This is a genomic window from Streptomyces sp. NPDC030814 (assembly GCF_055572155.1).
The window spans coordinates 57,672-173,014 of sequence record NZ_JBVIDX010000001.1; the positions used below are offsets into that span (position 1 = coordinate 57,672).

Below are 115,343 nucleotides of genomic sequence, written 5' to 3' on the forward strand. Positions count from 1 at the left end.
CCGGGCAGGCCCGGACGTTGTCGCCCATGACGGATCGAGATCCGTCACCCCTTCGGTATCCCCATCGACGTAAGGATCCAATGACCTCCTCTTCATCCCCTTCCCAGGCCGCACAGCGCGCCTTCGCGCAGAACAACCCCGAAGGTCTTCGGGCCGATGCCCTGATGGAAGAGGACGTCGCCTGGAGCTTCGAGATCGACGGCGAGCGGGACGGCGACCAGTTCGACCGCTCCGAGCGCGCGGCCCTGCGCCGCGTCGCGGGCCTCTCCACCGAACTCGAGGACGTCACCGAGGTCGAGTACCGCCAGCTCCGCCTGGAGCGCGTCGTACTCGTCGGTGTCTGGACCACGGGAACCGCGCAGGACGCGGAGAACTCGCTGGCCGAGCTGGCCGCCCTCGCCGAGACCGCGGGCGCGCTCGTGCTCGACGGCGTGATCCAGCGCCGCGACAAGCCGGACGCGGCCACCTACATCGGTTCCGGCAAGGCCGACGAGCTGCGGGACATCGTCCTCGAATCGGGCGCCGACACCGTCATCTGCGATGGTGAGCTCAGCCCCGGTCAGCTCATCCACCTCGAAGACGTCGTCAAGGTCAAGGTCATCGACCGTACGGCCCTGATCCTCGACATCTTCGCCCAGCACGCCAAGTCCCGAGAGGGCAAGGCGCAGGTCGCGCTCGCACAGATGCAGTACATGCTGCCGCGACTGCGCGGCTGGGGTCAGTCGCTGTCCCGCCAGATGGGCGGCGGCAAGGGCGGCGGCCTCGCCACCCGTGGTCCCGGTGAGACCAAGATCGAGACGGACCGGCGACGGATCCGCGAGAAGATGGCGAAGATGCGCCGGGAGATCGCGGAGATGAAGACCGGCCGCGAGATCAAGCGGCAGGAGCGCCGGCGCAACAAAGTGCCCTCGGTCGCCATCGCCGGCTACACCAACGCGGGCAAGTCCTCGCTGCTCAACCGTCTCACCGGCGCGGGCGTCCTGGTCGAGAACGCCCTGTTCGCCACCCTCGACCCGACCGTGCGCCGGGCCGAGACCCCGAGCGGGCGGCTGTACACGCTGGCGGACACCGTCGGCTTCGTACGGCACCTGCCACACCACCTCGTCGAGGCGTTCCGCTCCACGATGGAGGAGGTCGGCGACTCCGACCTGATCCTCCACGTGGTCGACGGAGCGCACCCGGCACCGGAGGAGCAGCTGGCCGCCGTGCGCGAGGTCATCCGTGACGTGGGCGCGACGAACGTGCCCGAGATCGTGGTGATCAACAAGGCGGACGCGGCCGACCCGCTGACCCTTCAGCGGCTGTTGCGGATCGAGAAGCGCTCCATCGCGGTCTCGGCCCGCACCGGCGAGGGCATCGCGGAACTGCTCGCGCTCATCGACAGCGAACTGCCGCGCCCGTCGGTCGAGGTCGAGGCGCTCGTGCCGTACACCCACGGCAAGCTCGTCGCCCGCGCCCACACCGAGGGCGAGGTGATCTCCGAGGAGCACACTCCGGAGGGCACCCTGCTCAAGGCCCGGGTACACGAAGAGCTGGCGGCGGACCTGGCACCGTACGTACCGGCGCCGACCGTCTGACCCCGTCGCACCGCAAGGCCCGCTTCTCGCCCGAGCAGCGGGCCTTGCGGCTGTGCGGGGACGCCGGGGGCCCGTTCGGCGCGCAGCCGTTGCAGACCGCCGACGAGGGCGTTCAGATCGAGCGCGCCACCGCCGTGATGCCGGTGGCGCACAGGCACGCATCACCGGCCCCCGAGGACCCGGGCGGGCGGTCGACCCGGGTCTGCGCGCGACCGCTCACCGGCCGCCGTACGACACACTCAGCTCGTCGTACAGCGCCTTGGCGCCTTTGCCCAGCCGGGGTCCGGCGAGCCAGGTGTTGTCGGCCGGACCGATCGACGTGTTCGAGACGAGCCGGGGCGCGCCGTCGGCCATCCGGAACCAGCCGCCGCCCGACGAACCGCCCGTCATCGTGCAGCCGATGCGGTACATCGTCGGCAGCGACGGGTCCAGGGAGAGCCGCCCTGGCTTGTCGACGCAACGGAACATCGTCAGACCGTTGTACGGCGGTGCCGCCGGGTAGCCCCAAGCGCCGAGCGAGTCGATCCGGGACGCGGAGGGCGCGGAGAAGTCCACGTCCAGGGCCGCGCCGACGGTCTCCTCCAGCGACTTGGTGCCCGACTCCGGCTCCACGTGCAGCACCGCGTAGTCGTACGCCGCTCCGGCGCCGCCCTCCTGAGCGCCGCCCGCGATCCACTCGTCCGAGGTCGCGGCCCAGTCCGCCCACCACTGGCCGAACGGCGCGACCTCCTCGGGAGCGCCCGCGCCCAGTTCCTCCGCCGACCTGCCGAAGTCGTTGTAGGCCGGGACGAAGACGATGTTGCGGTACCAGCCGCCGCCGCTGCCCGCGTGCACACAGTGGCCGGCCGTCCACACCAGGTTGGACCTCCCCGGACGGTTCTCGTCCGAGACGACCGTGCCGGAACAGACCATCGCGCCGTCGGGCGAGTCGAAGAAGATCTTGCCGACGGGGCCGGCGTTCACGTGGTACGGCGTCTTCTCGGCCGTGGCCTCGACCGGTGCCGGTGGCGGGTCACTGATGCCCTGGTCGGCGGACGTGTCCTGCGGAGAGACCGTCTTCGCCGGGTCGTCGGCCTCACGCATCCGCTCCGTGTCCCACAGGTTCTCGATCACCGGGTTGAAGAAGTCCTCGGCCGCACCGAGCCACTGCCCTTCGTCCCAGTCCTTCCAGCCGCCGTCCTCCCAGTGGTCGACGTCGACGCCGTGCTCTTCGAGCCTGTCGGCGATGACATCGGGGATGCCGTCACCGTCTCTGTCGGCGGCGCGGGACGCGGCCGTGTCGGGTTTGTCGCTCGTACCGTCGGCCGAGCCGCAGGCGGTCGCCGCCAGCGCGAGAGCCGCGACCAGTCCGGTGGCGGCCAGGATGGGGTGCCGCCGATATGAGAAGCGCATGGTTCTCGACCCCCGTCGGAACTGCTCCCTGTGTCACGCCCACTATGCGGGGGCGCCGGGGGACTCACGCAGGGCGCGCGGCCGACATTTCCGCGCGCCGCCTCTCCGCCAACACGTCGGCGGCTGCCTTCCGACAGCCGCCGAACCGTCGTCGCACGCGGTCGTCACCGCGTGCCCGACCTCACTGCTGGGCGAACTTCTCGCTCACCGCCTCGTACACACCCTGGGCCTCCTTGCCCAGCCGCGGCCCGGCCAGCCAGCCCGCGCTCACCGGGCCGATGGAGGTGTTGGACACCAGCGCCGGCTTGCCGTCCGAACCGGTCGCCACCCAGCCGCCGCCCGAGGAGCCGCCGGTCATGGTGCAGCCGATGCGGTACATCGTCGGGTCGGACTCCACGAGCGAGAGCCGCCCCGGCTTGTCCGTGCACTGGTACATCGTCTCGCCGTCGTACGGAGCCCCGGCCGGGTATCCGGTGGCGGTGATGCTGTCCACCTGCGGCACGGCGGGCGCGTTGAAGTCCACCGGCAGCGCCGAACCGACCGTCTCCTCGAGGGACTTGCCGCCGTTGCCCTCCTCCGGCGTCACATGGATGACCGCGAAGTCGTACGGTGCCCCGTCGCCGCCCTTCTGACCGCCCTGCTCGATCCACTGGTCCGAGGTCTGGGCCCAGTCACCCCACCACATGCCGTACGGGGCGACCTGCTCCTGGGTGGCCGTCGGCAGCTCCGCCGCCGACAGACCGCTGTCGTTGTACGAGGGGACGAAGGCGATGTTGCGGTACCAGCCGCCCGACTTGCCGGCGTGCACACAGTGCCCGGCGGTCCACACGAGGTTGGACTTGCCCGGATTGGCCGGGTCCTGAACCACGGTCGCCGAGCACACCATCGTGCCCTCGGGCGCGTCGAAGAAGACCTTGCCCGCCTCCGGCACGTTCGCGTGGTACTCCGCCGACACTGCCTCCGCCTGGACGGCCTGCGGGGTCGGGTCGGTCACGCCCTGGTCGCCGGTGAGGTCGTTCTCGTCGACCTCCTTCTCCGGCTCCTCGGCGTCCCGCATCCGGTCCGGGTTCCACAGGTCCTTGATGATCGGGTTGACGTAGTCCTCGGCCTCACGCAGCCAGTCGTCCTTGTCCCAGTTCTTCCAGGCCCCGCCCCGCCACTTGTCGAGGTCGATCCCGTGTTCCTTGAGCTTTTCCTTGATGTCGTCCGGGATCCGGATCTTGCCGTCGCCACCGCTGCCGCTGTCCTGGGCGGACGACGACGCCTCCGCGTTCGCCGTGGTGTCTCCCGAACCGCAGGCGGTGGAGGTCAACGACAGGGCCGTGGCGAGACCGACCGCTGCCAGGACGGGGGAGGTTCTGCGGCGCGCGCTCCTTCCACGACGAGCGGCGAAGAGCGGGCGTATGAGTCGCATGGTCTGAACTCCCCTGGGGCGTTAGAGAACTCTGTGCTGCCGAAGCGGTTCACGTACGGCCTCTCCGCACGCCCGCCGCCTCTTCTCGTACGGCTCCGGCGCGACTGGCGCCCGGTTCCGTACGTCTGCTTCTTCGTACGTAGTCGCCGTACGCGCGGCTCGGTCCGGATCCGTCGAGCCGGGCGGTCCTCCGGAGCGGCACCACACACTATGCGGCCCCTGTAGGGGACATCTGAGGGAACGGCAACGGTTCCGTCACGGCAAGGATCTTCGCCTCACCCGCTTCCGAGTGCGTGCCGCGTCGTTGGTACGGGCGGGGACCCGCCGGTGCTCGGTGACCCCTGCCAACTCGCCTCTGAGCAGCGGGAGGAAGTGTAGTCGTGGCGGTGACCGAGTCTGCGGTGGCACCTGTGGAGAGCGAACCCGAGCGGGCGCGTGCGGCACACGGGGACGAACGGGCGCCTGCCCGGCGGGAGTACGAGGGCGCGCGCTCGGCGCATGAGGGGATCCTGCGGCGGCAGGCGGCGCGGGAGTCGGCGGCGCGCACCTACGCGCGTGCTCTGCCCATCGTGCCGGTGAGGGCACGAGGACTGACCATCGAGGGCGCGGACGGCCGCCGTTATCTCGACTGCCTGTCCGGCGCCGGCACCCTCGCCCTCGGGCACAACCACCCGGTCGTCCTCGAGGCGATCCGCAGGGTGCTCGACTCGGGCGCCCCGCTGCACGTCCTCGATCTGGCCACCCCCGTCAAGGACGCCTTCACCACCGAACTGTTCCGCACTCTCCCGGCCGGCTTCGCGGAGCGTGCCCGGGTGCAGTTCTGCGGGCCCGCCGGCACGGATGCGGTGGAAGCCGCCTTCAAGCTGGTGCGGGCGGCGACCGGCCGCACCGGGATGCTCGCCTTCACCGGCGCCTACCACGGCATGACCGCCGGGGCGCTCGAGGCGTCCGGGGGCGCAGGCGACGTACGGGTCGCGCGCCTGCCGTATCCCCAGGACTACCGCTGCCCGTTCGGTGTCGGCGGTGAACGCGGTGCCGAACTCGCCGCCCGCTGGACCGAGTCCGTCCTCGACGACACGAAGTCCGGTGTCCCGCTGCCCGCCGGGATGATCCTCGAACCCGTCCAGGGCGAGGGCGGCGTCATCCCCGCCCCGGACGGCTGGCTCCGCCGGATGCGCGAGATCACCGCAGCGCGTTCCATCCCGCTGATCGCCGACGAGGTCCAGACGGGCGTGGGGCGCACGGGCCGTTTCTGGGCGGTCGAACACAGCGGCGTCGTCCCCGATGTCATGGTCCTCTCCAAGGCCATCGGCGGCAGCCTTCCCCTGGCCGTCGTGGTCTACCGGGACGACCTCGACGTGTGGCAGCCCGGTGCCCACGCGGGCACCTTCCGCGGCAACCAGCTCGCCATGGCCGCCGGGACCGCCACCCTCGCCTACGTCCGTGAGAACGGCCTCGCCGAGCGCGCCGGGACCCTGGGCGCCCGAATGCTCACCCAGCTCCGCCGCCTGACCGAGGAGTTCGCCTGCGTCGGCGACGTACGGGGGCGGGGACTGATGATCGGCATCGAGCTGGTCAGCCCCGACACGGCATCGCCCTCCGGTGCCACCGGCCCGCGTCCTGCCGCACCGGCGCTCGCCACCGCCGTCCAGCGTGAGTGCCTCCGCCGCGGTCTGATCGTCGAACTGGGCGGTCGCCACGCGGGTGTCGTCCGCCTCCTACCTCCTCTGACGATCACCGACGAACAGACCGGCGCCGTACTCGACCGCCTCACGGACGCGATCGCCTCCGTGTCCGCCGCCGCAGCGCGGGGACCGGGAGCCGAAGGGGGCCCGAAGCGGTCGTGAGCCCGGGGCACACACACCGGGCCGCCGAGTGCCCGGACGGCCCCGGGAATCCGGCGTGCGCGTCATCCCCACGCCGTCGCGGCAGCCGCTCAGCAGCCGCCCCCAGACGCCGACGATGTCCCGCACCAGCCTCTGCCTTGCGCCGCGCTCACTCCGTATCAGCCCACACCTCTCCCCCCACCACCGCACGACCACCCCGCCCGGACGACCATTTCCAGGAATCTTCTTGACCGCGACCCCTGCCTCCGAAGGCCGTACCGACGCGCCCGAGGACGACGCCCATTCCCCGCGGGCGCCCTTCGCACCAGCCGTGCCTGATGCCCTGCCAGAAGAACCGCACTTGCGACACCCGAGCACCGGGCACCTGTCGCTCACCACCGATCCGCTGGACCATCCCGACCCGCGCCTCGCGGCCGAGGCCGCGGCCGTGGAGAACCTGCTGCGTTGCTGGGTACGCGAGCACGCCCTTACCCGCCCCCACGAACGCACCCTCCGCATCCCCCTCCCCGCCACCGGTACGACCCTCCTCGTTCCGATCCGCTACTGGTCCCCGACCGGCTGGCACCGCTTCGGCCTCCCCCGCCTCGCCGCCGCCCCCGAGTCGGCGCCGCCCGTTGACGCGGTGACGGTGGCGGCCCTGCTGTCCAGAGAGGCGGCTGCGGGCGTAGGGACGGCCGCAGGAGCAGGAGCAGGGGCGGCGGCAGGAGCACGGGTGGCCCTGCGGGGAGCGCATGACTCGGTCACCGACGAATGGCCCGCCCCGCTGCCACCCGCTGCCGCCCAACCGGCCCAGTTCAGCCCACTCGCCCCCAGCGACCAAGCCGCCTCACACCAATCCCTCGACCCGCTCGACCTCGTCGGCAGGGTCGCCGACTCCGCCCGACGTGTAGCCGGGTTCATCGCCGAACGCCGGGCCCGGCCGGACGACGCCCCCGATGCGTTCCTTGCCGGCGAGCAGGCCCTCGTCCTCGGTCATCCCCTGCATCCCACCCCGAAGAGCCGGGAAGGACTGTCCGTGGGGGAAGCGCCGCTCTACTCACCCGAGTCGCGTGGCTCCTTCCGCCTGCACTGGATGGCCGTGGCACAGTCCGTTCTGTCGACGGACTCGGCGTGGACGGAGCGCGGCCGAGTCGTCCCGGCCGAGCACCTGACCACACGGCTGGCCGGCGCCCCTCTGCCGCTGCCCGACGGCTACGCCGCCCTGCCCGTCCACCCCTGGCAACTGCGCGAGGTCCGGCACCGCCCGACCGTCGCCGCCCTGCTGGACGCCGGGCTGCTGCTCGACCTCGGCCCCCACGGCTACCCGTGGCACCCCACCTCCTCCGTCCGTACCGTGCACCGCACCGCTGCCCCCGCGATGCTGAAGCTGTCGCTGGGGCTGCGGATCACCAACTCCTGTCGTGAGAACCTCCGCAAGGAGCTCCACCGAGGCGTCGAGGTCCACCGCCTGCTGCGCACCGGTCTCGCCGAGCAGTGGCGGGCGGCCCACCCGGGCTTCGACATCGTCCGCGACCCGGCCTGGCTGGCGGTCACCGCGCCGGACGGCGACCCCGTGCCCGGCCTGGACGTGGTGATCCGGCACAACCCGTTCGGCCCGGCGGACGACGCGTGCTGTGTGGCGGGGCTCGTATCACTGAGGCCGGTTGCGGACGGCGGGTGTGCGGATGGCCCGTATGCCGATGACGAGCGCCGGGCAAGCCGGTTCCCCGGGCAGCGGGCGCCCCTGCACGGCCGAGTGCCGCACCACCTCCCCGACCAGCAGCTCCCCGGCCACGCCGACCGTCTGCCGGAGCGCCCCACGATGCGGTCCCGGCTCGCCGAGATCGTCACCGGGCTCGCCGGGCGGACCGGTCGCCCCCGAGGCGCCGTCGCCGCCGAGTGGTTCCTGCGCTACCTGGAGCAGGTCGTGCGGCCCGTCCTGTGGCTGGACGGCGAGGCCGGGATCGCCCTCGAAGCCCACCAGCAGAACACCGTCCTCCTGCTCGACCCCCACGGCTGGCCCATGGGCGGCCGGTACCGCGACAACCAGGGCTACTACTTCCGCGAGTCCCGGCGCGCGGACCTCGACGCCCGGCTGCCCGCCATCGGCGAACACAGCGACACGTTCGTCCCCGACGAGGTCGCCGACGAACGGTTCGCCTACTACCTCGGCATCAACAACGTGCTCGGCCTCATCGGCGCGTTCGGCTCGCAGGGCCTCGCCGACGAACGCCTGCTGCTCGCCGCCTTCCGCCGCTTCCTCACCGACGTCGCCACCGGCCCCGCCCGGCTCGACACCACTTTGCCGGCCCTGCTGCTCGACTCACCGGTCCTGCGCTGCAAGGCAAACCTCCTGACCCGGCTGCACGGCCTCGACGAACTCGTCGGCCCGGTCGACACCCAGTCCGTCTACGTCACCGTCGCCAATCCACTCCACAGCTGACCCGATCACTGACGACCCCCTTCACGCCCCGAGGAACATGCCCCACCCCATCCCCTGAGAGGAGCGTCGCGTGCCTCCCACCGATGCCAGCACCACGTCCGGCACCGACTCGGGCACCGCCCAGGTCCCCGGCAACGAGGACACGGTCGAACTACGCCTGCCCGACGATCTGGCCGCGTTCCTCGGGGAGGACGCCGACCCGGGCGGCCCGGGCGCCGAGGCGGGGCCGGAGGCGCTCCCGGGCAAAGGGGAACTGCTGGATCACCTCGCCGACTGGGGACCCGTGGTAACCCCGGCCGGTACGCTGCGTCTCCTTCCCGCTCTCGTCGAACGGGACCTTCCGCTGATCTCCCGCTGGATGAACGACTCCGCCGTGGCCTCTTCCTGGAAGCTCGCCGGACCCGAGAAGGTGACCGCCCACCACCTCCGGGACCAGCTCGACGGTGACGGCCGCAGCGTGCCCTGCCTCGGTCTGCTGGACGGCACCCCGATGAGCTACTGGGAGATCTACCGGGCGGACCTCGACCCCATCGCCCGCCACTACCCCGCCCGCCCCCATGACACCGGAATCCACCTCCTCATCGGTCCGGTGGCCGACCGGGGAAGGGGGCTCGGCTCAGCCCTGCTCCGCGCCGTCGCCGATCTCGTCCTGGACAGACGTCCTGCCTGCGCCCGCGTCATCGCGGAACCCGACCTTCGCAACTTCCCCTCGGTCTCCGCTTTCCTCAGCGCCGGGTTCAGGTTCTCCGCGGAGGTCGACCTGCCCGACAAGCGGGCCGCCCTCATGATCCGGGACCGCCTGCTGCGCGATCTGATGTAGAGCCGATGTGCACCCGCCGTGACGCCGTCATTCCTGTCACACCGCTAGGCCGCTCCGGTTCCCGACCGGCGCCGGACGACATTCCGGGCGCGCCGAGCAGAGCCCCGCTGCCCCCTCCCGCCGAAGAGAACCGTCGTGATCCCGCTCACCACCCCCCGTCCCACACCCGCCCCTTCCGCCGTGATCACCCGTTTGTCAGTGCCGCCCCGTAGGGTGGTCGCGCTATGACGAAGCCCTCACTCCACGAACTCCTGCACGCCGCCGTCACCGCTGTCGGCGGCATGGAGCGCCCCGGCCAGGTGACCATGGCCGAAGCCGTCGCGGAGGCGATCCACGACGGCTCTCATCTGCTGGTCCAGGCGGGCACCGGCACCGGCAAGTCCCTGGGATACCTGGTGCCGGCCCTCGCGCAGGGAGAGCGCGTCGTCGTGGCCACGGCGACCCTGGCGCTGCAGCGGCAGCTCGTGGAGCGGGACCTGCCGAGAACGGTCGACGCACTGCACCCGCTGCTGCGCCGCCGCCCCGAGTTCGCGATGCTCAAGGGCCGGTCGAACTACCTGTGTATGCACCGCCTCAACGAGGGGGTGCCGCAGGACGAGGAGGACGGCCTCTTCGACCAGTTCGAGGCGGCCGCCCCGTCCAGCAAACTGGGCCAGGACCTGCTGCGGCTGCGGGACTGGTCGCAGGAGACCGAGACGGGCGACCGGGACGACCTCACCCCCGGTGTGTCCGATCGCGCCTGGTCCCAGGTCTCCGTGTCGTCGCGGGAGTGCCTGGGCGCCTCGAAGTGCGCCTACGGCGCCGAGTGCTTCGCCGAGATGGCCCGGGAGCGGGCCAAGCTCGCCGAGGTCGTCGTCACCAACCACGCCCTGCTCGCGATCGACGCCATCGAGGGCGCCCCGGTGCTCCCGCCGCACGAGGTGCTGATCGTCGACGAGGCCCACGAACTGGTCTCGCGGGTGACCGGTGTGGCGACCGGCGAGCTCACCCCGGGCCAGGTCAACCGCGCGGTGAAGCGAGCGGCGAAACTCGTCAACGAGAAGGCCGCCGACCAGCTCCAGACCGCAGCCGAGGGCTTCGAGCGGCTCATGGAGCTGGCCCTGCCCGGACGTCTGGAGGAGATCCCGGAGGACCTGGCCTATTCCCTCATGGCGCTGCGCGACGCCGCCCGCACGGTGATCACCGCGCTCGGCAACACCCGCGACAAGTCCGTCCAGGACGAGGACGCCGTCCGCAAGCAGGCCCTGGCCGCCGTGGAGAACGTGCACGACGTGGCGGAGCGGATCAGCAACGGCTCCGAGTGGGACGTCGTCTGGTACGAGCGGCACGACCGCTTCGGCGCCGCCCTGCGCGTGGCGCCCATGTCCGTCTCCGGCCTCCTCAGGGAGAAGCTCTTCGCGGACCGTTCCGTCACCCTGACCTCGGCCACGCTGAAGCTGGGCGGCGACTTCAACGGCGTGGGGGCGTCCCTCGGACTGGCTCCGGAGGGCACCGAGGGGGACGACTTCCCGCAGTGGAAGGGAGTCGACGTCGGCTCGCCGTTCGACTACCCGAAGCAGGGCATCCTCTACGTGGCCAAGCATCTGGCGCGTCCCGCGCGGGACGGCGACCGGGCGGACATGCTGGACGAGCTCACGGAGCTGATCCAGGCGGCCGGCGGCCGGACACTCGGCCTGTTCTCCTCGATGCGGGCGGCCCAACTGGCGGCGGAGGAGCTGCGCGTCCGCATCCCAGAGTTCCCGATCCTCCTCCAGGGCGAGGAGACGCTGGGCGAACTGATCAAGGCCTTCGCGGCCGATCCGAAGACCTGCCTGTTCGGCACGCTCTCGCTCTGGCAGGGCGTCGACGTGCCCGGTCCCAGCTGCCAGCTGGTCGTCATGGACAAGATCCCGTTCCCGCGCCCCGACGACCCGCTGATGAGCGCCCGCCAGAAGGCCGTCGAGGAGGCGGGCGGCAACGGCTTCATGGCCGTGGCGGCCACGCACGCGGCCCTGCTGATGGCCCAGGGCGCAGGCCGCCTCGTACGGGCGCAGGGCGACCGTGGCGTGGTCGCCGTGCTGGACCAGAGGCTGGCGACAGCGCGGTACGGCAGCTATCTGAAGGCGTCACTGCCCGACTTCTGGTACACGACGGACCGTAACCAGGTGCGGAAGTCGCTCGCCGCGATCGACCAGGCGGCGAAGGCCCTCGAAGAGGCGTAGACATGCCTGTGGCCCGCCCCGAGCAGGGACGGGCCACCAGACACGGAAAGCCCAGGGCCCCGGAACCGGCGCAGTGGATTCCGGGGCCCGGATCAGGGGCGCGGACGGGCACGGGCGCCGTCCGCCACGGGGATGTCAGACGCGGCGCAGAACCGCCACCACCTTGCCGAGAATGGTCGCGTCGTCACCCGGGATGGGCTCGTAGGCGGCGTTGTGCGGAAGCAGCCACACATGGCCGTCCTCGCGCTTGAAACGCTTGACCGTGGCCTCGCCGTCCAGCATGGCGGCCACGATGTCGCCGTTCTCGGCGACCGGCTGCCGGCGGACCGTCACCCAGTCGCCGTCGCAGATCGCGGCCTCGATCATCGAGTCACCCACGACCTTGAGGACGAACAGCTCACCGTCACCGACGAGCTGCCGCGGGAGCGGGAACACGTCCTCGACCGATTCCTCGGCCAGGATCGGGCCACCGGCCGCGATACGGCCGACGAGCGGCACGTACGACGCGGCGGGCTTGCCCGCGGTGTCGGTCGGCTGCGCCGCGGCCTGGTCCGAGCCGCGGACCTCGTAGGCGCGCGGGCGGTGCGGGTCACGGCGCAGGAAGCCCTTGCGCTCCAGGGCCATCAGCTGGTGCGCCACGGACGACGTGCTCGACAGGCCGACCGCCTGACCGATCTCCCGCATCGACGGCGGGTATCCGCGCCTCTGCACGGAGTCCCTGATCACCTCGATCACCCGGCGCTGCCGGTCGGTCAGTCCGGAGCTGTCCGCCCTGATGCCTGGAGGTCGGCCGGGCAGGGCCCGCTTGGGCCCCTCATGGTTCGGAACTTCGTTCATAGCGTGCACCGGCTCGAGTCGGCCCTGGGAGCGGTCCTGGGCAGTGATGGTGGCGCTGTCTGCGGTCGTGGTCACGTCGGCCCCTCTCGATGGTCTCCCGTGCAGCACAACGGTAGTTGCTTTCGAAAGGTTGCGCCAAACACACGTTCGAGTGAAAAACCGCGGATTACCTGACGTGACCAAGTGTCCAGGTGTATGGCCCGACTGCTCCTGGCGGACAGAACCGCTTATTGCGGTACTCTTCCCCGCCGGGGCGAAGGCTTCGTGGGCCGCTGTCGCCGCGCGGCACAGTCTGCCACTCCCCGCCTCTCCCGCCGCGTACCGGTACCCGGTTTTCTTCGGCGCCCACCGTGTTCCGGTCCGTTCCGCGACGGCGCGGATGCGCTCAGCGACGGCCCCTCCGTCTGGCAATTGCCCATACCTGTGCGACACGCGCGTCGTGGGTGGATTTACGTGCCCGGCCCTACATCTAGTGCTTGGATTGCAACAACAGCCCAGAAGTTGTGGTCCCCCCGGTCCGAGGGCTCATGGTCATCCCCTATGCTTGGGGCTGCTTCCGCGGGGTCCAGGAGACTCGTGGGGCTATTGAGTCGTGCTGTGAGGAGGGTTGGAGTTATGCACTGTCCCTTCTGCAGGCACCCCGACAGCCGTGTCGTCGACAGTCGTACGACGGACGACGGCACGTCGATCCGCAGGCGCCGCCAGTGTCCGGACTGCTCCCGTCGTTTCACGACGGTGGAGACGTGCTCGCTGATGGTGGTCAAGAGGTCCGGTGTGACCGAACCCTTCAGTCGTACCAAGGTCATCAACGGCGTTCGCAAGGCATGCCAGGGGCGGCCTGTCACCGAGGACGCGCTCGCCCAGCTCGGCCAGCGGGTCGAGGAGGCGGTGCGTGCCACCGGGAGCGCCGAGCTGACCACCCATGACGTGGGTCTGGCCATACTCGGCCCGCTGCAGGAACTCGACCTCGTCGCCTACTTGCGCTTCGCCTCGGTGTACCGGGCGTTCGATTCGCTGGAGGACTTCGAGGCCGCCATCGCGGAACTCAGGGAAGAGCAAGGGAAGCGCCCCGGCGTGGACGCCGACGTCGACAGCGCGGTCGAGGGGTGCCGGGAGAACGACCGCGGGTCCGGAGGGACTGTCGAAGTCCCCGTGCCCGCCAACGCCGCCGACTGAGGGCGGGCCGCACCACCGGACCATGTGGACCGGGTGACCGGCGGCGATCCAGACCTGTCGTGAACGGCCGTTGAGCCGGATCGCGACACAAGACAGAACACCGTGTCACGGGAACAAAGTGGCACTTCAGGGCGTTTTGGCCCGATACAGGGAGGCGGCATGACAGAGACGGCGAGCGGTCCGGCACGGAGTTCCCGCGCCAAGGGCACCAAGGCGAGCAAGGGCCTGCGTATCGAGCGCATCCACACCACCCCCGGCGTGCACCCGTACGACGAGGTGGCCTGGGAGCGCCGTGACGTCGTCATGACCAACTGGCGCGACGGCTCGGTCAACTTCGAGCAGCGTGGCGTCGAGTTCCCCGAGTTCTGGTCGGTGAACGCGGTCAACATCGTCACCAGCAAGTACTTCCGGGGCGCCGTCGGCACCCCGCAGCGCGAGGTGAGCCTGAAGCAGCTCATCGACCGCATCGTGAAGACGTACCGGAAGGCCGGTGAGGACTACAAGTACTTCGCCTCGCCCGCCGACGCCGAGATCTTCGAGCACGAACTGGCGTACGCCCTCCTGCACCAGATCTTCAGCTTCAACAGCCCCGTCTGGTTCAACGTGGGCACCCCGCAGCCCCAGCAGGTCTCCGCCTGCTTCATCCTGGCCGTCGACGACTCCATGGAGTCGATCCTCGACTGGTACAAGGAAGAGGGCATGATCTTCAAGGGCGGCTCCGGTGCCGGCCTGAACCTGTCCCGTATCCGTTCCTCCAAGGAACTGCTCTCCTCCGGCGGCAACGCCTCCGGTCCCGTCTCCTTCATGCGTGGCGCCGACGCGTCCGCCGGCACGATCAAGTCGGGCGGTGCCACCCGCCGCGCCGCCAAGATGGTCGTCCTGGACGTGGACCACCCGGACATCGAGGACTTCATCGAGACCAAGGTGAAGGAGGAGGAGAAGATCCGCGTCCTGCGCGACGCGGGCTTCGACATGGACCTCGGTGGCGACGACATCACCTCCGTCCAGTACCAGAACGCCAACAACTCGGTCCGCGTGAACGACGAGTTCATGAAGGCGGTCGAGGCGGGCGGCGACTTCGGCCTGCGCGCCCGGATGACCGGCGAGGTGATCGAGGAGGTCGACGCCAAGAAGCTCTTCCGCAAGATCGCCGAGGCCGCCTGGGCCTGCGCCGACCCCGGCATCCAGTACGACGACACCATCAACAACTGGCACACCTGCCCCGAGTCCGGCCGGATCACCGCGTCGAACCCGTGCAGCGAGTACATGCACCTGGACAACACGTCCTGCAACCTGGCCTCGCTGAACCTGATGAAGTTCCTGAACGACGACGGCAAGGGCAGCCAGTCCTTCGACGTCGAGCGTTTCCAGAAGGTCGTCGAGCTGGTCATCACCGCGATGGACATCTCGATCTGCTTCGCGGACTTCCCGACCCAGAAGATCGGCGAGAACACCCGCGCCTTCCGCCAGCTCGGCATCGGCTACGCCAACCTCGGCGCCCTGCTCATGGCGACCGGCCACGCGTACGACTCCGACGGCGGTCGCGCCCTCGCCGGCGCCATCACCTCCCTGATGACGGGCACGGCCTACCGCCGCTCCGCCGAACTGGCCGCGGTGGTCGGCCCGTACGACGGCTACGCCCGCAACGCCGACGCCCACAACCGCGTCATGAAGCAGCACTCCGACGCCAACGGCACCGCCGTGCGCATGGACGACCTGGACACCCCGGTGTGGGCCGCGGCCACGGAGGCCTGGCAGGACGTGCTCCGCCTCGGCGAGAAGAACGGCTTCCGCAACTCGCAGGCCTCGGTGCTCGCCCCCACCGGCACCATCGGCCTCGCGATGTCCTGCGACACCACCGGTGTCGAGCCGGACCTGGCGCTGGTCAAGTTCAAGAAGCTGGTCGGCGGCGGCTCGATGCAGATCGTCAACGGCACGGTCCCGCAGGCCCTGCGCCGCCTGGGCTACCAGGAGGAGCAGATCGAGGCGATCGTCGCCCACATCGCCGAGCACGGCAATGTGATCGACGCTCCCGGCCTCAAGCAGGAGCACTACGAGGTCTTCGACTGCGCCATGGGCGAGCGGGCCATCTCTCCGATGGGCCACGTCCGGATGATGGCCGCGATCCAGCCGTGGATCTCCGGCGCCATCTCCAAGACGGTCAACATGCCGGAGACGGCGACCGTCGAGGAGGTCGAGGAGATCTACTTCGAGGCCTGGAAGCTCGGCGTCAAGGCGCTGGCGATCTACCGCGACAACTGCAAGGTCGGCCAGCCGCTCTCCGCCAAGACCAAGGAGTCGGAGAAGGCGGAGATCACCGAGAAGGCCGAGGAGACCATCCGGACCGCGGTCGAGAAGGTCGTCGAGTACCGCCCGGTCCGCAAGCGCCTCCCGAAGGGACGTCCCGGCATCACCACGTCCTTCACCGTCGGCGGCGCCGAGGGCTACATGACCGCCAACTCCTACCCGGACGACGGTCTCGGCGAGGTCTTCCTGAAGATGTCCAAGCAGGGCTCCACCCTCGCGGGCATGATGGATGCCTTCTCCATCGCGGTCTCCGTCGGCCTCCAGTACGGCGTGCCGCTGGAGACGTACGTCTCGAAGTTCACCAACATGCGCTTCGAGCCGGCCGGTATGACGGACGACCCGGACGTGCGGATGGCCCAGTCGATCGTCGACTACATCTTCCGCCGCCTGGCGCTGGACTTCCTGCCCTTCGAGACGCGTTCCGCGCTCGGCATCCACTCCGCCGAGGAGCGTCAGCGCCACCTGGAGACGGGTTCGTACGAGCCCGCCGAGGAGGACGTGGACGTCGAGGGCCTGGCCCAGTCGGCCCCGCGCCAGACGGACCTGAAGGCCGTGGCCACGCCGAAGGCCGAGGTCGAGGCGGCCAAGCCCGCCCCGAAGCAGGCCCACACCAGCGCCGAGCTGGTGGAGATGCAGCTGGGCATCCACGCCGACGCCCCGCTCTGCTTCTCCTGCGGCACGAAGATGCAGCGGGCCGGCTCGTGCTACATCTGCGAGGGCTGCGGCTCGACCAGCGGGTGCAGCTGACACCTTGAGACGCTGAAGGGCGGCACGGCCGGTGGCCGTGCCGCCCTTCGGCGTCCGTGGCGCGGCGCGTCAGGACTCGCGCGGGGCGCCCATGACGCGGGCGAAGCCGGCCGGGTTCTCGTCGTAGCCGTGGAGGCCGGGCAGGAAGCTCCAGGTGCCGGACCCGTCCCGTACGAACTCGGCGATGACCGCCGCCGTGGAGCCGAGGACCCCGGCGAAGTCGTCCTCCGCCAGGACGGTGTAGTCCTCGCGGAGGCGCAGGGCCGGCTTGCTGACGTCACCGAAGGTCTTGGGACTCGCCCCTTGCTGTATGGCGACGCCGATCACCACGCGCCCGTACCGGCTGTCGAGGCGGTTCAGCTCCACCGTCATGACCTCGTCCCAGCCGAATCCCTGGCCGGTCCTGCTGTCGCGGTTGAGGGTGATGGTGCCGTCGGGCGAACGGCTGTCGAAGTGCACGACGTAGGCGGGATCGCCGCTGGGGTCCGCCGCCGGGTAGGTCGCCGCGACGATGTCGAGGTCCGTGGGCGGCTGTCCGGCGGGGCTCGGATCCCACTTCAGCGACACCTCGACCTTGCGGATGCCCTTGTTGAGGCCGTTCAACAGAACTCTCCTCCCCGTTCTCCGATACGTGGGGGCCGAACTGCCTCCCAGTCCAGGCCAGTTGCCCATCCTCGCATGCGCACGTCGGCGCTCGCCGGACCACAACCCGTCGGAGAGTGACCGGCGCCACGCTCCGTGGCCTTACCATGGCGCGGTGCTGGTCAAGTGGATTCGCTGCACCGTGGTCGACCGCCGCGGTTTCGAGCGGGGGCAGCGAAAGTGGGCGGGGCTTCTGGGGGAGCCGGGATTCCGTGGACAGGGCGGGGGCTGGAGCCGGGCACGGAGCGGGGTCGCGCACGTCTTCTCGTTCTGGGAGAGCCGTGCCTTCTACGACTCCTTCATGGCCCGCTCCCACGACCGCCTCGCCGCCTCGCAGTCCGGTACCTACAAAGACCCGCAGGTCAAGCTCTTCGACCATCGGTTCGACGTGAAGACCGGCTTCGAGCCGCGCTTCGCGGACGCCGACCTGCTACGGGTGGCGCACTGTCGTGTCCATGAGGAGCGGGCCGAGCACTTCGCGCTGATGCAGGAGAAGGTCTGGAATCCGGCGATGGCAGGTTCCCCGGGGATGCTGCGAGGTCTGTTCGGCGAGGCGCCGGGCCATGAGTTCTTGATCCTCTCCATGTGGCAGTCGGCCGCCGAGCACGGCAAATACCGCGTCGAACGCATCGAGCGCCTCGCCCTGCGGGCCCAGATCGAAGCGGATGTCGCCGCACTCGCGGGCGACATCGTGGAACTGGAACCGAGCTGGACGGTCTGATGCCGACCGGCCCGGCCCGGGAGGTTGGAATTCCGAACCGCGGCGGGTCCGGAACCGGACCGGCGGGATCCGTGTGATCTACGCCGTATGGGACCGGGACGGGTGCTCGATCATGCCTCGTCCCCTTTAGGGTTTTGGCATGGCACGACCACGGCGCATCGTCCTTGTCCGGCACGGCGAGTCAACGGGCAATGTTGATGACACCGTGTACGAGCGTGAGCCCGACCATGCTCTGGCGCTCACCGAGCTGGGCTGGCAGCAGGCCGAGGAGACCGGCAAACGGCTCCGGGAGCTGTTCGGCCGGGAGCGGGTCAGCGTCTACGTCTCCCCGTACCGCCGGACGCACGAGACCTTCCAGGCCTTCCACCTGGACCCCGAACAGGTGCGGGTACGCGAGGAACCCCGACTGCGGGAGCAGGACTGGGGCAACTGGCAGGACCCGGCGGACGTACGGCTCCAGAAGGCCTACCGGGACGCGTACGGCCACTTCTTCTACCGCTTCGCGCAGGGGGAGTCCGGGGCCGACGTGTACGACCGGGTCGGCAACTTCCTGGAGAGCCTGTTCCGCAGCTTCGAGGACCCCAACCACCCGCCGAACGTCCTGATAGTGACCCATGGGCTCGCCATGCGGCTGTTCTGCATGCGCTGGTTCCACTGGACGGTCGCCGAGTTCGAGTCCCTGTCGAACCCGGGGAACGCGGAGATGCGGATGCTCGTGCTCGGTGAGAACGGCAAGTACACCCTCGACCGGCCGTTCGACCGCTGGCGTGACCCGGAATCGTACGGACCCACCAGTTAGAGTGGCAGGGCGATGACCGCTGACTCCTCTCCCGAAGGCCGCCTGGAGCGTGCCCTGGCCAGCTTGCGTGGACTCGCGGTGGGGGACGCGCTGGGCTCGCAGTACTTCGTGCCGGTGAACTATCCGCTGCTCAAGCGCCGCGAGACCCCGCCCGGACCCTGGCAGTGGACGGACGACACCGAGATGGCCTGCTCCGTCGTGGCCGTTCTCGCCGTACACCACCGGATCGACCAGGACGAGCTCGCCCGCTCCTTCGCCGTCCACCACGACTTCGACCGTGGCTACGGGCCCGCGGTCAACCGCCTGCTGCGGCTGGTTCGCGAGGGCGGCGACTGGCGTGAACTGGCCTCCGCGCTCTTCAACGGCCAGGGGTCATGGGGCAACGGCGCGGCCATGCGGATCGCCCCGCTGGGCGCCTGGTACGCCGACGACCCCGAGCAGGCGACGCATCAGGCGGAGATCTCCGCCTACCCCACGCACCAGCACCGCGAGGCCGTCGTCGGGGCCATGGCCGTCGCCGCGGCCGCCGCCCTGGCGGCCGACCCGGCGGGGGCGCCGACCCCCGAGGCGCTGCTCGACGGTGTCGTCGCGCTCGTCCCGAAGAGCGCCGTCGGCGCGGGGCTGCGGCGTGCGCGGGACATGCTCGACTACGGCGACGCCGACACCGTCGCGGCCGTACTGGGATGCGGTCGGCGTACGACGGCGCACGACACCGTGCCGTTCGCGCTCTGGTCGGCCGCACGCGCCCTCGGTGACTATGAAACGGCCTTCTGGACCACAGCCCAGGCGGGCGGTGATGTCGACACGACCTGCGCAATCGTCGGGGGAGTGGTCGCCTCCGGCGGCAAGGGCGGCGCGCCTCCCGCTGCCTGGGTGGACCAGACGGAGGACCTGCCGGCCTGGGCACCCGTCCACTAGAGACGCCGGAGGCCTGCCGGGCGCTTCGGCCTTTCGGTGATTTCCGTCTTCCCGGTGTTCGCGGGGGAGAAGGCGGCTTTCGGCGGAGCCAGGCGGCGGCAGAGCGCGCTTCCCTCGTCTCCGTGGTCACAACCGCCGCAAGTGTCACAGGCGTGCCACAGAGTGCTTCTCGGCCTCTGTCACCGCTTGTCGTGCCGCATAGCCTGTCCGGCACGCCGCTGTTGATCTTGGCCAGGCGCGGCGCCGAGACACCGGCCACGAGCCCACCACCGCAGCGAGACGCTGCGCCCGGGGGCGATGAGAGCCGGTCGGGGGAGGGGGTCCCATGTCCGAACCACCGTCCACGCCAGCCGCGTCCGGATCCGACGGACGAACGCCCGGGGTGCGAGCCTCGGGTGATGAAGGCGGCTCGGAGGCGCAAGCGCCCCCGGACGCCGCGGCGGAGCGCCGCCCTGCCGGGTCGTCGCCCACGAGCAAGGCTGCTGGGACAGAGTCGAACGGGGCGGCTGAGTCCGAATCGCCGGGCCGGGTGGGCAGGGCCGAGTCGATACGGCCCTCCGCCGGGTCCGGGCCGACGGACCGCCGTGCCGGGCGCGGTCCGACTGGCGGCGGCGCCGGGCCCGGTTCCATGCGGTCGGTCGCCAGGGCGGAGCCGTCCTCCCACGAGGCGCCGCCCACGCCGCTGCGGCCGGCCGGACCGGGGGGCGAGGAGCCCGCGCCGATCCGTACCGCGACGCTCTGGGCCGCGCTGGCCACCGGTCTGCTCAGCATGCTGCTGCTCGGGGACGGGATGGCGGTCAACCTGCTGGTCGTCGCCGTGCCCGCCACGCTGGCCGTGTACTTCGCCGGGCGACGGGCCGGTCGGCGGCCACGCGCATGGTCGCTCGTGTGGGGTGCGGGAGGGCTCGCCCTGCTGGTGGTGCCCGCCGTGCGGGCTGCCGAGTGGCCTTCGATCCTCGCGGTCGTCACCGCGCTCGCGGCGGGGTCGCTCGCCCTGCACGGCGGCCGCACCTGGCCGGCCGTCCTGCTCGGCCCCGTCGGTGTGTTCACGGCCGTGGTCACCGGCCCCGCCTGGGCGTGGCAGGGGCTGCGGGACCGTGCGGGCGGCGACCGGAGCAAGGTGGGACCCGTGCTGCGGGCGCTGGCCGTGGCCGCGGGTCTGCTACTGGTCTTCGGGGTGCTGTTCGCCCAGGCGGACGCAGCCTTCGCCGACCTCCTCGGCGCCCTGGTGCCCGACGTCTCCACGGAGGACGGACCCTGGCGGGTCCTGCTGCTCATGCTGGGCCTCTTCGGGACGCTCGCCGCAGCCCGCACGGCCGCGGCGCCGACCCGCTGGGACGAGGTCCAGGTGCCTGCCGGACGAGCCCGTGGCCGCGTCGAGTGGGCGCTCCCGCTGGTCGGACTCATCGCCCTCTTCGCCGTCTTCAACGCCGTTCAGCTCGCCGTGCTCTTCGGGGGCTATGACGCCGTGCTGGCGGAAACCGGGCTGACCTACGCCCAGTACGCGCGTCAGGGATTCTGGCAACTGCTCATCGCCACCCTGCTCACCCTGCAGGTCATCGCCGTGGCCCTGCACTGGGCGCCGCGCACCCGATCGAGTGACCGCACGCTTGTCCGGGCGGTGCTGGGAACCCTGTGCGCGCTGGCGCTCGTCGTCGTGGCATCCGCGGTGCGCCGTATGGACATGTATGTGGAGGCCTATGGGCTGACGCGACTGAGGATCTCGGTGGTGGCCGTGGAGCTGTGGCTCGGCCTGGTCATCGCGCTCATCATGGCGGCCGGGGTGTGGGGTGCCCGGTGGCTGCCGCGTGCCGTGGCGGCCGGCGCCGTCGCCGGGGTGCTCGCGTTCGGGTTCGGGTCGCCGGACGAGCTGATCGCCGAGCGCAACGTCGAGCGGTACGAGACCACGGGCCGCTTCGACCTCGAGTACGCGAGGGGACTGTCCGCCGACGCCGTACCCGTCCTGGACCGGCTGGAGGAGCCCATGCGTTCGTGCGCTCTGTGGGACATCGACGCCGAGCTGAAGGAGGAGCGGGACACCCCCTGGTACGCCACGAGCTGGGGAGAGGCCAAGGCCCGGCGCATCCTGGAGGAGCGGCCGGTGTCGCCGGGGGCGAGCGGGCCTGCGTGCGGAGGCCTGGAGACGGAGACGCTGTACCGCTGAGCTGTGTCCGCTCAGCCCTGTACCGCTGAGCCCTGTCTCTGAGGGCCGGCGACGAGACGTGGCCCGCACGCCGGACACACCCCTCGGCCTCGGCCTCCGGGTGTGTCCGGCGTCCGCAGGCGGCGGTCAGCCTCCGGCGGGGCCCGCCGTTCCCGCGAGGGCGTCCAGGTCGCTCTTGCGGACCCTGATGACGACCGCGGCGGTGACCAGGGCGAGGACGGCCATCGCGATGGCGGGGATGAACGCCGTCGCGATGCCATGGGCGAGCACCTCATGGCTCCAGGGGGCCGGAAGCTGCTGCGTCCTGGCGAACTCGGCCTTCTGCTCGGCCGACGCCTCCGCGAGGAACAGCTGCGCCTGTTTCTCCCCCTCTTCACGGCTGGCCGTACCGAAGACCGTGGTGAGGATGGACAGACCCAGCGATCCGCCCACCTGCTGCGTGGCGTTGAGCAGACCGGACGCCGCGCCCGCCTCGTGCGGGGCGACCCCGGAGACGGCGGTGAGGGTGAGCGTCACGAAGTTCAGCCCCATGCCGAAGCCGAACAGCAGCATCGGGCCGAGTACGCCGCTGACGTAGGAGCTGTCGGGGCTGATGAGGGTCTGCCAGGCCAGCCCCAGCGCGACCAGCGTCGAGCCGCCCAGCATGAACGGCTTCGGACCCAGCACCGGCAGGAACCGCTGCGACAGACCGGCGCCGGTGACGATCGCGACGGTCACCGGCAGGAAGGCCAGACCGGCCTCGATCGGTGTGTACCGCAGTACGTTCTGCACGAACAGCACGATGAAGAAGAACATGCCGAACATCGCCGCAGCCAGGCTCAGCATGATCACATACGTGCCCGAGCGGTTGCGGTCGGCGAACATCCGCAGCGGGGTGATCGGCTCCTTGGCCCGGCTCTCGATATAGCCGAACGCGAGCAGCAGGACCACCGCCGCCGCGAAGGAACCGATGGTCAGACCGTCCCGCCAGCCCTCCTCGGCCGCCCGGATGAAGCCGTACACCAGGGAGGCCATCCCGGCCGTCGACGTGAGTGCGCCCGCGATGTCGAACCGTCCGGGGTGCCGCTCCGACTCACTGATGTACATCGGCGTGAGCACGGCGATCAGCACACCGATGGGCACATTGACGAAGAGCACCCAGCGCCAGTCGAGCCATTCGGTGAGCATGCCGCCCGCCAGCAGACCGATGGCCCCGCCGCCCGCCGAGACGGCGGCGAAGACCCCGAACGCCCGGTTCCGCTCGGGCCCTTCCGGGAACGTCGTCGTGATCAGCGCCAGGGAGGTCGGCGACGCGATCGCGCCACCGACGCCCTGGAGGGCGCGTGCGGCCAGCAACTGCCAGGGTTCCTGGGCCAGACCGCCGAGGAGCGAGGCGAGGGTGAAGACGAGAATGCCGGTCATGAAGACACGGCGGCGGCCGAGGATGTCCCCGGCCCGGCCCCCCAGGAGCAGCAGACCGCCGAAGGTCAGCGTGTACGCGCTGACCACCCATGTCAGGTCGGTGGTGCTGAACTTGAGCGAGTCTTGAATGTGCGGGAGCGCGATGTTCACAATCGTCGCGTCCAGTACCACCATGAGTTGGCAGGCCGCGATGACCGTGAGCGCGATGCCGGGACGCCCCTCCCGGCGGGCTGCTCCCGGCTTCTGATGCTGAATCAACGGAGAGGTCGTCACTATGGGTCCCCCACAAGTGCCTTAGTGAACGCTCGCGTTCACTGTCGCGTCCACGGTAGTGAGTCCCCCTTAGTGAACGCAAGCGTTCACCGAAGTCGCCGCCGTGGCATGCCTCGACAGTCCGCTCGCACCGCCGAGATCCCCACCCCAGGCTCAACGGAGAAACACAGATGGTCACTTCGCGCTGGACGGCCGCTCCCGCACAGACGGCCTCCCCGCGCCGGCGCGGCGCCGTACTCGAACGCGCGATCCTCGACGCCGCGCTGGAACAGCTGAGCACGGTCGGCTGGAGCGGCCTCACCATGGAGGGCGTCGCCGCGGGCGCCCAGACGGGCAAGGCCGCGGTCTACCGGCGCTGGCCGTCCAAGGAGGACCTCGTCGCGGACGCGCTCCAGGCCGGGCTGCCGCGCTTCGACGAGGCGCCCGACCGGGGAAATGTGCGCGACGACCTCCTGGACCTGTGCCGGCAGGCCCGCGAGGCGATGTTCTCGCGCCCCGGGTTCGCCCTGCGCTCGGTGATTCACGAATGCGACACCCTTCAGGCGGAGCGCTTCCACGCCGTGATCGTCGAGGGTGTCATCGAGCCCACGGTAAAGCTGCTGCGGGAGGTCCTGGAGCGCGGAATCCGGCGTGGCGAGGTGCGTCCCGACGCGGCCAACGGGTATGTCTTCGACGCGATTCCCGCCATGATGATGTACCGCTCGAAGCTGTGCGGCAGCGAATGGAGTGAGCGGGAGATCGCGGAGATGGTCGACCAGCTCATGGTGCCGCTGCTGCGCTCGCCGGGCACCTGACCCGGCCCGGCCGCGGGGTCGCGGCCGCCCCGGGAACCTGGGTGTCGCACGGCCTTACGGGCGGCGTAGGCTAAGGGCGCCATGCCGTACGAACCACCTACTCACACCGTCGAGCGCTCCCTGCGCGCCACGACCGGAGCGAAGGTCATTGCCGGTGTCGACGAGGTGGGGCGAGGTGCGTGGGCCGGACCCGTCACCGTCTGCGCGGCGGTCACCGGACTGCGCCGACCGCCCGAGGGCCTCACCGACTCCAAGCTCCTGACGATCAAGCGCCGCGAGGCGCTCGCCGAGGAGTTGCTGAAGTGGGTGACGTCGTACGCCCTCGGTCACGCCTCCCCGGAGGAGATCGACGATCTGGGGATGACCGCTGCGCTGCGGCTCGCCGCCGTACGGGCCCTGGACGCGCTTCCGGTGCGTCCGGACGCGGTCATCCTCGATGGCAAGCACGACTACCTCGGTTCGCCCTGGCAGGTCCGTACGGTGATCAAGGGCGACCAGTCCTGCGTCGCCGTCGCCGCGGCCTCGGTGATCGCCAAGGTTCGGCGCGACAAAATGATGGCCGAACTGGGTGTCGAGCATGCAGACTTCGGTTTCGCGGCCAACGCCGGTTATCCGTCGCCCGTGCACAAGGCCGCTCTGGCGGAGCGGGGACCCACCCCGCACCACCGGTTGTCGTGGGCGTATCTTGATGCGCTGCCCCAGTGGCGGCACCTCAAGAAGGTCCGCAACTGGGCGGACGGAAGCGTTCCGGAGATCGAGGGGCAGCTCGGCTTCGATTTCTGACGGATTTCGTTCGCACTCATGTGCCACCCGCCGACGCGAGTCGCAGCGGCGTTTGATAAACATCAGCTCATGCCTCTCATTCCCGAGGAGCCTCAGATTCACGAGAGTGCCCAGGGTCCGCGTGCCACTCCGGCCAGCGGCCGCGTCGCGCCGACCCCCCGTCCCGTACCCGGACCCCGTCCCGCGGCTCCGCCGCGTCCCGGCCGCCCGGGTCCCGCCCGGCCGGTGCCGGCCCAGCGCGCGTCGCACACCGCGGCCAAGCCCGGGCCGTCCGCTCCGGCCGCCACTCCGCAGATCCAGCTGATCCCGGCCTCGGCCGAGGGTGCGCTGGACGCCGCGGAGGAAGCCGTCGACCTGCTGCTGGATTCGGGGCGCGCCCCCGGTGACGTGCTGGTGATCACCACCGGTGAGCAGCATCCGTGGGCCGCCCACGAACTGTCCTTCGGCGAGAGCGCGTACTGGGCCCAGCACGACGCGGGCGACGACGTCTTCTACGCCGACGCCTCCGCCGTCGGGAGGGCCGCGCCGCGTCCCGTGGTCGTGGTCGCCGTCAACGGCGGCGCCGACTCCATCACCGCGCAGACACTGCCGCAGGCTCTCGGCCGGGCTCGTGCGCTGCTGATCGTCTGTGGCGACCCGCAGAAGATCAACGCGGTACTGGGCGCCGGCGTCTGACCGACCGCGGCTCCACCCGGTATGCCCGCCAGGGCCGGCCGGGGAGGGGCGCGCGCCCGGCGCGGCCCCAGGGCGCCACGACGGCCACACCCCGCAACGGGGCGCTTCGGCGCGCCGGCGGGGTGTTTCGCGTGCCTCCGCAGGCCGGGCCGCGGGGTGCCACCTGTGCCTCTGCGCTGCGGTGGGCAAGGCTCGGCGGGTGCGGGTGCGGGTGCGGGTGCGGGTGCGGGTGCGGGTGCGGGGCGCGCGCCTGTGGCCGTACGCATGCCTGCGGCTGTGTGCACGGGGTGCGCGCGGGGAACGCCGGCCTCCCGTGGGGGGAGTGCACGTGGTGGCCTGAACTGGGGACGGGCAGGTCGTCGGTTCCGTCGTCCCGTCGTGAACGGAGGGCCCGAAGGCCCTCGGGTCAGCGTGCCGCCGCTCGGCGGAGCACCTCGGAGGCCACCCCGCCGGTGCGCGGGATCGGCGGCGGTGCCACGGCCGTGGCGAACGGCTCGGCCGGAGAGTCCGCGTGGGGGCGGCGGCCGCCACGGCCCTCGCCGAGAACCTGCCAGCCGTCACGTGTCAGCGTGATGTACGCCCCGCAGCGCAGCCCGTGCAGAGTGCAGGCGTCCCGCAGTCCCCACATCCACGCCCCGTCCTCCTCCGTCCAACGCGCGTCCCCGTCGCGGCAGTACAGCAGTACGGCCGTCCGTACCGGCGTGCGCCGGCGCAGGTCGTGCGGGATGACCCGGCGCAACTGCGCGAGCAGGGCGTTACGGAACATCCAGCCGTCCGCCGGGGCCGGCCGCCGGATGAACGAGGCACTCGCCCGCAGCCGTTCGTCCGGGTCCAGCACGGCGATGACCGCCGTCGCGGGCCGGGGCTGATGGCGCGCGTGCAGTCCGCTGACGACCTCCCGGGGATTTCGCAGCAGCGGAATCCCGGCGGCGGCCCATTCCGCGGGCTCGAGCAACCGGTTGGCGGAAGCGGCGGGCAGGTCGGCAGACGTCGACATGGAGGCCGCCGAGGACGGAGCGAATCCGAAGGTCACGATCCTCCCTTCGGCTACGCGCCCGCACTGCGGGCGGGGTCGGACTGGGGGAGCGCACGCCGCAGCAGAAGCCCTACCGATTCACCGGTGGGCCGTGCGGGGAGCGGACCTCAATTCTTCCTGCCGAACTTGGTTGCGGCAACGAGCAATTGGGGCCACTGGCGGTTTTGTGGTGATCCACCGTTTATATCCCCGCCCCGTGGGAGTCGTCGGCAACGCCCTCGGTGACGGGGCTCCACGCGCTGTTGACACCTCGATCCCCGGCGTGGAGCCGACGGTGGCTGCTTGTGAGGGAAGGGTCGCGGGGGGTGAGGTGGCTGAGTGTCCGAGGTATCGGGTTGCATGGGGGCATGGACACCGAGAAGCTCCGCGCCGAAGCCGACGCCATCCTCGCCGAGCTCGTCGGCGACCCCACGGGGTCGGCGAGGCTCCGGGAGGACCAGTGGCAGGCGGTGGCGGCCCTCGTGGAGGAGCGCCGTCGTGCCCTGGTGGTGCAGCGCACCGGCTGGGGCAAGTCGGCGGTGTACTTCGTCGCCACCGCTCTGCTGCGCCGCCGCGGGTCCGGCCCGACGGTGATCGTCTCGCCGCTGCTGGCGCTGATGCGCAACCAGGTCGAGTCGGCGGCACGTGCGGGCATCCAGGCGCGCACCATCAACTCGGCCAACCCGGAGGAGTGGGAGTCCGTCTACGGAGAGGTCGAGCGCGGTGAGGCCGATGTCCTCCTCGTCAGCCCGGAGCGCCTCAACTCCGTTGACTTCCGCGAGCATGTGCTGCCCGGGCTCGCCGCCACCACTGGTCTGCTGGTGGTGGACGAGGCGCACTGCATCTCCGACTGGGGGCATGACTTCCGCCCCGACTACCGCCGGTTGAGGGCGATGCTGGCCGAACTCCGCCCCGGGGTGCCGGTGCTCGCCACCACGGCCACCGCCAATGCGCGAGTGACGGCCGATGTGGCCGAGCAGTTGGGCACCGGTGGCGGGGAGGCCCTGGTGCTGCGCGGCCCGCTGGAACGGGAGAGCCTCCGCCTCGGGGTCGTCCGCCTGCCCGACGCGGCCCACCGGCTGGCCTGGCTGGCGGAGCACCTGGAGGAGCTGCCCGGTTCCGGGATCATCTACGCCCTCACGGTGGCCGCCGCCGAGGAGGCCACCGCCTTCCTGCGGCAGCGGGGCTTCGAGGTGGCGTCCTACACCGGGCGCACGGAGAACGCCGACCGGCTCCAGGCTGAGGCCGACCTCCAGGAGAACCGGGTGAAGGCGCTGGTCGCGACCTCGGCCCTGGGCATGGGTTTCGACAAGCCGGATCTGGGTTTCGTGGTCCATCTCGGTTCGCCGTCCTCGCCGATCGCCTACTACCAGCAGGTGGGGCGTGCGGGGCGCGGTGTGGCCCACGCCGATGTGCTGCTGCTGCCGGGCAAGGAGGACGAGGCCATCTGGCGGTACTTCGCCGACACCGCCTTCCCGCCCGAGGCGCAGGTCCGGCAGACCCTCACGGCCCTCGCCGAGGCGGGACGGCCACTGTCGGTGCCGGCCCTGGAGACGTCCGTGGACCTTCGGCGTACCCGCCTGGAGACCATGCTCAAGGTGCTCGACGTGGACGGGGCGGTCAAGCGGGTCAAGGGCGGGTGGATCTCCACCGGCGAGCCCTGGTTCTACGACTCCGAGCGGTACGCGTGGGTCGCCAAACAGCGGGCGGCCGAGCAGCAGGCCATGCGCGACTACGTGAGCACATCCCGGTGCCGGATGGAATTCCTGCGCCGGCAGCTCGACGACGAGGGGGCCGCCCCGTGCGGCCGGTGCGACAACTGCGCAGGAGCCTGGGCCGATTCCTCCGTCACGGCCGAAACGCTGACCAGCGCGACCCAGGAACTGGCCCGCCCGGGGGTCGAGGTCGAGCCGCGCAAGATGTGGCCGACAGGGATGCCCGCACTGGGCGTCGACCTCAAGGGCCGTATCCCTGTCACCGAACAGTGCTCCACCGGGCGCGCCCTGGGGCGGCTCTCGGACATCGGGTGGGGCAACCGGCTGCGTCCGCTGCTCGCCGAGAACGCGCCCGACGGACCCGTCCCCGACGATGTCCTCAAGGCCGTGGTGACGGTCCTCGCCGACTGGGCGCGGTCCCCGGAAGGCTGGGCGTCCGACGGTCCCGGCGCGTCCGCCCGGCCGGTGGGGGTCGTCGCCATGCCCTCCGTGCGTCGCCCTCGGCTCGTCGCCTCGCTTGCCGAACGCGTCGCCGCCATCGGCCACCTGCCCTTCCTCGGCAGCCTCGGGTACACCGCGCAGGGCGGCGAGCGATCGGCACGCCGCAGCAATTCCGCCCGACACCTCCAGGCCCTCTCCGCCGCCCTCACCGTTCCGGAGGAGCTGGCCGGATCCCTCGCACGGGCCTCGGGACCCGTGCTGCTCGTGGACGACTACGTCGACTCCGGCTGGACCCTCGCGGTCTCCGCCCGGCTGCTGCGCCGAGCGGGCGCCGGTCAGGTCCTGCCCCTGGTTCTCGCCACGGCGGGCTGATCCGGTCGCCCGCGCAGACGGGCGGACGTGCTGACGGCTGACCCGCAACTCTTTCGCGTCGCTCATGGCCTCATGCAATCCGATGCCTCGGACATGGCGCGGACGAGCAGACCAGGTCTGTGGACAACCTCTGACGTGGCCATGGTCGGACTTATCCACAGGGCGCAGCGGAATTTCGAGATCCGCGAGATGGTCGCCGCATGACGAATCACAGCGAAGCGGCAGGGACTCCCGGCAACGGTGACATCAGCGGGCAGAACGGATGGAGCGGGCGCCGGGAGACCGCCGCGTACGACGACCGGGAGTCGCGGCCTCACCCGGGGCACGACGAGCCCCTGGAACACGCCTCGGTACCTGACGGGACGGCCCCGCTCATGGGTCACGCTTCAGCACCCGACGGGTCCACCCCGCTCGTCGGGCATGATGAATCCAGGACATATGCGGGGCACGGTGCGGCCGCCGGCCCCTGCGACGAGCAGCAGGTCACGTTGCGAACCCCGGCCGAGCTCGCCGACGCCCTGCCGTACCTGCTCGGCTATCGCCCCGAGGACAGCATCGTCCTCGTCGCGCTGCACGACTGCGACGCGAAGGGGCGGTTCGGTGGGCGGGCCCGGCTCGGCATCCCGCCCCAGACGGACGACTGGCCGTCGGTGGCGCAACAGCTGGCCCGTGGACTGGTGACCGGCAGCGAGCGCCGAGGCGCCAAACCGGAGAGCATGGTCGCCTTCCTGTGCCAGGACCCGGCGAACGGCGAGTCGGCGCGCGACGTCATGGAGCGCCTGCGGCCGCTGGCCCAGCTCCTGCGCAGGGCCAGCGGCGCCCTCGACGTCCCGGTGGTCGAGGCACTGTGCATCTCCGGCGGCCGCTTCTGGTCGTACTGCTGCCCGGGCAACGGATGCTGTTCGCCGGAAGGCCAGACGATGGGGTTGCCGGGCACCTCGGTACTGGCCGCCGCCGCCACCTACGCGGGTCTTCAGGTGCGCGGTTCCCTTCGGGAACTGCGGGCGAGGCTCCTGCCGTGGGAGACCGCGGCCGCGCTGCAGCAGGAGGCCGCGCTCGACGCCGCCCAGGCCTCCCTCGTCCCGCGCATCCTCGACGCGGAAAGCCGTGTGGACGTGGCCGAGGAGACGCTCGCGGTGGCCCAGCGCGCCATGGAACGTCTCGCGGCCGCCCCGACCGTGTCCGGCACCCTCGACGCGGACCTGCGCGACGACGAACTGATCGGTCATGACGACGCCGCGACCATGATTCTCGGTCTCCAGGACAGGGCGACCCGGGATCGGGCCGCCGAGTGGATGGAGGGCGACGAGGCGGGCCCCGCTCTGCGACTCTGGCGCGCGCTCGCCCGCCGTTGTGTAGGCCCCTACGGAGAGCACGCCGCCGCCGCTCTCACGCTGGTCGGCTGGGTGGCCTGGTCAACCGGCGACGAACTGGAGGCCCGTGAAGCCCTCGCCATGGCCCTCGCTGCCGACCGCGACTACCTCTTCGCCCGCCTCCTCCACCAGGCCTGCAACGAGGGCCTGGACCCCGAGTCGATCCGCCGCTGCCTCCGCGCGGAACGCAGGGGACGCGACCTGCCGACGGCCACGGCGGGGGTGGGCGCCGACGGCGGACCGGGCGTGGTGGGACAGCCGAAGGAGGTGGCATCCGCGGACAAGCCGTGCGGCACCGGCGCACGGCGCCGACGTCGGCCGCGACCGGAGCGGAGCTCCGGCGACCGCGCCGCCCGGCGATCCCCGGGCACGGCCCAGGCACGTCGTCCGCGTTCCACCGATGGCACCTCTTCTCCGGGCGGTCGACGCCCAGGGCGTGCCGCCGACGGTCCCAGCGGCCGGGCCCGGGCCCGCCACCGTGCCGACGGCCGACGCACGCAGCCGGAAGGGGAGGCATGAGGACTCCGTCCAGGCCAGGGGTTCACCTCAGCACGTCGCCACCGTCCGCATTCCGCCCGAGCACATCAGCACCAGCCGGGTCCCACCCGGCGCCCTCCATCAGCTCGGCGGTCCAGCCCGGCGGACCCATCTCCGTCGCCACGCCTCCCAACCGGTGCGAGCGCGTGTCCCTTCCCCAGGGTGCCCCCCGATCGCCGTTCCCTGCGCTTCCCGGGCGGGGGGCCGTGACCCCGAGTGGAGCCGCTCCGTTCACCTGAGTGGCGGTATCCATGGCCGGCCCTTGCCGCCGCATCGTCCCGACCCACCGCCGTTCTCCACCCGGTGCCGAGCGCACCCCACGCGCGCCGAACGCGGAAGAAGCCCCTTCATGTCACTGCCTTCCTTGCCCGATGCCTACGGCGACCCCCCGTCGTTCCGCCGGCTCAGTCAGCCGACTCCCCGCACTCGTGGTGGAGGAGGCGTCACGAAACAGCGCCCGGAGACGTGGAGCCCGTCGCCTCCTGCCACCGGCGTGCGCCCGAGGAGGCCGAGCGGAGCGGGGTTCCCGGCGGCCGGCCCCGGCGCCCCCACTCCACCGGCCTTCGTCCCCCCGGGAGGTTCGGCCACCCCCCAACCGTCGCTTCCCGCCCCCCGACGCCCCACGGAGCTGCCCCCTGCCCACACCACGTTGATCTGCGTCGCTCTGCCCGGCCTCGCGATCTCCGGTGAACACGGTCAGCTGACCGGAGAAGGGCTTGAGGGCTTCTACCGCGGGGGTCGGCGCATGCTTTCCCGCTGCCGGATCCGGGTGGCCGGCCGGGAGCCCGTCCCCGTGCAGGCACGGATGGTCACGGCCGATCGAGCCCGCTTCGTGGGAACACTGCGCGTCTCCGCCGACGCCGGTCCCGATCCCGACGTCATGGTCGAGCGCATGCGCCACGCGGACGGCACCGAGCGGATCACCCTGCACAGTACGACCCGCCGCCCCATGCGTCTGCCCGTCGAGGTGTCCCTCGGCACGGACCTCGCCGAACTGGGCGCCGTCGCCTCCGGCAGCGCCGGGCCGGAGCTGCCCGCCGGCGTGCGTGACTCAGGCCTGCGCTGGTCCTGTGCCACCGGCCACTCGACCGTCACCGCCACCCCGCCGCCCACCGACGCACTCGCCTCCGCCGGACTGCTGCGCTGGGAGTTGGAGCTACCCCCCGGAGGCTCGCGCAGCGTGGAGCTACGAGTACGGCCGGACGGGGCTGGCCCCGTCAGACCGGTGGGACGCGGCGCCACGAGTCCCCTCGCCCAGGCGGAGGCCGCGGGTGACGACCCCCGGGTGGGGGTACTGCTGCACACCTGCCTGGAGGATCTGCAGGCTCTGCTGCTGCGCGACCCCGCGAACCCGTCCGACACCCACCTCGCGGCGGGCGCGCCCTGGCGGTGCGGCATGGCCCCGGCCGACGCCTTGATCGCGGCCCGGATGACCCTGCCCCTCGGCACGCGTCTGGCGGCGGGCACACTGCGTACCCTGGCCCGCATCCAACTCTCCGGCCCGGCCGCGCAGTCGGGCATGATTCCCGGCCCGCGGAGGGACGCCGGCCCTCATCTGCCGCCGGGCTGCACCGGAACCGAAGCCACCCTTCTCTTTCCTGTGCTCCTGGCCGAGGCCCGACGCTGGGGGCTTCCCGACCAGGAGGCCGAGGAACTGCTGCCGGCCGCCGAGCGCTGCCTGCGGTGGTTGCGGACCACCGTCGCAGGCGGAACCTATCTGGCCGACCCACGTCCCGGCGGGCCTCTGCGCTGCGAGACCCAGGCGCACGCCCATCGTGCCGCGCTGCTGGGCGCCGACCTGCTCGACGCGTACCGCCGACCCGGCGGGGACGAGCTGAGGGAATGGGCGATACGGCTGCGCACCCGATTCCGGGCGGACTTCTGGGTCGAGGACCGCAGCGGCGGCCGCCCCGCCGCTGCCCGCACCCCGGCCGGGCGCCTCGTGTCGCATCTGGGCGCGGCCGCCGCCCACCTCCTCGACACGGGGCTGCTCAGCGAGGGCCGTCAGGCTCCGGGCCTGCTCGACACGGTGCAGACCGAACAGCTCGCACGGCTGCTCGGAGGGCCTGCCATGGACTCCGGGTGGGGGCTGCGGAGCCTCGGCGCGAAGGAGTCGGCGTACAACCCGTTCGGGCATCGCAGCGGCGCCGTGCGCGTGCAGGAGACGGCGATCGCGGTCGCCGGGCTCGCGGCGGCGGGCTATGAGAAGGAGGCGAGTTCGCTGGTGCGGGGAGTGCTGGCGGCGGCCGAGAGATTCGGCCACCGGCTGCCGGAGATGTACGCGGGGGAGCAGCGCACGGCGGGTGGCGCGCCCCTGCCGCATCCGGCGGCCTGCCGACCGGCCGCGACGGCGGCAGCCTCGGGTGTGCTGCTGCTCGCCACCCTCGTCGGCATCCGCCCGGACGCCCCGGCCGGCACGGTGACGTTGCGTCCGGTGAGCAGTGCTCCGCTGGGCGAGATCGGCCTGACGGGCCTGCGCGTGGCCGGAGCCCGCTTCGCCGTGCGCGTCAGCAGACTGGGGCTCGCCATGGTCGAGGAAGCGGCCCGCGGTCTGCAGTTGGGAGTGTGACCTGGTAGGACGCTTGACCGGACCACGCCTGTGCGGATGTCGCGAAGGCGAGTGGTGGATCATGAGTCGGACGTCGGACAGAAGCGGATCAAGATGGGAAGCGACCCCTGAAGGGAGTGTTTATCGTCAGGAAGACGACTATGATCGCGGCATGCCCTACGACCCGTCGGACTACCCGCCCTTCGCCGTCACCGTCGACCTGGTCGTGCTGACCGTCCGCCGCCACGCGCTGTGCGCGCTGACTGTGCGGCGGGGCGAACAGCCTTTCCAGGGGCGGTGGGCGCTGCCCGGCGGCTTCGTACGGCCCGACGAGGATCTGTCACAGGCCGCCGCACGGGAGCTGTCCGAGGAGACCGGGCTGACCGCCCACGACCCGTCCGCCCCCGCGCAGGACAACGGCGCGCACCTGGAGCAGTTGGCGACCTACGGCGATCCGAAGCGTGACCCTCGGATGAGGGTCGTCAGCGTCGCCCACCTCGCACTCGCCCCCGACCTGCCCGCACCCCGGCCGGGTGGCGACGCCAACAGCGCTCGCTGGGCGCCCGTCGAGGAGTTGCTGGCGCAGGGTGGCTATGGGCGCGACGGAGAGCCGGTGGCGCCGCTGGCCTTCGACCACGCGCAGATCCTCGCGGACGGTGTGGAGCGCGCCCGTTCGAAGATCGAGTACTCCTCGCTGGCGACCGCCTTCTGCCCGCCGGAGTTCACCGTCGGTGAGCTGCGCCGTGTCTACGAGGCGGTGTGGGCCGTGGCGCTCGACCCGCGCAACTTCCACCGCAAGGTGACGGGCACGCCCGGCTTCCTGGTGCCGACCGGTGGCACGACAACCCGGCAGGGCGGCCGTCCCGCCCAGCTCTTCCGTGCCGGTGGCGCCACCCTCCTCAACCCGCCGATGCTCCGCCCCGAGGTCTGACGCGGCGGAGCAGGAAGAGCCGAGGCCTGTCCGGCGGCTTCGCACGCTGCCTCGAAGTGGGCCGCGAGGTGCCTCGAAAACCGGACATACCGCGCTATCTTGCTTCGGGTGATCCAGGCCATCGGATTGACCAGCACCCCCAGCAAGGAGCTTCCGCCCGCCGTCGACGACGTGTCGTTCGAAGCGCACTCCGGCCGCGTCACCGCACTCCTCGGAACGCCCGGTGCGGGTAGGACGACCGTGCTGAAGCTGATGCTCGAACTTCAAAAGGGTCGCGGAATCACCTACTTCAGAGGCCGCCCCCTGCACCGCATCGCACACCCCAACCGCGAGGTGGGTGTGCTGCTCGGCGAGGTGCCGGGGCATCCGGCCCGCACGGTCCGCGGTCATCTGGGGATGCTGTGCGCGGCCGCGGGCCTGCCCGTGCGGCGGGCCGACGAAGTCCTGGAGGTGGTGGGCCTGGTCAGTCTGCGCGAGGCCCGGCTGGGCACCCTCTCGCGAGGCATGGACCGCCGGCTCGGACTGGCCTGTGCGCTGCTGTCCGACCCGCACACCCTCGTCCTCGACGAGCCCGCCCACGGGCTGTCCGTCCGCGAAGGCCGTTGGCTGCACGGGATCATGCGTGCGCACGCCACCCAGGGCGGCACCGTCCTGTTCGCCACAGGCGACCCCAAGGAGGCCGCACGGATCGCCGACCGGGTCCTCACTCTCGAACGGGGCCGCCTCGTCGCCGACCAGGACGTCTCCGACTTCTCCCGTACCCGCCTCCGCCCCCGAGTCGCCGTCCGCACCCCGCACGCCGCCCGCCTCGGCGCTCTGCTGAGCAAGGAGGCCCGGATCGCACGACGTTCCGTGGAGATCGTCCGGGAGGGCGGCAACCGGCTCTCGGTGTACGGCAGTACGTGCGCCGAGGTCGGCGAGGCCGCCTACCGGCACGGCATTCTGGTACACCAACTCGCCGACGAGATCGGCGACATGGGACCGACACCCGTACCGTTGCCGTCCGGCGGGGAGGAGCGGAGGGCGCCCGGCGCGGACTCCGTCGAAGAGCCGCAACCGGTTGGCGGGGACGACCTGACGGCTTCGGAGAAGCCTCGGCCGTCCGAAGTCGAACCCTCGGCCCACTCCGGTCCGAACAGTGACACCAGTCCCAAGGATCACATCAACCACATCGATCACCCGGACCCCATTGAGTCCATTGATCACACCGGTCCCGCTGACCACAGCAACACCACCACGGCCCCTCTTCACCGCATTCCTGGCCCGTCCCGCTCGGCGGAGGCCGGCGCCCTGCCTCCGCTCCCGCCCCCCATCACCGTCCGCCCGGCGCCGAACCCCCTGCGTCCGCTGAGATACGAGCTGCGCCGCGCCACCGGGGTCGCGACCGTCTACGTGACGGCCGCCGTCGTGCTCGTCGTCTCCGCGCTCATGTCGGTGGTGCTGGCCAGGATCGGGCACACCCCTCAGCCCCGGCTGCTGGCCGCGTGGCCGAGGGAGCTTCCGCTGCCGCCCGCCGCCATCGGCGCGGGGCTGCTCGGCGCGATCGCCTTCGGCGACGAGTTCCGGTACCCCGCGCTGGCCGCGGACCGCGGCACCGTACCCCGTCGTCTGGGGCTGCTCGTCGCGAAACTCCTCGTCTCGGCCGTCACCGGGCTGCTGCTGGCCCTGCTCACCGTGGGCTGCGACCTGGAAGTGCTCTACCTCGTCCACGGGCCGGAACTCACCTCGGTTCCTGGCGACTGGCTGCCGCTCGGTGCGAGTTGGCTGGGCTTTGTCGTGGGATGCGCCTGGGCGGGGGTGCTCGCGGCAGGAGTCTTCCGTTCCACGAGCGCGGGGCTCGCGGCCGTCGTGGCCGTGCCCCTCCTCGTCGTCCCCCTGATGCAGAAGGCGCTGGAGGGGCCTGCTGTGCGACATGCGGTCGGTTTTCCGACGCGGTTGCGGGAGCTCGTGCTGATGCAGTGGCCGTTCGGAGGGGAGCGCCATGTCGAAGCGGTGACGCGGATGCTCGTCCAACCCGAAGGAGGCGCGCTGCTGTTGTCGCTGACCGCTCTGCTGGGGGCCTACCTCCTCACGACCGTGCGCAGCCGGGTCCGCTGATGATCATCCTCACCCCCTCGTGCTCACCCTCCGTGCTCGCCCGTCGTCGCAATGTGCACAACTCCTCGTAGAACGCCCATTTCTTTCCGATAAGGCGTCAATTGCGACGGGGGGAGCGATCACCCTTTCGTGTGCTTTTCACCAAAGACCTCAAGGGAGTTGAGAACGCAGCCGACAAAGGATGCGTGAGTACCCTTGCGCACACCATGATGACCGCCGCCCGCTCCGCCGATTCCGGCCTCGCTGGACCGGGCGAACTCGACCGCTACCCCTACGCCGAGCATCCCGGCGTCGACCGTGTCGGCATCCCCTCCTGGGACGGCGCGGACCCCGAGCTCGGGCGCATGAGCCGTCGCGCCGCCGGAAGCCGCGGACGAGGGCTGCACGGTCAACTCGTCCAGCAGCTCGGCCAGATGATCGTTTCCGGGGACCTGGGGGCCGACCGTCCGCTCGTTCCGGAGGAGATCGGCCAGCGATTCGAGGTCTCCCGCACCGTCGTCCGTGAATCCCTCCGTGTGCTGGAGGCGAAGGGGCTGGTCAGCGCCCGCCCGAACGTCGGCACACGCGTCCGCCCGGTCAGCGACTGGAACCTGCTCGACCCGGACATCATCGAGTGGCGGGCGTTCGGCCCCCAGCGGGACAACCAGCGGCGCGAGCTCAGCGAACTGCGCTGGACGATCGAGCCCCTCGCCGCACGCCTCGCCGCCGGGCACGGACGCGACGACGTCCAGCAGCGGCTCGGCGACATGGTCGAGCTCATGGGTCACGCCATGGCGCAGGGCGACGCGCTGACCTTCTCCCGCGCCGACGCCGAGTTCCACTCGCTGCTCATCCAGGTCGCGGGCAACCGCATGCTGGAGCACCTCTCCGGCATCGTCTCGGCGGCGCTTCAGGTCTCCGGCGGTCCCGCCACCGGCTGTGACCGGCCGGGCGAGTCGACTCTCGCGCACCACGCCCGGATCGTCGACGCCCTCGCCACCGGCGACGGAGGTGCGGCCGAGGCGGCCATGCGGCAACTGCTCACGGTCCACCCCGAGGTCGAACGTGTGGTGCCCGCGCCCCGCGAGCACTGAGGGCACCCGCAGCGAGACAAGGGCGGATCGGTCGCGATGCGACTCCCTCGGCGCCCCTGGTCGACCGGCGAGCCGTGTGCCGCCGGACCCCATCGGATCCTTCCGGGATTCGGCGGGGCCCGGCGGCGCGCGGGCCGACGGCTCGGCGGCGGAGCCTCCCGGGGCCGTTGGGGCGGGTGGTCTCGACGGGGGCGAAATCCGCCGGGGAGCCGGAATCCGGCGGGAGCACCGCACGTCCGCCGAGGACGGCGACCCGCGCCGGCGGTCCCCGCCGACGGAAAGCGACCCCACACGGTCACGGTGGGAAACGACCTCGGTGGGAAGCGTCCACCCGGCGATGAGCATCCCAGTAGCGGGCAACGCAACCCGCGGCAGTGATCAGCCCTACCCGCAGAGCAGCCGCACCCCAGGGCAGCCCCGCCCGGGGGTAGCGCCCTCAGGCCGCCCGGACAAGCGACCCTCAATTCGGCGGGATCGCTACCCGCCGGCCCGTCGGCTCCCGCCGAGCCAGACCCGACGCCCGCCAGTCCCCCGGGACAGGCCCGTCGACCCCGCCAAGACAGAACGCTCCTCCTCCAGAGCAGAGACTCCCGGTGGGGGAGTTCGTTCGGGAATGGTGCGGGTACTCAAGGTATGAGCACCGGTTGTGGCCTTGCTCGAATACCTCTGGCTGTGTCTGACCGCTTTTGAGTGCTTACGGGGTGTGACTCGGGCCACGCAGATTGGGCGTAACGCTCGCGGGAACAACGCGATGACCTAAGAGGTGACAGCCGCGGAGGGAATACGGACGCCGTTCACGGCGCTGTGCAACTTCCCGGCCCCCGCCCGCACCGTCGGCCCATCCCCAAGCCGGTGGTCGGCTCCTGTCCGCAGTGGACGGGGCCGGAAGCCGTTTTCCAACGTTCCGAGAGGTTGTTCGTGTCGGCCAGCACATCCCGTACGCTCCCGCCGGAGATCGCCGAGTCCGTCTCTGTCATGGCGCTCATTGAGCGGGGAAAGGCTGAGGGGCAGATCGCCGGCGACGATGTGCGTCGGGCCTTCGAAGCTGACCAGATTCCGGCCACTCAGTGGAAAAACGTACTGCGCAGCCTCAACCAGATCCTCGAGGAAGAGGGTGTGACGCTGATGGTCAGTGCCGCGGAGCCCAAGCGCACCCGAAAGAGCGTCGCAGCGAAGAGTCCGGCCAAGCGCACCGCCACCAAGACGGTCGCGGCGAAGACGGTGACCACCAAGAAGGCCACCGCCGCCACCGCGCCGGCGGCGCCCGCAGCCGAAGCCTCCGCCGAGGACGCCGCACCCGCCAAGAAGGCCGCTGCCAAGAAGGCGACTGCCAAGAAGGCGGCCCCCGCCAAGAAGACCGTCGCCGCCAAGAAGACGACGGCGAAGAAGACCACTGCCAAGAAGGACGACGTCGAGCTGCTCGACGAGGAGGTCCTGGAGGAGACCCCCGGCGGCAAGCCCGGTGACGAGCCCGAGGGCACCGAGAGCGCCGGTTTCGTGCTCTCCGACGAGGACGAGGACGACGCGCCCGCCCAGCAGGTCGCCGCCGCCGGTGCCACCGCCGACCCCGTCAAGGACTACCTCAAGCAGATCGGCAAGGTCCCCCTGCTCAACGCCGAGCAGGAGGTCGAGCTCGCCAAGCGCATCGAGGCCGGTCTGTTCGCCGAGGACAAGCTGTCCAACGCCGACAAGCTGGCGCCGAAGCTCAAGCGCGAGCTGGAGATCATCGCCGAGGACGGCCGCCGCGCCAAGAACCACCTCCTGGAGGCCAACCTCCGTCTGGTGGTCTCCCTCGCCAAGCGCTACACCGGCCGCGGCATGCTCTTCCTGGACCTCATCCAGGAGGGCAACCTCGGTCTGATCCGCGCGGTCGAGAAGTTCGACTACACCAAGGGCTACAAGTTCTCCACGTACGCCACCTGGTGGATCCGTCAGGCGATCACCCGAGCGATGGCCGACCAGGCCCGTACCATCCGTATCCCGGTGCACATGGTCGAGGTCATCAACAAGCTCGCGCGTGTGCAGCGCCAGATGCTCCAGGACCTGGGCCGCGAGCCCACCCCGGAGGAGCTGGCGAAGGAGCTCGACATGACCCCGGAGAAGGTCATCGAGGTCCAGAAGTACGGCCGCGAGCCGATCTCCCTGCACACCCCGCTGGGCGAGGACGGCGACAGCGAGTTCGGTGACCTCATCGAGGACTCCGAGGCCGTCGTCCCGGCCGACGCGGTCAGCTTCACACTCCTCCAGGAGCAGTTGCACTCCGTCCTCGACACGCTCTCCGAGCGCGAGGCGGGCGTCGTCTCCATGCGCTTCGGTCTCACCGACGGTCAGCCGAAGACCCTCGACGAGATCGGCAAGGTGTACGGCGTCACGCGTGAGCGGATCCGCCAGATCGAGTCGAAGACGATGTCGAAGCTGCGCCACCCGTCCCGCTCGCAGGTCCTGCGCGACTACCTCGACTGAGTCCGTCGCGGCGCTGCCCGCGCGACAGCCGTCGAAGGCCCGGTTCCCTCGAAGGAGCCGGGCCTTCGGCGTGGCTGCGGCGTGCGGGCGCCCGCCTCGTGAATGACTCTGGGTGTGCTATCCATCTCACAGAGTCAGGAGCGCGCATGCGTCGAACCATCGCACGACTGCTGGCCCTCGCGGCCACCACTGCCGTCATACCGCTGGCCGCGCCACCCCCGACGGCGACCGCCGATGTCGTCATCGGCGGTCATCCCGTCGAGATCTCCCAGGCGCCCTGGACGGTGGCACTGTCCAGCCGTGACCGGTTCGGGGGTACGAGGGCCGGACAGTTCTGCGGCGGCGTCGTGGTGGGTCCCTCCACCGTGCTGACGGCCGCCCACTGCGTCAGCGAGGACGTGCTGGGGGCGCCACCCGAGCTCATCCCCGACCTGAAGGTCATCACGGGCCGTGCCGATCTGCAGTCGAACCAGGGCAAGGAGATCCCGGTGAGCGGCACCTGGGTCAATCCGGAGTACGACCCCTCCACGAGCGCCGGGGACTTCGCCGTGCTCACGCTGGCGACGCCGGTCCCCAGGAGTTCCGTCCTGCCGTTGGCTGGAGCCGGCGATCCGGCGTACACGCCGGGCACGGCCGCCTCGGTCTACGGCTGGGGCGACACCACGGGCGCCGGGGACTACGCACTGGGCCTACGGGCCGCACCGGTGCGGGTACTGGCCGACTCCGTGTGCCAGAGGGCCTACCCGGGCAACGCGGAGGGCTGGTACCAGGCCGACACGATGATCTGCGCGGGGGAGCCGAACGGCGGCCGGGACGCCTGCCAGGGGGACAGCGGAGGGCCGCTCGTCGCCCGGGGAAAGCTGATCGGGCTCGTCTCGTGGGGCAGCGGCTGTGGGCTGGCCGGTCGCCCGGGGGTGTACACCCGGGGCTCCTACGTGGCGCAGGTGCTGGCGGAGAGCCGCTGAGGGGTGGTTGAACGCCGTACCCTCACGCCGCCCCACCACGGTGCCGTGCCGGGCTGCGGAACGAGAGCGGGCGGCCACCCCGTGTGTGCGGGAGTGGCCGCCCGGTCACCGGCCTCGAGCCGGTGTTGGCTCGTCGTTGGTGCGAAGCGTCAGCGTTCGTCGGTTTCCGCGGTGGCGGGAACGGACGTCAGCCGCTCCGTCTCGTCCTGTATCTCCGCGGCGATCTTCTTGAGCTCAGGCTCGAACTTACGCCCGTGGTGGGCGCAGAACAGCAGCTCTCCACCGCTCAGCAGGACGACGCGCAGATAGGCCTGGGCGCCGCAGCGGTCGCATCGGTCAGCGGCCGTCAGCGGGGTCGCGGGGGTCAGAACAGTAGTCACGTCGCCTCTTCTCTAGCTCGACGAGCTGTCGTACCAGGGTCAACATCCAACCAGGCCGAAAACGTTCCCGCTCGCGGCTTTTCCTCGAAAAAATCTTTCCAGGCCGGCTGTCTGTTGCCGGTTGGCGGCGAATGAGCCGTAGTGCGTGTCTTCGTGTCGTACGGGTTCGCGCTGTCTGTCGGTGGTTCTGGTGGTTGCTCTTTCGGTTGTACCGTCCTCCCGGCTGGGTTGCCGGTTGTTCATGAGGACGTGCCCGGAGCCTAAATGGTTCATGCCTCGAAGGGAACGTGATATGTACTTCACCCCATCGAGGTATCGAACACGCATGCGAGCCTGGACTACCCTGAGTTTCCAGCGAGGGTGGCGTTACAACGGCTCTACCAGGGCTCGGTACCCTCGGACCGGCAACAGAGCCGGGCCCCTTACCCAAAAGGGCCTCACCTGAAATTCAGCGAGGAGCGAACCGCGTGACCGCCGAGACGTCCGTGCCGTCCACAGCGCTGCTGACCGGAGCAGACCGGGACGGTTCCAACTACACCGCGCGGCACCTGCTCGTCCTCGAGGGGCTCGAGGCCGTGCGGAAGCGCCCCGGAATGTACATCGGCTCGACCGACAGTCGAGGTCTGATGCACTGCCTCTGGGAGATCATCGACAACTCCGTGGACGAGGCCCTCGGGGGCTACTGCGACCACATCGAGGTGATCCTCCACGACGACGCCTCCGTGGAGGTCCGGGACAACGGCCGCGGCATCCCCGTCGACGTGGAGCCCAAGACCGGCCTGTCCGGCGTCGAGGTCGTCATGACCAAGCTGCACGCCGGCGGCAAGTTCGGCGGTGGCTCCTACGCGGCCTCCGGCGGTCTGCACGGTGTGGGCGCCTCCGTGGTGAACGCCCTCTCCGCCCGCCTGGACGTCGAGGTGGACCGCAACGGTCACACACACGCCATCAGCTTCCGGCGCGGTGTGCCCGGCGCCTTCGTGGGCAACGGTCCGGACGCGAAGTTCGAGGCCACGAGCGGTCTGCGCAAGGCCAGGAAGATCCCCAAGACCCGCACCGGCACACGCGTGCGCTACTGGGCCGACCGCCAGATCTTCCTCAAGGACGCCAAGCTCTCGCTGGAGAACCTCCACCAGCGCGCCCGCCAGACCGCCTTCCTGGTGCCCGGCCTGACGATCGTGGTCCGTGACGAGTTCGGGCTCGGCGAGGGCGGAAGCAAGGGCGAGGAGTCCTTCCGCTTCGATGGAGGCATCAGCGAGTTCTGCGAGTACCTGGCCACCGACAAGGCCGTCTGCGACATCCTCCGCTTCACCGGTGAGGGCACCTTCAGGGAGACGGTTCCCGTCCTCGACGAGCATGGTCAGATGACCCCCACCCAGGTGACCCGGGAACTCGGCGTCGACGTGGCACTGCGCTGGGGCACCGGCTACGACACGACTCTCAAGTCGTTCGTGAACATCATCGCCACGCCCAAGGGCGGCACCCATGTCGCCGGCTTCGAGCAGGCCGTGGCGAGCACGATGAACGAGGTGCTGCGCGCCAAGAAGATGCTCCGCGTCGCCGAGGACGACGTCGTCAAGGACGACGCGCTGGAGGGGCTGACCGCCGTCGTCACCGTGCGTCTGGCCGAGCCGCAGTTCGAGGGCCAGACCAAGGAGGTTCTCGGTACGTCCGCGGCCCGCCGTATCGTCGCGCAGGTGATCTCCAAGGAGCTCAAGGCGTTCCTGACCTCCACCAAGCGGGACGCGGCCGCACAGGCGCGGGTGGTCATGGAGAAGGTCGTCGCGGCCGCGCGTACGCGTATCGCCGCACGTCAGCACAAGGACGCGCAGCGGCGGAAGACCGCGCTGGAGTCCTCGTCGCTGCCCGCCAAGCTCGCCGACTGCCGCAGCGACGACGTCGACCGCAGTGAGCTGTTCATCGTCGAGGGCGACTCGGCGCTCGGTACGGCGAAGCTCGCCCGGAACTCCGAGTTCCAGGCGCTGCTGCCGATCCGCGGCAAGATCCTCAACGTCCAGAAGTCGTCCGTGACGGACATGCTCAAGAACGCCGAGTGTGGCGCGATCATCCAGGTCATAGGGGCCGGCTCCGGCCGTACGTTCGACATCGACGCGGCCCGGTACGGCAAGATCATCATGATGACCGACGCCGACGTGGACGGCTCCCACATCCGGTGCCTGTTGCTGACGCTGTTCCAGCGGTACATGCGGCCGATGGTGGAGGCGGGACGGGTCTTCGCCGCGGTGCCGCCGCTGCACCGGATCGAGCTGGTCCAGCCGAAGAGGGGCCAGGACAAGTACGTGTACACGTACTCCGACCGGGAGCTGCGCGACAAGCTGCTGGAGTTCCAGAGCAAGGGCGTCCGCTACAAGGACTCCATCCAGCGGTACAAGGGTCTCGGCGAGATGGACGCGGACCAGCTGGCGGAGACGACCATGGACCCGCGGCACCGGACGCTGCGGCGGATCAACCTGTCGGACCTGGAGGCGGCCGAGCAGGTGTTCGACCTGCTGATGGGGAACGATGTGGCGCCGCGCAAGGAGTTCATCTCGAGCTCGGCGGCCACGTTGGATCGGTCCCGTATCGACGCGTGAGCGCTGCGCTCGCCCGGCGGGTGCATGCCCGGCACGGCTCGGGGGTGCGCCGGGGTTCTCCCCGGCGCACCCCCTTCCGTACGTGCGCGGCTCTCCCGCCGTACGCGCGCCGCCCGCTGCCGCTCCGGGCGCTCTTCACCTGATGGGGTGAAGAATCGTGGGGGAATCGGCGGGGATACTCGTGGTCTGTCCATGCTTGGGCATGCAGTCAAGTACCAGCCGGTCCCGCCGACGCGCGGGCGGTTCCGAGAGTGCGGTCGAGGGGCCGCTGGCGACCCCGACGGACGTGCGGTTCGATGATCCCTGGTATGACGCGTTGGCCTCCGGGTGGGGAGAGGTGGACGGCACGGGCGGGGTGGCGTCCGTCGGGCCGGCTGCTCGGGAGGAGGGGCGCGGAGCGGGCGATGTGTATGTGGAGGTGCAGCGCAGTGCCGCCTTCCGGGAAGTGCGTCGCCGGTACCGGAGATTCGTGATCCCCGGGGTCGCGGTCTTCTTCAGTTGGTACGTGGGGTACGTCGTCACGGCGACCACCGCGCCGGGGCTGATGGCGCGTCCCGTGGCGGGCGCGGTCAACGTGGCGATGCTCGCGGGGCTCGGTCAGTTCCTCACCACGTTCCTGTTCACCTGGGCCTACGCGCGACACGCGCGGCTGCGGCGGGACCGGGCGGCCCTCGATCTGCGCTGGGACACCCAGGAGTTGACGCGCGGGGTCAGAGGGGGCGAGCGGTGACCGGGAACCATCAGACCCTGGCCCTGCTGCTGTTCAGCGTGTTCGTCGCGGTCACCCTGGGGATCACGACCTGGGTCAGTCGCCACCGCCATGGTTCGGCGGAGGAGTTCTACGCCGGAGGCCGACTGTTCTCGCCGATGGAGAATGGTTTTGCCATCGCGGGTGACTACATGTCCGCTGCGTCCTTCCTGGGTATTTCCGGGCTGATCGCGCTTTTCGGGTACGACGGACTGCTGTACTCGGTGGGCTTCCTGGTGGCCTGGCTCGTGGTGTTGTTCCTGGTGGCCGAACTGGTGCGCAACTGCGGGCGGTTCACGCTCGCCGACGTGGTCGCGGCGCGGATGAGCGAGCGGCCGGTCAGGATCGCGGCGGGAACCTCGTCGGTCACCGTGTCCGTTCTGTATCTGGTGGCGCAGATGGTGGGGGCGGGCACCCTCGTCGCACTGCTGCTGGGCGGCGAGGGCGAGGCGGTGCAGTCCTGGACGGTCATCGGCGTCGGCGCGCTCATGGTCGTCTATGTGTCGCTGGGCGGGATGCGGGCCACCACCTGGATTCAGATCGTGAAGGCGGTCCTGCTGATGGGCGGGGCGATCGCGTTGACCGTGCTCGTCCTGCTGCGATTCCACGGAGACTTCGACCACCTGCTGCGGACGGCCGCCGAGCGCAGTGGGCACGGGGCGGCCTTCCTCGCGCCGGGGCTGAAGTACGGCGGGGACTGGACCGCCCGCCTCGACTTCATCAGCCTCGGGCTCGCCCTGGTGCTGGGCACGGCCGGGTTGCCGCACATCCTGTCGCGCTTCTACACGGTGCCGACCGCACGGGCCGCGCGCCGCTCGGTCGTGTGGTCGATCGGGCTCATCGGCGGCTTCTACCTGATGACGATCGTGCTGGGCTTCGGCGCGGCCGCGATCGTCGGCCCGGCGACCGTTCGCGCCTCGAACGCGGCAGGCAACACCGCGGTTCCGCTGCTCGCGCTCGACCTGGGCGGCGGAGCGGGCTCCGCCGGCGGCACCGTTCTGTTCGCGATCGTCGCCGCCGTCGCCTTCGCGACGATCCTCGCGGTCGTCGCCGGCATCACCCTCGCCTCCTCCGCCTCGGTCGCCCACGACCTGTACGCGTCACTGCGGCGCCGACGCTCGAAGCCTTACAGCGAGGTGGCCGTGGCGCGTACGGCCGCCGTCGGGATCGGGGCCGTCGCCATCGCGCTCGGGCTGCTCGCCCACGACCTCAATGTGGCCTTCCTCGTCGGGCTGGCCTTCGCCGTCGCCGCCTCGGCCAATCTGCCCGTCCTGCTGTACTCGCTGTTCTGGCGCGGTTTCACGACCCGCGGTGCCGTGTGGTCCGTGTACGGCGGACTCGTCCCGTCGGTGGTGCTGGTGCTGCTGTCGCCGGTGGTGTCCGGCAGCCCCGAATCACTGTTCCCCGGCGTCGACTTCCAGTACTTCCCGCTGCAGAACCCGGGTCTCGTATCGATCCCCCTGGGCTTCCTCGCGGGGTGGCTGGGCACGGTCACCTCCGCCGAACCGCCGGACGAGGCGAGGCACGCGGAAACCGAGGTGCGGTCGCTGACGGGCGCCGGGGCCGTGTGACGGCCTCACGGGGGATTCACGGGGTCGGCGTTCAGCCGGGGCGTTCAGCGGGGTGTACGGGCGCGTGAGCCGTCGTGCGGAGCAGGCAGCCACGCCGGCACGCGCCGCCGTAGGACGGCATGCGCCCCGCGCAAAGCGTGTCCCGGGGTGCCGTTGCCGGCACCTCAGGGGCGGGTCGCCCACTCGTAGCGGTGTTCCGGACGCCCCGCGTCGCCGTACTTGAGGGTCAGGCGGGCGCGCCCCGTGCGTTCCAGGAGTTTCAGATAACGCTGGGCGGTCTGGCGGCTCAGACCGGTGCGATCGGCGATCTCCTGGGCGGACAGCGGGCCTTCCGCGCTCATCAGGGCCCGGCGTACGACCTCGGTGGTGGTGGCGGAGTGCCCCTTGGGCAGGTCCGGTTCGCCGCCCGCCGACAGCGCGCCGAAGATCCGGTCGACCTCCGCCTGCTCGGCCTCGCCGCCGCCGTCCAGGGTGCGGCGCAGCTCCGCGTACGCCTCCAGCTTGGCCCGCAACCCCGCGAACGCGAACGGCTTGACCAGGTATTGCAGGGCACCGTGCCGCATCGCCGCCTGGACCGTCGAGACGTCGCGGGCCGCCGTTACCATGATCACATCGGTCTGGTGGCCGCGCCGGCGCATCTCCTGGACGACCATGAGGCCCGTCTCGTCCGGGAGGTAGTGGTCCAGGAGGACCAGGTCCACATGGGGCAGCCTCGCCAACTGCTCCAGCGCGTCGGCCGCGTTGTGCGCAAGGCCCGCGACCCGGAATCCGGTGACCTTCTCCACATAGGCGGCGTTCACCCGGGCGACCCTGAGGTCGTCGTCCACGACCAGGACCTCGATCATCGCGACTCCTTCTCGGGGGCTGGGACGGCGGCTTCCGGCTCGTGCGCGGTGCCCGGTCGCGTGTCACGGCCCGGCTCGTCGTGCGGGCCGGCTCCTTCGGCGGGTGCCGGAGACGTGAGCGTCGGCGCGGGCGATTGCGTCACCAGCACCGGCTCGGCCAGCGCCTCCGGCAGGACGACCGTGAACTCCGCACCGCCGCCCTCCGCCTCGGTGACCCGGGCGCTGCCTCCCTGCCGCTCGGCGAGTCGGCGCACCAGGGAGAGCCCGATGCCTCGCTCGCGGTGGGCCGGGGGCGTCTTGGTGGACCAGCCCTCCGTGAAGATCAACTCGCGTTTTTCGGGCGGGACTCCGGGACCGGTGTCGCGGACCCGGAGGATCGCCGTACGTCCCTCGGCCCGCAGTTCGACCTCCACGCGCGCGTGGGGTGTGCCCGCGACGGCGTCGAGGGCGTTGTCGACGAGGTTGCCGACGATCGTGACCAGTCCACGTGGATCGATCAACCTGTCCGGCAGCGGGGTCCCGCCGGTGACCGTCAGCGCCACCCCGCGCTCGGCGGCGACGGTCGCCTTGCCGACCAGGACCGCGGCGAGCAGTGGATCGTGGATCTTCTCGGTGACCTGCTCGGCGGTCGCCCGGTGATCGCCGACCACCTCACCGACGAAGTCCACGGCCTCGTCGTACATCTCCAGTTCGAGCAGGCCGAGGAGGGTGTGCATCCGGTTGGCGTGCTCGTGGTCCTGGGCGCGCAGGGCGTCGATCAACCCGCGCGTGGAGTCGAGCTCGCGTCCCAGCTGCTCCAGCTCCGTGCGGTCGCGCAGGGTGGCCACGGCGCCGCCGTCGTCGGTGGGCATGCGGTTGGCGATCAGAACGCGTCGGCCGCGGACGGTGAGCAGGTCGGTGCCGGTGACCCGGCCGGCCAGCACATCGGTGGTACGGCCGGGGCCGAGCGCGTCGTCGAGCGACCGGCCGACCACCTCGTCGCCGATGCCCAGGAGGCGCTGCGCCTCGTCGTTGAGCAGGCGCACGCGGCCCGCGCGGTCCAGGGCGACCACGCCCTCCCGGATGCCGTGCAGCATCGCCTCGCGCTCCGCGAGCAGCCCCGCGATATCGGAGAACGCCAGGTCACGGGTCTGCCGGTGGACCCGCCGGGAGATCAGATACGCCGCCAGCGCGCCGACGGCCATCGCACCGCCCGCGTACGCGAGGAGCCCGGGGATCGCGTGGATCAGCCGTGCGCGCACATTGTCGTACTCGATACCCACCGAGACGGCGCCGACGATCTTCCCGGCGGCGTCGCGCAGCGGCACCTTGCCCCGGGCGGAACGCCCCAGGGTGCCCGAGTCGATCTCCATGACCTCGTGCCCCGCGAGGGCACGGCGCGGGTCGGTCGACACGATCCCGCCGATCTCGGTGGTGTCCGGGTGGGACCAGCGCACCCCGCGGACGTCCATCACCACGACGTACTCGGCCCCGCTGGCCTTGCGGATCCGTTCGGCCTCGACCTGCACCGGCCCGTTCACGGACGGCCTTGTCGTGACCAGGTCCTCGGCGATCTGCGGCTGGGCCGCCGTGGTCTGCGCGATCGCCAGGGCACGGCGCATCGCCTGGTCGTCCAGCTGGTCGCTGAGCGGTGCGAGGAACAGCCCGGTCGCGAGGACGGCGACACCTGCGGCGATCGCCACCTGCATCAGCAGGACCTGCGAGAACACTCGACGCGGCATACCGAGACGCAGGCGGCGTGCGGGGGGAGTGGGGCTCATACCCCTGACGGTACGTGGACGGCGTGCGCCGGACGTAGAGGGGTGTGGTGGGGATCTCAGGGAGCGCCGGCGCTTGGAGGGGGCGCGAACGGCGGACCTGGCGAGGAGTCGCGAACGGCGGACCTGGCGAGGGGTCGGGCTCTAACCCGCCAGCGCCGCCGGCACCAGTTCCCGTACGGCTGTCACGTCCATCCGGGCCGGAGAGCCGAGGGGAGAGCCGCAGCTTTCCGGGCGCGGCGGCTGGGCGGCGCCCTGGGAGACGGTGACGTTCCAGCGGCGGCCGTCGACGTGGGCGACGGTGACCTCCCAGCGCGGGGCGGCGCCGTCCGTGCGCAGGACGGTGAGGGCCTCTGCCGCGCCCTCGCCCGTCGCGGTGCGCACCGCCAGCTCCGCCGCCTGCCCGGGGCGCTCCCAGGCGGAGTTCCCTCGGCAGCCCTCGGTGACGATCCGCCCCTCCCGTACGCCGTGGAGGACCTCCTTGACGTGGTGGGCCTCGGCGCGCCCGTACACATACCCGGAGGGGAGGACGAGGAGGGTGGGCGAGAAGCGGTGACCGCCCAGATGGGTGACCTCCCAGGTGCCCTCGACGCCGGAGGCCGCCAGCTCGGCGGCGAGCGGTCGGCCGAGCAGGGCGCAGCAGCGGTCGCGTTTGCCGTTGGTGCACACGAGCGCGAGGGGGTGGCCGGTGTGGAGCCGACTCCCGAGGACCGACTCGCAGGGGCGAGGTTCGCCGTTGCCCAGCGAGGCGAAGTCGAGGTCGAGCAGGCGTTCCGGGGCGGTCGTCGTGGCGCTGTGCAGCCAGACGTTCCCGGGGACCGTGTGCGCCACGTACACCTGGCGCTCATGAACCTCGCGGCAGTCGGCGTGGCGGCCCGGCCGCCGGATGAGCGCGACGCGCACGCCGGTGCCCTCGGTGGCGGCTTCGAGGGCGCGGCCGAGCGCGGGGTCCAGGTGGCTCGACGTGAGCGCCTGAGCGCCCCAGGGGCCCGGCTGTTCCAGCAGCAGCCATGTCCTCGCCGTGGCGGCGGTCCCCGCGAGAGGCTCGTCGAGGTGTCGGGACGCGGATGTGCACGTACTCACAGAGGTGAGCCTAACCTGACTTCCGCGTGGGCGACTTTCGGGGCGGGCCGAACGGGTGTGAACCAGGTCGGCACGGGGTGCGTTCGGGGCGCGGCTCGTAGGTGTTCCGTCATGCCCTCGCCCGCGCCCTCTCACGGCTTCGCCCAACTGCGCTCATTCCGGTAGCGGCTGCGGCGGACGCACCCCCACGTACTGGCCGCTCGGACGCATCCGCAGGGGGCGCTCGCCGTACTCCTCCAGCGCGTGGGCGATCCAGCCCGCCGTGCGGGCGATCGCGAAGATCGTCTCGCCGGCGGTGGCGGGCATGCCGGAGGAGGCCGTGAAGACCGCCAGGGCGAGGTCGACATTGGCGTGCAGGGTGGTGTGTCCGGCGGCGGTCGACACGATGTCGCGGGCGGCCGCCAGCGCGGGCTGCGCCTGCGGCATGTCGGCAAGGAGCGCGAACAGGGCGCGCGCGCGTGGGTCCTCGCCGGCGTAGAGGCGGTGGCCGAGTCCCGGAATGCCGCGGCCGGAGCGCAGTTCCTCCGCGATCACCGGGGCGGCGCTGCCATGGTCCAGCACATCGGTGAGCAGCCGGTGGGCGAGGGCGCTGGCCGAACCGTGCAGCGGGCCTTCCAGCGCGCCGAGACCCGCGGAGACGGCCGCGTACGCGTGGGCACGGGCGGACGCGGCGACGCGGACCGCCAGGGTGGAGGCGGCGAGGTCGTGGTCGGCCAGCAGTCCGAGCGCCGTGTCCAGGACCCTCAGGGCGGCTTCGTCAGGCGCGCGCCCGCTGAGTCTCGCCCAGAGGCGGTGGGCGAGCGGCCCCGTGTCGCGATGGCCGCGCGAGGACAGGGGGAGGGCGGCGACGAGGGTGGGGATGAGGGTGCGTGCGGTGCCGAGCACCGCCTTCTCGGAGAGGTCGAAGCGCAGGGGGTCGGCGGCCGCCGCCGCGACCGCCGCGACACGCAGGCGGTCGACGGAGCCGCTGTGCTCGGGCAGCGCGTCGACCGCGCGGCGGGCGGCGGTCAGGGACGCCTTCGGCGCGGTGAAGGAGGCGCCGGGGCGCAGCTCACCCGTCCACAGCCACTCGGCGACCTCTTCGTAGGAGTGGCGCGCGGCGAGCGCCGTCGCGTCGACGCCACGGAAGTAGTAGTGGTCGTGCTCGATGAGGGTCAGCCGGGTGCGGACGGACAGCTCGCCCCCGCCTGCCGAGGTCGCGCCGCCCTCCCGCCGGTTGCGGCGCGCGAGTGCCGCGACCTCCTCGGAGTCGAAGGTGCTGCCGCGGCCCGCCGCGTCCCGGCGGCTGCTGAGCTGGCCGCGGCTCACGTATGCGTACACGGTCTCCGGCTTCACACCGAGCAGTTCGGCGGTCTCCTTCGTGCTGAGCCGCCGCCCCGGGCCGGCGGAGGCGGTCACCGGGTCGGTCGACGCGTGCGTGCCTTGCTCCTTCATGGGCGTCACCGTATCCATAGCTGGGATATTGATTCAATCAATATTGACAGAGATTGAGTCAAGCATGGACAGTCGAATCAAGTTCAAGGAGGAGACATGCCGATCAGCAGGGCCGCGACCGCCTCCGTCGACGTACCGCGAGGACTCGCGGGCGTCGTCGTCACCGACACCTCATTGGGTGACGTCAGAGGACAGGAGGGCTTCTACCACTACCGCCAGTACTCGGCCGTCGAGCTCGCGCAAACCCGTGACTTCGAGGACGTCTGGCACCTGATGATCCATGGCGAGCTGCCGGACGCCGCGCAGCGGGCCGCGTTCGCCGCGGAGGTCCGTCCCCTGCGCCGGCTGCCCGACGACGTACGGGTCGCGCTGCCCGCGATCGCGTCTGCGAGCACGCGGTCGGGGCCGCTCTCCGGCCTGCGCACCGCCCTGTCGCTGCTCGGTGCCTCGAAGGGCTTCCGGCCGGTGTACGACCTCGACGACGACCGGCGACGCGCTGACGCCCTCGCGGCCTCGGCGGCCGTACCGACGCTGCTGACCGCCCTGTACCGGCTGGGCCGGGGGCTCGACCCGGTCGAGCCCCGCGACGATCTGCCGTACGCCGCGAACTGCCTGTACATGTTGACGGGCACGGAGCCAGAGCCCCCGCACGCCCGGGCGATCGAGCAATACTTGATCTCAACCATTGACCATGGATTCAATGCATCAACGTTCACGGCGCGCGTGATCACGTCCACAGGTGCCGATGTCGCGGCCTGTCTGGTGGGCGCGGTGGGCGCGCTCTCCGGGCCCCTCCATGGCGGTGCCCCCAGCCGTGCCCTGGACACCCTCGACGCGATCGGCACTCCGGACCGCATCGACGCGTGGATCCGCGCACGCGTCCTCGCCGGCGAACGCATCATGGGTTTCGGCCACCCCGTCTACCGCACCGAGGACCCCCGCTCCCGCATGCTGCGTGGCATCGCGGAGCGGTTCGGCGGCCCGCGCGTCGCCTTCGCGGTGGAGGTCGAACGACAGGTGGAGGCCATCCTCGCCGAGCTGAAGCCGGGCCGTGAGCTGCACACCAATGTCGAGTTCTATGCCGGCGTCGTCATGGAACTGTGCGGGCTGCCCCGTGAGATGTTCACCCCGACCTTCGCCGCCGCCCGCGTCGTCGGCTGGAGCGCCAACATCCTCGAACAGGCCCGGGACTCGAAGATCATCCGCCCGGCGGCACGCTACGTGGGACCGGTGCCCCCGGTGGCCGTGCCGCTGGTGGCCTGACGGACGAAGCCCGGCACCACGGGGGAGGTGCCGGGCTCGTGTCACGCGCTCCGTCAGGTGAGCGCGGCCGTCTCACGTATCGGGGATGTCGGCTTTGGCACGGACCAGGGTCTCGCGTGTGATGACCACGATGCGTTCGTAGGGAGCACGCGCCGCGTCGGGCGGCAGCTCGCCGTCGAGGGCGGCGGTGGCTTCGGTGCCGATGACAGCGAAGTTGCCGTCACTGAGTTCGAAGATGTCGGGGCAGGTCTGACCCGTGGAGCTGCCGCGCTCCCGGGGCGGAACGCCAACTCGACGCACGATCTTCAAGTCCGGTCCTAGAGGCAATCGAGCGAGGTGGGCCCCACCCGGGGCGCCGCGCGAGTTGATGACCCATGGTGCGTCCGGTCGATTCATGAGCGGGCCCACGGACACTCATGAACAGGCTGCTGCCTCGGGCGGGGATCTGCAGCCCTACACCGCACATGCAAGGACCTGAGCAGGAGGTTCTTCCCGAGCAGGATGCGGAGAGATTACCGGCCTCGATGTCTCAACGTCTCGCTGCTTCCCGAGACTTGAGGGTGAATCACTCGTCCGGCGGTTGCCCGATGACCCACCATTCCTCTCCGTCGTCCCGGTCCTCGACCAGATGGTTCATCTCCTCGACGAGGCCATTCATCATGTCGCCCAGCGCGGCTTCCTCCGACGCGTCGGGCAGACTGTCCCGATGGTGACGCGTGGCCGCCCAGTACTCCCGGAAGATCGTGTTCCGTGCCATCACCCGCAGGTGCCCGTACAGCTCGCCCAGGCTGAGCGCACCGATGCGGTGGTAGTACAGCGCGTTGACGTACAGAGCGTTCGCGAAGAGGTATTGGCGCTGCCGCTCCGGAGGGACATCGGTCTCGTAGGTGTCGAGAACGGCCGCCAGCGCGGGGTCCTCCATGGCCTTGCACAGCAGATCGAAGTGGAGCCGGTGTTGTTCGGCGAGCGCGGCGTGCCTGCGCTGTCGGGAGCCTCTCTCCGCCAGGCCCTGTGCGGCCGAGACGAGCCGGTCGCGGACGGCGGAGCCCAGCCTCCGAATCCCAAAGTTCTGTGTGGTCATGTCAACCCCCGGTTCGGGCGTCCATCCGCGGTCGTCGGGTAGGGGCGACAGGATGGGGACCGGCGAGCGGTGAGCGGCGCGCTTGCCGTCTCCCAGTGTCGCCGAGCGGCACGGGTCGGCTGGGAGGCGGAGAAGAGGCGCACGGAAGGATGTGTGGGTGTCAGAAACCGGCGCCGTGCCCATCGTGAGCCCCACGGGCGCCGCTGACAACCGTTCCCTTCATAGGGGCGCTGGGCCCACTCGTATCCTGGGGCGGCAGGACAAGGCCGTACGAGAGCTGCGGCGCTCCGGCTGGCGCCGGCCCCCTGAGCCGTCCCGGTACGGCGGGCCGACCGCGAGCCGGCGCACGCAACGGTGTGAGAGAGGGCGCGCGTTGAGCCAGTCGTCGAGTCCGGGTCCCCACGACCCACAGCAGATCCCGGTCGTGGTCCTCGCCGGATTCCTGGGCTCCGGCAAGACGACCCTCCTCAACCACCTTCTCCACCGCAGCGGTGGCACCCGGATCGGTGTCGTCGTCAATGACTTCGGGGCGATCGAGATCGACGCGATGGCCGTGGCCGGAGCGCTCGGCGACTCCACCGTGTCGCTGGGCAACGGTTGTCTGTGCTGTGCCGTCGATGCCAGTGAGCTCGACGTGTATCTGGAGCGGCTCGCCCACCCCGCCACCGGGATCGATGTCATCGTGATCGAGGCCAGCGGGCTCGCCGAGCCGCAGGAACTCGTACGGATGGTGCTCGCCGGCGAGAATCCGCGGGTCGTGTACGGCGGGCTGGTCGAGGTCGTCGACGCAGCCGAGTTCCTCGACACCAGGCAGCGGCACCCCGAGATCGACCGGCACCTCGCCATCGCCGACCTCGTCGTCGTCAACAAGGTGGACCGGGCCGAGCACGGCGAGCGCGTCCTCGGACTCGTCCGGTCGCTCAGCGAGGGCGCCGCCGTCGTGGCCGCGACCTACGGGCGCATCGATCCCGCGTTCCTCTTCGACTGCCGCCCGAGCGAGGAACGCATCGGACAGCTCTCCTTCGACGACCTCCACCGGCACGACGAGGACGCCGACCCGGACGACGGGGACGGCGCCACCCACGGCGAGGGCGGTGACGCCCACGGGCATCACCTCGGGCATCTGCACACCGCGTACGACAGCGTCGCCTTCTTCTCCGACCTGCCGATGAACCCCCGGCGGCTGCTGGACTTCCTCGACGGCAGGTCGGACGGGCTCTACCGCATCAAGGGATACGTCGACTTCGGGCCCCACGACACCCGCAACCGCTACGCCGTGCACGCCGTCGGACGCTTCCTGCGGTTCTACCCCGAGCCGTGGACGCCCGGCGACGAGCCACGGCTCACCCAGCTCGTCCTCATCGGCACCGGCATGGACGCCGCCGCGCTGACAAAGGAGCTGGAGGCGTGCAAGGACGACGCCCCACACGCCGACGAGCACAGCATGTGGGGCGTCCTCCGCTACGTACCGCAGAAGGAGCAGGAGGCCGGCGAACCGGAGACCTCCTACGACAGCCTCTGAGGCCTCCGGCTCACCGTGACAACCCTCGTCACACCGGGCCCGCCACCGATGCCACCGGCTTGCCCAGGGAGACACCCGAGCCGTCCCGGCGGGGGTCCATCTCCGGCAGGTCGGCCGGAGTGCCGTTCTTCTGGGCGGCTCGGGCGGGAGCCGGGCCCGCCCAGGCGAAGGACAGGCAGTCCTCGCCCTTCAGATACCGCTGGCAGCGGACACCGCCCGTGGCGCGGCCCTTGCGCGGGTACTGGTCGAAGGGGGTGAGCTTCGCCGTGGTCTGCACGGAGTCGTCCAGCGTGCCGCGCGAGCCCGCCACCGTGAAGACCACCGCGTCCGCGGCCGGGTCGACCGCCGTGAAGGAGATGACCTTCGCGCCCTCGGTGAGCTTGATGCCCGCCATACCGCCGGCCGGGCGGCCCTGCGGCCGGACCTGCGACGCCTGGTAGCGCAGCAGCTGGGCGTCGTCGGTGATGAAGACCAGGTCCTCCTCGCCGGTGTGCAGCTCGACCGCGCCCACGATCCGGTCGCCCTCCTTGAGGGTGATGACCTCCAACTCCTCCTTGTTGGACGGATAGTCGGGCACCACACGCTTGACGACACCCTGTTCGGTGCCGATGGCGAGCCCGGGCGACGACTCGTCGAGCGTCATCAGACAGACCACCGTCTCGTCGTCCTGGAGGGAGAGGAACTCCGCGAGCGGGGCGCCGCCCGCGAGGTTCGGGGCCGCCGCCGTGTCGGGCAGCTGGGGCAGGTCGATCACGTTCAGCCGCAGCAGACGGCCCGTGGACGTCACCGCGCCGATCTCGCCCCGGGCCGTCGCCGGGACCACCGACACGATCACGTCGTGCTTGGTGCGCTTGGCGCCCGCATCTGCCGCGAAGGGCTCCGCGTCGGCCGTACGGGCGAGCAGACCCGTCGAGGACAGCAGCACCCGGCACGGGTCGTCCGCGACCTGGAGCGGAACCGCGGCCACGGGTGCGCCCGAGGACTCCAGCAGCACCGTACGGCGCTCGGTGCCGAACTTCTTCGCCACCGCGGCCAGTTCCCCGGAGACCAGCTTGCGCAGCTCCGCGTCCGACTCCAGGATGCGCGTCAGCTCCGCGATCTCCGTGTTGAGGCGGTCCTTCTCCGTCTCCAGCTCGATGCGGTCGTACTTGGTCAGACGGCGCAGCGGAGTGTCGAGGATGTACTGCGTCTGCACGTCCGACAGGGAGAAGTGCCCCATCAGGCGCTCCTTGGCCTGCGCGGAGTTCTCGCTGGAACGGATCAGCCGGATGACCTCGTCGATGTCCAGCAGCGCCGTGAGCAGACCCTCGACCAGGTGCAGCCGGTCGCGCTTCTTGCCGCGGCGGAACTCCGAGCGGCGACGCACCACGTCGAAGCGGTGGTCGAGGTAGACCTCCAGGAGCTCCTTGAGGCCCAGGGTGAGGGGCTGGCCGTCGACCAGCGCCACGTTGTTGATGCCGAAGGACTCCTCCATCGGCGTCAGCTTGTAGAGCTGCTCCAGGACCGCCTCCGGCACGAAGCCGTTCTTGATCTCGATCACGAGACGCAGGCCGTGCTGGCGGTCGGTGAGGTCCTTGACGTCGGCGATGCCCTGGAGCTTCTTCGAGCCGACCAGGTCCTTGATCTTGGCGATGACCTTCTCGGGGCCGACGGTGAACGGCAGCTCCGTGACGACGAGGCCCTTGCGGCGCGCCGTCACGTTGTCCACGGTCACCGTGGCGCGGATCTTGAAGGTACCGCGGCCGGTCTCGTACGCGTCCCTGATCCCGGAGAGACCGACGATCCGCCCGCCCGTGGGCAGGTCGGGGCCCGGGACGTGCTTCATCAGCGCGTCCAGGTCCGCGTTCGGATATCTGATCAGGTGGCGGGCGGCGGCGATGACCTCGCCCAGGTTGTGCGGCGGCATGTTGGTGGCCATACCGACGGCGATGCCCGACGCGCCGTTGACCAGGAGGTTCGGGAAGGCGGCGGGCAGCGCGACCGGCTCCTGCTCCTGGCCGTCGTAGTTCGGGGCGAAATCGACCGTGTTCTCCTCGATCGACTCCGTCATCAGGCTCGTCGCGGCGGCCTGGCGGCACTCCGTGTACCGCATGGCGGCGGGCGGGTCGTCGTTGCCGAGGGAACCGAAGTTGCCGTGGCCGTCGACCAGGGGGACGCGCATCGAGAAGGGCTGGGCCATGCGCACCAGGGCGTCGTAGATCGACGAGTCGCCGTGCGGGTGCAGCTTGCCCATGACCTCGCCGACGACGCGGGCGCACTTCACGTAGCCGCGGTCGGGGCGCAGGCCCATCTCGTTCATCTGGTAGACGATGCGGCGGTGCACCGGCTTCAGACCGTCACGGGCGTCGGGCAGGGCTCGGGAGTAGATGACCGAGTACGCGTACTCCAGGAAGGAGCCCTGCATCTCGTCGACGACGTCGATGTCGAGGATCTTCTCCTCGTACGCGTCGTCGGGCGGCGGGGTCTTCGTGCTGCGGCGGGCCATCGCTGCCGGCTCCTTGCTGCAAGTGAACGGACTCTGACGCGGACCATTGTGGACTGCCGCACTGACAACCCGGACACGACCCGGCATTCACCCGCCGGGCGGGCGTCCGCGTCGCCGCGTCAACCGCGTGCGCCGACCTTGACCACCGGCCGCCGACGGCCACCGGCGGTCCCGCTCCGGGCACAGGGCGTTCTCGCTGCCGGCGTACGGCCTCCGGGAACTTCGCCGGGCGTCCGCACGCTTGCATACAGTGGCAGGACCGGCAGGACAACCGCGGTTCCACCGACCGCGCTCGCCATCGAAGGGACGTACATGCCCATGGGTCACACGGCCACAGCCGAGGCAGGCTCCGAAGGCCTGACAGTGAAGGAGCACCGCCTGGACAACGGCCTGCGCGTGGTGCTCTCCGAGGACCACCTGACCCCGGTCGCCGCGGTGTGCCTCTGGTACGACGTAGGCTCCCGCCATGAGGTCGAGGGCCGCACCGGCCTCGCCCACCTCTTCGAGCACCTGATGTTCCAGGGCTCCAAGCAGGTCTCGGGCAACGGCCACTTCGAGCTGGTCCAGGGCGCCGGCGGCTCGCTCAACGGCACCACCAGCTGGGAGCGCACCAACTACTTCGAGACGATGCCCGCCCACCAGCTGGAGCTCGCGCTGTGGCTGGAGGCCGACCGCATGGGCAGCCTGCTGTTCGCGCTCGACCAGAAGAACCTGGACAACCAGCGGGACGTCGTCAAGAACGAGCGCCGGCAGCGCTACGACAACGTGCCGTACGGCACCGCCTTCGAGCGGATCTTCCAGCTGGCCTACCCGGAGGGCCACCCCTACCGGCACACCCCGATCGGTTCCATGGAGGACCTGGAGGCGGCCAGCCTGGAGGACGCCCGCCAGTTCTTCCGGACGTACTACGCGCCCAACAACGCCGTCCTCTCGGTCGTCGGCGACATCGACCCGGAGCAGACCCTCGCCTGGATCGAGAAGTACTTCGGTTCCATCCCGTCCTACGACGGCAAGCCGGAGCCGCGTGACGGCGGTCTGCCCGACGTCATCGGTGAGCAGCGGCGCGAGATCATCGAGGAGAAGGTGCCCGCGCGCGCGTTGATGGCCGCCTACCGCCTGCCGGAGGACGGCACGCGCGCGTGCGACGCGGCCGACCTGGCCCTCGCCATCCTCGGCGGCGGGGAGTCCTCCCGCCTCTACAACCGGCTCGTACGCCGAGACCGCACGGCGGTGACGGCCGGCTTCGGCCTGCTGCGTCTGGTCGGCTCCCCCTCCCTGGCGTGGATGGACGTGAAGACCTCCGGCGACGTCGAGGTGCCCGTCATCGAGGCCGCCGTCGACGAGGAGCTCGCCCGATTCGCCGCGGAGGGCCCCACGGCCGAGGAGATGGAGCGCGCCCAGGCCCAGTTGGAGCGCGAATGGCTGGACCGGCTCGGCACGGTCGCGGGCCGCGCCGACGAACTGTGCCGCTACGCGGTCCTGTTCGGCGACCCCAAGCTGGCCCTGACCGCCGTCGACCGTGTGCTCGACGTGACCGCCGAGGAGGTCCGGGAGGTCGCCCAGGCGCGCCTGCGGCCCGACAACCGCGTGGTGCTCGTCTACGAGCCCGTCGCCGGCGACGAAGCCGACGAGGAGGCCGCCGAGGCCGAGACCCCGGCGACGGACGCCGACGCAACCACCGACGAGACCGAGGAGTCGGCGAAGTGACCGAGCTCGCGACCATGGACTTCCACCCGCAGCCCCAGGCCGGCGAGGCCAGGCCCTGGGCATTCCCCGCGCCCGAGCGCGCCACCCTGGACAACGGCCTGACGGTGCTCCGCTGCCACCGTCCCGGCCAGCAGGTCGTCGCCGTCGAGGTGCTCCTCGACGCCCCCCTGGACGCCGAGCCCGCCGGCCTCGACGGCGTCGCCACCATCATGACGAGGGCCTTCTCCGAGGGCACCGACAAGCACTCCGCCGAGGAGTTCGCGGCCGAGCTGGAGCGGTGCGGCGCCACCCTCGACTCGCACGCCGACCACCCCGGCGTACGCCTCTCCCTCGAAGTCCCCGTGTCGCGGCTGGGGAAGGCGCTCGGCCTGCTCGCCGACGCACTGCGGGCCCCGGCGTTCGCGGACAGCGAGATCGAGCGGCTCGTGGCCAACCGGCTCGACGAGATCCCCCACGAGACCGCCAACCCGGGCCGCCGGGCCGCCAAGGAGCTCTACAAGCGGTTGTTCCCCGCGGGCTCCCGCATGTCGCGCCCGCGTCAGGGCACCGAGGAGACCGTCGCGCGCATCGACTCCGCGGCCGTACGCGCCTTCTACGAGCGGCATGTCCGCCCGGCGACGGCCACCGCCGTGGTCGTCGGCGACCTCACCGGAGTCGACCTCGACGCGCTGCTCGGCGACACCCTGGGCGCCTGGACGGGCTCTCCGGCCAAGCCCCGCCCCGTGCCGCCGGTGAGCGCCGACGACACCGGGCGCGTCATCATCGTGGACCGCCCCGGCGCCGTCCAGACGCAGCTGCTCATCGGCCGTGTGGGCGTCGACCGGCACGACCGGGTGTGGCCGGCCCAGGTGCTCGGCACCTACTGCCTCGGCGGCACCCTCACCTCCCGTCTGGACCGCGTCCTGCGCGAGGAGAAGGGCTACACCTACGGCGTGCGCGCGTTCGGCCAGGTGCTGCGCTCGGCACCCGACGGCTCCGGTGTCTCGATGCTCGCCATCAGCGGTTCCGTCGACACACCGAACACCGGTCCGGCGCTCGACGACCTGTGGACGGTGCTGCGCACGCTCGCCGCGGAGGGGCTGACGGACGCCGAGCGGGACGTCGCCGTGCAGAACCTCGTCGGGGTCGCCCCCCTCAAGTTCGAGACGGCGGCGGCCGTGGCGAGCACACTGGCCGACCAGGTCGAGCAGCACCTGCCGGACGACTACCAGTCGACGCTGTACCGACAGCTCGCCGCCACCGGCACCGTGGAGGCCACCGCGGCCGTCGTGAGCGCCTTCCCGGTGGACCGTCTGGTGACCGTCCTCGTCGGTGACGCCGCGCAGATCGAGGAGCCGGTCAGGGCCCTCGGCATCGGTGAAGTCACCGTCGTACCCGCCGAGTAGAGACCGGCGCGCAGACGGGAGACCGAGGGCCCCGGTGACGGAAGAGTCGCCGGGGCCCTGTTTGTCCCTATTCATGGGGGAGGTTGCACGTCTGCCCTGTGGCGTACGCTACAAAACCCGTGATGCGTTTGTTATTTCGGAGGCGACCCGCTTAGCGTCGGTCCGGCTGTTCGCCAGCAGTTCGCCGCATCCGCGGCACCGGACAGTCATCGCCGAGTCCCCCGTACGGCGCGAGCCAGGGGAGCCGGGGACCCAACCGCAGTCCCTGGGGTGAATCGGGTGCCCTTCGCGAGCTTCGCGAAACGAGGGGTGTCCGTAGGAGACCTTCCTGCTCCGAACCCGTCAGCTAACCCGGTAGGCGAGAGGGAAGGAAAGGATCAGCCACTCCATGGGGTTCACCCGCGCTCCCGGGAAACACCGCCGTCCCGGCCGAGTGAAGCGCACGACCACGAGGACCGTGGGCGTCGCCGCTCTCACCACCACCGGTGTCGTCGGCACCGTGGCCGTCCCGGCGCTCGCCGCGGAGCCCGCGCCCGAGCAGACCGGACTGAACCAGATCATCGTCCTCGGGGACACGGTCGCCGAGCAGGTCGACGCCCAGGCCGCCGCCCAGCAGCAGGCCGCAGAAGTGGCCGCCGTCAAGCAGAAGGCACAGGAGGAGGCCCGCAAGGCCGCCGCCGAGAAGGCCGAGCAGGAGCGCGCCGCCGCCAAGGAGCGCGAGGAGATCAAGGCACGTGCCGCCCGCGCGGCCGAGCGCAAGCGCCTCAACTCCTACGTCGCCCCCATCAGCGGCTCCTACATCTCCACCGGCTACAAGTCCGGCGGCGCCGTCTGGTCCTCCGGCAGCCACACCGGTGTCGACTTCCACGCCGCCTCAGGCACGGCCGTCCTCGCGGTGGGCGCCGGCACCGTCGTCGAGGCCGGCTGGGGCGGCGCGTACGGCAACAACGTCGTGATCAAGATGAACGACGGCACCTACACCCAGTACGGCCACCTGTCGTCCATCGCCGTCTCCGTCGGCCAGACGGTCACCGCCGGTCAGCAGATCGGCCTCTCCGGGGCGACCGGCAACGTCACCGGCCCGCACCTGCACTTCGAGGCCCGCACGTCGGCCGAGTACGGCTCGGACATCGACCCCGTCGCGTACCTGCGCTCGCACGGTGTGAACGTCTGACGAAAGCGTCACCCGCCTCAGGAGGCCCCGGCTCACCGAGCCGGGGCTTTCCTTGTTGTGGGGCACCTCCTGTCCAAAAAATATCCATGGATTCCGGCCTGCCATCGGAAATTCCGGCTCGCTGCAATAGAGTCGCCTGAACACACGTCAATCAAGGACGTTTCACGGGGATTAAGGCGGAGGTCGGTCATGCGTATTCCGGCGCACTCGGTATGCACGGCGATCCGTGATGACATCGTCGCGGGTGTCTACGAGCGCGGCAGCCGTCTCACCGAGGAACTGCTCGCGCGCCGTTACGGCGTCAGCCGCGTCCCCGTGCGCGAGGCACTGCGCACGCTGGAGGCCGAAGGCTTCGTGGTGACCCGCCGGCACGCGGGCGCGTGCGTCGCCGAGCCGACCGAGCAGGAGGCCGCCGACCTGCTGGAGATGCGCATGCTGCTGGAGCCTCTCGGTGCCGCCCGCGCCGCCCAGCGGCGCACGGAGGCACACCTCAAGGTCCTGCGCGGCCTGGTCAGGCTGGGCCAGGAGCGGGCCAGACGGGGCGGCAGCGAGGATCTGCGCTCCCTGGGCGGCTGGTTCCACGAGACGCTCGCCCAGGCCTCCGGGAGCCCCGCCCTGACCTCGACGCTCGCCCAGCTGCGGCACAAGATCGCCTGGATGTACGCGGTCGAGGCGCCGGCCAACCCCGTGGAGTCCTGGGCGGAGCACGGCGGCATCGTGGACGCCGTGGCGCGCGGCGACAGCGAGCGCGCGCGGACGATCACCGCCCAGCACACGGAGCGCGCGACCTCGGCGCACCGGCTGCGCTTTCCCGGCCGGCCCGCCGCGGCGGAGCGGCAGGACCGTGTGAGGACTTCGCAACAACCCGTAAACATGCCGAGTCTGCGGCATTAACACGAGGGCCGTATACAAAGAAGGCGTGAATTGGAGGGGCGTTATTTCTGCTGCCCGCAGACGGATTTCCCGACGCCGCAGACCGATTTACCGGCGCCGCTTCCCATGGAAATACGAAGGGCCCGCCCGATAAATCGGACGAGCCCTTCAGTGCTGCCGCGAGCGGCCTTTCAGGCCTTTGTCGCGCGGGTCAGACCGTCTCGGGAAGCTCCTCGAGCCCCTCGGCGACGAGCTTCGCCAGACGGTCGAGCGCGGCGTCCGCGCCCTCCGCGTCGGAGGCGAGGACGATCTCCTCGCCGCCCTGGGCGCCCAGACCCAGGACCGCCAGCATGGAAGCGGCGTTGACGGGGTTGCCGTCCGCCTTGGCGATCGTCACGGGGATACCGGAGGCCGTGGCGGCCCGGACGAAGATGGAAGCGGGGCGGGCGTGGAGGCCCTCGGCCCAGCCGACGTTGACGCGGCGCTCAGCCATGTGATGCTGCCCTTCAGGTGTGTCTCGGGTATCTCGAAGAGGTCTAGACCGGGTTGTCTAGACCAGTTTCCCATATCGTGAAGCGTCACCGGAACGGGCCCACGGCCTGACCGCGCACCGGCTGTTGTGTTTCCCCAGACTGTCCCGCGCCGTAGCCGGACGCGAGCCGTACTCTGGGGCCCATGCAGACCTCGTCGGACCGGCATGAGTACCCCGCCCACTGGGAGGCCGACGTGGTGCTGCGCGACGGCGGCACCGCACGCATCCGGCCCATCACCGTTGATGACGCCGAGCGCTTGGTCAGCTTCTACGAGCAGGTCTCCGACGAGTCGAAGTACTACCGCTTCTTCGCGCCGTACCCTCGCCTGTCCGCCAAGGACGTCCACCGCTTCACGCACCACGACTTCGTGGATCGGGTGGGGCTCGCCGCCACCGTCGGCGGCGAGTTCATCGCCACCGTACGCTATGACCGCATCGGCGCCGACGGAATGCCCGCGTCGGCCCCCGCCGACGAGGCCGAGGTCGCCTTCCTCGTCCAGGACGCCCACCAGGGGCGCGGCGTCGCCTCCGCCCTCCTGGAACACATCGCCGCCGTCGCCCGCGAGCGCGGCATCAGGCGCTTCGCCGCCGAGGTGCTGCCCGCCAACAACAAGATGATCAAGGTGTTCACCGACGCGGGGTACCAGCAGAAGCGCAGCTTCGAGGACGGCGTCGTACGTCTGGAGTTCGACCTGGAGCCCACCGACCGCTCCCTCGCGGTGCAGCGCGCGCGGGAGCAGCGCGCCGAGGCCAGGTCGGTGCAGCGGCTCCTCGCCCCCGGCTCGGTCGCCGTCATCGGCGCCGGGCGCACACCCGGCGGAGTGGGCCGCAGCGTCCTCGCCAACCTCCGGGAGGCCGGCTTCGCGGGCCGGCTCTACGCGGTGAACAAGGCCGTGCAGGAGAAGGAGATCGACGGGGTCCCGGCCCACCCCTCCGTCCGTGACATCGAGGGCCCCGTCGACCTCGCCGTCGTGGCCGTCCCCGCCGCGCAGGTCCCCGAGGTCGTCGCCGAGTGCGGTGAACACGGAGTGCAGGGCCTCGTGGTGGTCTCCGCTGGGTACGCCGAGAGCGGCCCCGAGGGGCACGAGCGCCAGCGTGAACTCGTCCGCCTGGCACGGGCGTACGGCATGCGCATCATCGGTCCGAATGCGTTCGGCGTCATCAACACCGCCCCTGATGTACGGCTCAACGCCTCGCTCGCGCCCGAGATGCCGCGCTCCGGGCGCATCGGTCTCTTCGCCCAGTCCGGCGCCATCGGTATCGCTCTGCTGTCCCGGCTGCACCGGCGCGGGGGAGGGGTCACCGGCGTGACGGGCGTGTCCACGTTCGTGTCGTCCGGCAACCGGGCGGACGTCTCCGGCAACGACGTCATCCAGTACTGGTACGAGGACCCCGACACCGATGTCGTGCTGATGTACCTGGAGTCCATCGGAAACCCGCGCAAGTTCACCCGCCTCGCCCGGCGGACCGCGGCGGTCAAACCGCTCGTCGTCGTCCAGGGCGCACGCCATGGGGCCGCACCCCCGGGGCATGCGGTGCGCGCCACCCGGCTGCCCCACGCCACCGTGTCCGCGGTGCTGCGGCAGGCGGGGGTGATCCGGGTCGACACGATCACGGAGCTGGTGGACGCGGGGCTGCTGCTGGCCCGCCAGCCGCTGCCGGCGGGCCCGCGGGTGGCGATCCTCGGGAACTCGGAGTCATTGGGGCTGCTCACCTATGACGCGTGCCTCGCGGAGGGGCTCCGTCCGCTGCCGCCGGTCGATCTGACGACCGCCGCCTCGGCGGACGACTTCCACCGGGTGCTGTCGGGCGCCCTGGCGGACGACGCGTGCGACGCGGTCGTCGTGACGGCCATACCGGCCCTCGGGGAGATGTCCCCCGATGACGCGGCCCTCGCCGAGGCGTTGCGCTCCGCGGCGGAGGTGAACCCCACGAAGCCGGTGCTCGTCGTCCACGTCGAGCTGGGCGGTCTCGCCGAGGCACTGTCGGCCGCGGCGAGCACCGCACCCCAGTCCGGCGACCGGACCCCCGCCGCCACGAGCGGTGCCCCACAGCCCCAGGCCGCCCCGGACCAGGGGGACACCCGTCGCCCCGCGGGACTGCCACCCACCGTGGCGACGGGCACCCCGACGGCGCCCTCGTCCGCCGCCCCCGGCGCCCGCCCTCTCGCCGCCGACCCCGCCGGCTCCCGGCTCATCCCCGCCTACCCCGCCGCCGAGCGGGCCGTTCGCGCGCTCTCCGAAGCCGTGAAGTACGCGCAGTGGCGGCGTGAGGCGGCGGAGCCGGGCAAGGTGCCCGAGTACGAGGACATCGACGAGAAGGGGGCCGCGCGGCAGATCGACGAGCTGCTCGCGCGGGGCGAGGGACTCACCCTCGGCGCGGCGGAGACATGCGCCCTGCTCGCCCGGTACGGCATCCGGGTCCGGGAGGCGCGGCCCGCTCCCACCCCCGACGAGGCGGTGGCGGCGGCCGAGGCGATCGGCTACCCCGTCGCGCTCAAGACGACCGCCCCGCACCTGAGGCACCGGGCCGACCTGGGCGGCGTACGCCTCGATCTGGCGGACGAGGAGCAACTGCGGCGTGCGTACGCGGAGTTGACGGGGCTGTTCGGCGGGCCGGAGGAGCTGCGTCCGGTCGTCCAGGCCATGGCCCCGCGCGGTGTCGACACGATCGTACGGACAGTGGTCGACCCGGCGGCCGGAGCGGTGCTCTCCTTCGGGCTGGCCGGGCCGGCGTCGCAGTTGCTCGGGGACATGGCGCACCGGCTGATTCCGGCCACCGAGCGGGATGCCGCCTCACTGGTGCGATCGATCCGGACGGCACCGCTCCTCTTCGGTTGGAGAGGTTCGGCGCCGGTCGACACCGGCGCCCTCGAAGAACTGCTGCTGCGGGTCTCCCGGCTGGTGGACGACCACCCCGAGGTCGTGGCCGTCTCCCTGGAGCCGGTCGTCGTCGCCCCGCACGGGCTCAGCGTGCTCGGCGCCACCGTACGGCTCGCCCGGCCGCCCGCCCGCGACGACCTCGGCCCGAGGACGCTCCCGGTCTACTGACGGCGATCAGCGAGGGGAAATCGGAGCGCCGCGCAGGCGGATCTGTCCGTACCCGGAAGTAATCCGGGAGCCGTTCCGAGGTGGCGCTCATCATTCCTTGACCATGTCCCCCTTTTCCTCAGTCGAAGCTCACATGCATTGTTCTCGCAATGCCTGTGTATTTACGGTCGACGCATCACAGCCCCCATGAACTCAAGGGAGAGTCATGCGGAAATTTCGGATGCGTCGCGGTCTTCCGCGGGCGGGGCTCCTGGCCGCCCCCTGCGCGGCGCTCATGGTCACCCCGGGCTCCGTCACCGGGACGGCGTACGCCGAGTCCGGCCGCCGCCTGTGCGCCTGCACGGAGAACGAGGACGGCTGGACCGAACTCCGGAGCAACCGCGCCTGCACCGCGTACATCGCGGTCGACCACACGAAGGACGGCGCCTGTCCGGTGGTCAGGACCGTCCCGCGGGACTTCCGCTGGAAGGTCGGCGCCCAGCCGGTGAGGAAGATCCGCTGCGAGGACTGGCCGGCCCGCGCCAACCCGTGGCCGGGCAGTGACGTGTGCACGCCCCTGCCCGCGGGCGCGGTCTTCGAGGCCCGCGTGTACGACGACGGCAAGGGCGTCGGCTGGTCCCTCGGCGCGGACATCCGGCAGTACCGGAAATAGGGTCGCGGTCCCGCCCTGCGTGCGGCACCGCGACCCTGTTGCGGGAATTCCCGGGCCGGATCCGACCGAGGAGAACCACGGCCGACCGGCGACGGGAATTCGTTTTCTTCCGGTGCGGCGGGAAATACGGGCGTACCTTTTCCCGCGGCCCGGAAGGGCCGCCCCCGCGAAGGGGGACGGTCCGCCGCCCGAGCCGCCGCGGTGCCGTGACCGCACACCCGGTCACAGGGAGGCGCCGGGCGCCGGACGCAAGAAGGCGCGACGGCCCGCTGTTGGAAAGCCCCCGGGATGCTCTTGACTGAGCCGGACCGCCCTTGCCCACGGACTAGGATGGACGTCATGGCCAAGACCAGTACGACGACCCAGGGGCTGCGTGCGGCGATCGAGCGCAGCGGCTACTACCCGGCTCTCGTGGCCGAGGCGGTGGAGGCCGCTGTCGGCGGCGATGCCATCAAGTCGTACCTGGTCCACCAGGAGACGACGTTCGACGCCAACGAGGTGCGGCGCCATGTGACGGTGCTCGTCCTCACGGCCAACCGGTTCATCGTCAGCCACACCGACGAGCAGGCCGCGGACAGCACGTCACCCACGCCCTACGCCACGACGTCCACCGAGTCGGTGAAGCTCGGCCGGATCTCGTCGGTCGTGGTCAGCCGGGTCGTCGCCAATCCCGAGTCGTACACACCCGGCACCCTGCCCCGTGAGGTCGTCCTGACCATCGGCTGGGGCGCCGTCTCCCGTATCGACCTGGAGCCCGCAGCCTGCGGCGACCCCAACTGCGAGGCCGACCACGGCTACACGGGCAGCTCCACGGCGGACGACCTCAGCCTGCGCGTCAGCGAGGCCGGTGACGGCCCGGAGACCGTACGCCAGGCCCTCGCCTTCGCGCAGTCCCTCTCCGAGGCGACCGCGGACCTCGCCCGCTGATGGCACTGCCCACCTGGGACCACCCGGAACCCCTGGCCGTCGGCTCCGCACCCGTCCCCGAGTACGGCGCCGGCTCGCTCGCCGACCTCCTGCCCACCATCGCGGCGGGCATGGAGGTCCCCGGTGCGACCGCCGCGATACCGGAGCTGGCGCCGGCCGACCGCGCCTGCGTCTTCCTGATCGACGGGCTCGGCTGGGAGCAGTTGCGGGCACACCCCGACGAAGCCCCCTTCATGACCTCCCTGCTGGCGTCCTCGCGCGGCGGCACCGGCCGCCCCATCACCGCCGGCTACCCGGCCACCACGGCGACCTCCCTGGCCTCCGTGGGTACCGGACTCCCGCCGGGCGCGCACGGGCTCCCCGGCTACACGGTCCGCGACCCCGAGACCCAGGAGCTGATGAACCAGCTCCGCTGGCAGCCCTGGACGGCACCGCACGTGTGGCAGCCGTACCCGACGGTCTTCCAGCTCGCCCACGAGGCAGGCGTGCACACCGCGCAGGTCTCGTCCCCCGCCTTCGAGCACACCCCCCTGACGAAGGTCGCGCTGAGCGGCGGGACCTTCCACGGCCGCCTCTCCGGCGAGGACCGCATGGACCTGGCCGCCCGGCAACTGGGCGCCGGTGACCGTGCGTTGGTCTACACGTACTACTCCGAGGTGGACGGCGCCGGGCACCGCTACGGGCTCGACTCGGACACCTGGCGCGGCCAGCTCATGCACGTCGACCGCCTCGTCCAGCGGCTGGCCGAGCAACTCCCGCCGCGCAGTGCCCTCTACGTCACCGCCGACCACGGCATGCTCGACGTTCCCTTCGACGAGCTGCACCGCATCGACTTCGACCAGGACTGGGAACTGCGCGCCGGGGTCGCCCTGCTGGGCGGCGAGGGCCGCGCCCGCCATGTGTACGCGGTGCCGGGCGCCGAGGCGGATGTACTGACCTGCTGGCGCGAGGTGCTCGGCGAGCAGTTCTGGGTCGCCTCGCGGGACGAGGCGATCGCGGCGGGCTGGTTCGGGCCGACCGTGGACGAACGGGTGTACGCCCGCATCGGTGACGTGGTCGCGGCCGCCCGCGACGACGTCCTGATCATCGCCTCCGAACGGGAGCCCAAGGAGTCGGCGATGGTCGGCAACCACGGCTCGATGACACCGGCGGAACAGCTGATCCCGCTCCTCGAAGTACGCTCCTGACGCCCCGTCGCACACGCCGACCGCTCCGCTGCCCTCCTTGCCGAAAGGTGCTCACCTCACCATGTCCGAGCTGGTGTTCTTCTCCGGAACCATGGACTGCGGGAAGTCGACGCTGGCCCTCCAGATAGAGCACAACCGCTCGGCGCGGGGCCTCCAGGGCATGATCTTCACGCGCGACGACCGCGCGGGCCAGGGCAAGCTCTCCTCCCGCCTCGGCCTGGTCACCGACGCCGTCGAGGTCGAGGACGGACAGGACCTGTATGCCTACCTCGTCGACCACCTCTCCCAGGGGCGCCGCGCGGACTACGTGATCGCCGACGAGGCCCAGTTCCTCGCCCCCGAGCAGATCGACCAACTCGCCCGTGTCGTGGACGACCTTGGCCTCGACGTCTACGCCTTCGGCATCACCACCGACTTCCGCTCCAAGCTCTTCCCCGGCTCCCAGCGCCTGGTCGAGCTCGCCGACCGCGTCGAGGTCCTCCAGGTCGAGGCCCTGTGCTGGTGCGGCGCCCGCGCGACCCACAACGCCCGCACCATAGGCGGTCACATGGTCGTCGAGGGGGCCCAGGTCGTCGTCGGCGACGTCAACCAGCCCGACGACATCGGCTACGAGGTGCTCTGCCGCCGCCACCACCGCCGCCGGATGACCGCGGCGACGGCCCGCGCGGGAGCCCTCGCCCCGGACGTCCTCCCGGTCGAGACGGCCTGAGCCGCTGTCCCGGCGCCGGTACCGACGGACCCGTCGTCGCTGCGCCTGCCCTCAGTGCTCCGCCCGCCCTCAGCACCCAGCCCGTCCTCAGCGCTCCATGTGCACCAGCGCGAAGACGGCGCCCTCCGGATCCGCCACGGTGGCCACGCGGCCCTGAGGGGTGTCGTGGGGCGGGGTGAGGACACTGCCCCCGAGGGTGAGGACGTGCTGGGTGGCCTCGTCGGTGTCGGTTGCCTCGAAATACGTCAGCCAGTAAGGGCCGCGGTCGCGGGGGAGGGCGGTGCCGACGCCGTGGATGCCCGCGACGGGGCGGCCTCCGATGTGGAGGGTGACGTGGTCGGTGTCGGGGTCGGGGGAGGCCACCGGTCTCTCCGCATAACCGAAGGCCACCTCGTAGAACTTGGCGACGCTCTCGGTGTCATAGGTGAGGAGCTCGTCCCAGGCGGGGGTGCCCGGCACACCGGTGATGTCCCTGCCGAGATGTTCCGCCGCCTGCCAGATGCCGAAGACGGCGCCCGTGGGGTCGGAGGCGATCGCGAGCCGGCCCGCGTCCCCGGCGTCCAGCGGTCCGACCCCCACCGTCCCGCCGCAGTGCCGTACGGTCGCCGCGGTCAGATCCACGTCCTCGGAAGCGAAGTACGGCGTCCAGGCGATGGGAAGGTGCCGGTCCGGCGGCAGCTGCCCGATCCCCGCCACCTCGCGTCCGTCGAGCAGCGCCCGCGCATACGGGCCGAGCTGCTGCGGACCGGGCTGGAACTCCCAGCCGAACAGCGCTCCGTAGAACTCCTGGGTCGCGGCCATCCCGTGCACCATCAGGCTCACCCAGCAAGGCGTGCCCGGTGGGTACGCCCCACCGCTCGGGCCGGTCGACCCCCGTGCGTCGGTCATCGTCACTCTCTCCTCGGCCCCACGCGGCCGCGTCCGTCCGCCCCTCCGTACACGTGTACCGCGTCCACCCGCGATCACGCCCCGTGCCGATGCTCGCACCACCCGTGGTGCCGCGCGCCCGCGCCGCACCGCCGCGCCCTGGCGCACGTACGTACGCGAATGCCGCGGTGACAGTGACGTGCCGCCGTCTCCGTGGCTGACGTGGGGTGACCGCCGACGGTACGGCATGTGTCCGATCCCATACGCCTGGTGATCGGAACCGTCCGGCGGGCAGAGTAGCCGGACGCGGGCGAAGCGGCCACCCCGTGCGCGAGGATGGAGCCATGAACGCCATCATCTCCGCATCCGACCTCGCCGAAGAGCTGGCCGGACCCCGCCCGCCGGTCCTGCTGGACGTGCGCTGGCAGTTGGGCGGCCCGCATCTGCGGCCCGAGTACGACAAGGCGCACATCCCGGGGGCCGTCTTCGTCGACCTGGACTCCGAACTCGCGGGCCCGGCGGGCGCCGCCGGCCGTCACCCGCTGCCGGACCTGGAGACCTTCGGCGCGGCGATGCGAGCGGCCGGGGTGTCCGCCGACCGCCCGGTCGTCGTGTACGACGGCGGGCTCAACTGGGCCGCGGCGCGCGCGTGGTGGCTGCTCCGCTGGTCCGGCCACCCCTCGGTGCGCGTCCTCGACGGCGGTCTCGCGGCCTGGGGCGGCCCTCTGACGGCCGAACTCCCCGAGCCGGAGCCGGGAACCTTCACCCCTGCCCCCGGCGCCCTTCCGCTCCTCGACGCGGACGGCGCCGCGGCGCTGGCCCGCGGCGGTCTGCTCCTCGACGCACGGGCCGCCGAGCGCTACCGCGGGGACGTGGAGCCCATCGACCCGGTCGGCGGCCACATCCCGGGCGCCGTGTCCGCACCCACCACCGAGAACGTGACCGCGTCCGGTCACTTCCGTTCCGCCGCCGAACTCGCCGACCGTTTCAAGGCACTCGGCGCGACCGGGGACACGGAGATCGGCGTGTACTGCGGCTCGGGCGTCTCCGGCGCCCACCAGGTGCTCGCCCTGGCCGTCGCCGGCATCCCGGCCGCGCTGTACGTCGGCTCCTGGTCGCAGTGGTCCCGGGACGGCAGCCGCCCGGTGGCCACCGGGCCCGACCCCCAGTGACGCACCGCCGACGGCATGCCGCGGGGCCCGCGTCTGAACGACACGGGCCCCGCACACGTATGAAAGACCGACCCCCCACCCACGGAAGAAGACCCGGAAGCGGAAGAAGAACCCCGGAGGAAGCAGGACGCAGAAACGGATCGGCATGAGCGATCGTTCCTGCGCGTAGCCGTCGACCCCCGCCGCACGCCCGCTGTTCCCGCTACTCCTGTTTCTTGCGGCGCGTGCCGAACACGATCTCGTCCCAGCTGGGCACCGCCGCGCGACGGCCCGGCCGTACACCGTCGGCCTCGGCCTGGCGGTCGGTGGAGCCGATGAGCCGGTCCCGGTGGCCGTTGACCGACCGCGGCGGCATGAGGACGTCCGCGTAGGCGGAACCGGCCGAGGCCGCGGGGGCCGCGGACTCCTCGTCCGCCTCCTCGACGGACTCCTCCTGCGGTTCGGCGGGCGGCACTTCGGGCACCACCAGGTCGCCCCGGTAGCTGGGGACGGCCTCCAGGATGCTCGTGAGCGAGTCGCGCTCGCTCACGGTCTCCTCGTCGGACTCGGGTGTCACGGCCGGCAGGACGGGACGTTCCGCCTGACGGTCGCGGGGCAGCCGGGCGATCCTCGGCACGAAGGGGAAACTCGGTTCGGGCGCGCCCAGGTCGTCGGACTCGCCGATCAGGGAGCGCGCCTCGTCGTCGACGGCCTGGACGAGCCGTCGGGGCGGGTCGTACGTCCAGCTCGCCGAGTGCGGCTCGCCCGCGACCCGGTACACCAGCAGAACCTCCCAGGTGCCGTCGTCGCGGCGCCACGAGTCCCACTGGACGGTGTCCTTCTCGGCGCCGCGGATCAACAGCCGCTCCTGGACGGCCTCGCCGAGCTGCGGGCCGGCCGCGTTCTCGCCGGGACGGCGGACGGGGGTCTTGCGTGCCCGCTCGGCCATGAAGGCGCGCTCGGCCAGCACGGGGCCCTCGAACCGGCGCACCCGGTCGACGGGAATGCCGGCGAGCTGCGCGACCTCCTCGGCCGTGGCACCCGCGCGTATACGCGCCTGGATGTCACGGGGGCGGAGATGGCTCTCGACCTCGATCTCGATCTGGCCGAGACGGGGGCGGTCACCGCGTACGGCGGCGCGCAGGCGTTCGTCGATCGGAAGCGTGTACTCCGTGGAATCGGCAGCCTTCAGCACCAGCCGTGTGCCGTCATTGGAGACGGCCACGACACGCAGTTCGGGCATGGGGACCTCCCGGGTGGTGCCTGCCGACGTCACGTGCGTCGCTGCTTCCGCTAGTCGAGTGTGGCCTGCCCGGGTGCAGCCTGCCACAACCTTGCCGAGTTGCCCGGCGTGTCGGGCGCGAGCCCGAGGTCGCCGTTCACGGTACCTATTCGCAACGCTAAGTGACGAACCTCATCACCCTGTGCAACGATCCCCCTCCCGGCGGTCCTCGAAGGCCCCGGACACCCTGGCGGGAGTCCGGACCCAGGGCTCGCAACAGTACTCCATTCGGGCCACTTGCGTGGATCGGCACGCCGCTCGACTTCTGGTGGGAGACGGCAATCGGCCGCGGGGGCGGGCCCTTTCGTCACGCGAGGTAAGGGGAGGGCTGCTCGCGATCACCGGAACCGCCCGCCAGGCTACGCTCCCAGCACGCGGCGCAAGTAGTCGTTCTGGAAACGCCGTTCGGGGTCGAGCCGGTCGCGCAGCGCGGTGAACTCACCGAAGCGGGGGTAGACCTTGGCGAAGTAGTCCGAGTCCCGTGTGTGCACCTTGCCCCAGTGCGGGCGCCCCTCGTGCGCCGTGAAGATCCGCTCGGCGGCCGTGAAGTACGCCTGATAGGGCGTCCCCCTGAACATGTGGACGGCGATGTAGGCGCTGTCCCGGCCGGAGGCGGTGGAGAGCGTGATGTCGTCGGCCGGGGCGGTGCGGACCTCCACCGGGAAGCTGACGCGGAGGGGGGAGCGGTCGACCATCGCCTTGAGTTCACGCAGTGTGTCCACCACGGCCTCGCGCGGAACGGCGTATTCCATCTCCACGAAACGCACCCGGCGCGGAGAGGTGAAGACCTTGTAAGGGATGTCTGTGTAGGTGCGCGCGGACAGGGCGCGGCTGGAGATCTGGGCGATCGTGGGGATGGTGGCGGGTACGGCCTGGCCGACCCAGTTGGCCACCTGGAAGACACCGTTGGAGAGGAACTCGTCCTCGAACCAGCTGTTCAGCTGCGGGACGGGCTTCTCCGGGCCGGCGCTGCGGTTGTTGCGCTTGGTGTTGGTGCTTCCGGTGTGCGGGAACCAGTAGAACTCGAAGTGCTCGTTCTCGGCGTGCAGTTCGTCGAACTCGGCCAGCACCCTCTCGAACGGCATCGGCTCCTCGCGGGCCGTGAGCAGGAAGATCGGCTCCACGGCGAAGGTGATCGCGGTGACGATGCCGAGCGCGCCGATGCCGACGCGGGCGGCCGCGAAGACGTCCGCGTTCTCGGTGGCGGAACAGGTGAGGATCGAGCCGTCCGCGGTGACCAGTTCAAGTCCCTTGATCTGGGCGGCGATCGAGGCCGATTCACGGCCGGTGCCGTGAGTGCCCGTGCTGGTGGCGCCGGAGACGGTCTGCTCCATGATGTCGCCCATGTTCGTGAGCGACAGCCCCTCGCGCGCGAGGGCCACATTGAGTCTCTTGAGCGGGGTCCCGGCGCCCACCGTGACGGTCATGGCGTCGCGATCGATCTTGCGTATGCCCGTCAGCAGTTGAGGGCGGATCATTACCCCGTCGGTCGCGGCGGCGGCCGTGAAGGAGTGCCCCGTGCCGACGGCCTTCACCCTGAGATCGTCCTCGGCGGCCCGGCGCACCGCCGCGGCGAGTTCCTCGACGGTGGCAGGGGTGACCTCCCGTACGGGCCGGGCGGTCACGTTCCCCGCCCAGTTACGCCACGTGCCGCTCTTCCCGATCACTGTGGTGCTCATGGGGCCCTCCCCGTTCCGGTGCCGGCCTGCGCAGCCGGCGGTACCCGAGGAAACCGACCGCGACCGCGACGGCACCGGACACGGCCGGAACCCCGTACCCGGCGTCGGCTCCGGCAGTGTCGATCACCCAGCCGGAAACGGAGGAGCCGAGCGCGACGCCGACCGCGAGTCCGGTGCTCACCCAGGTCATGCCCTCGGTCAGTTGCGCGCGTGGTACGTGCTCTTCGATCAGGGACATCGTCGTGATCATCGTGGGTGCGATGGACAGGCCCGCGACGAAGAGCGCCACGGCCAGAAACGGCAAGTTTCCGACCAGTAGGAGGGGGATCATACTCACGGCCGTGCCGCAGACGCCCAGTAGCCAACGAAGCTCGGCCGCCCCGGAGAACCGCAGCAGTCCGAACACGACGCCGGCAAGGCAGGATCCGGCCGCGTAGAGGGCCAGGACGACGCTCGCGGCGGCCTTGTGGCCCTGCTCCTCGGCGAAGGCCACGGTGACCACGTCGACCGCTCCGAAGATCGCCCCGGTCGCCACGAACGTGGCCACCAGGACCTGCAGTCCGGGCGAGCGCAGCGCGGAGCTGCCGCTCCCGTGCTGTCCGCGCAGATGCGGGGCGGGCTCGGTGGCCCGCTGGGCGGTCAGCCAGAACACCCCGACGGCGAGGAAGCAGGCGGCGAGCAGCGGCCCGGCTTCCGGGAACCACGCTGTCGACAGACCGATGGAGATGATCGGGCCGAAAATGAAGCAGACCTCGTCCACCACGGACTCGAACGAGTAGGCGGTGTGCAGCCGCGGAGTGCCCCTGTAGAGCGCCGCCCAGCGGGCGCGGGTCATGGCACCGAGGCTCGGCACACAGCCGATGCCGGCCGAGCACACGTACAGCACCCGGTCCGGCCATCCGTAGTGTGCGGCGCACAGCAGCCCCGCGGCGGCGGTCAGCGCGACGAGTGTCGCCGGGCGCAGCACCCGCCGCTGCCCGTACTGGTCCACCAGACGGGAGATCTGCGGGCCGAGCACGGCGGCGGACAGTGCGATGGTCGCCGACAGGGCGCCGGCCAACCCGTACCGCCCGGTGAGCTGCGAGATCATCGTGACCACGCCGATGCCCATCATCGACAGCGGCATACGGCCGATCAGGCCCGCGGCGGTGAAGCCCTTGGTGCCGGGTGTGGCGAACAGAGCCGTGTAGGGGCTGGGCACGGGGGGTCTCCGAGGGGTGCGGGAAGCGAAGGGAACCGTTCCCTGGCCGGGGCTGTAAGGCGTGAAGTCAGTCGATACAGCTTACGGGTCAGGTAAACCTAAGTCACCTCCGGGCATGGGCCCCGATCCCGGCCGTCGGTGCCGGGTGGCAGGATCGAGTCATGCCACACGCGCACGACGCCACCCCCTACGACGCCCTGCTCCTGCTCTCGTTCGGCGGCCCGGAGGGCCCGGACGACGTGATCCCGTTCCTGGAGAACGTGACGCGAGGGCGCGGCATCCCCAAGGAACGTCTCAAGGAAGTCGGCGAGCACTACTTCCTGTTCGGCGGGGTGAGCCCCATCAACGACCAGAACCGTGCCCTCCTGGACGCCCTCCGCAAGGACTTCGCCGAGCACGGCCTGGACCTGCCGGTCTACTGGGGCAACCGCAACTGGGCGCCCTACCTCACCGACACCCTGCGCGAGATGGTCGCCGACGGCCGCCGCCGCATCCTGGTGCTCGCCACCAGCGCTTACGCCTCGTACTCGGGCTGCCGCCAGTACCGCGAGAACCTCGCCGACTCGCTCGCCGCCCTTCAGGCCGAGGGCCTGGAGCTGCCGAAGGTCGACAAGATCCGGCACTACTTCAACCACCCCGGCTTCCTGGAGCCCATGATCGACGGGGTGATCGAGTCCCTCGCCGACCTCCCCGAGGACGTCCGGGACGGCGCGCACATCGCCTTCTGCACGCACTCCGTCCCGAACGCGTCGGCGGACACCTCCGGCCCGGTCGAGGAGCACGGCGAGGGCGGCGCCTACGTCGAGGAGCACCTGGACGTCTCCCGGCTCATCGTGGACGCCGTGCGTGAGCGGACCGGTGTGGAGCACCCCTGGCAGCTCGTCTACCAGTCCCGCTCCGGCGCCCCCCACATCCCGTGGCTGGAGCCCGACATCTGCGACCACCTGGAGCAGCTGAGCGCGTCCGGCGCCCCGGCCGTCGTGATGGCGCCCATCGGGTTCGTCTCGGACCACATGGAGGTCCTCTACGACCTCGACACCGAGGCCATGGCCAAGGGTGAGGAGCTGGGTCTGCCGGTGCGCCGCTCGGCCACCGTGGGCGCCGACCCGCGCTTCGCCGCCGCGATCCGCGACCTGGTCCTGGAGCGCGCCGCCGTGGAGCGGGGCCAGGCCGTGACGCCCTGCGCCCTCGGCGCCCTCGGCGCGAGCCACAACCTGTGCCCGGTCGGCTGCTGCCCGGCCCGCGGCCCGAAGCCCGCCGCCGCGGGCGCCGACAGCCCGTACGCGTGAGGAGCACCGTGACCGATCAGCCGAACCACCCGGACGCACTGAAGGCAGAACTGCTGGAGATCGCCCTGGAGGCGGCCCACCGCGCGGGTGCCTTCCTGCGCGACGGACGGCCCGAGGGACTCGGGGTCGCCGCCACCAAGTCCAGCGCGGTCGACGTCGTCACCGAGATGGACATCGCCTCCGAGAAGCTGATCACCGGCCTGCTGGCCGAGCGCAGGCCGCACGACGGCGTGCTCGGCGAGGAGGGCGCCAGCGTCGCGGGCACCAGTGGTGTCCAGTGGGTGATCGACCCGATCGACGGCACCGTCAACTACCTGTACGGCCTGCCGAGCTGGGCCGTGTCCATAGCGGCCCGTGTGGACGGCGAGACGGTCGTCGGGGTGGTCCACGCCCCCGTGCGCGGCGAGACCTACCGGGCTGTCCTCGGGGAGGGTGCGTTCGTGAACGACCGGCCCGCGCGTGTGCGGCCCGCCCCCGACCTGGAGCTGGCCCTGGTCGGCACGGGCTTCGGCTACCGCGCCGAGCGCCGGGCCAGGCAGGCCGACGTGCTGCGTGAGCTGATCCCCCAGGTCCGCGACATCCGTCGCGGCGGCTCGGCCGCGATCGACCTGTGCGACGTGGCCGTGGGCCGCCTGGACGCGTACTACGAGCGCGGCCTGAACGCCTGGGACTACGCGGCGGGCGACCTCATCGCCCGGGAGGCGGGCGCCCTGACCGGTGGCCGCCCCGCAGAGCCCCTCTCGCCCGACCTGACCGTCGCCGCCCCACCCGGCCTCTTCGAGGCCCTCCAGGCCCGCCTGGAGGAGCTCGGCGCCTGGCACGACTGAGCGGGCCGTCAGCGGCACAGGCGCACGCGTCGTGCAGCGGTACGCACGCAAAAGAGCGGGACCCCCGGCTGGATGCCTGGGATCCCGTTGTCGTGCGCGGGTTCGGGATCAGACGCTGAACGCGCCGACTTCCACACCGTGGTCGGCGGCGAGGCGGTGCAGGTCGTCGAGCTCGGCCTGCTCCACTTCGACGAGGAAGTCGTCGCCCTCGTCGCGAGCCCTGGTCAGGTCGGACTCGGTCGCCCTTATGCGCTGCAGAAGTCCTGCGGTGAATGCGTCCATGCTGCGCCCCCTCGTCCTGGTCGTGGGTCGATGGCACGGGGGTGTGCCGGTTCGGAAGGGACGATCACGCTTCTTGTGGATGCCCAGCGCCACCCGTGCCGGGCGGCGTCGGTGCCGGACACCCACGCCCGCTCTGCGGAAAGCGGACGGTTGCGTACCGCATGGTGGTGCGGCACAAGCAGAGCGTGATCGCGGGGTGTAAAGCCTGTCCTCCCCTCGCCGTCTCGGACGGAAACCTCAGCAGCACGAAAAAATCCCGTATTCCCGGTCGGCTCCGGGCAGGAGGTCGCCTTACCGCCGACTTACGGCCGAAAAAGGCAGGATGGAGGTCACACACCCACGAACACCCTGCCCGTGTGCGCCCTTCGGCGTGCTACGCGGGTGGACACAGGAAGGACAAGCGACGTGCGCGTACTCGTCGTCGAGGACGAGCAGCTGCTCGCCGATGCGGTGGCCACCGGACTGCGCCGGGAGGCCATGGCCGTCGACGTCGTGTACGACGGTGCGGCCGCCCTGGAGCGCATCGGCGTCAACGACTACGACGTGGTCGTCCTCGACCGCGACCTGCCCCTCGTCCACGGAGACGACGTCTGCCGCAAGCTCGTCGAGCTCGGCCTGCCCACGCGCGTGCTGATGCTCACCGCGTCCGGCGACGTCAGCGACCGCGTCGAGGGCCTGGAGATCGGCGCCGACGACTATCTGCCCAAGCCGTTCGCCTTCAGCGAGCTCATCGCGCGCGTGCGGGCCCTCGGGCGGCGGACGAGCGTGCCCCTGCCGCCGGTCCTGGAGCGGGCCGGCATCAAGCTCGACCCCAACCGCCGCGAGGTCTTCCGTGACGGCAAGGAGGTCCAGCTCGCACCCAAGGAATTCGCGGTCCTGGAGGTACTGATGCGCAGCGAAGGCGCCGTCGTCTCCGCGGAACAGCTCCTGGAGAAGGCCTGGGACGAGAACACCGACCCGTTCACCAACGTCGTCCGGGTCACCGTCATGACGCTGCGGCGCAAGCTCGGCGAGCCACCGGTGATCGTCACCGTGCCCGGCTCCGGCTACCGGATCTGATCCGCCATGGCAGCGACCCCGGCACCGCCCGCAGCTCCCCCCAAGCCCACCTGGGACCCCCAGCGGCCGCAGGCCCCGTTCCCGTGGCTGCGCCCGACCATCCGCATACGGCTCACGCTGCTGTACGGCGGCATGTTCCTGATCGCCGGCATCCTGCTGCTGTCGATCATCTATCTGCTGGCCGCCCAGGCGATCAACACCGGCAACCAGCCGCTGTTCAAGATCGTGGGCGGCACCGACATCAGCGTCTCCAGCGAGCAGTGCCCCGCCGTCGACGCCGACTCGACGGTCAACGTCCCGCTCGACGACTTCAACGCCGCGATCGCCAACTGCATCGACGACCAGCGCGGAGCCGCCCTGGACGCCTTTCTCAGCCGCTCGCTGCTGGCCCTGCTGGGTCTCGCGGTGATCGCGTTCGCCTTCGGCTACGCGATGGCGGGCCGGGTGCTCGCGCCGCTCGGCCGCATCACGCGCACCGCGCGCGCGGTGGCCGGTTCGGACCTCTCCCGCCGTATCGAGCTGGATGGTCCGGACGACGAGCTGAAGGAGCTGGCGGACACCTTCGACGACATGCTGGAGCGGCTCCAGCGGGCCTTCACGGCCCAGCAGCGCTTCGTCGGCAACGCCTCGCACGAACTGAGAACGCCCCTGGCCATCAACCGCACGCTGCTGGAGGTGCACCTGTCCGATCCGAACGCGCCCGCGGAGCTGCAGCAGCTGGGCAAGACGCTGCTGGCCACCAACGAGCGCAGCGAGCAGCTCGTCGAGGGGCTGCTGCTGCTCGCCCGCAGTGACAACCAGATCGTCGAGCGCAAGCCCGTGGACCTCGCCGAGGTGGCCTCCCAGGCCATCGACCAGGTGCACGCCGAGGCGGACGCCAAGAAGGTGGAGATCCGCGGCGAGCGGGCTCCCGCGGTCGTCCAGGGCAACGGCGTGCTGCTGGAGCGGATCGCGCTGAACCTCGTCCAGAACGCCGTCCGGTACAACGTGCCGGGTCCGGGTGGCTGGGTCGAGGTGACGACGGAGCTCCAGCAGGGCCAGGCGGTCCTGGTGGTCAGCAACACCGGCCCCGTGGTCCCGGCGTACGAGATCGACAATCTCTTCGAGCCGTTCCGGCGGCTGCGTACGGAGCGCACGGGCAGCGACAAGGGCGTGGGGCTCGGCCTGTCGATCGTCCGGTCCGTGGCGCGCGCGCACGGCGGTCACATCGCCGCCCAGCCACGAGAGGGAGGCGGCCTGGTGATGCGTGTGACCCTGCCCGTCTGAGAACATGTGCCGGCTTCCGGGATATGTTCGCTTCACGCGGAATTTCCCGGGGTGCCGATGGGTTCTGATCAGAACGGTCGTGCGCGACCGATGTGTGATCGATCACATGGGCGATTTTCCAGCCATCTACTGAGCGTGATCATGTTCCTGCCGGAACGCCGGGAAAATCCGGGTTTTCGGGGGTTGAGATGACGGGAAGTACATGCGGAGGCGCCTTTGAAATGCAGCCTGAGGACCGTGTACGGTCCCGTTCGCCATCCAAGCTGATCACTCTTGAGGGGTCCGGTTGGGTGTCGATTGAGTAACAGACCTTGATGTGAGGCAAAATCTCCGCCTCAGGTCGGGCACAAGTCCGGCCTCTCACGCGTTACGTGCGCTGGAGACACCGCAGACACCCAGAGGGGGAGAGCGACATGGCAACGGATTACGACACCCCACGCAAGACCGACGACGACGTCGACTCGGACAGCCTGGAAGAACTCAAGGCGCGCCGGAACGACAAGTCGACCTCCTCGGTGGACGTCGACGAGTTCGAGGCCGCCGAGGGCCTGGAACTGCCGGGCGCCGACCTCTCGAACGAGGAGCTGGCCGTCCGGGTCCTGCCCAAGCAGCAGGACGAGTTCACCTGCATGAGCTGCTTCCTGGTGCACCACCGCAGCCAGCTGGCCCGCGAGAAGAACGGTCAGCCGATCTGCCGCGACTGCGACTGAGGCAGGGTCGGCCGTGACTGGCTCGACCCCTCCTTGGAAGCGCCGCTTCCGCAAGGGGGCGGACCATGGGCCGCGCAGCGGCCCTGACGGCGTGCGTGACGACGAGCGGGGCTCCTCCGATCCGGGAGCGGCCTCGCTCGAACGTGCGCCCGACACGGCGTCGGGGGGCGCCACGGGGGAGCAGGGACGCCTGCCCGTACCGGTGGACACTCCGGCGCCGGTCGCCGGAAGGCGTGCGGCGGTCGTCCGGTCCGGGCTCGCCCAGGGCCTGAGAGTCGGGGCCCGCAAGGGCGGTGACCGCGCCAGGGCCGGGCTCGCGTACCTCACCGACCGGATCATCGACATGGCCCCGAGGATCCCCGTACGGGACCTCGCGACCCTTCGCGCCCAGTTCCCGGGCCTCGGGCCGGAACAGCTCGCCGACACTCTCGTGGCGGGCGCCGCGAACGCGTCCTCCACCGTGGGCGCCGGGGTCGGAGCGGCCGCCATGCTGCCCACACCGCCGGCCATGCCCGCGGAACTGGCCGCCGAGATCACCGGCGTCGCCGCGATCGAGCTGAAACTCATCGCCGAACTGCACGAGGTGTACGGGGTACGACCGCCCGGAAACCTCCGCCAGCGCAGCACCGCCTACCTCGACTCCTGGTCCGGCGAGCGCGGTATCGACGTGACCAGACCCGCGACGATCGACGCGGCACTCGGCGGACAGCTGAAGCGGCAGCTGCGCCAGCAGATCATGAAGCGCATGGTGCGGAACCTGCCGAACCTGATGCCGTTCCTGGTCGGCGCCGCCGTCGGCGCCGTCATGAACCGCCGGGACACCAAGCACCTCGCGGAGCGCGTCCGCAAGGACCTGCGGCGGACACAGGTGCCCTGGGAGGAACTGCCGGAACTCCCGGCGCTGGAGAAGCCGGCGAACCCCGTGGCGGTGGGGGAGCTGCCGAAGGAACTCGGCGAGGACTGACCACGGCCCGGCCGCGAGCCCGTCGGCCCTGAGACCCGGCCGACCGCGGGAACACCCCGTCGACCGTAAGAATCGGGCGAGAAAAAAAGCCTAGGCCGCAGCCTTGGCCGCCTCCAGGGCGGCCACCAGCCGCTGCGGCTGCCGCGTCGACAGATACAGGTACGGCGTGGGGTCCGCCGGGTCGGTGACCGGGATGCGCAGGGCACCCGGGATGTAGGCCCGCAGCAGCATGAACGCCCGGGTGTCGGCCTTGTGCGTGCGCCAGGCCCGAGCCTCCTCGGCGCCGAGGATCTCCGGCTCCCCGAGAGCGCTCACCGGAATCTTCGCCTCGCCCGCGATCAGCGCGTCACCGACCACACGGATGCGGATTGAGCCGTAGGAGCTGGCCACGACCGCCGCGGCGGCGGTGCCGCCCGCCAGGCCGCCGAGGAGCGGCAGGGTGCCGAAGGGCAGCAGGATCAGGGCCATGGAGACGCCGACCAGGAAGCAGACCAGCCACCACGAACGGGGCGCGGTGAGGCGTTCTTCGTACGGCGAGGCGGAGAGCTGCATGGCGTCAAGCTTGGCATGGGGAGCACCGGCCCCGGGAAATGGGGGCACCCGAGGGGAAACCCTGCCCGCCGGGACGATGGCCGGAGGCTGACGGACGGGTAAGGTCTGCGGCTGTGAGAGGTACTTCCGCGGCCCTGCAGCCCCCGGCGGACGCCACGGCGCCCGTCCGGCATCCCGAGGCACCTGCCCCGGGCCGGCTGCTGGGCGCGCACTACGGGCAGTGTTTCGGCTGCGGCGAGGAGCAGCCCCACGGGCTGCACCTGCAGGCCCGGGCCGGCGAGGGGGTCTCCCTCACCGCCGAGTTCACGGTCAAGGCCGCGCACCAGGGCGCGCCGGGCCTGGCCCACGGCGGGGTCCTGGCCACCGCACTCGACGAGACGCTCGGCTCCCTCACCTGGCTGCTGCGCACCATCGCGGTGACCGGGCGGCTGGAGACCGACTTCGTACGGCCCGTGCCCGTCGGCGCCGTGCTGCATCTCCAGGCGGAGGTGACGGCGGTCGCCGGGCGGAAGATCTACGCGAGGGCCACCGGACGCGTGGGCGGCCCCGAAGGTCCGCTCGCCGTCCGCGCCGACGCGCTCTTCATCGAGGTGAAGGTCGACCACTTCATCGACAACGGCCGTCAGGAGGAGATCCAGGCGGCCATGAACGACCCGGACCAGGTCCGGCGGGCCCGTGCCTTCGAGGTGAACCCATGAACGGCGGCCGTACCCCTGTCGACGTCCTGATCCGGCGCGTCGACCCGGACGTTCCGCTGCCGGAGTACGCGCACCCCGGTGACGCGGGCGCCGATCTGCGCACCACGGAGAGCTGTGAACTGAAGCCGGGCGAACGGGCCGTCCTGCCCACGGGGGTGTCCATCGCGCTCCCGGAGGGGTACGCGGCCTTCGTGCACCCTCGATCCGGTCTCGCCGCCCGCTGCGGTGTCGCCCTGGTGAATGCCCCGGGGACGGTTGATGCCGGGTACCGTGGGGAGATCAAGGTCATTGTGGTGAACCTCGACCCGCGGGAAGCCGTGGTGTTCGAGCGCTTCGACCGGATTGCCCAACTGGTCGTCCAGCAGGTCGAGAAGGTGCGCTTCCAGGAGGTGGCGGAGCTTCCCGACTCGGCGCGGGCCGAGGGGGGCTTCGGGTCCACCGGCGGTCATGCCGCCGTGGGCGGCACAACGGGTGGGAATCGATACGCTTCGGTCGTATCCGACCGGGAAGGACAGTGACGTGTTCGGACGTCGCAAGAAGAAGGGTTCCGCTGAGGACGCGGCGGACGCGGCGAGCGAGGCCGAGCAGGTCGTCGACGCAGTCGGCACTGAGACGGGCGAGGTCGAGCGGGAGCGGGTGCGGCTGGAGCCGGAGCCGCGGCCCGACGGACCCTGGGACAGCTCGGAGGTCTCCAACCCCGGCGAGGGCCGGGTCGACCTCGGCGGTCTCTTCGTGCCCGGGGTCGAGGGCATGGAGCTGCGGGTCGAGGTAGCGGGTGACGCGATCGTCGCGGCGACCGTCGTCCTGCGCGACAGCGCGGTCCAGCTGCAGGCCTTCGCCGCGCCCAAGCGCGAGGGCATCTGGGGTGAGGTCCGCGAGGAGATCGCCACCGGCATCACCCAGCAGGGCGGTGTCATCGACGAGGTCGAGGGCCCGCTGGGCTGGGAGCTGAGGGCCCAGGTGCCCGTGCAGCTGCCGGACGGCACGGGCGGCTTCCAGGTCGTCCGCTTCGTGGGTGTGGACGGGCCGCGCTGGTTCCTGCGCGGTGTGATCTCCGGCCGGGGTGCCGTCGAGCCGCAGACGGCCGGGCTGCTGGAGCAGATCTTCCGGGACACGGTCGTGGTCCGCGGTGAGGGCCCCATGGCCCCGCGCGACCCGATCGTCCTGAAGCTCCCGAACGACGCGCAGATGGTGCCGGAAGGCGTCCAGCAGGAGGAGCAGAGCGGCTCCCGCTTCTCCGGGGGCATGGGCCAGCTGCAGCGCGGCCCGGAGATCACCGAGGTTCGCTGACCGCCCCGGACAGGCGCACGGGCCGTACTCCCTTGGGGGGTGCGGCCCTTCGCCGTGCCGGGACGGTGAACGGGGCGCAGGGCCCGGCGAACGGGGCCGCGCGTACGGGAGTGCGGGTCTGTCGGCGCTCCCCGGTAGCCTGTTTGCCATGAGTGCTGTTCCTCGTTCAGAGAAGCCGGCGGGCCGGTTCCGGCGCATGCTGGACCGGTTGTCCTCGTCCCAGGAGGACCTGGAGAGCGAGGAGCTGCGGGAGGACGCGGACACCGCGGGCTGTACGCGGATCTGTGACTGCCACGACCGACAGATCGTCACGGTTACTGGTACCTTGCGCACGGTCACGCTGCGCCCGCGGGCCGGTGTGCCGGCCCTGGAGGCCGAGCTGTTCGACGGTTCGGCCGCCCTGGACGTGGTGTGGCTCGGCAGGCGCTCCATCGTCGGGATAGAGCCGGGGCGCAAACTGATCGCATCCGGTCGGATCTCGATGAGCCGGGGCCGTAGGGTGCTCTTCAACCCGAAGTACGAACTCAGACCGCTCGGACGGGAGTAGCCGGTGACGTCGCTCGACAAGCCGACGGAGGACGCCGCCCGCGGCGCCCAGGACACGACCGGTGTCCAGGACGCCCCCCAGGACTCCAGGGCGGTGACCGAGGCCGCGCTGTTCGAGGCCTTCGGCGGGGTGCGGGGCATGGTCGAGACCGTGCTGCCCGGTCTCCTCTTCGTCACCATCTACACGATCAACAAGGACCTGCACTCGTCGGCCCTCGCGGCCCTCGGCGTCTCCCTGCTGCTGGTCGTGGTGCGGCTGGTCAGGAAGGACACCGTGAAGCACGCCTTCAGCGGTGTCTTCGGCGTCGCCTTCGGCGTGGTCTTCGCGATGATGACGGGCAATGCCAAGGACTTCTATCTGCCGGGCATGCTCTACACGCTGGGCATGGGCCTGACGTACATCATCACCACGCTCGCCGGCGTGCCGCTGATGGGGCTGATGCTCGGTCCGGTGTTCAAGGAGAACCTCTCCTGGCGGACCCGGAACCCCGGCCGCAAGAAGGCGTACGCGAAGGCGAGCTACGCCTGGGGCGCGATCCTGCTCGGCAAGTGCGCCATCCTCTTCCCGCTGTACTGGTGGGCCGATACCGAGCAGCTCGGCTGGGTGCTCGTCGCGCTGAAGATCCCGCCGTTCCTGCTGGCCGTCTGGCTGACCTGGGTGTTCCTGGCCAAGGCGCCGGCGCCGATCGACGTGTTCGCGGAGATGGAGGCGGCCGAGCAGGCCGAGAAGGAGCGGAAGGCCGCCGAGCGGGCGGCCACCGGCGACTGACCCGGCGGACACGACGAAGGGGCGCCCGGAAACCTCCGGGCGCCCCTTCGTCGTGTCCGCCGGGTCAGCTCGTCGTGTCCTCGCGGCGCACCGACAACAGATCCTCCAGTTGTTCCTCGCGGGCCTGGGCGGCGACGAAGAGGAGTTCGTCGCCCGCTTCGAGGGAGTCCTCCGGAGTGGGGGTGAGGACCCGGGTGCCGCGGATGATCGTGACCAGGGACGTGTCCTCCGGCCACTCGACCTCGCCCACCTGCGTGCCGGCCAGCGCCGACTCCGGCGGGAGGGTCAGCTCGACCAGGTTCGCGTCGCCGTGGCTGAAGCGGAGCAGGCGCACCAGGTCGCCGACGCTCACCGCCTCCTCGACCAGGGCCGACATCAGCCGCGGGGTCGACACGGCGACGTCCACGCCCCAGGACTCGTTGAAGAGCCACTCGTTCTTCGGGTTGTTGACGCGGGCGACGACGCGCGGAACGCCGTACTCCGTCTTCGCCAGCAACGAGATGACCAGGTTGACCTTGTCGTCGCCCGTCGCGGCGATCACCACGTTGCAGCGCTGCAGTGCGGCCTCGTCCAGCGAGGTGATCTCGCAGGCGTCGGCCAGCAGCCACTCCGCCATGGGGACGCGTTCGACCGAGATCGCGGTCGGCGCCTTGTCGATGAGCAGGATCTCGTGGCCGTTCTCCAGCAGTTCGCCCGCGATCGAGCGGCCCACCGCCCCGGCTCCGGCAATGGCGACCCTCATCAGTGACCGCCCTCCTCGTCGGGACCCTCGGCGAAGGAGGCCTCGACCTTCTCGACGTCGTCCGTACGCATCATCACGTGCACCAGGTCGCCCTCCTGCAGCACGGTCTGCGAGGTGGGCAGGATCGCCTCACCCAGGCGGGTCAGGAACGCGACGCGGACGCCGGTCTCCTCCTGCATCTTGCTGATCTTGTGACCCACCCATGCCGAGGAGGCGTGCACCTCGGCGAGCTGGACACCTCCGGTGGGGTCGCGCCACAGCGGCTCCGCCCCGGCGGGCAGCAGCCGGCGGAGCATCTGGTCGGCCGTCCAGCGGACCGTGGCGACCGTGGGGATGCCCAGGCGCTGGTAGACCTCGGCGCGGCGGGGGTCGTAGATCCTCGCCGCCACGTTCTCGATGCCGAACATCTCGCGGGCGACACGGGCGGCGATGATGTTCGAGTTGTCGCCGCTGGAGACGGCGGCGAACGCGCCCGCCTCCTCGATGCCCGCCTCACGCAGGGTGTCGCGGTCGAAGCCGACGCCGGTGACACGGCGGCCACCGAATCCCGAGCCCAGACGACGGAAGGCCGTGGGGTCCTGGTCGATCACGGCGACCGTGTGCCCCTGTTGCTCGAGGGTCTGGGCGAGGGTCGACCCCACTCGCCCGCAGCCCATGATGACGATGTGCACGACCGTCCTTCCGGTGTCAATAGCTGGTGTTCAGCCGAAACGGCAGAATCAGGGTCTCAGACCGTGGCCCAAGCTACACACGCGCCGTCCGCCAAGGGCACCCCTGTGCAGCACTCGTCAGGTGGGCGAGCGCCTGCGGCTGATCCGGCGGACGCTGATCATTGTCAGGACACCGAGGCCGACGAGTGACGCCAGCGCGCCGATCAGCTCCGCGGTCGCGGCCTGCATATGGCCTCCAGAGAGTGGTGGGACGGGACTCGGCATACAGAGATCAGGACGCCCTCATTAGGCCTGAGGATGCGTCACGTGACGCACCTCGCAGTGAGGGGCGGGGAAGTTTTCACCCAGGGGCCCGCCGGGATTTCACCCGGATGTGCCCAGAACCAGCCTGGGCGCTTACGATCCTCTGCGTGTCCAAACTGACCGACCTGCCCAAACGGATTCTGATCGGGCGTGCTCTGCGCAGCGACCGGCTCGGTGAAACGCTCCTGCCGAAGCGCATCGCACTGCCCGTCTTCGCCTCCGACCCGCTCTCGTCCGTGGCGTACGCACCAGGCGAGGTCCTGCTGGTCCTCTCCATCGCAGGCGTGTCGGCCTATCACTTCAGCCCCTGGATCGCCGTCGCGGTCGTCGTGCTGATGTTCACGGTGGTGGCGTCGTACCGGCAGAACGTGCACGCCTACCCGAGCGGTGGCGGCGACTACGAGGTGGCGAACACCAACCTCGGCCCCAGGGCCGGTCTCACCGTCGCGAGCGCGCTCCTCGTCGACTACGTCCTCACCGTCGCCGTGTCGATCTCCTCCGGTGTGGAGAACCTCGGCTCGGCCATCCCCTTCTTCGTCGAGCACAAGGTGCTGTGCGCGGTCGGGATCATCGTGCTGCTCACGCTGATGAACCTGCGCGGGGTGAAGGAGTCCGGCAAGCTCTTCGCGATCCCGACGTACGTCTTCGTCGTCGGCGTCTTCGCGATGATCCTCTGGGGCGCCTTCCGCGGGCTGGTCCTCGACGAGACCATGCGGGCACCCACCGCGGACCTGGAGATCAAGGCAGAGCACCAGGGACTCGCCGGTTTCGCGCTGGTCTTCCTGCTGCTGCGCGCCTTCTCCTCCGGCTGCGCCGCGCTGACCGGCGTCGAGGCCATCTCCAACGGCGTTCCCGCCTTCCGCAAGCCCAAGTCGAAGAACGCCGCCACCACGCTCGCCGCGATGGGTCTGCTCGCCGTCACCATGTTCTGCGGCATCATCGGCCTCGCCATGGCCACCGACGTGCGGATGGCCGAGAACCCGGCCGCCGACCTGCTGCGCGACGGCACCCCGGTGGGTGAGTCCTATGTCCAGAACCCGGTGATCTCGCAGGTCGCGGCCGCCGTCTTCGGCGACGGAACGTTCTTCTTCATCGTGCTGGCCGCCGCCACCGCCCTGGTCCTCTTCCTGGCCGCCAACACCGCGTACAACGGCTTCCCGTTGCTCGGCTCGATCCTCGCCCAGGACCGCTACCTGCCGCGCCAGCTGCACACCCGCGGCGACCGCCTCGCCTTCTCCAACGGCATCGTGCTCCTCGCGGGCGCCGCCGGACTGCTGGTGTGGATCTACGGCGCCGACTCGACCCGCCTGATCCAGCTGTACATCGTCGGTGTGTTCGTCTCCTTCACGCTGAGCCAGACGGGCATGGTCCGGCACTGGAACCGTCATCTGAGCACCGAGAAGGACCAGGCCAAGCGGCGCCACATGATCCGTTCGCGGGCCATCAACACCTTCGGCGCCTTCTTCACCGGGCTCGTCCTGATCGTCGTCCTCGTCACCAAGTTCACGCACGGTGCCTGGGTCGCCCTCCTCGGCATGGTGATCTTCTACGCGACGATGACCGCGATCCGTAAGCACTACGACCGGGTCGCCGCGGAGATCGCCGCCCCGGACGGCCCCAGCGACGACGTCGTCCGCCCGTCCAGGGTCCACTCCGTGGTGCTGATCTCGAAGATCCACCGCCCGACCCTGCGCGCCCTCGCCTACGCCAAACTGCTGCGCTCGCACACCCTGGAGGCGCTCAGCGTCAACGTCGACCAGGCCGAGACCAAGGCGCTCCAGGAGGAGTGGAACCGGCGCGGCATCGACGTACCCCTGAAGGTCCTCGACTCGCCGTACCGTGAGGTCACGCGGCCGGTCATCGAGTACGTCAAGGGGTTGCGCAAGGAGTCCCCGCGCGACGCGGTGTCGGTCATCATCCCCGAGTACGTGGTCGGCCACTGGTACGAGCATCTGCTGCACAACCAGAGCGCGCTCCGGCTCAAGGGACGACTGTTGTTCACGCCGGGCGTCATGGTGACTTCCGTGCCGTACCAGCTGGAGTCCTCCGAGGTCGCCAAGCGGCGCGAACGCAAGCGCCAGGAGTGGAACGCGCCGGGTTCGGTGCGGCGGGGTCCGGCGGCCGACCGGGCCAAGACGCAGGCCAACGAGTCCTCGGGCAGCAGGAGCTGAGCCGTCGGGGCGGCGTCCGCGAGGTGGGCGCCGCTCCTGTGGTCGGCGGCCGGACGGCACCCACGTAGACTGGTGGGCTGTTGTCCGGCCGTTGTCCTTTCCCTCTCTCCTGGAGTCACCCCGCCATGCAGGCAGAACCGAAGAAATCGCTGGTGGGGGAGGAGTACGAGGTCGAGGTGGGCCCCGTCGCCCATGGCGGCCACTGCATCGCCCGCACGTCGGAGGGCCAGGTCCTCTTCGTACGGCACACGCTGCCCGGGGAGCGGGTCGTGGCCCGTGTGACCGAGGGCGAGGAGGGCGCACGCTTCCTGCGGGCCGACGCGGTCGAGGTGCTCGACGCGGCCAAGGACCGCATCGAGGCCCCCTGCCCCTACGCCGGTCCCGGCCGGTGCGGCGGCTGCGACTGGCAGCACGTCAAGCCGGGCGCCCAGCGACGCTTCAAGGGCGAGGTCATCGCCGAGCAGCTGCGGCGGCTCGCGGGCCTCACGCCCGAGGAAGTGGGCTGGGACGGCACGGTGATGCCGGCCGAGGGCGACAAGGTCCCGGCGGGCGAGGTCCCGGCCTGGCGTACGCGCGTGCAGTACGCGGTGGACGCGTCGGGGCGCGCGGGTCTGCGCCGCCACCGCTCCCACGAGGTCGAGCCGATCGACCACTGCATGATCGCGGCGCCGGGCGTGAGCGAGCTGGGCATCGAGAAGCGGGACTGGACCGGCATGGAGTCGGTCGACGCGATCGCGGCGACGGGTTCTCAGGACCGCCAGGTGATCCTCACGCCGAAGCCGGGGGCGCGCCTGCCGATCGTGGAGCTCGACAAGCCGGTGTCGGTGATGCGGGTCGGGGAGAAGGACCGGGGCGTGCACCGCGTCCACGGGCGCCCCTTCGTCCGCGAGCGCGCCGACGACCGCACGTACCGGGTCGGCAGCGGTGGTTTCTGGCAGGTCCACCCCAAGGCGGCGGACACCCTGGTCAAGGCCGTCATGCAGGGCCTGCTGCCCCGCAAGGGGGACACGGCGCTCGACCTGTACTGCGGAGTGGGGCTCTTCGCGGGCGCCCTCGCCGACCGCGTAGGTGAGAAGGGGGCCGTCCTCGGCATCGAGTCCGGCAAGCGGGCGGTCGAGGACGCGCGGCACAACCTCGCCGACTTCGACCGCGTACGCATCGAACAGGGCAGGGTCGAGGCGGTGCTGCCGCGCACCGGGATCACCGAGGTCGACCTCGTCGTCCTGGACCCGCCCCGCGCGGGCGCCGGCCGCAAGACGGTGGAACACCTGTCGACGCTGGGCGCGCGCCGCATCGCGTACGTCGCCTGCGACCCGGCCGCGCTGGCCCGCGACCTCGGGTACTTCCGGGAGGGCGGATACCGGGTGCGGATGCTGCGGGCGTTCGATCTGTTCCCGATGACGTCGCACGTGGAGTGCGTGGCGATTCTTGAGCCTGCCCAAAAGGGGCTCTGACCTGCGGTTTTATCGGGTTCTTCAGGTGTGCTCGGCGGTGCTCGACCTGTTTCCCGAAGTTCACCGCGTGGAGCCTGTTGTAGGTGGTCGCCGCGTGGCTCACCTGCGGTTTCACAACGGGAGCGTGAGTCCGGAACGCTCTGCTCAACTCCGTCAGGGACGGGTTCAAGAAATGTCTTGACGCTCGTTCGACGCTGTTCCTGACGGAGTGTGAGGTGGTCGTGCTAGGACCGGATGGCGCGGGCCAATCGACTTTTCGGGCTCAGCCCGTCGAGTAGCGCGTTAGGTCTGTTCTATGGACTTGAGCTATACGGCGATCAGTCGATGTGCGGATCATCGGACTCTTCGAGGAGACGGGTCGCGAGGTCGTCGGCCCACTCCACGGCCCAGGAGCGGAGAGCGGTGATGGTGGCGTCATCGAGCCCATAGGCGGCGAAGGCTTCGTCGTCGGTCCACTCGGCGCCCGTGAGGTTCGACTGCAGATCCTCGCGCTCGAAGCGGCCGCGGGCGTGGCGGCGGCCGAACTCCTCGAGCTCGGCATTGGTCCAGCGGCGGGAGGCTGCGAACACGTCGATCAGGTCGCGGGGCGCTCCGCGGTCGGCGAGGGCGCGGACCTTGGTCCCGATCACGTCCTCCTCTGCGAGGACGGGCCCGTACGGGCTCTGGGTGACCGGCCGCCAGAAGATCTCCTTGAGGATGTCGACTTCGCATTCCTGCCCGGTGGCCGGGTCGGCCACGGTGAAGCGGGCGGACAGCGGGGCAGTCTCCAGCGCGTGCACTTTCCAGCCGCGGGTTTCGAGGCCGGTGCGGAGTGTGGCGGCGATGTCGGCCATGGGCGCCGGGTTCTCGGTGGCGACATCGAGGTCCTGGCTGGGGCGGTTCACGAGGCGGTGTGCCCGCACGGCGTATCCACCGGTGAGTACCAGTGGATACGGGGAACCGAGTGCGATCACATCCGCCAGGAGCCGCGTGTGCAGCTCCGGCATGTCCGTCACGCGGCAGCCCGGGTGCGGGAGGCGAGCTGGGGGAAGGCGTCTTCCCATACGGCGCGCACGCTGCGGCCGACGAGGGTGCGCAGCACCGGCCACAGCTGGAGAAGCAGGTCCCGGTTGAGGTAGCGGGGCAGGTCACCGTGCAGGCCCTCGTGCAGGACGGTCCGGTACAGGCCCATACGCTGACGCGGCTTGCCCAGGTCGTATGAGGTCATCCCGGACCAGGCCATGTGCAGCGGCAGCTCCACGACACCGTGGGTCGGCCCGCGCAGCTCGTCCAGCGACTCCGGCAGGCGGCGGCGAAACTTCTCCCGATACAGCGCGAGGTCCTCGGCATCCGCGCCCGAGAGTTCTCTCGGTGCGGGTGCGCGATGCTGTGAGCTGGAGGCCATGAGCCCATTATGGCGTCCGGGGAAGCGGCGCGGGGCATGATGAGCGAGCCGGCGGCTGGAGTGAGCGGGGCGGAGGCTTGCAGGGGGAGCTGGTCGTGGCAGCTCGGCTGCCCCGAGTAGGTGGGACGGGCCGACAGCTGTGACGCTCGTTTGACGCTCTGGGCGCCCGCACGCAGGGTGGCGAGCCGAGCAAGCGCCTCTGACCTGGCCTTTTCTGCGAGGCGCTCAGGCCGACATCTTTCCGATGACGCATCATGTGGAGTGCGTGGCGATTCTGGAACCTGCGGCAAAGGGATCCTGACCTGCGGGTTCGGGTGACGTGTGTTATGTGTGTTGTGAGCGTTTACGGGCTTGTCCTGACGCGTGTTTGACGCTTGCGGCGCATGTTCGACGCGCGTCTGACGCACGTTCTGATTGGGTGTCGGGCCGCTGTTCTTGCAGGTGACGGGCGGTCAGCTGCTCCCTGTGGGAAGCCCTCCCACGCCATCAAGTGCAGGCCGCCCGGCGACAAGGTCCTGGTGGCCGCGAGGCGATCGCAGACGGGGTCGAGGTGCGGGTCGTCGACCGAGGGCCGCCAGGCGTCCCCAAGGAGCCAGGGACCGCATCGTCGAGCCCTTCCAGCGGTACGGCGACGTGCCCCGCGGTGCCGGCGTCGCCTCTGCCTTGCTGTCGCCCGAGGCTTCGCCGAGGTCATCGTCGGCACCCTGAGCGCCGAGGGCACGCCCGGCGGCGGCCTCACGATGGTGCTCAGCGTGCCGACGGCACCGCAGCGTCAGCAGGAGCCGGACCTGCCGGATCTGGCGGCCACGGCCACCCTCTGGCGGTCGTGACCTGGGGCGATCTCAGTTTTCGGCTACATGGCGCCGACTGGTGCCACTTAGTGCCATGCGGCGCCATGCGGCGCTCGCGGAGGGCGTGCGGGTGAGTGTGGCGCCATAGTGATGTAGGTCAACTCTTCCATGTTTCCGCAGCTCAAGGGGGCGTTTCTTCGGCTCCCCGGGGCTGGACCATTGCGCGACGCCATCGAGGGTTGCGTGTGGCGTCATGATGGTGCCATGATGGCGTCATGGACCTCACGCCGTATGTCGACACCCTCCGCCGCGAACTCGCGGTGGCCGCCGAAGCCGGCGGCGAAGAAGCCCGCGAGCTGGCCGAGCGGCTCATCGCTCCCCTGGAGTCGGCGACCCGGCTGACCATGCTCAATGTCCTCTCCGCCGCGATGGACGAGGTCACCCGTGAACTCGCCCCCGGCTCGGTCGACGTACGGCTGCGCGGGCTCGACCCCGACTTCGTGGTGACGCTGCCGCCCACCGGCGGCGGGCCCATGGAAGCGGCCGCCGTGCCCGTCGAACATGTCAGGGCGCAGGCGCCCGCCGACGGCGACGAGGGTGGCACCGCCCGCGTCAACCTGCGGCTGCCGGCCCACCTCAAGGCGCGCGCCGAGGAGGCCGCGGCCCACGAGGGGCTGTCGGTCAACGCGTGGCTGGTGCGCGCCGTGTCGGCCGCGGTCGACGGCGGCACTCGGCCGCGTGCGCCGGAGAAGTCCCAGAGCGTCGGACAGAGCTTCACGGGCTGGGTGCGCTAGCCGCGTCCCGCCCGTACCACTTCACCCACACCACGTCCCGCCAGCGGGGACGCCCCAGAGACTCAAGAGGACGGGACAGCCATGCCATCTTTCGACACTCCCGAAGCGATTTCGGTCACGGCGCGCGTGGAGGCCGGTTCCATCCAGTTCATCGCGGGCGACCGCGTCGACACGGTCGTCGAGGTGCGGCCCCGCAACCCGAAGAAGGACCTGGACACGAGGGCGGCCGAGCAGACCGAGGTCAGGTACGCGAGCGGCGCGCTGACCGTCACGACGCCCAAGTCCAATTACTTCGGCCTCGGCCGCACCGGTACCGTCGACGTGACGGTCGAACTGCCCGCCGGCTCACACATCGACATGACCGGCGCCTGGGCCCAGGTGCTCGGCGAGGGACAGCTCGGCGAGGTCCGTGTGAAGACCTCCTCCGGCGACGCGCGCTTCGACACCACCGGCCCGCTGCAGCTGACAGCGTCGCACGGCTCGATCACCGTGGACCGGGTCGAAGGCATGGCCGAGATCACCACCAGCTCCGGCAGCGTGCGCGTCGGCCTCGTTGACGGCCCCGCCGTCCTGAAGAACTCGCACGGCGCCACGACCATCCACGCCGCGACCGGCGAGCTGCGAGTGAGCGGCGCCAACGGCGACATCGAGATCCGGCGAGCCGAGGACTCGGTCAGTGCGACCACCGCCCATGGCACTCTGCGCGTCGACGAAGTGGCTCGCGGCACGGTCCAGTTGGAGACCAGCTACGGCGCCATCGACGTTGGCGTCCGCGAGGGCACCGCCGCCTGGCTCGACGTCCACTCTGGCTCTGGCCAGGTGCGCAACGCGCTCACCGCCTCCGAGCCCCCGGAGGTGACCGAGGACACCGTCAAGATCCGCGCCCGTACCCGCTACGGCAACATCGACATCCGCCGGGCCCGGGCCTAGCGCCCGCCCCTCCCACTAGGGGTGTTGTGAAAGTCCCGCACAGCACCTGCGGCGCCCGGCACGCACCCTCGCCGCACCGGCCAAAGACCCACGTGGCGCCCCTACGAGGGCCTTCGCCCGGCACGCCGAGGCCACGCACCGGACATCGCGGGCACCGCACTGGACTTTCACAACACCCCCCTGGCCCACCCCCCCTCACTCAGCCTTCGAACGGGAGGGCTCCATGCCTTCATCTGACATGCTCACGTCCAGGCGGGCTGTTGGTCAACAGTCGCCCGCCGCCGTCTCCGCCGTCGGTCTGCGCAAGTCGTACGGCGACAAGACCGTCCTCGACGGCATCGATCTGCGCATTCCGGCCGGGTCCGTGTTCGCGCTTCTCGGGCCCAACGGCGCCGGCAAGACCACCGCGGTGAAGATCCTTTCCACGCTCATCAGCGCCGACGGCGGGCAGGTCCAGGTCGCGGGCCACGACATCGCCGCGTCACCGGAAGGAGTGCGGGCCGCGATCGGCGTCACCGGCCAGTTCTCAGCCGTCGACGGGCTGATCACCGGCGAGGAGAACATGCTCCTCATGGCGGACCTGCACCACTTGTCCAAGAGCGAGGGACGGCAGGTCACCGCCGAACTGCTGGAGCGCTTCGACCTCACCGAGGCCGCGAAGAAGCCCGCCTCCACCTACTCCGGCGGTATGAAGCGCCGCCTCGACATCGCCATGACCCTGGTCGGCGGACCGCGGATCATCTTCCTCGACGAGCCGACCACCGGCCTCGACCCGCGATCCCGGCACACCATGTGGGGAATCATCCGCGAGCTCGTCTCCGACGGCGTCACCGTCTTCCTCACCACCCAGTACCTGGAGGAAGCCGACGAACTCGCCGACCGCATCGCGGTGCTGAACGACGGCAAGATCGCGGCCGAGGGCACCACCGACGAGCTGAAACGGATGATCCCCGGCGGGCACGTACGGCTCCGCTTCACGGACCCGGCCGCGTACCGGAGCGCCGCCTCCGTCCTGCGCGAGACCACCCGGGATGACGATTCCCTTGCCCTGCAGATCCCCAGCGACGGCAGTCAGCGAGAACTGCGCTCCATCCTCGACTGGCTGGACGCGGCTGGCGTCGAGGCGGACGAACTGACCGTGCACACCCCCGACCTCGACGACGTCTTCTTCGCCCTGACCAGCAGCACCAACCAGCCGAACCCGTCCAAGGAGGCGGCCCGATGAGCTCCCTGCACCTCGCCGCGCACGACTCGTCCACGATGCTGCGCCGCAATCTGCTGCATGTGCGCCGCTACCCGTCGCTCACGTTGAACCTGCTGCTGTCGCCGGTCGTCCTGCTGCTGCTCTTCGTCTACATCTTCGGCGATGTGATGGGCGCCGGCCTCAACGGCGGTGGGGCGGACCGCTCCGAATACCTCTCCTACATTCTCCCGGGGATCCTGCTGTTGACCATTGGCGGCACCACGATCGGGACGGCCGTGTCCGTGGCCATGGACATGACCGAGGGCATCATCGCTCGCTTCCGCACGATGGCCGTTCACCGCGGGGCGGTGCTCATCGGTCACGTCATCGGCAGTGTGTTGCAGTGCCTGATGAGCGTGGTCCTCGTGGGTGCCGTCGCCGTGGCCATCGGCTTCCGCTCCACGGATGCCACCGCCCTGGAGTGGATCCTGGCGGTCGGGCTGCTGACACTCGTCTCCCTGGCGCTCACGTGGATCGCGGTCGGGATGGGCCTGGTCAGCCCGAACCCCGAGGGGGCCAGCAACAACGCGCTGCCGCTGATGGTCCTGCCGCTCATCTCCAGCGCCTTCGTACCGGTGGACGCGATGCCGGGCTGGTTCCAGCCGATCGCCGAGTACCAGCCGTTCACCCCGGCCATCGAGACCCTGCGCGGCCTGCTGCTCGGCACCGAGATCGGCCACAACGGATGGCTGGCCGTGGCCTGGTGCGTGGCGCTGGCGTTGCTCGGATACATCTGGTCCAAGTCGCTGTTCAAGCGCGAGCCGAAGTAGCGGGAGAAAGACCGGTCAGCAGCTTGAGGGCCGCGGCCCGCAGCTCGTCCCGTCCCAGGGCGGCGTACATCGACACCCCGTCGGCGTACGCCGCCCGCAGCCTTCTCCGCCGGCATGGGCCGTGCCGAGCACGAGGGGGAGCCGCGATGTCCGGGCCGCTCTACGTTCCCGTTCTGCCGACGAAGCCGCACGCGGCCGGGACCTTCCGGGGCCTTTGGCCGGACGTCCGGGCCACGACCAGGCCGCTGTGGAACCTCCCGCCGTTGCCCGGGGTGGCACCGGAGAGGCTGGCCACGGTGGTCGGCGAGTACGTCGATCCGGTGAGTGCCGTGAGCCGTCACGGAGGATGGATCGACGCTCCCTTCGGCGAGGATGCCCAGACCGCCGCCCTCGCCGAAGCGCTGTCCGTGTACTGCGAGCTGGGGCGGCTGCGGCCGGTCACCGGGCCCGGGAGGGGAGGACCCGGGCGCAGCAGGGGGCGGCCGTGGAGACGGCCCGGCGCTGCCTGCGCGGACTGGGCGTCCGGGTTCGGGTCACGGGGGAGTGGGACGGTCGCCTCGCGGAGGACGTACGCGGCCTGCCGGCCGGGACCGGTCCGGAAATGCCCGTTGATCTGCTGCTCGACATGGGCGTGGTCCTCGACGACCGGCCCGACGCGGGCAAGGAGGCGCTGCGGGCCGTCGACGCGCTGATGCCGTTGGTGGTCTGGCGGAGCGCCTCTCCGCTCGGGGGACGCTTTCCCCGGGTCAGCGCCGATGTGCTGGAGGAGGGGGCGGGTGAGGAATCGGGGGCGGAGCGGCGCATTTGGCACGAGGTGCTTGCCACGGGCAGGGGCCTATGCTCCGCTGCGCGGTTACGGTGACTAAGGGGTGCAGCCTGCGAGTGCCCTCGCGCAGGCCCCGGCACCCGGGGGAAGGGCGACCCGCCCTGGGGTGTGCTCCGCTACACCACCGACAGGGCGTACCTCGTCGTCAGGACGTTGCCCCGGGGCCCGACCGGATCGCCGTCAACCGCGCCGCGGCCCGCCGGAATACCGAGCTGCCCGAGTTCCGGGGAGGCGGGCCGGACAGGGCGAGGAATGGCTCAGCGACTGCGCGAACGGCCCGCTCTCGGTCAGCGAGAGGGTGGGCGGGCCCACGGAGAGGCAGCGGGCGGGCAACCTCCAGCACATGACCCAGGTCGTGCGGAGCCTGCCCGGGGGCTGAGCGGGTCGCCGGGGCCGGACCGCCCGACCCCGGCCGCCTTCCCGGGGTTCAGTCGAACAGCGGTGCCAGCGCGGTCTCGCCCTCGAGGATCCGCCAGGCGGGCACCCGCACCGTCCGGCTCACCGGGCCGGGCTTGGCCCCGTTGCCCCCGGAGGGCAGTCCGGTGAGCAGGTCGCCGCGAGCGTGGGTGAGCCGAAGGTGCCGCGCGGGATCTTCGCCGGGCCTCGGGCCCGGGTCGATCAGCACCGCCGTGTTCTGGCCGGCGTCGGTGAACAGCAGGTCGACCGGGTGTCCGCCCACCGGCACGGCCCGCTCCAGGTCGGTGATGCCCCGTCCGGTCAGATACCGCTGCAGGCGGTCGGCGAGGTCTTCGCGCGCCTCGCTCACCGGGCCGGTCATGCCGGCCCCGGCCGCTGTGCCGCCGTCGCCCGCTCCCAGCGGTGCCGAGCGCGCGGCGAGGAGGGCCGGCAGCCCGCTCTGCTCCTGCCAGAAGGCGTGGCAGCCCACGGTGACCAATTGCGACTTGGCCCGGGTGACCGCCACGTTCCACAGGTTGACCTGGCTCGCGACCCAGTGCGTGGTCCGGGGCGGTGTGTTGTGCGCCGCCACGGGGCTGAGCACCATCACGTCACGCTGTCCGCCCTGGAAGGTGTGGACGGTGCCGACCCGGACCCGGTCGTCGTCCCGCCACATCCGGGCCAGCGTCTCCTTCTGCGCGCGGAACGGCGTGACCACTCCCACCGTCGCGTCCGGCGGAAGTCCCGCCAGCAGTCCGTCGACCACGCGCCCGACGGCCTCCGCCTCCGCCGCGTTCCGCCAGGACCGCCCGTCGCCGCCGCGCGCCGATGCCCCGGACCGTACGTCGACCCAGCCGAGCACCGGTGCCGGGTCGGCCGCTCCCACCGGGTCGTGTCCCGGCAGCTGCCGCCGTACGTCGGTCAGCACCCGCAACCGGCCGCCGTAGCAGTGACTGTTGACGACGTCCGCGATCCGCGGGTGGCAGCGGTAGTGCTCGTCGAGGAGCAGTGCGCCGTCGCCGTGCTGCTCCGCCGCGTGGTACGAGGAGTACACGTGGTGGGCGAGGCGGTGGTGTTCCAGTTGCGCGGCGCTCAGCCCGGCTCGCGTCCGTGCCTGCCGCTCCTGCTGCGGTGACACTCCGGGGATGTGTCCGAGCTGCATGGGATCACCGATGATCAGTGCCCGCCGGGCCCGGAACAGCAGCGGCAGTACCGACGGGATGGAGCACTGGCTCGCCTCGTCGATGACGACGAGATCGAACAGCTTGGGGGTGAGTTCCAGCTGCCGCACCGAGTGGGTGCTGACGGCCCATCCCTTGATGTGGGTCATCAGGTTCTTCTGGCTGCGCTGGTAGCCGGAGCGGCGGCGCAGCGCCTGGAGCCGCTGGTTCATGAGTCCGGTGGCCCGGTCGAGGGCCTCGGCGGACAGCGCGCGGGACAGCTCCGCCGCCAGGCCGGACAGCGCCTCCGCCGTCGCCGACCGGGACGCCTTGAGCCCGTCCTCGTCCCAGTCCCTCTGTCTGAGGACGAGCTCGCGCACCTCCCGCTCCACGGTCACGAGCGCGGCCAGGGACTCCAGCAACCCGGGGGGCACCGGTCGTCCAGCCGCCCACTCCGGCCACGCGGGTCCGGCCTCCTCGGGCTGCTCCGAGCCCGCCGAGACCAGTGCGGCGAGCGCACGAGCACGCCGCCATGTGCCCAGCTGCCACCAGCGTGCCCCGGCCGTCTTCCCTGCCCGGTCCGCCCACCGGCCCAGCGCTGCCGGGCCGTCCGCGTCCGCCGCCCAGACCCTTGCGAGGAGGGGCAGGGCCAGCCCCAGTTCTGCTGCCCGCTCCTCCCGGTCGCCGAGCAGTTCCAGCAGCCGGGTCTCCTCACCGACACGGTTGGCCGCTTCCGCCCGCAGCCGGTCGGCCGTACCCCGCGTGTTGCGCAGTTCGCCGCCGACGGTGGCCGATCCGCGCCGCGGCGCCGCGACCGGTTCGGCGAGCAGCCGTTCCAGTTTGGCGGCCTCCCGCTCCAGCGCCTCTGCGTTGCCCGTCCGCATCAGCAGGCCGGGTGCGATGTCGTCGCAGCGCTCGGCCACGACGTTCACGGCCTCGTTGTTCGTGGAGGCGACCAGTACCGACTCTCCCGCGGCGACGCAGGTGGTGACGACCGCTGTGACGACCTCGCTCTTGCCCGTGCCGGGCGGCCCGGTCGCCACCGTCAGCGGCCGGCTCATCGCCGAGGCGATCACCTGTTCCTGGCTCTCGTTGCAGGGCCCCGGAGCGACGGGTGTCACCGGGTTCGCCGAGGCCGCCGTCGTGGCCGGTGCCGGCCGGGCCCCGCCGTTCAGCAGTGCGTCCAGGGCGGTGCCCTTGATCTGCGCGGTCCGCGTGGAGATCTCCAGCAGGTTGTCCACCAGCGCCTGGGTGGCCATGGCCTCCGCACCGGACGGCACCAGCAGCACGGCCGCGTTGTGCGCGCCGGGCCGCAGTGCCTGCATGACGGTGCGGTCGCTGAGCGCCGACGGGTCCAGCGGTTCGAGTTCCGTCAGTCCCAGCTCGTCCAGCAACTCCCTTATGGCGCGGAGCATCTGGGCGTCGTTGCCCTCCTGCCAGGCCGGCTGCCAGCGGGCGACCAGGTCGGCGGCGTCGCCCGCGTCCAGGAGTTCCGAGACGACGCCGCTGTGCAGGGACGGCACGCCGCTGGGCCGCAGCACGTCCCGGCCGTCCTCGTCCGGCGCCAGCTCCATCTGCTGAATGAGCAGCGGCGCCAGCTCGACCGTCGCGCGCCGCCCCCGGCCCCCGTCACGAGAGGGGAGGGTGATGGCCGGATAGCCGTACCAGTACTCCTGCCGCGTCCCCGCCTCGGAGTTCGACCCGGCCCGCCCGTTCTGCGGCCGGGGCAGTGATCCGGGCGCGACGATGTGCGGTCCGCGGCCCGACTGGATGGTCTCCTCGCCTTGGGCCAGCAGGAAGTACTTCGTGTTACGGCCGGCGTCCCGGTCGGGCCGCATTCCGGCTGCCGCCTGCGCGGTGAGGCAGTCCGCGTAGTACCGCAGCAGCCGCTGCGGGTCGACGCCGTCCCGTTCGTCCGCCTCGGCCAGTTCCCGGGCCTTCAGCAGCGCGGTGGAGCGCCGGGCGGCTTCGGTGGCGTCGTGGGGGAGCGCGGGAAGGCGTACGGGGCGGGCCACCGACCGGGCGAAGGGGAGGCTGCGGGTGGCTCTGATCGTGGACTTGGTGGGCCGCTGCTCCTCCGGGACGCCGTCGCGGGTCATCTGGGCGGTCAGGTAGTCGAAGAGGTCGTCCGGGGTGATCCAGCCGCCGTCCTTGATGCGGCCGTTGCGCAGCCCCTCGACGATCTCCCCGGTGAAACGGGAGGTGCCGAGATCCGACCCCTGCGGTGCCATCGCCGAGGCCGCCTGGAGGGCGTCGGACGCGGTGATGAAGTACACGCCGGTCGGTTTCAGCAGGGTGCTGGGCGCGGGCCGGTCCGGTTCCCCCGCCGGGCCCTTGGCGGTCCAGCCCTGCACGACGGAACCGCTGGAACAGCAGTCCAGCAGCACCAGTTTCGAGGCGGCCCGGCAGGACTGGAGCATCCGCTCCAGGAACTCCGCCGGCACTGCCGTACCCGGCAGGTCGGCGGGGTCGGTGTCGCGGGTCAGGAAGTACAGCTGGCCGTCCTGCTCGCAGTACTCCCCGTGCCCGCTGAAGTAGAGCAGCGCGGTCTCACTGGGCTGCCGGGCCTCCAGGAACGTCTCGACGGCGTGCAGCATCTCCGCGCGCGTCGGCTCGGCGGCCACCGCGCACTCGTTGTACATGCCGATCTCGGTGTTCTCCAGCACGGCCCGCATGTAGTGCAGATCGGCCCGCACGGCCGGGAGGTTCTGGTACGCCTCGCTGTCGTACGCGGAGACACCGACGAGTAACGCGTGGCGGTCGTTGTCGGTCATCGCCGCTCAGCCCGCCGTCGTGCCGTCGCCGCCGTCCGCCAGGAACCGCTCGACCAGCGTGTCGTCCTCGCGGGCCTCCTTGCCGGTGATGTGCAGGACCGCCCCGTCGGGCCGCTTGACCACGAGGGTGCGCTGAGGGATCCGCGCCAGCCACACCTGCACCAGCGCGGCGACGAACGACCCGGCGCTCAGCAGCAACCCGACGGTCTCGGCGGACGGCCCGCCCTTGTCGCCGACCGCCGCCAGGCTGCCCGGGTCGGGCAGGTCCAGCCTGGCCGTGGAGTCCGCCTCGGCGAGGGCGGCGAGCAGTTCGCGTGCGTCCTTGCGGGCGCGCAGCGGGTCCTCGTCGACGACGGAGATCCGGTATCCGCTGTGGTCGTCGTGCATGGCGTCCTTGTGCTCCCCGTGAGTTCACCGGCTCCTTGCCGGGCGAACGACACTAGCGTCCGCCACTGACAAGGGCGGTCCAATGCGCCATGCCCGCCCGGCTGTTGGCGTGAACACGGTTGCCGTTGGCCGGGTCCTGTGCGTCTCACGCCAGGCGCAGTTCCGCCCGGACCGTCTTGCCCGGCGCGCCGGCGCGGGGCGACGGCCCAGCGGGTCGCCGGCCCCGCGACGATCAGCAGATCCCGGCCGGACTTTGCGTCGCCGGGCGGTTCCGCGTCGGTGAGCCCGGGAACGCGTTCGGTCCGGGTGCCGCTGATCTCGACGCGCACGGGGTCGGTGGCGGTGCCGTGTGTGAGCCGGACGTGGAAGTCTCGTGCGGCGACATGCCCGTGCCGTACGGGGTGGGCGGCGAGTGCGGCGGTGATCAGCGTGAGCGTGTCGTTGATCCGGCCGCCGTACGGGTCCCCCCCATGCGTCGATCCGGGGGGAGACCAGCCTGCGGGCGAGGCGCGTGCAGCGCGGCCGTTTGCGCCGGACCAGTACACCGCCGAAGCCCGTGTCCTGGTGAATTGGACGGCCCGTTCCCCGCCCGGCGACTCGCCCAGGTACACCTGGCCCGTCCCGCCCTGTCCGATCCGGCCGAGCAGTTCGTGTTTCGCCCAGCTCGGAAGGGCCGTCGGCCCCGAGGGGCGCGATGTGCACGAAGGGCCTCGCAACCGGGCCGAACCGGTGTCCACGGTCACGCTGGACCACCGCCCGCACCGGCGGGAGGCCGGTCACCGCCCATTCCCCGGCAGAGCGGGGCGCACACCCCTCTTCCGGGACACGGCCCCTGATGTCGGTGCCGCCCTCTACGGTGGACATCGCCGATGCCGCCGGGGCGGTGGGGAGGGACGACAGTCGTGCGCAGGGTGCCACCGGAGATGTTCCGGTTCACGACGGGAGAGAAGGCCGATCTGAACGGGGCGGTGCTGGACGCCTTCGGCGTGGCCGGAGAGCACCTCGAAGCCACCCTGGGGCCCGACGCGGTACGCGAACGACTGCGCATGGTGGGCTGGGTGGCGAACGTCGACGACGGGGAACTGCACGAAGCGCTCGCCCGGCTCGTGAAGTGGGAACTCCTCGACGTCGTGCACAACCACGCGGAGAACTACCGCACGGCCGAGGAGTACGAGCGGCGCAACCTCCAGTACTCGCTGACCCGCCGGGGTGAGGCGGCGCTCGCCGGAGTGCGGCACGCGCTGGAGGTGCTGGCTTCCACGGGGGCGCTGCAGACGGCCGTGCTGGAGGCCATCGCCGACCGCCTGGACGACTTGTGCCTGCTGTCCGGCGAACCCGCCTCCGCCGACCGGCGCATCTTCAGCACGCTGCGCGAGCTGGAGGCGCATCTGGAAGCCCTGGTGGAGAACACCAAGGCGTTCAACGGCGAACTGCAGCGCCTCCTGCGCGCCGAGGGCGCGGACCTTGAGGTCTTCCGCGAGGTCAAGGCCGCCACCGTCGCGTACCTCCAGGAGTTCCTGGTCAACCTCGACCGCCGCGGACAGGCGGTCGCCGCCGCCGTGGCCCGGGTGGAGGAGCGGGGGACCGCCATGCTGCGCGAGCGCGCCCTGCGCGGGGCCGACCTGCCCCCGGTCGCCGGTGAGGACCCCGCGGCCGGCTGGCTGGAGAGCAGGCGGGCGCGCTGGGCGGGCCTGCGGGCGTGGTTCCTGCCGGACGACGGGGCACGACCCCGGATCGAGCAGCTGCACGACATCGCCCGGCGCGCCATCGTCTCGCTGCTGCAGGTCCTGGAGCGGATCAACGAGTCGCGGCGCCGCTCCTCCAGCGCCGTACAGGACTTCCGGGAGCTGGCGCGCTGGTTCGCCGCGGCCCCCGCGGAGGAGGATGCGCACCGGCTGTGGTCGGCCGCCTTCGGACTCAACCCGGCGCGCCACGCCCACCTCGCCCATCCGGACCCGGAGTTGATCCCGTCGTCCCGTTCCTGGTCCGAGGCCCCGCCCGTGGCGGTGTCGGCGCTGTTGCGGACCAGCGGCCGGACGGAGCGCTTCACCCGCACGGCCAGGGTGCGGGACGTCACGGCGGTCAGGGCCGAGCGCGCGGAGCGGGCCCGCGCGGAGCGCGCTGAACTCGCGCGTGCCTGGCAGGTGTTGGAGACGGACGGCCCGGTGCGCCTGTCCTCCTTCGGCACCCTGGACACCGCCGTCTTCGAGCGGCTGCTCGACCTGGTGGGCCGGGCCCTGGCCGCCCCGCCGGACACGACCGGCTCGCGGCGCGCCACGACGGGGGACGGCCGGGTGGAGATCGCGCTGTCCCCGCCTCCCGACGGGCGCACCGCCGTACTGCGCACGACGAAGGGCACACTCGCCGGACCGGACTACGTGGTGGTCATCACGACGGCCGGCGGAGTGAACCCCCTCCCACGGCTGGGAGCCGCCCGACGGGAGGCAGCCGGATGAGCACCCTCGCCAACCAACTCGCCGCCGCGGAACGGGAGCAGGTCGCCCGTGCCATCCGTCTCCTGCTGGCCCGGCCCCTGCTGACCGAGGCCACCGACCCGGCCGGCTTCGAACTGGTACGCCGCCGTCGCGAGCCGCTGGCCCAGTGGTTCGACTACACCTGCGGCTGGAGCCTGGTGGTGGAACCGCGCCGCGGCTACGCCCGCCTCACCAAGGTCCGCGCCGACCCGGACGGCTCCCGGCCGGCCCGCAGGGCCCGTTCCGGCCGGGCCCCGTTCGACCGCCGGCGTTACGTGTTGCTGTGCGTGACCGCCGCCGAGCTGCTGTCCATGCCGATGACGACCATCGGCATGCTCGCCGACCGTGTCGTCCAGGCCACGTCGGCCGACCGGGCGCTGGCCGCGTTCGACCCGGTGCACAAGCCGGAGCGGATGGCGTTCGTCGACGTCCTGAAGCTGCTGGAGTCGTACGACGTGCTGCGCGCGGTCGACGGGACCACCGAGGCGTACGTCGAGTCAGCCCAGGCGAAGGTGCTCTACCGGGTGGACACCACGCTGCTGATGCGGCTGCCCGCCGCGCCCGTCGGCGCCTCCCGGCTCGCCGTACCCCCGGACGAGGTGCCCGCGCGGTTCGGGGAACTCCTCACCGGTCTGGTGCGCGAGCGGCGTTACGGCGGCGCGGTCACCGACGGCACGGCGGACGAGGCGCACGGCGAGCGGGCCGCCACGGACGCGCAACGCAACCTGAGGCTGCGCCACTCGGTGCTGCGCCGCCTCTTCGACGACCCCGTGCTGTACCGGACGGACCTCACCGATGACGAGCTGGCATACGTCACCTCCCTGACCGGACGGCAGATCCTGCGCCGCTCGGTCGAGCAGGCCGGTTTCCTGCTGGAGGAACGAGCCGAGGGCTTCCTGCTCGTGGACCCGGACGGGCTGGCCACCGACGTCCGCTTCCCTGACGACACGTCCACCGCCCGGGTCGCCGCGCTGCTCCTCCTGGAGCCGCTGTGCGCCGCGCCCGCCGGGCTGCTGCCCGAGCAACTCACCGAGGCCGGAGCGGACCTGCTGCGCCGCTTCCCCCGGTGGGCCAGGGCGTACCAGTCCGAGGACGGCGCGGCACGGCTGTCCGACGACGCCGTCCGCGTACTGCGTGACGTCGGCCTGGCCCGCCGGGCCGGTGGGCGGGTCGTCGCGTGCCCGGCCGCCTACCGCTACCGCCTGACCGAGACGACGAGTACGGACCGGGACTACAGGCCCGGACCCGGAGGGGACGCCACCTCCCCCCAGGCGGCGGTCGGCACGGCTGCCGAGGGCGTCGCCGCGGAAGGAGACAAGCAGTGAGCGTGACCGAGCTTCCTCACCCGCGGCGGCCGGAGCCCACCGGACCGGCCGTGGCAGGGGCTGCCCGAGCCGCGGCTGCCACCGGCAGCCGCTGGCAGCCCCACCGCGCCGGCATCCTGAACGTCTGGCGCTACTACGACGAGACGTTCACCTTCCACCAGGGCCGCCTGCTGCTGCGCGGCCAGAACGGGTCGGGCAAGTCCAAGGCCCTGGAACTGCTGCTGCCGTTCCTCTTCGACGCCAGCCTCCGCCCCAACCGCCTGTCCACGTTCGGTGGTTCGGAACGCACCATGCACTGGAACCTGCTGGGTGAGGGCGCTTCCGGCAAGACCCGCGTCGGCTACGTGTGGATGGAGTTCCGCCGCGTCGACGACGACGGCACCGAGCGGTGGTTCGGCTGCGGGGCGCGCCTGCAGGCGAGCGTGCACACCAGCGCGGTACACGCCGACTACTTCACCACCGGCTCCGGAATCGCCCGTCCCGGCGGTGTGCCCCTCGTCAACGAGGCAGGTCAGCCACTGACCCGGGCCGCCCTCGCCGAAGCCCTGCGCGACCGCGGCGACGTCCATGTCTCGGCCACCGACTACCGCACGGCCGTACGGCGTGAACTCTTCGCGGGGATGGGGGAGCAGCGTTACGAGTCGTTGCTGTCCGCGCTGCTCCAGCTGCGTCAGCCCAAACTGTCGGAGCGGCTCGACCCGTCCCTGCTCTCCACCCTGCTGTCCCGTGCCCTGCCTCCGCTGGGAGAGGGGGAGATCGCCGAACTCGCCGAGGGCTTCGAGCGGCTCGACCGGCAGCGCGAACACCTCAAGCGGCTCGACGACGAGGTGACGGCCGCCGAGACCGTGGCGTCCCGGCAGCGTGCCTACGCGCGGCGGGTCCTGCGTGCCGGTTCCGCCGCCCTGATCTCGGCCACCACCGAGATGGACGATCTCACCCGCGTCGCCCGCCAGAGCGCCGAGAAACTCGAACAGGCGCTGGCGGAGCGCGAGTCGGCCCAGGCCCGGCGCGAGGAACAGGAGCTGCGCGCGCATGCCCTGGAGGAGACCGTCGAGGGCCTGCGCGAGAGTGACGCGTACCAGCAGGGCGAGGAACTCGACCGGCTTCGCCGCCGCACCGAAGACGTGGCAGCCGCCGCCGAGAGGCAGCGAGCCGCTGCCCAGGCCGCTCAGGCCAGGTCGGAGGAGGACCAACGGCTCGCCGACGAGGCGGCGGACCAGGCCCGGACACTCGGCGAGTACGTGCGGGAAGCCGCCGGGGAGGCACACAGGGCGGCTCGGGCAGCAGGGCTGGAGTCCATCCACCACGAGGTGAGGACGGTCCTCGACGCTCATCCCGCGGTGGCCCTCCCGCACGGCACGGGACGCGACCATGCCGACGTCCCGCGCACGACAGGCGAGAACGGCGCGCGACAAGCCCGTCGGCTGCTGCGCGGCGCGGACACCGCCCGACGGCAACAGGTCACCCTCGTCACCGAGGCGATCGACGAGCATGATCGCGCCGTACGCGACCGAGGCGCCGCCGAGGAACTGCTGGATCAGGCCCGCACCCGACTCGCGGAGGCGATCGCCCGGCGGGACGAGGCGTCCGCCGCCTGGGACGACGCCCTTGCCGCACAGGTGGAACGCCTGCTCGCCTGGGCCGAGGACTGCACGGAACTGCGTATCACCGACCTCGACGCACTCGCTGCCGCAGCGGCGGCGGAGGCCGAGGTCACGGCCCTGACCGAAGCCGCCGCGCGCCCGCTGGAACAGGAGATCGCCGAGGCGGAGGCCACCATCCGAGCCGCACGCCAGGGCCTGCGGGACGAGCGGAGCCGACTGGAGGAGAAGCTCCGACGGCTGATCCGTGAAACCGACCTGCTGCCTGTGCCCCCGCCCACCCGCACCACCGTCCGTACGGCGACGGCAGGAGCTCCTCTGTGGCGACTGGTCGCCTTCCGTGCAGGTGTCCCGCTCCCCGTCCAGTCCGCGGTGGAGGCCGCACTGGAGGCGTCGGGTCTCCTGGACGCCTGGGTCAGTCCCTACGACGGACTCACGCTGCCGGGCCACGACACCCGCGCCGAGGCCGCCCTGGCCGCGACCGCCCCGGGGCCGAGCCTGCTGGACGTGCTGAGGCCCGAGGAGGACATCCCCGTCCCGGCCGACACCGTGACCCGCATCCTCGCCGGCATCGCCTACGGACCCACGCTGCCGGGCAGGCATCCCGCGGCCGTCTCCGCCGACGGCGCCTGGCGACTCGCGCTCGCCACCGGTACCTGGAGCAAGCCGGAGCCGGGCCACATCGGCGCCCCGGCACGCCAGCGCGCCCGGCAGCGCATGATCGGCGAACTGACCGACCGCATCGGCGCGACGAACGCCTCCCTCGCCGCACACGACGACCGGCTGCGGGGCCTCACCGCTCGCCGCGCCCGGCTGGACGACGACCGCGCCGCCCGCCCCGACCACGGGGAACTCGACGGCCGGCGGCGTGACCGGGACCGGGCGGAGGACACCGTGGCGGCTCGGGACGACGCCGTGCGTGACGTCGCCGGACGTCTGGCGCGGTGCGAAAGGGAGGTGGCGGCGGCGCTGCGCGCCCTCGACCGCCAGGCCGCCGAACACGGGCTGCCCACCGACCGCGCCCGGTTGCGTGCGCTCTCCGACGCCATCGACAGGTTCCGCCACACCGCCGAAAGCTGGGTGGACGCCCGGCTCGCCGCGACCGCCGTCGCGGACCAGGCCCGCCAGCGGGCCGCGCAGGCAGACCGATCGCGCCGGACCGCCGAGGAACGCGCCGAGGAAGCGGCCGCCGCCGAAGCGGAGGCAGCGGGGCTGAAAGCGCGCCTGGAAGCAGTGGAAGCCACCGTCGGCGCGGACTACCGGCAGATCGTCGCACGCGTCGCCGAGGCGCGCGCCGAGTTGCGCCGCTGCCGTGAGGAGGCCGGCCGGGCCGCCGAACTCCTGCTGCGCCTGGAAGGACACGTCGGAGAATTGCGGGCCACCAGCGGCCAGGACGCCGAACGACGGGAACGGGCCGTGGCGACCCGGGACGCCGCGGCGCATCGTTTCCGGCACCTGTGCCTGGCCGGGCTGGCCGAGGACGCCGGCATCACACCGGCACTCGACGCCGGGGACGGCACCAAGGCCACCCTGGAGGCCGCCCGCGCCACAGCGGCGAAGTGGCCGGACATCCCGCACGCCCCACGCAACCTGGGCGACGCCGCGACCCGCCTGTCCGAAGCGGTCCACGAGGCACGCCAGCGCCTCGGCACCCGGGCCGACCTGGACCTGGAACCGGACGACGACATCCAGCTCTTCACCGCCACCCTGGACGGAGTACGAGTGGGGGCGACGGGCCTGCTCGGCACGCTCACCGAGGAGCGCGACCGAAGCCGGGACGACATCACGGCGGCCGAGCGGCGCCTGTTCGACCAGATCCTCACCGGCGACATCCGCCGCCATCTCGCGGCCCGCATCCGCCAGGCCGGTGAACTCGTCGACCGTATGAACCGGCACCTGGAGCGGGTCCGCACCGCCTCCAACGTCGCCGTCCAACTCGTCTGGGACGTCCGCCCGGACCTTCCGGACAGCACCCGCACCGCCCGCCAGCTGCTGCTCAAGGACCCCGGCCGGGTCACCGAGAGCGACCGGGAGGCCCTGCACCTCTTCTTCCGCGCCCGCATCGAGGAGGCCAAGGGCAGCGAGACGGCCGCGAGCTGGGAGGAACAACTCGGCGAGGTGCTCGACTACACCGCCTGGCACCGCTTCACCGTCCGCCTCGACCGGGCGAACGGGAGCGGCTGGCAGCCGCTGACCAAGAAGCTGCACGGCGCGCTCTCCGGCGGGGAGAAGGCCATCGCACTGCACCTGCCCCTCTTCGCCGCCGTGGCCGCCCACTACGAGGCCGTGCCCCTGGCCCCCCGGCCGATCCTTCTCGACGAGGTCTTCGTCGGTGTCGACACGGTCAACCGCGGACAGGTCTTCGCGCTGCTCACCGCGCTCGACCTGGACCTCATGGTCACCTCCGACCACGAATGGTGCACCTACGGCGAACTGCCCGGCATCGCCGTCCACCAACTCCTCACCGGCGGGGACGACGACGCGGTCACCAGCGCCCGCTTCGTCTGGAACGGCAGCGACCTGGAGGCGGTGTGACCAGCACCGAAGCGACGATCCCCACGGAACCGGCCCCGGGCGATGCCGCCCTGCGCCGCCCAGAACTCCGCCCCCTCTGGGACACGCTCCACAGCCGCCTCTCCTCCGGCCGCCCCGTCACACGGGTGCGCCTCGGACCGCTCGACGACACCCAGCGCGAGGCGCTCGCCGACCTCCTCGGCCTCGACCGCCTGCCGGACGCACGTCCCTCCGTCCTCCTGACCCGCCTGGAAGAGGCCGTCACCGAACTCACCGGCCGCACCGTACGAGAAGTCGTCACCGAGCTCGCCGGCCCTCTCGGCGACAGAGCCGGCGAGCGGCGCCGCCAGAAGGACGAGCGGGCCGAGCTGTGGGCCTGGCTGGCCGAGCACGAGACGGTGAGGGCCCAGCCGGTGCTCTCCGACTGGGCAGCCTCCTGCCGGGCAGCCGGCGTCGTCGCCGGCTCCGCGGCACACACCCGTACGCTGCTCACCGACGCGCTCAAGGTGCTTGCCGAACTGCCCGGCCGGGCAGAACCCCTGCCCGTCTTCGCCGCCCGGGTCCTGAGCGGCCAGGCGCACGCACTCGACGACGGCACACCCCTGTCCGCACTCATCCTGCGCGCCCTGGCGACGTTGTACGACACCACCCCTCCGCAGTCCGCCGCGGAACGGCGTGCCCTGTGGACCCGCGCGGGAGTCGCCGACGACGAGCTGTCCGCCACCGTTCTCGTCGGCGGACTGCGTCCGGCCGGTGACGGCCTGCTCGCCCGGGTGGCCACGGCGTGCACACAGGCCGGTCAGGCCGCCAGTCTGACCCTTGCCCACGTCCGGTACCCGGGCGGGTTCAGCCTCCCCGAGACCCCCGTACCCGCCGTGCATGTCGTGGAGAACCCCAGCATCCTGGCACTGGCCCTGCGCCGCTTCGGCCCCCGTTGCCCGCCGCTCGTCTGTACGTCCGGCTGGCCCAACAGCGCCGCGATCCAGCTCCTGCGCATGCTCGCGGACCACGGCGCGGCTCTTCGCTACCACGGCGACTTCGACGGCGAAGGCATCCGCATCGCCGCGTACGTCCTGGACAAGACGCCGGCGCGCCCCTGGCGCATGACGGCAGCCGACTATCGTGCGGCGGTCGCCCGCAACCCACGCGGTCCTCAGTCGGGGCGCATCACCGAAGCGCCCTGGGACCTCGAGCTGGCCGAAGCCATGGCGGAGCACGGTACCGCCGTGGTCGAGGAACTGGTGGCTGAGGTGTTGTTGGAAGACCTCTCCGGTGTCGCTCAGCAGAGGCGTCCCCCCGGCCGGCCGTGACGCTCTGTTTGACGCCGCGGGCGGCCGAGTGGCCGTTCTCAGCGGTCGTGAACCTATGCTGACCTGCGGTTTTCCTTCTCCCTCTGCATGCGGCGTCATATTGATGACTGCCAGCTCGGTCCGCTGCTGCTGTGCCGGGACGGGCCGGTCGTCGGACATCACGGAGGAGGTCGCCGCGCTCGACGCCGAGTTCACCGCGCGGAGCGGCGCACCGACTACGGAGGCCGACGGCGCCCTTGCTGTAGTGGTTGAGCGACGCCACCAAGGGCCCGAGGCGCTGGATCGTGGGCCTCGCCGGGGACATGACCACGCGGCCGCGCAGGTGACCCACGCCACCGCACCAGGCGGTGAGGCCCCGGGGGTCCGAGGTGGCAGGGCGCCGATGGCGGATCCGGGCGTGGCCGCAGGCGTGATCCCGCGCCGGTCGTCGGCGCGGGCCGGGGCGCGCCACCCGGTGGTTGTGTGGTCGGGCAGCGCTGCCTTGGTCAGCCTCTCGCCGCCGGGGTGGCCGACAAGGTGCCCGCGCGACAGGCAAGTGAAGGATCACGGACGTGACGACGATCCGGCAGAGCCGGGTGGGAAGACGGCAGGCCATGCGCTCGCGGACGTCGTCGGTGGTGGGCTCGACCGCGGGTCATGACGACTGTCGGGCGTCGATCTCGGCGATGAGGTCCTCGATGCGGGCCCTGATCTCGTCGCGGATGGGGCGGACGGCCTCGACACCCTTGCCCGCCGGGTCTTCCAGGGCCCAGTCGAGGTACTTCTTGCCGGGGAAGATCGGGCAGGCGTCGCCGCAGCCCATGGTGATGACGTAGTCGGACGCCTGAACGGCCTCGGCGGTCAGGACCTTCGGCCTCTGGCCGGCGATGTCGATGCCGAGTTCGTCCATGGCCTCGACGGCGGAGGGGTTGACCTGGTCTCCGGGGATCGACCCGGCGGAGCGGACCTCGACGCGGTCGCCGGCCAGGTGCCGCAGGAAGCCGGCGGCCATCTGGGAGCGGCCGGCGTTGTGGACGCAGACGAACAGGACGGAGGCGAGCGGAGCGGTGGACATCGGGTTCTTCCTCGGGGCAGGGGAGCGTGCGTGCAGGGAGAGGTCAGGGGCGGGGCGGGGCGTCGGGGAGGGCGCTCATGCGCGCGTGAAGAGCGCGAAGGAGTCGGCGATCAGGCACATGCACGGTCCCGACCGGAACCTGCATCCCGAGGGCGGACGGTGAGACGGGCCGCGCCCGCCGAGAGGCGTTCGTCGGGCGGGACCGGGTGCGAGGACGCCGTCATGGCAGGAGAACCCCCTTCAGCGGAATCCAAGGTCAGTCCAGGCTGGTATCAGCCTCGGGTGATGTGACAGTATCAGCCCATGATGACGTCAGTCGACACTGAACTGATCCGGGTTCTGGGTGACCCTCTGCGGCTGCGGATCGTGGCCCTGCTCGCCCGCGAGACGCTGTGCACCACCCACCTGGTGGAGGAGACCGGCGCCAAGCAGACCAACCTCTCCAACCATCTGAGAGTGCTGCGAGAGGCCGGCGTCGTGGAGACCGAGCCCTGCGGCCGGTTCACGTACTACCGGCTCCGCCCGGACGTCATCGAGCAGCTCGCCGGTCAGTTCGCCGACCTCGCCCGGACCGCGCGCGCCACGGCCGAAGCGAACGTCAAGCGGTCCTGTCCGTAGCCCGCCCCTCCATGTCGCCCGCCCGAGGAGAACCGTTGTCCGTCGTCGAACCCGTCGGTGCCGCATGCGCGGCGGAGGGCGCCCCCGCCGCCGACGAGCCCCGGCCCGCACCCGGTGCGACCCCACCGCGCACGCCGTTGGTGGCCCGCGCCGCCGCCGAACTCGTCGGCACGGCCGCCCTGGTCGCGGTCGTGGTCGGCTCCGGCATCCAGGCCACCGAGCTCAGCAGGGACGTGGGGCTGCAGCTCCTCGCGAACTCCATGGCCACGGTCTTCGGGCTCGGTGTTCTGATCGTCCTCCTCGGCCCTGTCTCCGGCGCCCACTTCAACCCGGCCGTCACGCTCGCCGAGTGGTGGACCGCCCGCCGCGGCGGCGCCGGCGTGAACACCCGGGAGCTGGCCGTGTACGTCCCTTCCCAGGTCGTCGGGGCGATCGCCGGTGCGGTCCTGGCGGACGCGATGTTCGGTGAGCCGCTGGTCGCATGGTCCACACACGACCGGTCGGCCGGAAACCTGCTGCTGGGTGAGGTCGTGGCGACCGCCGGACTCATCCTGTTGATCTTCGGCTTGGCCCGTACGGACCGGCTGCGGTACGCGCCGGTCGCCGTCGCCTCGTACATCGGTGCCGCGTACTGGTTCACCTCGTCCACCTCGTTCGCCAACCCGGCGGTGACGATCGGCCGCGCCTTCACCGACACCTTCGCCGGCATCGCCCCCGCCTCCGTCCCCGGCTTCATCGGCATGCAACTCGTCGGCGCCGTCGTCGGCCTGGCCCTGGTGGCGGTCATCTTCATGCGCGGCAGAACCGGCAGCGAGACCACCAC

General features: G+C 71.3%; 89 protein-coding genes, 1 pseudogene and 1 riboswitch (1 of these 91 only partly in view). Of the genes and pseudogenes, 62 read left to right on the top strand and 28 right to left on the bottom strand.

Annotated features, from left to right (window positions below; translation table 11 throughout):
* Positions 1–80: 80 nt before the first annotated feature.
* Positions 81–1,577: a GTPase HflX gene (gene hflX, locus ACZ43N_RS00245; protein ID WP_468094077.1), complete on the top strand. Its 1,497-nt coding sequence runs from the start codon at positions 81–83 to the stop codon at positions 1,575–1,577.
* Positions 1,578–1,793: 216 nt separating this feature from the next.
* Here the strand turns inward: hflX and ACZ43N_RS00250 are convergent, their stop codons facing one another.
* Both ACZ43N_RS00250 and ACZ43N_RS00255 read right to left on the bottom strand, forming a co-directional pair.
* The gene (locus ACZ43N_RS00250) at positions 1,794–2,969 is read right to left on the bottom strand and encodes a trypsin-like serine peptidase (RefSeq protein WP_468094078.1); all 1,176 of its coding nucleotides are present in this window, start codon (positions 2,967–2,969) and stop codon (positions 1,794–1,796) included.
* A gap of 181 nt (positions 2,970–3,150) precedes the next feature.
* Positions 3,151–4,383 carry a trypsin-like serine peptidase gene (locus tag ACZ43N_RS00255; protein ID WP_468094079.1) on the bottom strand — a complete coding sequence of 411 codons (1,233 nt, stop codon included), beginning with the start codon at positions 4,381–4,383 and terminating at the stop codon, positions 3,151–3,153.
* Positions 4,384–4,763: 380 nt separating this feature from the next.
* Here ACZ43N_RS00255 and ACZ43N_RS00260 point away from each other — a divergent pair, with 380 nt between their 5' ends.
* The 4 genes from ACZ43N_RS00260 (at position 4,764) to ACZ43N_RS00275 (ending at position 11,673) form a co-directional block, all read left to right on the top strand.
* On the top strand, positions 4,764–6,230 hold the full coding sequence (locus tag ACZ43N_RS00260) for a diaminobutyrate--2-oxoglutarate transaminase family protein (protein ID WP_468094080.1): 1,467 nt from the start codon (positions 4,764–4,766) through the stop codon (positions 6,228–6,230).
* Between the two features lie 226 nt (positions 6,231–6,456).
* On the top strand, positions 6,457–8,652 hold the full coding sequence (locus ACZ43N_RS00265; protein ID WP_468094081.1) for an IucA/IucC family protein: 2,196 nt from the start codon (positions 6,457–6,459) through the stop codon (positions 8,650–8,652).
* Between the two features lie 70 nt (positions 8,653–8,722).
* Positions 8,723–9,472, top strand: coding sequence for a GNAT family N-acetyltransferase (locus ACZ43N_RS00270; protein ID WP_468094082.1), 750 nt, complete (start codon positions 8,723–8,725; stop codon positions 9,470–9,472).
* Between the two features lie 224 nt (positions 9,473–9,696).
* On the top strand, positions 9,697–11,673 hold the full coding sequence (locus ACZ43N_RS00275) for an ATP-dependent DNA helicase (RefSeq protein WP_468094083.1): 1,977 nt from the start codon (positions 9,697–9,699) through the stop codon (positions 11,671–11,673).
* Positions 11,674–11,808: 135 nt separating this feature from the next.
* Here ACZ43N_RS00275 and lexA read toward each other — a convergent pair whose 3' ends face one another.
* On the bottom strand, positions 11,809–12,585 hold the full coding sequence (gene lexA, locus ACZ43N_RS00280) for a transcriptional repressor LexA (protein ID WP_055512494.1): 777 nt from the start codon (positions 12,583–12,585) through the stop codon (positions 11,809–11,811).
* Positions 12,586–13,125: 540 nt separating this feature from the next.
* Here lexA and nrdR point away from each other — a divergent pair.
* Positions 13,126–13,686, top strand: coding sequence for a transcriptional regulator NrdR (nrdR, locus tag ACZ43N_RS00285; protein ID WP_468094084.1), 561 nt, complete (start codon positions 13,126–13,128; stop codon positions 13,684–13,686).
* A 159-nt stretch (positions 13,687–13,845) separates the two neighbouring features.
* Positions 13,846–16,740, top strand: a complete 2,895-nt coding sequence (locus ACZ43N_RS00290; protein ID WP_468094085.1) for a vitamin B12-dependent ribonucleotide reductase — start codon at positions 13,846–13,848, stop codon at positions 16,738–16,740.
* Positions 16,741–16,809: 69 nt separating this feature from the next.
* On the opposite strand, the gene ACZ43N_RS00295 is transcribed toward ACZ43N_RS00290, so the two are convergent.
* A complete protein-coding gene (locus tag ACZ43N_RS00295) occupies positions 16,810–17,343 on the bottom strand; it encodes a TerD family protein (protein ID WP_468094086.1) in 534 nt (177 codons plus the stop codon).
* 154 nt (positions 17,344–17,497) lie between these two features.
* Between ACZ43N_RS00295 and ACZ43N_RS00300 the strand changes: the two genes are divergently transcribed.
* The 4 genes from ACZ43N_RS00300 (at position 17,498) to ACZ43N_RS00315 (ending at position 21,984) form a co-directional block, all read left to right on the top strand.
* The gene (locus ACZ43N_RS00300) at positions 17,498–18,103 is read left to right on the top strand and encodes a YdbC family protein (protein WP_468094087.1); all 606 of its coding nucleotides are present in this window, start codon (positions 17,498–17,500) and stop codon (positions 18,101–18,103) included.
* 139 nt (positions 18,104–18,242) lie between these two features.
* Positions 18,243–18,902, top strand: a complete 660-nt coding sequence (locus ACZ43N_RS00305; protein ID WP_468094088.1) for a histidine phosphatase family protein — start codon at positions 18,243–18,245, stop codon at positions 18,900–18,902.
* Positions 18,903–18,914: 12 nt separating this feature from the next.
* Positions 18,915–19,820 carry an ADP-ribosylglycohydrolase family protein gene (locus ACZ43N_RS00310; protein WP_468094089.1) on the top strand — a complete coding sequence of 302 codons (906 nt, stop codon included), beginning with the start codon at positions 18,915–18,917 and terminating at the stop codon, positions 19,818–19,820.
* Positions 19,821–20,448: 628 nt separating this feature from the next.
* Entirely contained in the window at positions 20,449–21,984 is a 1,536-nt protein-coding gene (locus tag ACZ43N_RS00315; protein WP_468094090.1) for a DUF4153 domain-containing protein, read from the top strand.
* 126 nt (positions 21,985–22,110) lie between these two features.
* Here ACZ43N_RS00315 and ACZ43N_RS00320 read toward each other — a convergent pair whose 3' ends face one another.
* A complete protein-coding gene (locus ACZ43N_RS00320) occupies positions 22,111–23,658 on the bottom strand; it encodes an MFS transporter (RefSeq protein WP_468094091.1) in 1,548 nt (515 codons plus the stop codon).
* A gap of 170 nt (positions 23,659–23,828) precedes the next feature.
* On the opposite strand from ACZ43N_RS00320, the gene ACZ43N_RS00325 reads away from it, so the two are divergent.
* The 3 genes from ACZ43N_RS00325 to ACZ43N_RS00335 all read left to right on the top strand — a co-directional run bounded on the left by ACZ43N_RS00325 (position 23,829) and on the right by ACZ43N_RS00335 (position 25,910).
* Positions 23,829–24,452: a TetR/AcrR family transcriptional regulator gene (locus ACZ43N_RS00325; protein ID WP_468094092.1), complete on the top strand. Its 624-nt coding sequence runs from the start codon at positions 23,829–23,831 to the stop codon at positions 24,450–24,452.
* A gap of 81 nt (positions 24,453–24,533) precedes the next feature.
* Complete coding sequence (locus ACZ43N_RS00330; protein WP_468094093.1) at positions 24,534–25,235, top strand: ribonuclease HII; 702 nt, start codon at positions 24,534–24,536, stop codon at positions 25,233–25,235.
* A 69-nt stretch (positions 25,236–25,304) separates the two neighbouring features.
* Entirely contained in the window at positions 25,305–25,910 is a 606-nt protein-coding gene (locus ACZ43N_RS00335) for a hypothetical protein (RefSeq protein WP_468094094.1), read from the top strand.
* A gap of 406 nt (positions 25,911–26,316) precedes the next feature.
* Here the strand turns inward: ACZ43N_RS00335 and ACZ43N_RS00340 are convergent, their stop codons facing one another.
* Positions 26,317–26,943, bottom strand: a complete 627-nt coding sequence (locus ACZ43N_RS00340; RefSeq protein ID WP_468094095.1) for a hypothetical protein — start codon at positions 26,941–26,943, stop codon at positions 26,317–26,319.
* A gap of 350 nt (positions 26,944–27,293) precedes the next feature.
* Between ACZ43N_RS00340 and ACZ43N_RS00345 the strand changes: the two genes are divergently transcribed.
* The 8 genes from ACZ43N_RS00345 (at position 27,294) to ACZ43N_RS00380 (ending at position 41,440) form a co-directional block, all read left to right on the top strand.
* Positions 27,294–29,453, top strand: coding sequence for a RecQ family ATP-dependent DNA helicase (locus ACZ43N_RS00345; protein WP_468094096.1), 2,160 nt, complete (start codon positions 27,294–27,296; stop codon positions 29,451–29,453).
* Positions 29,454–29,653: 200 nt separating this feature from the next.
* Positions 29,654–31,345 (top strand): DUF4192 domain-containing protein, encoded by a 1,692-nt coding sequence (locus ACZ43N_RS00350; protein WP_468094097.1) that lies wholly within the window; start codon positions 29,654–29,656, stop codon positions 31,343–31,345.
* Positions 31,346–31,991: 646 nt separating this feature from the next.
* Positions 31,992–33,932 (top strand): glycogen debranching N-terminal domain-containing protein, encoded by a 1,941-nt coding sequence (locus tag ACZ43N_RS00355; RefSeq protein WP_468094666.1) that lies wholly within the window; start codon positions 31,992–31,994, stop codon positions 33,930–33,932.
* Between the two features lie 151 nt (positions 33,933–34,083).
* Entirely contained in the window at positions 34,084–34,842 is a 759-nt protein-coding gene (locus tag ACZ43N_RS00360) for an NUDIX hydrolase (RefSeq protein WP_468094098.1), read from the top strand.
* Between the two features lie 108 nt (positions 34,843–34,950).
* A complete protein-coding gene (locus ACZ43N_RS00365; RefSeq protein ID WP_468094099.1) occupies positions 34,951–36,939 on the top strand; it encodes an ABC transporter ATP-binding protein in 1,989 nt (662 codons plus the stop codon).
* Positions 36,940–37,124: 185 nt separating this feature from the next.
* Positions 37,125–38,012, top strand: coding sequence for a FadR/GntR family transcriptional regulator (locus ACZ43N_RS00370; RefSeq protein ID WP_468094100.1), 888 nt, complete (start codon positions 37,125–37,127; stop codon positions 38,010–38,012).
* Between the two features lie 918 nt (positions 38,013–38,930).
* Positions 38,931–40,475 (top strand): RNA polymerase sigma factor, encoded by a 1,545-nt coding sequence (locus ACZ43N_RS00375; protein WP_468094101.1) that lies wholly within the window; start codon positions 38,931–38,933, stop codon positions 40,473–40,475.
* Between the two features lie 146 nt (positions 40,476–40,621).
* Positions 40,622–41,440 carry a S1 family peptidase gene (locus tag ACZ43N_RS00380; protein WP_468094102.1) on the top strand — a complete coding sequence of 273 codons (819 nt, stop codon included), beginning with the start codon at positions 40,622–40,624 and terminating at the stop codon, positions 41,438–41,440.
* Positions 41,441–41,589: 149 nt separating this feature from the next.
* Here the strand turns inward: ACZ43N_RS00380 and ACZ43N_RS00385 are convergent, their stop codons facing one another.
* Positions 41,590–41,820, bottom strand: a complete 231-nt coding sequence (locus tag ACZ43N_RS00385) for a DUF7455 domain-containing protein (protein WP_055512778.1) — start codon at positions 41,818–41,820, stop codon at positions 41,590–41,592.
* A gap of 467 nt (positions 41,821–42,287) precedes the next feature.
* On the opposite strand from ACZ43N_RS00385, the gene ACZ43N_RS00390 reads away from it, so the two are divergent.
* The 3 genes from ACZ43N_RS00390 (at position 42,288) to ACZ43N_RS00400 (ending at position 46,730) form a co-directional block, all read left to right on the top strand.
* A complete protein-coding gene (locus tag ACZ43N_RS00390) occupies positions 42,288–44,411 on the top strand; it encodes a DNA gyrase/topoisomerase IV subunit B (RefSeq protein WP_468094103.1) in 2,124 nt (707 codons plus the stop codon).
* 202 nt (positions 44,412–44,613) lie between these two features.
* Positions 44,614–45,141, top strand: a complete 528-nt coding sequence (locus ACZ43N_RS00395) for a DUF485 domain-containing protein (RefSeq protein WP_468094104.1) — start codon at positions 44,614–44,616, stop codon at positions 45,139–45,141.
* Positions 45,138–46,730 carry a solute symporter family protein gene (locus ACZ43N_RS00400; protein WP_468094105.1) on the top strand — a complete coding sequence of 531 codons (1,593 nt, stop codon included), beginning with the start codon at positions 45,138–45,140 and terminating at the stop codon, positions 46,728–46,730. The genes ACZ43N_RS00395 and ACZ43N_RS00400 overlap by 4 nt, the downstream gene beginning before the upstream one ends.
* Before the next feature lie 164 nt (positions 46,731–46,894).
* Here ACZ43N_RS00400 and ACZ43N_RS00405 read toward each other — a convergent pair whose 3' ends face one another.
* The 4 genes from ACZ43N_RS00405 to ACZ43N_RS00420 all read right to left on the bottom strand — a co-directional run bounded on the left by ACZ43N_RS00405 (position 46,895) and on the right by ACZ43N_RS00420 (position 51,849).
* Complete coding sequence (locus ACZ43N_RS00405) at positions 46,895–47,575, bottom strand: response regulator (RefSeq protein WP_468094106.1); 681 nt, start codon at positions 47,573–47,575, stop codon at positions 46,895–46,897.
* A complete protein-coding gene (locus ACZ43N_RS00410) occupies positions 47,572–49,335 on the bottom strand; it encodes an ATP-binding protein (protein WP_468094107.1) in 1,764 nt (587 codons plus the stop codon). Before ACZ43N_RS00410 ends, ACZ43N_RS00405 begins: the two co-directional genes overlap by 4 nt.
* A 141-nt stretch (positions 49,336–49,476) precedes the next feature.
* Positions 49,477–50,415: a sucrase ferredoxin gene (locus ACZ43N_RS00415; protein WP_468094108.1), complete on the bottom strand. Its 939-nt coding sequence runs from the start codon at positions 50,413–50,415 to the stop codon at positions 49,477–49,479.
* Positions 50,416–50,568: 153 nt separating this feature from the next.
* Positions 50,569–51,849: a citrate synthase gene (locus ACZ43N_RS00420; RefSeq protein WP_468094109.1), complete on the bottom strand. Its 1,281-nt coding sequence runs from the start codon at positions 51,847–51,849 to the stop codon at positions 50,569–50,571.
* A gap of 96 nt (positions 51,850–51,945) precedes the next feature.
* Here ACZ43N_RS00420 and ACZ43N_RS00425 point away from each other — a divergent pair, with 96 nt between their 5' ends.
* Entirely contained in the window at positions 51,946–53,112 is a 1,167-nt protein-coding gene (locus ACZ43N_RS00425) for a citrate synthase/methylcitrate synthase (protein ID WP_468094110.1), read from the top strand.
* Positions 53,113–53,184: 72 nt separating this feature from the next.
* Here ACZ43N_RS00425 and ACZ43N_RS00430 read toward each other — a convergent pair whose 3' ends face one another.
* Complete coding sequence (locus tag ACZ43N_RS00430; protein ID WP_468094111.1) at positions 53,185–53,421, bottom strand: hypothetical protein; 237 nt, start codon at positions 53,419–53,421, stop codon at positions 53,185–53,187.
* Positions 53,422–53,677: 256 nt separating this feature from the next.
* Entirely contained in the window at positions 53,678–54,193 is a 516-nt protein-coding gene (locus ACZ43N_RS00435; RefSeq protein ID WP_468094112.1) for a DUF6082 family protein, read from the bottom strand.
* Between the two features lie 373 nt (positions 54,194–54,566).
* On the opposite strand from ACZ43N_RS00435, the gene ACZ43N_RS00440 reads away from it, so the two are divergent.
* On the top strand, positions 54,567–55,715 hold the full coding sequence (locus tag ACZ43N_RS00440) for a CobW family GTP-binding protein (RefSeq protein ID WP_468094113.1): 1,149 nt from the start codon (positions 54,567–54,569) through the stop codon (positions 55,713–55,715).
* A 28-nt stretch (positions 55,716–55,743) separates the two neighbouring features.
* Here ACZ43N_RS00440 and ACZ43N_RS00445 read toward each other — a convergent pair whose 3' ends face one another.
* The gene (locus ACZ43N_RS00445; protein WP_468094114.1) at positions 55,744–58,200 is read right to left on the bottom strand and encodes a DNA gyrase/topoisomerase IV subunit A; all 2,457 of its coding nucleotides are present in this window, start codon (positions 58,198–58,200) and stop codon (positions 55,744–55,746) included.
* A 312-nt stretch (positions 58,201–58,512) separates the two neighbouring features.
* On the opposite strand from ACZ43N_RS00445, the gene ACZ43N_RS00450 reads away from it, so the two are divergent.
* From ACZ43N_RS00450 to ACZ43N_RS00465, 4 genes are all read left to right on the top strand, one after another.
* Complete coding sequence (locus ACZ43N_RS00450; RefSeq protein WP_468094115.1) at positions 58,513–59,907, top strand: M16 family metallopeptidase; 1,395 nt, start codon at positions 58,513–58,515, stop codon at positions 59,905–59,907.
* Positions 59,904–61,292 carry a M16 family metallopeptidase gene (locus tag ACZ43N_RS00455; RefSeq protein ID WP_468094116.1) on the top strand — a complete coding sequence of 463 codons (1,389 nt, stop codon included), beginning with the start codon at positions 59,904–59,906 and terminating at the stop codon, positions 61,290–61,292. Before ACZ43N_RS00450 ends, ACZ43N_RS00455 begins: the two co-directional genes overlap by 4 nt.
* Positions 61,293–61,492: 200 nt before the next feature.
* Positions 61,493–61,668, top strand: a riboswitch (cyclic di-AMP (ydaO/yuaA leader).
* A 12-nt stretch (positions 61,669–61,680) separates the two neighbouring features.
* Positions 61,681–62,466, top strand: a complete 786-nt coding sequence (locus ACZ43N_RS00460; protein ID WP_468094117.1) for a M23 family metallopeptidase — start codon at positions 61,681–61,683, stop codon at positions 62,464–62,466.
* A gap of 189 nt (positions 62,467–62,655) precedes the next feature.
* A complete protein-coding gene (locus ACZ43N_RS00465; RefSeq protein WP_468094118.1) occupies positions 62,656–63,360 on the top strand; it encodes a GntR family transcriptional regulator in 705 nt (234 codons plus the stop codon).
* A 190-nt stretch (positions 63,361–63,550) separates the two neighbouring features.
* Here ACZ43N_RS00465 and ACZ43N_RS00470 read toward each other — a convergent pair whose 3' ends face one another.
* Positions 63,551–63,832 carry an HPr family phosphocarrier protein gene (locus ACZ43N_RS00470; RefSeq protein ID WP_028802270.1) on the bottom strand — a complete coding sequence of 94 codons (282 nt, stop codon included), beginning with the start codon at positions 63,830–63,832 and terminating at the stop codon, positions 63,551–63,553.
* A gap of 182 nt (positions 63,833–64,014) precedes the next feature.
* Between ACZ43N_RS00470 and ACZ43N_RS00475 the strand changes: the two genes are divergently transcribed.
* The 5 genes from ACZ43N_RS00475 to ACZ43N_RS00495 all read left to right on the top strand — a co-directional run bounded on the left by ACZ43N_RS00475 (position 64,015) and on the right by ACZ43N_RS00495 (position 70,396).
* A complete protein-coding gene (locus ACZ43N_RS00475; protein ID WP_468094119.1) occupies positions 64,015–66,921 on the top strand; it encodes a bifunctional acetate--CoA ligase family protein/GNAT family N-acetyltransferase in 2,907 nt (968 codons plus the stop codon).
* A gap of 220 nt (positions 66,922–67,141) precedes the next feature.
* The gene (locus ACZ43N_RS00480) at positions 67,142–67,573 is read left to right on the top strand and encodes a hypothetical protein (protein WP_468094120.1); all 432 of its coding nucleotides are present in this window, start codon (positions 67,142–67,144) and stop codon (positions 67,571–67,573) included.
* Positions 67,574–67,912: 339 nt separating this feature from the next.
* Positions 67,913–68,500 carry a DUF5998 family protein gene (locus ACZ43N_RS00485; RefSeq protein ID WP_055712374.1) on the top strand — a complete coding sequence of 196 codons (588 nt, stop codon included), beginning with the start codon at positions 67,913–67,915 and terminating at the stop codon, positions 68,498–68,500.
* The gene (locus ACZ43N_RS00490) at positions 68,500–69,687 is read left to right on the top strand and encodes an alkaline phosphatase family protein (protein ID WP_468094121.1); all 1,188 of its coding nucleotides are present in this window, start codon (positions 68,500–68,502) and stop codon (positions 69,685–69,687) included. Before ACZ43N_RS00485 ends, ACZ43N_RS00490 begins: the two co-directional genes overlap by 1 nt.
* Positions 69,688–69,748: 61 nt before the next feature.
* Positions 69,749–70,396 carry a thymidine kinase gene (locus ACZ43N_RS00495; protein WP_468094122.1) on the top strand — a complete coding sequence of 216 codons (648 nt, stop codon included), beginning with the start codon at positions 69,749–69,751 and terminating at the stop codon, positions 70,394–70,396.
* 87 nt (positions 70,397–70,483) lie between these two features.
* On the opposite strand, the gene ACZ43N_RS00500 is transcribed toward ACZ43N_RS00495, so the two are convergent.
* A complete protein-coding gene (locus tag ACZ43N_RS00500) occupies positions 70,484–71,284 on the bottom strand; it encodes a VOC family protein (RefSeq protein WP_468094123.1) in 801 nt (266 codons plus the stop codon).
* 323 nt (positions 71,285–71,607) lie between these two features.
* Between ACZ43N_RS00500 and ACZ43N_RS00505 the strand changes: the two genes are divergently transcribed.
* The gene (locus ACZ43N_RS00505) at positions 71,608–72,435 is read left to right on the top strand and encodes a sulfurtransferase (protein WP_468094124.1); all 828 of its coding nucleotides are present in this window, start codon (positions 71,608–71,610) and stop codon (positions 72,433–72,435) included.
* Between the two features lie 202 nt (positions 72,436–72,637).
* Here ACZ43N_RS00505 and sepH read toward each other — a convergent pair whose 3' ends face one another.
* The 3 genes from sepH to ACZ43N_RS00520 all read right to left on the bottom strand — a co-directional run bounded on the left by sepH (position 72,638) and on the right by ACZ43N_RS00520 (position 76,576).
* Positions 72,638–73,657, bottom strand: coding sequence for a septation protein SepH (gene sepH, locus ACZ43N_RS00510; protein WP_468094125.1), 1,020 nt, complete (start codon positions 73,655–73,657; stop codon positions 72,638–72,640).
* 398 nt (positions 73,658–74,055) lie between these two features.
* Positions 74,056–75,375 (bottom strand): D-arabinono-1,4-lactone oxidase, encoded by a 1,320-nt coding sequence (locus tag ACZ43N_RS00515; RefSeq protein WP_468094126.1) that lies wholly within the window; start codon positions 75,373–75,375, stop codon positions 74,056–74,058.
* Complete coding sequence (locus ACZ43N_RS00520) at positions 75,335–76,576, bottom strand: MFS transporter (RefSeq protein WP_468094127.1); 1,242 nt, start codon at positions 76,574–76,576, stop codon at positions 75,335–75,337. Before ACZ43N_RS00520 ends, ACZ43N_RS00515 begins: the two co-directional genes overlap by 41 nt.
* Positions 76,577–76,737: 161 nt before the next feature.
* Between ACZ43N_RS00520 and ACZ43N_RS00525 the strand changes: the two genes are divergently transcribed.
* Together ACZ43N_RS00525 and ACZ43N_RS00530 are read left to right on the top strand one after the other, a co-directional pair.
* A complete protein-coding gene (locus ACZ43N_RS00525; RefSeq protein WP_468094128.1) occupies positions 76,738–77,865 on the top strand; it encodes a ferrochelatase in 1,128 nt (375 codons plus the stop codon).
* An 8-nt stretch (positions 77,866–77,873) separates the two neighbouring features.
* Positions 77,874–78,692 carry an inositol monophosphatase family protein gene (locus ACZ43N_RS00530; protein WP_468094129.1) on the top strand — a complete coding sequence of 273 codons (819 nt, stop codon included), beginning with the start codon at positions 77,874–77,876 and terminating at the stop codon, positions 78,690–78,692.
* Positions 78,693–78,800: 108 nt separating this feature from the next.
* On the opposite strand, the gene ACZ43N_RS00535 is transcribed toward ACZ43N_RS00530, so the two are convergent.
* Positions 78,801–78,974, bottom strand: coding sequence for a hypothetical protein (locus ACZ43N_RS00535; RefSeq protein WP_167738856.1), 174 nt, complete (start codon positions 78,972–78,974; stop codon positions 78,801–78,803).
* Positions 78,975–79,379: 405 nt separating this feature from the next.
* On the opposite strand from ACZ43N_RS00535, the gene ACZ43N_RS00540 reads away from it, so the two are divergent.
* The 4 genes from ACZ43N_RS00540 to ACZ43N_RS00555 all read left to right on the top strand — a co-directional run bounded on the left by ACZ43N_RS00540 (position 79,380) and on the right by ACZ43N_RS00555 (position 82,973).
* Complete coding sequence (locus tag ACZ43N_RS00540; protein WP_009340866.1) at positions 79,380–80,033, top strand: response regulator transcription factor; 654 nt, start codon at positions 79,380–79,382, stop codon at positions 80,031–80,033.
* Positions 80,034–80,039: 6 nt separating this feature from the next.
* On the top strand, positions 80,040–81,299 hold the full coding sequence (locus tag ACZ43N_RS00545) for a sensor histidine kinase (RefSeq protein WP_468094130.1): 1,260 nt from the start codon (positions 80,040–80,042) through the stop codon (positions 81,297–81,299).
* A gap of 413 nt (positions 81,300–81,712) precedes the next feature.
* Complete coding sequence (locus ACZ43N_RS00550) at positions 81,713–82,009, top strand: DUF4193 domain-containing protein (protein ID WP_003997302.1); 297 nt, start codon at positions 81,713–81,715, stop codon at positions 82,007–82,009.
* Positions 82,010–82,022: 13 nt separating this feature from the next.
* Entirely contained in the window at positions 82,023–82,973 is a 951-nt protein-coding gene (locus ACZ43N_RS00555) for a hypothetical protein (protein WP_468094131.1), read from the top strand.
* Positions 82,974–83,063: 90 nt separating this feature from the next.
* Here the strand turns inward: ACZ43N_RS00555 and ACZ43N_RS00560 are convergent, their stop codons facing one another.
* Positions 83,064–83,525, bottom strand: a complete 462-nt coding sequence (locus tag ACZ43N_RS00560) for a DUF3093 domain-containing protein (protein WP_468094132.1) — start codon at positions 83,523–83,525, stop codon at positions 83,064–83,066.
* A gap of 113 nt (positions 83,526–83,638) precedes the next feature.
* Between ACZ43N_RS00560 and ACZ43N_RS00565 the strand changes: the two genes are divergently transcribed.
* The 5 genes from ACZ43N_RS00565 to ACZ43N_RS00585 all read left to right on the top strand — a co-directional run bounded on the left by ACZ43N_RS00565 (position 83,639) and on the right by ACZ43N_RS00585 (position 86,828).
* Positions 83,639–84,223 (top strand): PaaI family thioesterase, encoded by a 585-nt coding sequence (locus tag ACZ43N_RS00565; RefSeq protein ID WP_468094133.1) that lies wholly within the window; start codon positions 83,639–83,641, stop codon positions 84,221–84,223.
* Positions 84,220–84,741: a dUTP diphosphatase gene (gene dut, locus ACZ43N_RS00570; RefSeq protein WP_468094134.1), complete on the top strand. Its 522-nt coding sequence runs from the start codon at positions 84,220–84,222 to the stop codon at positions 84,739–84,741. Before ACZ43N_RS00565 ends, dut begins: the two co-directional genes overlap by 4 nt.
* 1 nt (position 84,742) lies before the next feature.
* Positions 84,743–85,513 carry a DUF3710 domain-containing protein gene (locus ACZ43N_RS00575; protein WP_468094135.1) on the top strand — a complete coding sequence of 257 codons (771 nt, stop codon included), beginning with the start codon at positions 84,743–84,745 and terminating at the stop codon, positions 85,511–85,513.
* Between the two features lie 148 nt (positions 85,514–85,661).
* Positions 85,662–86,060 (top strand): OB-fold nucleic acid binding domain-containing protein, encoded by a 399-nt coding sequence (locus ACZ43N_RS00580; protein ID WP_468094136.1) that lies wholly within the window; start codon positions 85,662–85,664, stop codon positions 86,058–86,060.
* 3 nt (positions 86,061–86,063) lie between these two features.
* A complete protein-coding gene (locus tag ACZ43N_RS00585) occupies positions 86,064–86,828 on the top strand; it encodes a DUF3159 domain-containing protein (protein WP_468094137.1) in 765 nt (254 codons plus the stop codon).
* Between the two features lie 64 nt (positions 86,829–86,892).
* Here ACZ43N_RS00585 and ACZ43N_RS00590 read toward each other — a convergent pair whose 3' ends face one another.
* Both ACZ43N_RS00590 and ACZ43N_RS00595 read right to left on the bottom strand, forming a co-directional pair.
* Positions 86,893–87,570, bottom strand: coding sequence for a potassium channel family protein (locus ACZ43N_RS00590; protein WP_468094138.1), 678 nt, complete (start codon positions 87,568–87,570; stop codon positions 86,893–86,895).
* Positions 87,570–88,241, bottom strand: a complete 672-nt coding sequence (locus ACZ43N_RS00595) for a potassium channel family protein (RefSeq protein ID WP_215449382.1) — start codon at positions 88,239–88,241, stop codon at positions 87,570–87,572. The genes ACZ43N_RS00590 and ACZ43N_RS00595 overlap by 1 nt, the downstream gene beginning before the upstream one ends.
* Positions 88,242–88,651: 410 nt before the next feature.
* On the opposite strand from ACZ43N_RS00595, the gene ACZ43N_RS00600 reads away from it, so the two are divergent.
* Together ACZ43N_RS00600 and ACZ43N_RS00605 are read left to right on the top strand one after the other, a co-directional pair.
* Entirely contained in the window at positions 88,652–90,715 is a 2,064-nt protein-coding gene (locus ACZ43N_RS00600) for an APC family permease (RefSeq protein WP_468094139.1), read from the top strand.
* A 125-nt stretch (positions 90,716–90,840) separates the two neighbouring features.
* A complete protein-coding gene (locus tag ACZ43N_RS00605; RefSeq protein ID WP_468094140.1) occupies positions 90,841–92,169 on the top strand; it encodes a class I SAM-dependent RNA methyltransferase in 1,329 nt (442 codons plus the stop codon).
* A gap of 317 nt (positions 92,170–92,486) precedes the next feature.
* On the opposite strand, the gene ACZ43N_RS00610 is transcribed toward ACZ43N_RS00605, so the two are convergent.
* Both ACZ43N_RS00610 and ACZ43N_RS00615 read right to left on the bottom strand, forming a co-directional pair.
* Entirely contained in the window at positions 92,487–93,155 is a 669-nt protein-coding gene (locus tag ACZ43N_RS00610) for a nucleotidyl transferase AbiEii/AbiGii toxin family protein (protein ID WP_468094141.1), read from the bottom strand.
* A 5-nt stretch (positions 93,156–93,160) separates the two neighbouring features.
* Positions 93,161–93,553: a hypothetical protein gene (locus tag ACZ43N_RS00615; RefSeq protein ID WP_468094142.1), complete on the bottom strand. Its 393-nt coding sequence runs from the start codon at positions 93,551–93,553 to the stop codon at positions 93,161–93,163.
* A gap of 479 nt (positions 93,554–94,032) precedes the next feature.
* Here ACZ43N_RS00615 and ACZ43N_RS00620 point away from each other — a divergent pair.
* From ACZ43N_RS00620 to ACZ43N_RS00645, 6 genes and pseudogenes are all read left to right on the top strand, one after another.
* Positions 94,033–94,383, top strand: a pseudogene (locus ACZ43N_RS00620) (sensor histidine kinase); the annotation flags it as partial.
* Positions 94,384–94,619: 236 nt separating this feature from the next.
* Positions 94,620–95,138, top strand: a complete 519-nt coding sequence (locus tag ACZ43N_RS00625; RefSeq protein WP_468094143.1) for a toxin-antitoxin system HicB family antitoxin — start codon at positions 94,620–94,622, stop codon at positions 95,136–95,138.
* 81 nt (positions 95,139–95,219) lie between these two features.
* Positions 95,220–96,068, top strand: a complete 849-nt coding sequence (locus tag ACZ43N_RS00630) for a DUF4097 family beta strand repeat-containing protein (protein WP_468094144.1) — start codon at positions 95,220–95,222, stop codon at positions 96,066–96,068.
* Positions 96,069–96,291: 223 nt separating this feature from the next.
* Positions 96,292–97,293, top strand: a complete 1,002-nt coding sequence (locus ACZ43N_RS00635; protein ID WP_468094145.1) for an ATP-binding cassette domain-containing protein — start codon at positions 96,292–96,294, stop codon at positions 97,291–97,293.
* Entirely contained in the window at positions 97,290–98,081 is a 792-nt protein-coding gene (locus tag ACZ43N_RS00640; protein ID WP_468094146.1) for an ABC transporter permease, read from the top strand. The genes ACZ43N_RS00635 and ACZ43N_RS00640 overlap by 4 nt, the downstream gene beginning before the upstream one ends.
* A 484-nt stretch (positions 98,082–98,565) precedes the next feature.
* Positions 98,566–98,943: a beta family protein gene (locus ACZ43N_RS00645; RefSeq protein WP_468094147.1), complete on the top strand. Its 378-nt coding sequence runs from the start codon at positions 98,566–98,568 to the stop codon at positions 98,941–98,943.
* Between the two features lie 391 nt (positions 98,944–99,334).
* Here the strand turns inward: ACZ43N_RS00645 and ACZ43N_RS00650 are convergent, their stop codons facing one another.
* Both ACZ43N_RS00650 and ACZ43N_RS00655 read right to left on the bottom strand, forming a co-directional pair.
* A complete protein-coding gene (locus ACZ43N_RS00650) occupies positions 99,335–103,237 on the bottom strand; it encodes a caspase, EACC1-associated type (RefSeq protein WP_468094148.1) in 3,903 nt (1,300 codons plus the stop codon).
* 6 nt (positions 103,238–103,243) lie between these two features.
* The gene (locus ACZ43N_RS00655; RefSeq protein WP_468094149.1) at positions 103,244–103,624 is read right to left on the bottom strand and encodes an effector-associated constant component EACC1; all 381 of its coding nucleotides are present in this window, start codon (positions 103,622–103,624) and stop codon (positions 103,244–103,246) included.
* A 902-nt stretch (positions 103,625–104,526) separates the two neighbouring features.
* Here ACZ43N_RS00655 and ACZ43N_RS00660 point away from each other — a divergent pair.
* From ACZ43N_RS00660 to ACZ43N_RS00675, 4 genes are read left to right on the top strand one after another with little or no spacing between them, the layout of a single operon-like run.
* Positions 104,527–106,080: a TIGR02677 family protein gene (locus ACZ43N_RS00660; protein WP_468094150.1), complete on the top strand. Its 1,554-nt coding sequence runs from the start codon at positions 104,527–104,529 to the stop codon at positions 106,078–106,080.
* Positions 106,077–107,423 (top strand): TIGR02678 family protein, encoded by a 1,347-nt coding sequence (locus ACZ43N_RS00665; RefSeq protein WP_468094151.1) that lies wholly within the window; start codon positions 106,077–106,079, stop codon positions 107,421–107,423. The genes ACZ43N_RS00660 and ACZ43N_RS00665 overlap by 4 nt, the downstream gene beginning before the upstream one ends.
* Positions 107,420–111,559: a TIGR02680 family protein gene (locus ACZ43N_RS00670; RefSeq protein ID WP_468094152.1), complete on the top strand. Its 4,140-nt coding sequence runs from the start codon at positions 107,420–107,422 to the stop codon at positions 111,557–111,559. Before ACZ43N_RS00665 ends, ACZ43N_RS00670 begins: the two co-directional genes overlap by 4 nt.
* Positions 111,556–112,848 carry a TIGR02679 family protein gene (locus ACZ43N_RS00675; protein ID WP_468094153.1) on the top strand — a complete coding sequence of 431 codons (1,293 nt, stop codon included), beginning with the start codon at positions 111,556–111,558 and terminating at the stop codon, positions 112,846–112,848. Before ACZ43N_RS00670 ends, ACZ43N_RS00675 begins: the two co-directional genes overlap by 4 nt.
* Before the next feature lie 634 nt (positions 112,849–113,482).
* Here ACZ43N_RS00675 and ACZ43N_RS00680 read toward each other — a convergent pair.
* The gene (locus ACZ43N_RS00680) at positions 113,483–113,902 is read right to left on the bottom strand and encodes an arsenate reductase ArsC (RefSeq protein WP_468094154.1); all 420 of its coding nucleotides are present in this window, start codon (positions 113,900–113,902) and stop codon (positions 113,483–113,485) included.
* 303 nt (positions 113,903–114,205) lie between these two features.
* Between ACZ43N_RS00680 and ACZ43N_RS00685 the strand changes: the two genes are divergently transcribed.
* Together ACZ43N_RS00685 and ACZ43N_RS00690 are read left to right on the top strand one after the other, a co-directional pair.
* Entirely contained in the window at positions 114,206–114,520 is a 315-nt protein-coding gene (locus ACZ43N_RS00685; RefSeq protein ID WP_468094155.1) for an ArsR/SmtB family transcription factor, read from the top strand.
* An 11-nt stretch (positions 114,521–114,531) separates the two neighbouring features.
* Positions 114,532–115,343 carry the 5' portion of an aquaporin gene (locus ACZ43N_RS00690; protein WP_468094156.1) on the top strand. Its footprint extends 7 nt past the window's final position, so the window shows 812 of its 819 coding nt (coding positions 1–812); the start codon lies at positions 114,532–114,534; the stop codon falls past the right edge of the window.

Coding starts and splice junctions, on each gene's coding strand:
- hflX (WP_468094077.1), top strand. CDS start 81: ATGACCTCCTCTTCATCCCCTTCCCAGGCCGCACAGCGCGCCTTCGCG.
- ACZ43N_RS00250 (WP_468094078.1), bottom strand. CDS start 2,969: ATGCGCTTCTCATATCGGCGGCACCCCATCCTGGCCGCCACCGGACTG.
- ACZ43N_RS00255 (WP_468094079.1), bottom strand. CDS start 4,383: ATGCGACTCATACGCCCGCTCTTCGCCGCTCGTCGTGGAAGGAGCGCG.
- ACZ43N_RS00275 (WP_468094083.1), top strand. CDS start 9,697: ATGACGAAGCCCTCACTCCACGAACTCCTGCACGCCGCCGTCACCGCT.
- nrdR (WP_468094084.1), top strand. CDS start 13,126: ATGCACTGTCCCTTCTGCAGGCACCCCGACAGCCGTGTCGTCGACAGT.
- ACZ43N_RS00290 (WP_468094085.1), top strand. CDS start 13,846: ATGACAGAGACGGCGAGCGGTCCGGCACGGAGTTCCCGCGCCAAGGGC.
- ACZ43N_RS00305 (WP_468094088.1), top strand. CDS start 18,243: ATGGCACGACCACGGCGCATCGTCCTTGTCCGGCACGGCGAGTCAACG.
- ACZ43N_RS00310 (WP_468094089.1), top strand. CDS start 18,915: ATGACCGCTGACTCCTCTCCCGAAGGCCGCCTGGAGCGTGCCCTGGCC.
- ACZ43N_RS00315 (WP_468094090.1), top strand. CDS start 20,449: ATGCGGTCGGTCGCCAGGGCGGAGCCGTCCTCCCACGAGGCGCCGCCC.
- ACZ43N_RS00325 (WP_468094092.1), top strand. CDS start 23,829: ATGGTCACTTCGCGCTGGACGGCCGCTCCCGCACAGACGGCCTCCCCG.
- ACZ43N_RS00330 (WP_468094093.1), top strand. CDS start 24,534: ATGCCGTACGAACCACCTACTCACACCGTCGAGCGCTCCCTGCGCGCC.
- ACZ43N_RS00335 (WP_468094094.1), top strand. CDS start 25,305: ATGCCTCTCATTCCCGAGGAGCCTCAGATTCACGAGAGTGCCCAGGGT.
- ACZ43N_RS00345 (WP_468094096.1), top strand. CDS start 27,294: ATGGACACCGAGAAGCTCCGCGCCGAAGCCGACGCCATCCTCGCCGAG.
- ACZ43N_RS00350 (WP_468094097.1), top strand. CDS start 29,654: ATGACGAATCACAGCGAAGCGGCAGGGACTCCCGGCAACGGTGACATC.
- ACZ43N_RS00360 (WP_468094098.1), top strand. CDS start 34,084: ATGCCCTACGACCCGTCGGACTACCCGCCCTTCGCCGTCACCGTCGAC.
- ACZ43N_RS00380 (WP_468094102.1), top strand. CDS start 40,622: ATGCGTCGAACCATCGCACGACTGCTGGCCCTCGCGGCCACCACTGCC.
- ACZ43N_RS00395 (WP_468094104.1), top strand. CDS start 44,614: ATGCAGTCAAGTACCAGCCGGTCCCGCCGACGCGCGGGCGGTTCCGAG.
- ACZ43N_RS00405 (WP_468094106.1), bottom strand. CDS start 47,575: ATGATCGAGGTCCTGGTCGTGGACGACGACCTCAGGGTCGCCCGGGTG.
- ACZ43N_RS00410 (WP_468094107.1), bottom strand. CDS start 49,335: ATGAGCCCCACTCCCCCCGCACGCCGCCTGCGTCTCGGTATGCCGCGT.
- ACZ43N_RS00420 (WP_468094109.1), bottom strand. CDS start 51,849: ATGAAGGAGCAAGGCACGCACGCGTCGACCGACCCGGTGACCGCCTCC.
- ACZ43N_RS00425 (WP_468094110.1), top strand. CDS start 51,946: ATGCCGATCAGCAGGGCCGCGACCGCCTCCGTCGACGTACCGCGAGGA.
- ACZ43N_RS00435 (WP_468094112.1), bottom strand. CDS start 54,193: ATGACCACACAGAACTTTGGGATTCGGAGGCTGGGCTCCGCCGTCCGC.
- ACZ43N_RS00445 (WP_468094114.1), bottom strand. CDS start 58,200: ATGGCCCGCCGCAGCACGAAGACCCCGCCGCCCGACGACGCGTACGAG.
- ACZ43N_RS00450 (WP_468094115.1), top strand. CDS start 58,513: ATGCCCATGGGTCACACGGCCACAGCCGAGGCAGGCTCCGAAGGCCTG.
- ACZ43N_RS00460 (WP_468094117.1), top strand. CDS start 61,681: ATGGGGTTCACCCGCGCTCCCGGGAAACACCGCCGTCCCGGCCGAGTG.
- ACZ43N_RS00465 (WP_468094118.1), top strand. CDS start 62,656: ATGCGTATTCCGGCGCACTCGGTATGCACGGCGATCCGTGATGACATC.
- ACZ43N_RS00470 (WP_028802270.1), bottom strand. CDS start 63,832: ATGGCTGAGCGCCGCGTCAACGTCGGCTGGGCCGAGGGCCTCCACGCC.
- ACZ43N_RS00475 (WP_468094119.1), top strand. CDS start 64,015: ATGCAGACCTCGTCGGACCGGCATGAGTACCCCGCCCACTGGGAGGCC.
- ACZ43N_RS00480 (WP_468094120.1), top strand. CDS start 67,142: ATGCGTCGCGGTCTTCCGCGGGCGGGGCTCCTGGCCGCCCCCTGCGCG.
- ACZ43N_RS00485 (WP_055712374.1), top strand. CDS start 67,913: ATGGCCAAGACCAGTACGACGACCCAGGGGCTGCGTGCGGCGATCGAG.
- ACZ43N_RS00490 (WP_468094121.1), top strand. CDS start 68,500: ATGGCACTGCCCACCTGGGACCACCCGGAACCCCTGGCCGTCGGCTCC.
- ACZ43N_RS00495 (WP_468094122.1), top strand. CDS start 69,749: ATGTCCGAGCTGGTGTTCTTCTCCGGAACCATGGACTGCGGGAAGTCG.
- ACZ43N_RS00500 (WP_468094123.1), bottom strand. CDS start 71,284: ATGACCGACGCACGGGGGTCGACCGGCCCGAGCGGTGGGGCGTACCCA.
- ACZ43N_RS00505 (WP_468094124.1), top strand. CDS start 71,608: ATGAACGCCATCATCTCCGCATCCGACCTCGCCGAAGAGCTGGCCGGA.
- sepH (WP_468094125.1), bottom strand. CDS start 73,657: ATGCCCGAACTGCGTGTCGTGGCCGTCTCCAATGACGGCACACGGCTG.
- ACZ43N_RS00515 (WP_468094126.1), bottom strand. CDS start 75,375: ATGAGCACCACAGTGATCGGGAAGAGCGGCACGTGGCGTAACTGGGCG.
- ACZ43N_RS00525 (WP_468094128.1), top strand. CDS start 76,738: ATGCCACACGCGCACGACGCCACCCCCTACGACGCCCTGCTCCTGCTC.
- ACZ43N_RS00535 (WP_167738856.1), bottom strand. CDS start 78,974: ATGGACGCATTCACCGCAGGACTTCTGCAGCGCATAAGGGCGACCGAG.
- ACZ43N_RS00545 (WP_468094130.1), top strand. CDS start 80,040: ATGGCAGCGACCCCGGCACCGCCCGCAGCTCCCCCCAAGCCCACCTGG.
- ACZ43N_RS00550 (WP_003997302.1), top strand. CDS start 81,713: ATGGCAACGGATTACGACACCCCACGCAAGACCGACGACGACGTCGAC.
- ACZ43N_RS00560 (WP_468094132.1), bottom strand. CDS start 83,525: ATGCAGCTCTCCGCCTCGCCGTACGAAGAACGCCTCACCGCGCCCCGT.
- dut (WP_468094134.1), top strand. CDS start 84,220: ATGAACGGCGGCCGTACCCCTGTCGACGTCCTGATCCGGCGCGTCGAC.
- ACZ43N_RS00580 (WP_468094136.1), top strand. CDS start 85,662: ATGAGTGCTGTTCCTCGTTCAGAGAAGCCGGCGGGCCGGTTCCGGCGC.
- ACZ43N_RS00590 (WP_468094138.1), bottom strand. CDS start 87,570: ATGAGGGTCGCCATTGCCGGAGCCGGGGCGGTGGGCCGCTCGATCGCG.
- ACZ43N_RS00605 (WP_468094140.1), top strand. CDS start 90,841: ATGCAGGCAGAACCGAAGAAATCGCTGGTGGGGGAGGAGTACGAGGTC.
- ACZ43N_RS00610 (WP_468094141.1), bottom strand. CDS start 93,155: ATGCCGGAGCTGCACACGCGGCTCCTGGCGGATGTGATCGCACTCGGT.
- ACZ43N_RS00615 (WP_468094142.1), bottom strand. CDS start 93,553: ATGGCCTCCAGCTCACAGCATCGCGCACCCGCACCGAGAGAACTCTCG.
- ACZ43N_RS00625 (WP_468094143.1), top strand. CDS start 94,620: ATGGACCTCACGCCGTATGTCGACACCCTCCGCCGCGAACTCGCGGTG.
- ACZ43N_RS00630 (WP_468094144.1), top strand. CDS start 95,220: ATGCCATCTTTCGACACTCCCGAAGCGATTTCGGTCACGGCGCGCGTG.
- ACZ43N_RS00635 (WP_468094145.1), top strand. CDS start 96,292: ATGCCTTCATCTGACATGCTCACGTCCAGGCGGGCTGTTGGTCAACAG.
- ACZ43N_RS00640 (WP_468094146.1), top strand. CDS start 97,290: ATGAGCTCCCTGCACCTCGCCGCGCACGACTCGTCCACGATGCTGCGC.
- ACZ43N_RS00650 (WP_468094148.1), bottom strand. CDS start 103,237: ATGACCGACAACGACCGCCACGCGTTACTCGTCGGTGTCTCCGCGTAC.
- ACZ43N_RS00655 (WP_468094149.1), bottom strand. CDS start 103,624: ATGCACGACGACCACAGCGGATACCGGATCTCCGTCGTCGACGAGGAC.
- ACZ43N_RS00665 (WP_468094151.1), top strand. CDS start 106,077: ATGAGCACCCTCGCCAACCAACTCGCCGCCGCGGAACGGGAGCAGGTC.
- ACZ43N_RS00680 (WP_468094154.1), bottom strand. CDS start 113,902: ATGTCCACCGCTCCGCTCGCCTCCGTCCTGTTCGTCTGCGTCCACAAC.
- ACZ43N_RS00685 (WP_468094155.1), top strand. CDS start 114,206: ATGATGACGTCAGTCGACACTGAACTGATCCGGGTTCTGGGTGACCCT.